Here is a 110,320-nt window from a genome sequence, read left to right as displayed (position 1 = left end):
GCGTTAGCCCGCAGGACAACCCGACGGACGTCGCAATCGCCGCGTGGCCGTGGGGCGCGTACCTCGGCGACGAAGCGCTCGAAAACGGCGTTGACGTGATGGTCTCGTCGTGGCGCAAGCACGCCTCCAGCCAGATTCCGACGAACGCGAAGACGACCGGCCTGTACGTCAACTCACTTCTCGCCGGTGAGGAAGCGCGCCGCAACGGCTACGTCGAAGCAATCGTCCTGAACAAGGAGGGCAACGTCGCCGAAGGCCCCGGCGAGAACATCTTCATGGTCCGCGACGGAAAGCTCTACACGCCCGGACTCTCCCAGAGCATCCTCGACGGTATCACCCGCGACACCGTCATCACGCTCGCCCGCGAGCGCGGCTACGAAGTCGATGACAGCGCCGTCATCAGCCGCGGCGAACTCCACACCGCAGACGAACTGTTCTTCACCGGTAGCGCCGCCGAAGTGACGCCCATCCGGAAGGTTGACAACGTCGTCATCGGCGAGGGAACGCGCGGTCCTATCACCGAAGAACTCCAGACCGCCTTCTTCGACCTCGTGGAGCGTCGTACCGACGACCACGAAGAGTGGTTCACCTACGTCGAAGAGCAGTAATCCAGTCGCACACCGACTTTTTCACGCCGACACGGGATACCGCGATAGCAACGGGTGACAGATGACGACCTCGACGAGCGCCGGCTATTCGTTCGTAACTTGCCCGTCGGTCGATTCTTCGGTCACTTCGATATCGTACTCATCGACGCCTTCCTGTTCGGCGAATCCGGCCGAAAGGACACGCGTAAGGGCTTCTTCGACCTTCTCGCCGGTCTCCTCGATATCGTCGGGGTCAACTTCCATGACGAACCCGGTGGTGATGTTCGGCGCGGTCGGCATGAAGATGATTTCCCTGCCATCGGCGGTCTTCTTGCCGGTCTTGAACGCGGTCATTCGAATCCCCGGCCACGTTTCGAGACGGACGGGTTTCTGGAGGTCTTCGGTACCGGTAAGTGCAGTTTCGACCGCGAGTTTCGACGCGTTGTAGACGATTCGAACGAGCGGGACCTTGTTCATTGCCGCGTCGATGCCGGATTCGAGCACGCGGCCGACGGTGGTTCGCATGAGATAGCCCACCGACAGGACGAGAAGGAGGAAGATGATGATGGCGACGACGAAACCGAATACATCGGAGTAGGTATTGTACGTCCCGTTGAATTTGAGCAACTTCGTCACATAGGGGATCTTGATGATACTATTGTAGAAAATCGTGAGAATGTACAGAATGACGATGAGCGGGACGAGGACCACAAGACCGCTGGCGAAGTCGCGTCTCCACGAGGACATTGATATTCGGTACGTGAACCCGAGGGGTTAAGGGAATTTCTAGTACGCACGTGGTGTGGCGTCGCAGTGACTCCCCCCGATTTGGCTAGCTTAGATTCCGACGACGGCGCGGAGTGCGAACAACAGATTCTCTTTGCGCTCGCGGACCCGACGGTAGAAGTACTGGAACCACTTTCCGCCGTAGGGGGCGTACTGCCAGACTTCGACGCCGTCGGCGGCGAGTTTTCGCTGGGCGTCCTCGCGCACGCCCATGAGCATCTGTATCTCGTAGTCGCGGTCGTACTCCGCGCTGAGTTCGCGCGCGTATTCTATCATCTTCGGGTCGTGACTTCCGACGGCGATGTCGCCTTCGTACTCCCGGAAGAGGTACTCCAAGAGTTCCTTGTACACCTCGTCAACCTTCGATTTCTCCTTGTGCGCGATAGACGCGGGTTCGTCGTACGCACCCTTGACGAGGCGAATCTTCCCCGGCACGTCGGCGAGTCGCTTCAGGTCGTCGGGGGTTCGCTTCAGGTTCGCCTGCACGCACAGACCCATGCCGCCTTCGAACTCGCGGGCGACCTCCTCGAAGGCGTCGAGCGTCACGTCGGTCGTCTCGTGGTCCTCCATATCGCACCAAAGGAAGACGCCGTGTTCGTCGGCCGCCGCCGCGATTCGGCGATAGTTCTCGACGAATACGTCGTCGCCGACGTCGAGACCAATCTGCGACGGCTTCACCGAGACACAGGCGTCGAGGTCCGACGACGCGATGTCTTCGACCAACTGGACGTACGTATCGGCGTCCTCGTCGGCCGGGCCGCGCTCGTGGTAGTGCTCCCCGAGGAGATTCAGAATAACTGCCACGCCATCGTCGTTCATCTGGCGCGCGTGGTCGAGTGCCCCTGCCGCGGCCTCTCCCGCGACAAATTTGCTCGCAATGGGCGGAATCATGACGAAAGATAACGACCGTCCGGTATTCAGAGTTATCATCCCCGGCGCACCGTAATCGGACGACGACGCCGCCCCGGTCCGAAACGAACCGTCGGGACTTACATTCCTCCCCTCGGACGGATTCGTATGGTCGTCTCTCTCATCGCTACCGCCTTCTGGACGATGTTACCTGCGTATGTGCCGAACAACGCCGCCGTCCTCGCCGGTGGCGGCCGCCCCATCGACGGCGGCCGAACGTGGGGTGGTCGGCGCGTCCTCGGAGACGGGAAAACGTGGCGCGGAACCGCCGCCGGGACCCTCGTCGGCACGCTTCTCGCGCTCGGTCTCAACGCCGTCGAACCGACGCTCTCGGGCGCGGTGGGCACGGACCTCCCGACGTTCCCGGTCGCCGCCGGATTCGGTCTCGCCTTCGGCGCGATGCTCGGCGATATCGGCGCGTCGTTTCTGAAGCGTCGAACGGGCCGCGAACGTGGTGCCGCGTTCCCCGGTCTCGACCAACTCGACTTCGTCGTCGGCGCGCTCGTACTCGCGTACGTCGCCGCCCCGGAATGGTTCGCTGCGACGTTCACGCTCCCCGTCCTCGCGGTCGTGATCGTGATGACGCCGATTTTGCACGTCGTCACCAACGTCGCCGCCTACACCCTCGGGTTCAAAAACGAACCGTGGTAGTCGGGTCTCGGAGTCGCTCGCGGGAGGGCCTCGACAGTCGCTCCCGCGGCGCTGGGTCGAACCAACCCGCTTAAGCGCCCCGCTGAATCCTATCGAAACAAGATGGCGAACACAGAACTCATCGAGGCGCTTCGTGACGCCGACGCGGTCCAGTTCGGCGAATTCGAACTCTCCCACGGCGGTACGAGCAACTACTACGTTGATAAATACCTCTTCGAGACCGACCCGCGATGTCTGAAGCTCATCGCCGAAGCGTTCGCAGAACGCGTCGAAGGCGACGAGAAACTCGCCGGCGTCGCACTCGGTGCCGTCCCGCTCGTGGCCGCGACGGCAGTCGAGACTGAGAAGCCCTACGTCATCGCCCGAAAGAAGGCCAAAGAGTACGGCACGGCGAAGCGAATCGAAGGCGCACTCGAAGACGGCGAACACGTCGTCGTTCTCGAAGACATTGCGACGACCGGCCAAAGCGCCGTTGACGCCGTGGAGGCGCTCCGCGACGCCGGCGCAGTCGTCGACCGCGTTATCGTCGTCGTTGACCGCCAAGAGGGCGCAGAAGAACTGCTCGCCGACCACGACATCGAACTTCAGTCGCTTCTCACGGCCGAGGACCTGCTCGCCGACGCCGACAGCTAATACACGCTTGTGACTAATTCGCGCACCATATACAATCGAAGTATTCATTTTTGTGCAAGTACGAAGGCGAAGGCATGAACAGAGCAGAGAAGGCCGCACTCCAGTTGCAGGCCGTTTCCGTGCTCCGGATGCTCAAAGAGACCCGGACGTACGACGAACTGGCCGAACTCACTGGTCTCCCGGCCGGCGACCTCAACCGCTACGTCAACGGGCACGTTCTCCCCGGTGTCGAACGCGCCCGCGAGGTCGTCGAAGGTGTCGGACGCGACGCGCTCGCTGACGAGCTTGAGGCTCGCGTCCGCTTCGACGACGAGGGCTACGTCGATAACTCCGGCGTCGTCTTCGACCAGTCGTTCCTCGACCTCGTCGCGCCCGTCGCGGCGAACACGCTGAACTTCGAACGTCCGGACGTTATTTTGACCGCGGCGACCGACGGTATCACTCTCGGTGCCGCGATGGCGAGTTACTTCGGTGCGCGTCTCGCGTACGCGAAGAAATCTAAAGAGACCGCAGTCGAGGACTTCATCGAGTCGCGTCAGCGGCTCGCTTCGGGTATCGAACTGACCTACTACCTCCCCGCGAGCGCAATCGACGCCGGCGAGCGCGTGCTCGTCGTTGACGACCTCATCCGCTCCGGCGAGACACAGGAACTCCTCTTGGACATCGCCCTGCAAGGCGACGCAAACATCGCTGGCGTCTTCGCACTCATCGCCGTCGGCGACGAGGGAACGAACCGCGCCCGCGAACTCACAGATGCGCCGGTCGGTGCACTCAGCGTCTTCGAATAACCGCGTCGTTTCGGAATCGCGGACGAACGTTCTGCTGGCCGTGTTTCGGTGTCGCCGTTTACGCCACCACCATCGTGATTTTCAGACAACAATTATTCGATTATTTCTACATATCTGTTGACAAAAATAGTCACTTATATGTTGGTCGGTTCTCTCGAATCACTCGTTTAATACACATTCGTGTATATTCTCACCGACTGGATGGTAATCCTTATGTGTGCAATACGGGGTATGCTTAGTCGTGCATCATGGGGCTATCTGAAACCCTCGCAAACTACTTCGACGTGCATAATCACGGGTCCACAGTCAGGACCGAGGTTCTCGCGGGCATCACGACGTTCTTGACCATGTCGTACATCGTCGTGGTCAACCCGTCGATTCTCGCGGAGAATCCGAATATCCCCGGCACCGATGGCATCGGCATCCCCGGGTACTCGTTTGGCGAGGTACAGGCGATGCTCGTCGTCGTCACGCTCCTCGCGGCCGCGATTGCGACGCTCACGATGGCGTTCTACGCCAACCGACCGTTCGGGCAGGCCCCCGGACTCGGGTTGAACGCCTTCTTCGCGTTCACGGTCGTCGGCGCGCTCGGCGTCCCGTGGCAGACGGCGCTCGCCGCCGTGTTCGTCGAAGGGCTTCTCTTTATCCTCCTCACCGCTATCGGGGCACGTGAGGCGATTATCAAAATCTTCCCGCAACCCGTCAAGATGGCCGTCGGAACCGGTATCGGGTTGTTCTTGGCTATCATCGGTCTGCAAGGGATGGGAATCGTCGTGGACGACACGGCGACGCTCGTTACGCTCGGCAATCTCGCGTCGAACCCGGTTGCTATCGTCGCCGTCGTCGGTCTCTTTGCGACGCTTATTCTGTACGCCGCGGACGTCCCGGGCTCGATTCTGCTCGGTATCGCGCTGACGACCGTGCTCGGCTGGGTGCTGACGCAGTTCGGTATCGTTGCGCCCGATGCGGGCCTCGTTGTGGCGGCCGGGACGACATCGGTCTCCCTTCCTGCCCTCGGGGCAGTTGACCTCGTCATCCCCGGTACGGGGTCGGCCGTAACTTACGACATCACACCGCTTGCGGGCGCGTTCGTCTCCGGATTCAGTAATATCGAGGCGTTCAGTTTCGCCCTCATCGTCTTCACGTTCTTCTTCGTTGATTTCTTCGACACCGCCGGCACGCTCGTCGGCGTCGGGCAGGTCGCTGGCTTCCTCGACGACAACGGTGACCTCCCGGACATCGACAAACCGCTCATGGCCGACGCCGTCGGCACCACCGCGGGCGCGGCACTCGGGACGTCAACTGTCACGACCTACATCGAGTCCGCAGCGGGCGTCGAAGAGGGCGGTCGAACCGGTCTCACGGCGCTCGTCGTCGCGCTTCTCTTCCTCGCCTCGCTGGCGCTCGTTCCGCTCGCAACCGCCGTTCCGCTGTACGCGTCGCACATCGCACTCGTCGTCATCGGCGTCGTGATGCTCCAGAACGTCGTTGACATCGCGTGGGACGACATCACCCACACCATCCCGGCCGGGATGACCATTCTCGTCATGCCCTTTACGTACTCCATCGCCTACGGAATCGCGTCGGGCATCATCTCGTACCCGCTCGTGAAGGTCGCCGCCGGCGAATACGACGACGTGAGTGCGGGCCAGTGGGCGCTCGCCGTCGCCTTCCTCATCTACTTCGTCGTCCGAACCTCCGGAATGCTTCAAGCGCAGGTCTGATTCCGCGCGGCGGGGGTTCGGCGTCCCGATTTTTCCTCGGGCGCGGAACGATTCACAAAGTATTGAACGAAGACTTCGCAGTATCCGAGTAGCATGTCTCTTTCACGTAATCGGCTCGCCGTCCGTGGGGCCGTTTTGCTCCTCATCGTCGGCCTTCTCACGCCGTCTGCGGTCTCCGCTCTGACGTACGACCCTGCAGAACAGACGAATTTAGCACCGGGAACCGTCAGTAGTCCGGCCAACGGTTCGACCATCGTGAGCGTCCAAGGGTACACGTTCCAAGGAAATACGAATCCCAAGAAGCCCGCCCGCGTCGTCTCCGTCGGTGAACACGGGACCCTCCAGTGGACGTACAACGACTCCGTCGGCGGCAGTGCGTGGTTCTTCGACGCCGACCCGCTCTCGAACGGAAATCTCCTCGTTTCGTCGCCGCGTGGCGGTGACACCGTCGTCTTCGAACTGAACCCGGAAACCCAAGAACGCGTCTGGGAACACCGATTCGACATGGAAGACACCCACGACGTTGACGCCTTCGGCGAGGACAGACTCCTCATCGCCAACATGCGAGAGTGGAACGACTCCGCGGACGAAAGCGACGACCGAATCGTCGTCTACAACCGGACGAGCGGGGAGATAACGTGGGAGTGGTACTTCAAGAACCACTACCCCGCCGACACCGACGGCGGCTACAACGCCGACTGGAGCCACGTCAACGACGTTGACTACATCGGTCACGGGCGACTCCTCCTCTCGCCGCGGAACTTCGACCAAGCGGTCATCATCGACATGGAGACGAAAGCGGTCATCGACCGCCTCGGTGCCGACGACGACTACGGTGTCCTGAACGAACAGCACAACCCAGATTGGCTGACGAGCGACAACGGCACGCCCACACTGCTCGTCGCCGACAGCGGGAACAACCGCGTCGTCGAGTACGCAAGAGAAGACGGTGAGTGGGTTCGAACGTGGTCGGTCGGGTCGAACACGCTCAACTGGCCGCGCGATGCAGACCGGCTCCCCAACGGGAACACTCTCGTCGTCGATACGCTCAACCATCGCGTGATAGAGATTACGCCGACCGGCGAGGTCGTCTGGGAGTACTACGCGACGTGGGGACCGTACGACGCCGAGCGCGTCGCCTACGAAGACGAATCGTCCGGCCCGACGATTCGTGACCTGAACGCGAGCGGCACCTACCCGATTACTGGTAGTTCGAACATGACTGCCGGTGCAGGCGGGCGCTTCGGCTTCGTCAACGAGGTCCAGTCAACGTTCGCTGGAACACCGCTCGAAGAGTCGATGAACGGAATCTCGACTCGATTAGCTCACTTCCTGCCGTGGCTCCGCCCGGTTTGGATGACGCCGTGGGACCTCTTTTGGGCTGTCTGCGCCGGTTGTGTGGGGCTCGTCTCTACCGGCGGCGAACTCTTCGTAGCGCGACACCGGATTCTCGACGGGCTTCGGCGGTTGCTCGGCGAGTAGCGGGTGCCGACCTCTCTATTTTCTCGCCCCCTTTCGGAGCAATGTACTGCTACCGCACAAGACCACGGCACTCATAATCCGTGCATCCGTACGACCGACCGATGTCTGACCTCATCCTCTACGAACTGGACGGCTGTCCGTACTGCGCCAAGGTGAAGACCAAACTCGACGAACTCGACCTCGAATACGAGTCGAGGATAGTCCCTCGCGCGCACGCCGAGCGAACCGAAGTCGAAGAAATCAGCGGACAGACCGGTGTACCCGTCCTCGTAGACGAAGAACACGGTATCGAAGGCATGCCCGAAAGCGACGATATCGTCGAATATCTCGAAACGACCTACGGCTCGGCCGCGTAACTCCCCTTTCAATTCTGTCGTCGGCCTCCGCGCGGTGACCAACGACCGACACGGCTGACGATTGAGATTGACGGCGACAGTTGACGGCTAACGATTGACGACCGACAACCGACAGCTGGCGATTGACAACTGACGGCCGACGATTGACGACCCACGACCGTCTGGTCGAATCGCTCCCGTGGGGCACAGAACGATCTAAAAACCGGGGGTTCCCCGTCGTTAGATTTCGGCGGGGTCGCGGGTCCGCTCACGAATCAGGTCGCGGATTTCGTCCGGGTCGTCGATTGCGGCGAGTTCCTCGCAACTGACGATACCGGTCCCGTCAACCGACTCGCGCTTCTGTTTTTCTTTGACGAAGTACACCGAGCGAGTCTGCGTAATCTCCCCGAGCGAGGACATGATTTGGGCTCGCTTTTCCGCGCTCCGGGTGAACGACGAGTGGCCCGTCAAGACGTTCGATTTCCGTCGGCGACCGGCGTCTTCGCTCACGGCTTTGAACGGGGCGCGAGCGGTCGGGTGAACGGTGAACCCCGCCTCGGTGAGTACCGACAGGACGTGTTCGTCGTCGGGGTCAACGTCCGGGTCTTCCGGCGTCGGTTCGGCGTCTCGAACGTCTTCGGCACCTTCGAGGACATCGACCGGGTTCGAAAAGGGCCGATCGAACAGCTCTTCGAGGTGAATTGCGACCTCGATACTCGCGTTCATGCCGCTTTCGTACTTCGAGACGGTTCGCCGCGAGACGCCGAGTTCGGTTGCGAGTTGTCCGAGACTCCACCCGCGTTCTTTTCGCTCTTCGGCGAGGATGTCGCCGTCGAGACTGACGTACAGGCCGCCGGGTGCGGCGTAGATGAGCGGGGGAACTTCCTCGACGAACATGTCCATCGCGGTGTCCGGATTCAACACCGGCACACCGTGACGGAAGTAGACGACTCCGGGTTTGAGGTCCTCGTCTCGCGTTCGAAGCCCGACGACGAGCGGCGTCGCGTCGAGATACGAACCCAACCGCCGCATTTCAGAGCCGGTAATGCCGTCGAACGCGTCGATATTCCCCAGTATTTTGAGGAGCAACAGGTCCTCACCTCTGCGGGCGGCGAGGTCGAAGCTCTTCGGCCGGATGGCGATGCGGTCGCTCACGACAAAGCCCGCGTCTTGGAGCATCGCGGCGACGTTACCAACCAGCGCTGACCGGGACATAGGGGGCAATAAGCGATTCGGCCCATAAAGCGTTTTCCCCGCGTATCGCCGCCCTCACCGACATCTCTCCGTTCTTCGGGGCGTATTTATATAGTCGTATCCGACCCGAAAGGCGTTACTTCGTCGTCCGGTAACCTCCGTCGATGACGGTTATCGGCCTCGACGACACCGACTCCCGGACGCTCGGGATGTGTACGACGTACCTTGCGACCCTCGTCGCCGAGGCTATCGAATCGTACGGCGGAACCGTCGAGCGACGACTGCTCGTTCGACTGAATCCGGCCGTCGAACACAAGACGCGCGGGAACGCGGCACTGGCGATTCACACCGACCTCCCCGCCGGAACTGCGTTCGACCTCGCGTGTGACGAACTCGACCGTTGGGCGGTCGTTGACGACGAGCGGACCAGTCCGGGACTGGTCGTCGCGCCGGGGTCTCCCGACACTGTCTCGTCCGCCGTCGCCGACTTCGCCCGCGACGCTGTCCGCGACTTTCACGACATCGACGACGCGGTTACACTCGCCGAGAACTCCGGATTCCTGACCGACGGCTGGCACGGTGGTCGCGGCCGAATCGGCGCGCTCGCCGCTGTGGGCGCGTGGGCCGCCTTCGACGAGTGGACGTACGAACACATCTCGTACCGCGAGTTCCACCGGTGCGGGACGCCCCGAGACGTTGACTTCGATTCCGTCTTCGAGGCCGCGGACGTCGGCTATCCCGAGGTGTGGGATACTGTTGACCGCGAAGAGGGCGAAGCGGTCTGCGTTCCCAACGCACCCGGTCCGATTCTTCACGGCATTCGTGGCGACGACTATCGCACTGTCCGCGAAGTTGCCGCAAGAATCGATTCTGAGCCGGTAGACCGTGCTGCGACGTTCCTCACGAATCAAGGAACCGACGCACATCTCCGGGACGGAACGCTCGGCAACGTCAGAGACGGTCGTGCGTACCGCGTCACAGGGACCGTCGCCTCGGCACCCGAGACGCGGACCGGCGGGCACGTCTTTTTTGCGCTCGAAGCGGACGGCGCGACGGCTACGATGGCCGCCTTCGAGCCGACCAAACGGTTTCGAAACCGGGTTCGAGCGCTCCGAGTCGGCGACGAGCTTACAGTCTGCGGCGAAATCTCCGACGGAACGCTCAAACTGGAGAAATTCGCAGTCCGAAGTCTGGTCCGGACAGAACCGGCGACGCCTCTCTGTCCAGACTGTGGTCGGACGATGAAAAGCGCCGGTCGAAACCAAGGCTATCGGTGTCGTGAGTGCGGAACTGACGCGCCCGGGAAAATCAAGCGTCCAGTCGAACGGGACCTCGAACTCGGGTGGTACGAAGTCCCGCCGTGTGCGCGACGTCACATCGCAAAACCGCTCGTTCGTGGCGGCTTCGACGCGGCGACGCATCCGGAGCGGTAAGTCGGGGCGCTCCGTCGCGGCTCTCACTTGGACCGCACGACCAGTATATTCGTGTTCTCTCTGCGGTCAACGAACGAACTTCCGGCCGGCGGTTTCACGTCTACAACGAGCGTCCCGTCCTCGCGGTTCGCGCCGAGGTCAACATCGACATTTATACTCACCGTCCCGTCGCCGCCCGTCTTCTCGGCTTCGACCGTTTCGACGTCTGCCGTCCCCGATTTCACGATAACTGTCGCGCCCTCGACAGGGTTCCCTTTATGATCAACGACGGTGAAATCGAGGTCCTGCGCACCGGGACCGACTACGTCCGGCGACGGTTTCACGTCGAGTTCTGAGGTGGCGAGTCCCTGCACGCCGGAGAGCATGTTGAGCATGACGCTCATACTGGCGACGCCGACGACGAGCGCGACGACGAGTCGCACTGGGAGTCCTTCGATGGCTCGCGTGTCTGACCGAAACGTATCGAACATACCCCGTCTGGCCGCGGATTCGTATATAAACCCTCGTCCGGAGGTTCAAGTCACAGTACGGGACAACCCCGGCGTATGCACATCATCGGTCGCGCGTCGGACGAGCCTGGCCCAGTCTGTCACCTCGGAAACTACCGCGCCCGCGACGGCAGTGACGGCGCACCCGTCAGCCTTGACGTGAACAGTCCCCACGCGGCCGTCGTCGTCGGCAAACGCGGGAGCGGGAAATCTCACACACTCGGCGTCGTCGCCGAAGGGCTGGCTCAGGCCGAGGGTGTTGCACCGGTCGTCGTGGACCCAATGGGCGTCTTCGGCGGTCTCGAAGACGCACCGGCAGACGGGACGGTCCACGAGTCGCCGACAGTACGGGCTGATGCGCTCCCGCCGAGCGCGTGGCCCGAACTGCTCGGTCTCGACCCGACTGGTCCGGTTGGGTCGCTCGTCTGGCGACTCGCGGCCGACGAAGACTCGCTCGCCGATATGCTCGCGGCTGTCGAAGACGCTGACGCCGCTTCCGAAACCCGTCGGGCCGCGACGAACCATCTCGTACTCGCCGACTCGTGGGGTGTGTTTTCTGAAGATGGTTTGTCTCCGGAATCGCTCTGCGGGCCTACTCCGGACGTGCTCGACCTCTCGGGAATGGGTGAAACGCCGGCAAACGCAGTTGTTCGCGTCGTCGCACGCGGTCTGTACGATGTCCGAGTTGCGGACGCGGTAGCCAGGCTCCCGTGGGTGCTCGTCGATGAGGCTCACGCTTTCGTCAGCGGCGGTGACGACGGGCCGCGGGCGGCAGGCTCAGGTAACGAACCAGCTGGCGTCGCCGAACCGGCGCTTCGAACTATTCTCACGCGTGGGCGCGCACCGGGTGTCGGTCTCGTGTTGGCGACACAGCGACCATCTGCGCTTCCGGGGGTGGCCGTCTCGCAGGCCGACCTCCGAATCGTTCATCGCCTCACTGCCGGGCCGGACGTGTCGGCGATGGCCGCCGCCGACCCGACGTACTTCGACGAATCGCTCACCGCTCGACTGCCCCGAGAGCGAGGATGCGCGCTCGTCGTTGACGACACGACCGAATCGGTTCACGACGTCCGGGTTCGCCTTCGACAGACCCCCGACAGAGGCTCGACACCAGTTGCTGTCGCCCCCGACGACGCTTCCGAAACCATGGAGTAGCCACTCCGGGTCGGGGTTGGTATGGACCGTTCGGAACTGGCGCTCGTCGCCGCTGGTGGCTTTCTCGGCGCGATGCTCCGCTACGGCGTCTCGCTCGTCGTTCCCGGCGCAGGGGGAACGCTCACGGCGAACGTCGTCGGAAGCTTCGTACTCGGGACGTTCATCACCAGCGTCTCCTCGCGGCGCGCGCAGTTGCTCTTCGGCACTGGAATGCTCTCGTCGTTTACGACCTACAGCACCTTCGCCGTGCAGACGGCATCGCTGTCGATGCTGGGCGGCGTGGCCAACGTCGGCGCGAACTACACACTCGGATTCGTGGCCGCGGCCGCTGGCCTCGCGGTCGGGAGGCGACGATGAGCCTCTCACTCGTCTCTGCGGTGCTCGTCGGCGTCGGTGGCACGGTTGGCGCACTCTCACGACATCTCGTAGACCAGCAACTCGTCGGGAAATGGAGCACGGTAACGGTGAACGTGCTCGGAAGTATCGCACTCGGATTCATCGTCAGCGTTCCCTTCGGGGACGCGGTGGCGGCATTGGCTGGAACCGGTTTCTGCGGTGCGTTTACGACGTTTTCGTCGTTTGCTGTGGGCGTCGCCGAACTCCTCGACGCCGGCGACTATCGGACTGCCGCCCGGTACGCGTTCGGGACGCTGTTGGCGGCGTTGGTCGGTGTGGCGATTGGTGGGGTGATGGGCGGTCTCGTCGGGTAACGTCCTCCCTATCGAACGGACTCGTAGTTTAGCAGGCCCTCCGGAAGCCGAAAGCCCGTCTGGTCTCGTTCGAAGTCGAACGAATCGACGACTGCATCGAGTGTCAATGGTCCGTAGACGTGCGGGAACGAGCTTCCGCCGTCTTCGTTCGTTTCGTATCGAACGGGTGCTTCGAGTCGTGACTCGTCAAGCAACAGGAGGACCCACTCGTCGCGGTGTGCGTGTGCGACGTCGGCGACGACGACTATCTGGCCCAGTTTGGAGCAGTGAACGAACCCCTGCTCGTCGAGCGACGCTGGGCGGTACTCCTCCGTCTGTTCGAACGTCTCCCAGTCCGCTGGAGCGAGTATGTGTGCGATGTATGCCATGTCTCGTCTGTCGATTGACGGAATATTAGTTCACCCGTCCGAGTTCGACTCGGTTACACGAACTTCGGTCGAAACACGTCGCGCTGAGACGCGTCGTTTGGTCTGTAACGTTCGGAAAAGCGCCCGAGGCGGGACTGAACAAACCGAAGTTTGCGAAGGTCGGCGAGGCTCTTCCTCGCCGGGTTTGAACCTCAGTCGCTCTGCTTGCTGACGCTCGCGTCGCTCCTTGGTTCAAATCCTTCTGTCGGAGGTTTCACATTCCAACTAGTCGCTTGGCGACGAGACGCCTCGCTCGGAAGTTGGAAATTAGAGAAGCGCCCGAGGCGGGATTTGAACCCGCGTCACGACCGTGACAGGGTCGTATGATGGGCCACTACACCACCCGGGCTTACTGAAGTGAGTTTGCGGTACGGAGAGCGCCCGAGGCGGGATTTGAACCCGCGTCACGACCGTGACAGGGTCGTATGATGGGCCACTACACCACCCGGGCCCTCCGTCTGCACTCATTCGTAGCCGAGGTTTGTAGATAAGACTTACCATCTTCGACGCCCATGGCCCGCGGTACCGCGATTCCTGCCCCGAAGACATTTATATTGAGATACCCCATGCCAATATGTGACGACTCGCGCATCTTCGGTGCGTGACCTCCGGTAGCGTTGCCTTTCTTCGACGCAGTTGGCAAGTGTTATATGGGTGGCTCCCGAAATCTGCCGTAGTATCCCGTGACAGCTTCTTCCAGCACCCAGCAGCACCATACATGGTAGACGTAAGCCAACACAAACTGGTTCCGGAACACACGCTTCTCGACGATGAGGCCGTCGAGGACGTGTTACAGGAGTACAACGTCAAGAAGACGAATCTCCCGAAGATCAAGAGGAAAGACCCGGCGCTCCCCGAGGACGCAGAGCCCGGCGACGTCATCAAGATCGTTCGGAATTCGCGGACGACAGACAAAGCAGTCGTATATCGACTGGTGATTGAATGAATCGACAAGCGCGACGCGAGGTCTCTCGCAAGTACTTCTCTGAAGAACGGCTCGCTGAACATCACTTCCGCTCTTTCAACGCGTTCCTCGAACGCGGCATGATGGATGTCGTCGAGGAAAAGGCCACTATCGAGACCGACATTGGCGACAAAGAGGGCGAAGAGCCGGTCTACGTCGAACTCGGTGGCGTCCGCGTCGAGACACCCCGTGTCCGCGAGGCCGACGGCTCCGAGGAACTTCTCTTCCCACAGGAAGCACGCCTGCGCAACATCACCTACTCCGCCCCCGTGTTCATGGAGATGTCCATCGTCCGCGGCGGCGAAGAAGAAGAGGAAGTCGTCGTCGATACCGCTGAGACGAAGGTCGGACGGATGCCGATCATGGTCGGCTCCTCGAAGTGTAACATCGCAGAACTCTCCGACGAGGACCTCGTCGAAATCGGCGAGGACCCCGTTGACCCCGGTGGGTATTTCATCGTCAACGGTTCTGAGCGCGTGCTCATGACCTCCGAGGACCTGGCTCCGAACAAGATTCTCGCCGAGTACGACACGAAGTACGGCGACGAGATTCAAGTCGCAAAGACGTTCAGCCAGCGCCGCGGGTACCGCGCGCTCGTTCTCTGTGAACGCAACCGCGAAGGACTGCTCGAAGTCTCGTTCCCCTCCGTCTCGGGGAGCGTTGACTTCGTGACGCTTGTGCGTGCGCTCGGGCTCGAATCGGACGAGGAGATCGTTCACCGCGTCTCCGACGACCCCGAGATTGTGAAGTTCATGCTCGAAAACCTCGAAGAGGCCGAGGTTCAGACCCAAGAACAGGCCATCGAGGCGCTCGGCAAGCGCGTTGCTGGCGGACAGGGGAAGAACTACCAGCTCAAGCGCGCCAACTACGTTATCGACCGCTACCTTCTGCCGCATCTCCACGAGGAGGGTGCCGAAGAAGAAGAAGTGCGCATGAACAAGGCGTACTACCTCTGCCGCATGGCCGAGGCGTGTTTCGAACTCGCACTCCAGCGTCGGGACTCCGACGACAAGGACCACTACGCCAACAAGCGGCTCAAGGTCTCCGGTGACCTGATGAAGGACCTGTTCCGGACCGCGCTCAACAAGCTGGCACGCGACGTGAAGTACCAGCTCGAACGCGCGAACATGCGTAATCGAAACCTAACGGTGAACACTGTCGTCCGCTCCGACGTGCTCACAGAGCGGCTCGAACACCCGATTGCGACGGGGAACTGGGTGGGCGGCCGCTCCGGCGTCTCTCAGCTCGTAGACCGGACGGACTACATGGGTGTGCTGTCGCACCTGCGTCGTCTCCGGAGTCCGCTGTCGCGCTCGCAGCCCCACTTCGAGGCGCGCGACCTGCACGCGACCCAGTGGGGTCGCATCTGCCCCTCAGAGACTCCTGAGGGACCGAACTGTGGTCTGGTGAAGAACTTCGCGCAGGCGATGGAACTCTCCCAGAACGTCGAAGACGAACAGGCACTAAAGCGAGAACTTGCGTCGATGGGTGTCGAGGGAATCCCCGGCATCGACAGCGTCGACGCCACACCCGCAGACGACTAACATGGCTCAGGCACAGCGAGAAGCGAAAGTATACGTCAACGGTAGTCTCGTCGGGACCCATCCCGACCCCAACCAACTCGCGGCACAGATCCGGGAGGCGCGCCGACGCGGCGACGTCAGTCAGATGGTGAACGTTTCCATCAAGGAACGAACCCGCGAAGTTATCATCAACGCGGACGCCGGTCGCGCCCGCCGTCCGCTCATCGTCGTCGAAGACGGCGAGCCACTCCTCGGCGACGAACACGTCGAGGCGCTCGACAACGACGAACTCGACTTCGACGATCTCGTCGAGCGAGGACTCGTCGAGTTCATCGACGCCGAAGAGGAAGAAGACATCTACGTCGCGGTCGATGAAGACGAGATCAACGAGGACCACACGCACCTCGAAATCGACCCACAACTCATCTTCGGTATCGGTGCCGGGATGATTCCGTACCCGGAACACAACGCTTCACCGCGTATTACGATGGGTGCAGGGATGATGAAGCAGTCGCTCGGGCTTCCGGCGGCGAACTACCGGATTCGACCCGACACGCGACAGCACCTCATGCATTACCCACAGCTCTCGATGGTCAAAACGCAGACCACAGAGCAGATTGGGTTCGACGAGCGACCGGCCGCACAGAACTTCGTGGTCGCCGTGATGTCCTACGAGGGCTTCAACATCGAGGACGCGCTCGTCATGAACAAAGGCTCTGTCGAACGCGCCCTCGCTCGTTCGCACTTCTTCCGTACGTACGAAGGCGAAGAGCGCCGCTATCCCGGTGGGCAGGAAGACCGCTTCGAGATTCCGTCCCAGGACGTGCGTGGTGCGCGCGGTGAAGACGCGTACTCGCACCTCGACGAAGACGGCCTCGTCAATCCCGAGACGGTCGTTGACGAGAACTCCGTGCTTCTCGGAAAGACCTCGCCGCCGCGGTTCCTCGAAGAACCCGACGACATGGCTGGACTCTCGCCGCAGAAGCGCCGCGAGACCTCCGTCACGATGCGTTCCGGCGAATCCGGTGTCGTGGACACCGTCACCCTGATGGAGGGTGAAGACGGCTCGAAACTCGCCAAGGTGTCCGTCCGCGACCAGCGGGTCCCGGAACTCGGCGACAAGTTCGCATCCCGACACGGACAGAAGGGTGTCGTGGGCCACTTGGCTCCGCAAGAAGACATGCCGTTTACCGCAGAGGGCGTCGTCCCCGACCTCGTCCTCAACCCGCACGCACTGCCGTCGCGCATGACGGTCGGCCACGTGCTGGAGATGCTCGGCGGCAAGGTTGGTGCACTCGAAGGACGTCGCGTAGACGGGACCGCGTTCCAGGGTGAGTCCGAACAGGAACTTCGCTCCGCACTGGAAGACCGCGGCTTCATGTCCTCCGGGAAGGAGGTCATGTACTCCGGTGTCACCGGCGAAAAGATCGAGGCCGAAATCTTCGTCGGCATCATCTTCTACCACAAACTGTACCACATGGTGAGCAACAAACTGCACGCCCGCTCGCGCGGTCCCGTGCAGGTGCTCACCCGTCAGCCGACCGAAGGTCGCGCCCGCGAGGGTGGGCTTCGTCTCGGTGAGATGGAGCGTGACACCGTTATCGGACACGGTGCCGCGATGGTGCTCCAAGAGCGCCTGCTCGACTCCTCCGACAAGGAAAGCGTCTACATCTCCGCAGACACCGGCATGGTCGCCGTCGAAGACCGCGACCAGCGCCGCATCTACGACCCGGTCACTGGCGACGAGGACAACATCCACGAAATCGAGATCAGCTACGCGTTCAAACTGCTTCTCGACGAGATGGTCGCGCTCGGCGTACGCCCGCGCATCGAACTGAAGGACGCGGTCTAACCACACATGTCAATGCAGACACCCAAAGAAATCGGCAGTATCCAGTTCGGGTTGATGGACCCGGAGACGTACCGAGACATGTCCGCGACGAAGGTCATCACCGCGGACACCTACGACGACGACGGCTACCCAATCGACATGGGTCTCATGGACCCGCGTCTGGGCGTCATCGACCCCGGTCTGCAGTGCCGCACCTGCGGCCAGCACTCCGGGTCGTGTAACGGGCACTTCGGTCACATCGAACTGGCCGCACCCGTCATCCACGTCGGATTCACGAAGCTCATCCGTCGTCTGCTCCGCTCGACGTGCCGCGAGTGCGGTCGTCTCGCGCTCACGCAGGAAGAAGCAGAGGAGTACCACGACAAACTCGGTCGCACGAAGGAACTCGGCGACGACTGGAGCGACGTGATGAAGTCGGCAGTCCGGCAGGCCCGCAAGGCTCACCGCTGTCCGCACTGTGGCTCGCCCCAGCACGACATCAAACACGAGAAGCCGACTACCTACTACGAGGTCCAGAACGTGCTCGCCGGGGACTACTCCGAGCGCATCGCCGAAGCGATGCAACCGGACCCCGACGACGAGGACGACGAGGGAATCGACCCGGTCGTGCTCGCCGACAAGACCGGCCTCGACGCCGACCGCATCAATCAGGTACTCGCCGGCGAGTTCCGACCGGTCGGTGACGACCGCAAGGCGCTCGAAAAGGCGCTCGACCTCGACCTGACCGAAGAGGACATGAACAAGCTGATGCCCTCGGACATCCGCGACTGGTTCGAGGACATCCCGGACGAGGACCTCATCACGCTCGGTATCGACCCCGACCGGTCGCGTCCCGAGTGGATGATTCTGACCGTCCTCCCCGTCCCGCCAGTCACGGCACGCCCGTCGATTACGCTGGACAACGGCCAGCGCTCCGAGGACGACCTGACCCACAAACTGGTGGACATCATCCGCATCAACCAGCGGTTCATGGAGAACCGCGAGGCGGGTGCCCCGCAACTCATTATCGAGGACCTGTGGGAACTCCTCCAGTACCACGTCACCACGTTCATCGACAACGAGATTTCGGGCACGCCGCCGGCACGTCACCGCTCCGGCCGCCCGCTCAAGACGCTCAGCCAGCGCCTGAAAGGCAAGGAAGGTCGCTTCCGCGGCTCTCTGTCTGGTAAGCGCGTCAACTTCTCCGCGCGTACCGTCATCTCGCCGGACCCGACGCTTTCTCTCAACGAGGTCGGCGTGCCGGACCGCGTTGCGACGGAGATGACCCAGACGATGAACGTCACCGAGCGCAACATCGACGAGGCTCGCCAGTACGTCCGTAACGGGCCGGAGAGCCACCCCGGCGCGAACTACGTTCGTCGCCCTGACGGTCGTCGCCTGAAGGTGACAGAGAAGAACTGCGAAGAACTCGCAGAGAAAGTCGAACTCGGTTGGGAGGTCAACCGACACCTCGTCGATGGTGACATCGTCATCTTCAACCGACAGCCATCGCTCCACAGGATGTCGATTATGGCACACGAAGTCGTCGTGATGCCGTACAAGACGTTCCGCCTGAACACCGTCGTCTGCCCGCCGTACAACGCAGACTTCGACGGCGACGAGATGAACATGCACGCCCTCCAGAACGAGGAGGCCCGTGCCGAGGCGCGCGTCCTCATGCGCGTCCAAGAGCAGATTCTCTCGCCGCGCTTCGGTGAGAACATCATCGGAGCCATTCAGGACCACATTTCGGGAACGTACCTGCTCACGCACGACAACCCGCATTTCGTCGAGACGCAGGCGCTCGACCTGCTTCGTGCGACGCGCGTGGACACGCTCCCCGAACCCGCAGGCGAAGACGACGACGGCACCCCGTACTGGACGGGCCAGCAGATCTTCTCCGAACTCCTGCCCGACGACCTGGACATGGAGTTCACCTCGAAGGTCGGCGACACCGTGCTCATCGAGGGCGGCCAACTCGTCGAGGGGACCATCGACGAAGACGCCGTCGGTGCCTTCGGTGGCGAGATTGTAGACGTGCTCGCAAAGGACTACTCGAAGACGCGCTCGCGCATCTTCATCAACGAGATTGCCTCGCTTGCGATGCGTGCAATCATGCACTTCGGGCTGTCTATCGGTATCGACGACGAGTCGATTCCGGACGAGGCGACCGCGCAGGTCGACGAGGCCATCGACGCCGCCTACGACAAGATTCAGGAACTCATCGAAATCTACGAGGCGGGCGAACTCGAATCACTGCCGGGTCGCTCGGTCGATGAGACGCTCGAAATGAAGATTATGCAGCGTCTCGGAAAGGCACGTGACTCTGCTGGTGAAATCGCAGAGGACCACTTCGAAGAGGACAACCCGGCAGTCGTGATGTCGAAGTCCGGTGCGCGTGCATCCATGCTCAACCTGACCCAGATGGCCGGCTGTGTCGGTCAGCAGGCAGTTCGGGGCGAGCGAATCAACCGCGGCTACGAAGGTCGTACTCTGAGCCACTACCAGAAAGGCGACCTCTCGGCCGAGGCCCACGGCTTCGTCGAGAACTCCTACCGCGCCGGTCTCACCCCGCGTGAGTTCTTCTTCCACGCGATGGGTGGCCGCGAAGGGCTGGTGGACACGGCAGTTCGTACTTCGAAGTCCGGATACCTCCAGCGCCGTCTCATCAACGCGCTATCCGAACTCGAAGCGCAGTACGACGGGTCCGTCCGCGACACGTCCGGAACCATCGTTCAGTTCGAGTTCGGTGAAGACGGTACGAGTCCGGTGAAGGTCTCGTCGGACGACGAGATGCCGATAGACGTCGATAACATCGCCGACCGCGTCATCGACGCGGAGTTCACATCGACCGAGGAGAAAGAACGCTTCCTCGGCGAACGCGCACCGCCGACAAACCTCTCCGAACACGCAGAACCGCGTGTTGACGCCCGTGCGGGGGTCGAATCCGATGACTGATAACGCCGTAATCTCCGAATACGAACACGTCGATGCAGACATCGCCGACGTCGTCGAGCCGAAAGACCTGTCTCGACGCCTGAAGGGTCGAATCTACCAGACCATCGAAGACCGCGAGGGCGTCACCCTCGAACAGGCCGGCGAAATCGCACAGGCTGTCGAGGCGCGCTATCTCGAGACACGCGTTGACCCGCTCGACCCCGTCGGGACGGTCTCAGCGCAGTCTATCGGTGAGCCGGGAACGCAGATGACGATGAACACGTTCCACTACGCGGGCGTCGCCGAAATCGACGTCACGCAGGGCCTGCCGCGTCTCATCGAACTGGTGGACGCGCGGAAGACGCCCGACACGCCGATGATGACGGTCTACCTCGACGGTGAGTACGCCGAGAACCGTGACCTCGCTCACCAAGTCGTCTGGAACATCGAATCCACGAAGATTCTGGCGCTCGGTGACATCTCGACCAACGTCGCCGACATGGTGGTTCAGGTCAACCTCAACGACGAGACGCTTCTCGAACGGTGGCCGACCTACGACGACGAAGGCGTCGTTGCGAGCGAAATCGCAGACACCATCGAAGACGCACTCGGAGTCAAGACCCGCCGCGAGGGAACGCTCATCGAATTCGGTCCCGAAAGCCCGAGTTACCGTCGCCTCCTCCAACTCGTCGAGGAACTGCGCGACATCGTGTTCAAGGGTATCGAAGAGGTCTCTCGCGTCGTCATCCGCAAGGAACAGAACGACGACGGAACAGAAGAGTTCGTCCTCTACACCGAAGGGTCGGCCTTCGGCGACGTGCTCTCTATCGAAGGTGTGGACGCTTCGCGCACTACCTCGAACAACATCCACGAGGTGCACAAGCAACTCGGCATCGAGGCCGCTCGTGAGGCAATCATCGACGAAACGATGAACACGCTCAAAGAGCAGGGTCTCGACGACGTGAACATCCGACACCTGATGCTCGTCGCAGACATCATGACCAACGACGGGACTATCGAGTCCATCGGTCGCCACGGTATCTCCGGGTCGAAAGACTCCGTGCTCGCCCGCGCCGCATTCGAGGTCACGGTCAACCACCTGCTCGACGCCGCCATCCACGGCGAAGAAGACGACCTCAACGGCGTCATCGAGAACGTCATCGTCGGCAAGCCGATTGCAATCGGTACCGGCGACGTTGACCTCCGGATGGGGTCGCTCGACGTCCAAGATGCCGACGCGAACGCAGCACCCGAGCCGTCAGACGACTGAAAATGAAAGTTACGCTGTCGGACACGGCCCGTCGATTCATCGCCCTCTTCGAGGACGAAACCGGCGCGACCGCCCACGATTGTCTGGTCTTCGACGACCGGGTCGTCTTCCTCGTCGCCGCGGGTGACATGGCGACGGCCATCGGTCCCGGTGGGCGGACAGTCCAGTCCGTCGAACGACGAATCGACCGGTCGGTCGAGCTGGTCGAAGACGCCGACACGCCAGAGGCGTTCGTTGCGAGCGCGCTCGCACCGGCCGCCGTCCGGCACGTGACTCTCTCAGAGCAAAACGACACTGTCGCGTACGTCGAAGTCGCTGAAGCGGACCGCGGCGTCGCAATCGGTTCGAGCGGAAAAACCATCGACACCGCGCGCGAACTGGCGCGTCGCCACTACGGCATCGACGACATCAAATTGACGTAGCGAGGACGACCGTTCTCGCGGCGTCGCGTCTTTTTGTTTGAACACGGACACGCGAGCGGTCGCTCTGCGTCGATACGATGTATCTATCTATCTATCTATCTACAATTCGGGTAACGAACCGAACGACGACTCGAATGACAAGCCGAGCGACGAACTGAACGCCATTCGAGTATCCCGCGCTTCTTTAGTCGATTGTACGGCGCATCACGATTCATCACAAAACGCAACGATTGTCAGACTTGGTGGACGTATGCGCGGTCGTCCTTGTACTCGTCCGGGATGTCGCCGATTCCCCAGCCTTCGCCCGTGGTTTCGATGTAGTAGTAATCGCGGTCGTCGAGCGTCCAGTACGTGCCGGGAAGGTCGGTGCCGTAGATGCCGACGGCCATGTGTCCCGGCGGTTGAATCAGAACCATATCGTAGCCGAATGGCTCGCTCTGGAGGAGTCCGGCGAGCATGATACTCGTGTCTTCGCAGTCGCCGCCGAGTCCGACGAGCGTCTCAACGCTGAACTTGGTGAAGTCGTCGAACCCGGTCGAAACGTCGTCGGGAACGTACGGAAGACGCTGAACGAAGTCGATGACGAACTCGACTGTCTCCCGTTTTTCCGTGAAGCCGTTCGACACCGCTAACTCGTCGAGGATGCTTGCAAACCCGCCGATAAAGCCGCTTTGCATCTCGAATTGGACGAACTCTGGTCGCCGTCGCCCGTGGTCTCGGTTCACCGCCTGCATGTACGCGCTCTTGTACACGTAGAACGGAGCTTCCCATTGTCTGCCGGCTGTTCGGCCGACGATGCTGATGTCGAAGACGCCTTCGGCTTCGACGCGTCTGTATCCGTCTCCGGATTCGCCGCCGATTGCCGCCAACGTCGGTGGTTTGTCTCTGCGAATCGCCTTCCGGTCTGCGTCCCACCTGAACGGGTCTGTCTCCGCAATCAAGTCTATCTCGTCAGCGGTCGCGTCGTCGAGCGACGTCCCCTCGGGAACGAGCGCCGCAATGTAGTGGACGCGGGTCTCTTCGGCGGCGCTCGGAAACGTAATACCGACTGTCTCCGTCGTGGAGGACGCTCCGTCGGGTATCGAAAGAGAGGTCGTTTCGCGGGTGAACTCTCGACCCCGCGGGAACTCGACGAGCGAGACTGTGAGGTCTCTGTCTGAAACGTCGTAGCCATCGACGCTCTCCGTACGGAGAACGACCTCGGCCCCTCGATGAGAGTACCGAGCGATGTAGTTACGCCGGTCGAACACGCCCGGATTCGTCGCGGAGAGCGCGTTCGACGATATCGCTTTGGACGTGTCCGTGTCGGTCTCTGTCTCTGACTCCGCTTCCGTCTCGGACGGTGACGACGGCGTCGTGGTGGGTGTCGCGGTCGGCGTCGGGGGTGTCGTTGGCGTTGGTGTGTGAGACGCCTTCGGTGTCGCAGTGAGCGTCGGCGTCGCCGTTCCCGTCGCCGACGCAGATTCGAGGTCCAACCGCCGGGAGACGTTCGCGTCACGGGGGGCGTAATCCTCCGAGTCGATGACGCCATCGCCGTCAGTGTCCGTGGGTTCGGCGTCTGGCGAACTCGTACAGCCAGCGAGGCTCACAAGAGAGAGTCCACAAAGCCCCCTCACGAGGTGGCGTCGAGAGAGACGGGAGGCAGGACCGACCGCTCCGGTCGGGTTCGACTGCTCGGGCATCGTCCCTGATACGTTCTCGAATGTAGTAAACTACGAGTATTCGCCCAGTTCCCGATCGTCAGTCGGTCGCCGGATACCGGCCACACGTTTTTGGTCGCCGCGCGCACCGAGGTAGGCATGCTTTCGCTTCGACAGCGTTTCGTCGCCACGGTTGGTCAAATCGACGTCAGCCGACTTGCGACGTACGAGGACGCCGCCGGTATGGTCGTGGGGTTCGTCGTCGGGGCCGCACTCGTCTACCTCTTCGGGCGACTTGTCTTCGTTCCTGGAGTCACGAGCGTCGTCAGCGCTCGCAACGAGAACAATCCGACGTTAGAGACCGCGACTCGGACGTACACTCACGCGTTCGTCGTCGTCGTTGCGACACTTGTCGGCGTCGTCGGCGCGGGATTCGGGTCGCTTTTGACCGACACCACGCTCATCGTCGCGGCGCTGACGCTCGTCGTCGGCGTCGCCGGCCAAGAGGTCATCGGCGCGCTCGTCAGCGGTTTCTTTCTCGTCGCCGACCCGGATTTCAACGTCGGCGACTGGATTTCGTGGCCCGGCGGCGAAGGCGTGGTCGAGGCAGTCGATTTCCGGGTCACACGCGTCAGAACCGTCAACAACGAAACTATCTCCGTCCCGAACACCGAACTCACGACGAACGCACTGGTTCGTCCGTACGGCCGCGAACGGTATCGGGTCACGGAACGAATCGACGTGGCGTATGCGGACGACGTGGAACTAGCTCTTCGGGAACTCGCCGAGGTCGCGCGCGAAGACGAACGGGTGGTAGAAGACCCCGCCCCCACGTCGCGTATCATCGAGTTTGCGGGGGGTTCTGTGGGACTTAAAGCGGAGTTCTGGATCGAATCGCCGATGGACGTGAACCTCGTCGATGTCCGCTCGCAGTTCAGGCGGCGAGTGAAGTTGCGGTTCGACGAAGAGGGGTTGACGCTCGGCCCAGCCGCGGGAAGAGAGGTCAGCGGCCGCCTCGACGTTGACCTCGTCGCTGAGTGACCCTCCGTCGAAACGACACTCTCTCCGGACCGTTCAGTCCCTCTCCGTCAACGAGGAACCGTCATTTCCAATCGGTGAAACGCTCTCAGATTCCTCCTTAGGGGTCGCTAATCGCTCCTGAATCCGTCTCGCCGAGATTCGAAAAGGGAGGCTTAAGTAGCTCCATCTGGAATCCACGTTTACTATGGCAAACGGCAAATACGCCGCGCGCAAGCTCAAGCAGGACCGGCAGAAACGCCGCTGGTCCGACTCTGAGTACGCGCGCCGTGAGCGCGGTCTCGGCAAGAAGTCCGACCCGCTCGAGGGTGCCCCGCAGGGTCGCGGCATCGTCCTCGAAAAGGTTGGTATCGAAGCAAAACAGCCGAACTCGGCAATCCGAAAATGCGTCCGTGTTCAGCTCATCAAGAACGGAAAGCAGGTCACCGCCTTCTGTCCCGGTGACGGTGCAATCTCGTTCATCGACGAACACGACGAAGTGACCATCGCTGGTATCGGTGGTGCGAAGGGTCGTGCGATGGGTGACCTTTCGGGTGTCAACTACAAGGTCGAGAAGGTCAACGGCGTCTCGATGATCGAACTCGTCCGCGGTAACGCAGAGAAACCGGTGCGCTAACCATGTCGGAAAGCGACGCACCCGAACCCGAATCTCCCGCCAGCAGCGAGGAAGCCAAGCAGAACGCCCTTCTGTTCGGCGTCTGGGAAGTGTCCGAAATCGAATACACGGACCCCAGCATGAGCCGCTACATCAAGGCGACGCCTATCGCTCACACGATGGGACGTCACGCCTCGAAGCAGTTCCAGAAGTCCGAGATAAGCATCGTCGAGCGTCTCATCAACCGTCTCATGCAGACGGAGGACAACACGGGACACAAACAGAAGACGAGCAAAATCGTCAAGGAAGCGTTCGAAATCGTCAACGAGCGCTCCGAAGAGAACCCGGTTCAGGTTCTCGTCCGTGCCGTCGAGAACGCCGGACCCCGCGAGGAGACCGTCCGTCTCAAGTACGGTGGCATCTCGGTCCCGCAGGCCGTTGACGTTGCGCCTCAGCGCCGCGTTGACGAGGCACTGAAATTCATCGCACGGGGTACTCTCAGCGGTTCCTACAAGACCACGACCACCGCCGCCGAATCGCTCGCACAGCAGCTTATCGGCGCGGCCGACTACGACGTTCAGACGTACGCTATCTCGCAGAAAGAAGAGAAAGAGCGCGTCGCAGAAGCGGCCCGGTAATCTCTCATTTCTCTTTGTTTTCCCGCCGGCGAGCGGCCGCGCTCTCCGACAACGTTACGCTCTTCGAGACTGCCACGATGCTTATACTATCTGGATAATACGTCTCTCGTATGTCTCGACGGCTCTCAAGGCGGTCGCTTCTTGCGACGCTCGGTGTTGGTAGTGTTGGGTCTCTCGCCGGCTGTCTGCGTTCCGGCTCTTCCGGTCCGGGCGAAACCGACTCGCCGACGACCGACCAGGCTCCGACGACCACCGCGACGCCGACACTAGTGCCGCCGGTTACGGCGCGGTACGACCTCTCGACATCTCACGAACCGACAGCGGCCGAGCAGTCGTGGGAGCCGCCGTCGTCGCCGCCGACGGCCCTCCGCGTCGAACCAGTCGTCGAAAATCTCGAAATCCCGTGGGAGGTCACGTTTGCACCCAACGGAGACCTGTTCGTCTCCGAGCGCCCCGGTCGAATACTCCGCTACAGTGCTGGCACGCTCGACACGTCGTTCGAGACCGAACGCGTCATCGACGCCGGGTCGGTCGCACACGGTGAAGATGGCGGCTGGTGGGCCGCTGGTGGCGAAGGCGGGTTGCTCGGAATCGCAGTTCACCCCCGGTATCCAGACGTGCCGGTCGTCTACGCCGCCTACACGTACGACACCGACGACGGCCCACGCAATCGACTGGTGTGTTTCGACGTGACTGCGGACGACCCGGCGGAGACGGAGACGACTCTCATCGAGGGAATTCCGGGGGCGAACGTCCACAACGGCAGTCGGGTCGCGTTCGGCCCGGCGAACTACCTCTGGATGACGACCGGCGATGCGACAGAAGAGACGGCCGCGGCGGACCCGACGAACCTCGCAGGGTCGGTTCTGCGACTTGAACCCGACGGAACCGCCCCGTCCGACAACCCCGATTTCGGGCCGGAAGCCGACCCGCGACTCTACACTATCGGTCACCGGAACCCGCAGGGGCTCACGTGGCTCCCGGATGGGACGCCGCTCGTCACTGAACACGGACCCGGCGGAGCGGACGAAATAAACCGCCTCGTCGCCGGCGGCAACTACGGATGGGGGACGATGGACCCGACGAAACGCAACGCGGAAGGCTACGCCGACTCCGATTTCGCTCGCCCAGTCGTCAACACCGGGTCGAAGACGTGGGCACCGCCGGGCTGTGTGTTCTACACAGGGTCGTTCGATGGGTTCCGAAACCGTCTCGTCGTCGGCGGACTCCGCTCACAGCGACTCAACGTCGTCACGCTCGTCGAATCGGGACGCGACCTCTCCGGCGCGGACTCGGGGAGGGCGTTCGACGCGCCGTGGATGGACGACGCGTACGACGCCGTCGCGCACTCACGACTCGAAGACGAACTCGGTCGCATTCGTGACGTGACTCAAGCGCCGGACGGGTCGCTCCTCGTTTCGACGTCGAACCGCGACGGTCGGACTGAAAGCGACGACGTGACGTATCCGCGTCCGAACGACGACCGAATCCTGCGGGTTGTCCCGGTCTCTGAATGATGGGTGTGCGGTGAACACGATGCAGATAGCGTCTCAGTCGGCGGCAACGTTGGTGCCGACGACGTAGTGTTTCACGACATCGACGAGCGTCCGTCGGTACTCGCTTTTCGAGGGGTCCGCCGCGAGCGTTCGGAAGTGTTCTTTGAACGTGTCGAGAGACACGGACGGCGCATCGTCGGCCGCGGCGTGCGCGAGGTCGTAGAGCCGGTGGTCCGCGCCGACGAGGTCGTGGCGCTCAACTAACGCGAGTGCGAACGCCGCGTTCACCGCCGTAATCTCGGGGTCGGAGCCGCTTGTAACGAGTTGCCACCCCGGACGACCGGTCGGTTGCGGTCTGTCGGCGAGTGCGGCCGCGAGTTGCGATTCGAGGAACTGAACGAGTTTGTCCGCGGGCGCGACCGCGAGCGTCAGGTCGTCGGCGTAGATGTCCTTGCAGTGATTAGCTATCTGGTAGCAGTGTGCGAGCTTTCGTCGTTCGACTGCTCGCCCTGCGAGGGCGAGGAAGACGGCTTCTCGGGTCGATTGGTAGTGCGAGACGTGTCCCTCTTCGTTTCGTGCCATGTGCGACAACTCGTGAAGCGCGAGTTCTCGCGCCATCGCGCTGGTCGCGGCCTGCCGCGAGATGTTGAGGACGTGGTGGTCCTGATAGTGACCGGCCCACGTGCGCGAGTCGGGGTCCGCACGCACGTGAACGAAGACTGGATAGGAAAGCTCGAACTCGGTTTCGAACAGGTCGGCGGCGCTCAAGAACGGGTCTGCCGGTGCGCCCCCGAATACTCGGAGGTCCATTCGTATTTGAGTAATGTTACCAATAGACATGACTCTTACGCCGGTGCCCACGAACCCACGAACACCGGACAGTCTGACTATCGTGACAAAAATGCTCATACCCTGGCCGTAGGGCGGCTGAAAATGGCGAATCCGCTCGGCAAAAACACTACTCTTTTGACCCTCCTGCCGGTAGACCCCTGTATAATGGGCCGACGAAAGAAGATCGTCCAGGAATGTGAGAAACTGATGGACAAGCCGGAACAGATCCGGAATATCGCCATCGCCGCTCACGTTGACCACGGTAAGACGACCCTCTCCGACAATCTCCTCGCAGGTGCGGGCATGATCTCTGACGAGACTGCTGGCCAGCAACTTGCGATGGACACGAAGGAAGACGAACAGGAACGCGGTATCACCATCGACGCCGCAAACGTCTCGATGACCCACGAGTACGAAGATGAGAACCATCTCATCAACCTCATCGACACGCCGGGCCACGTTGACTTCGGTGGCGACGTGACGCGTGCGATGCGTGCCGTTGACGGCGCACTCGTCGTCGTTGACGCCGTCGAGGGTGCCATGCCGCAGACCGAGACGGTCCTGCGTCAGGCGCTCCGCGAAGGCGTCAAGCCGGCCCTGTTCATCAACAAGGTTGACCGCCTCATCAACGAACTGCAGGAAGGTCCCGAGGAGATGCAGAAGCGTCTCGTAGACGTCATCTCCGACGTCAACGAGCTTATTCGGGGCATGACTGAAGAGAAGGACTACGACTGGACTGTCTCCGTCGAAGACGGGACCGTCGCCTTCGGGTCCGCTCTCTACAAGTGGGGCGTCTCCATGCCGTCGATGGAGGAGACCGGTATCTCCTTCGGCGACATCATGGAACTCGAACGCGCGAGCAACCGTCAGGAACTTCACGAGCGCACGCCGCTTTCGGACGTCGTGCTCGACATGGTCGCAGAGCACTTCCCCAACCCGCTCGACGCCCAGCCCCGTCGTATCCCGACGGTCTGGCGTGGTGACTCCGAGTCCGACCTCGCGCGCCAGATGCGCGAAGTCGATGACGACGGCGAAGTCGTCTTCATGGCGACCGACATCTCGATGGACCCCCACGCGGGCGAAATCGCAACCGGTCGTCTCTTCTCCGGTACCATCCGCAAAGGTCAGGAACTCTACGTCTCCGGGACCGCGGGCAAGAACCGCGTCCAGTCCGTCGGTGTCTTCATGGGTGGCGAGCGCGAGGAACTCGACCGCGGTGTCCCCGCAGGGAACATCGCGGCCGTCACGGGTCTCCGTGACGCTATCGCCGGTTCCACCGTCTCGTCCGTCGAGATGACGCCGTTCGAGTCCATCGAACACATCTCCGAGCCTGTCATCACGAAGTCCGTCGAGGCAGAGCGCATGGACGACCTGCCGAAGCTCATCCAGACGCTCCAGCAGGTCGCAAAGGAAGACCCGACCATCCGCATCGAGATTAACGAGGACACGGGCGAGCACCTCATCTCCGGTCAGGGTGAACTCCACCTCGAAGTCATCACACAGCGTATCCGCGACAACCAGGGTATCCCGGTCCGCACCGGTGAGCCGATTGTCGTCTACCGCGAGCAGGTCCAGGGCGAGTCTCACGAAGTCGAGGGTGTCTCCCCGAACCGCCACAACAAGTTCTACATCACGGCGGAACCCCTCTCGCAGGACATCGTTGACGCGATCAAGCTCGGCGAAGTCTCGATGGACATGCCCGAACTGGAGCGCCGTGAGGCACTGCAGGAAGCCGGCATGGACAAGGATACGTCCCAGAACGTCGAACACATCCACGGGACGAACATCCTCATCGACGACACGAAGGGTATTCAGCACCTCAACGAGACGATGGAACTCGTCATCGAGGGTCTCGAAGAGGCGCTCGACGACGGTCCGCTCGCCGCGGAACCCGTTCAGGGGACGCTCCTCCGTCTTCACGACGCAAGGCTCCACGAGGACACCATCCACCGCGGTCCCGCACAGGTCATCCCTGCGACGCGTGACGCGGTCCACCGCTCGCTCATCGCGGGTCAGGTGAAGCTCCTCGAACCCATCCAGAACGTCCGCATCGACGTTCCGTCCGACTACATGGGCTCGGCCTCCGGCGAGATTCAGGGTCGCCGTGGCCGCGTTGACGACATGTACCAGGAAGGTGACCTCATGGTCATCGAGGGTATCGCACCCGTCGAAGAGATGATCGGCTTCTCGTCGGACGTCCGTTCTGCGACGGAAGGCCGCGCCTCTTGGAACACGGAGAACGCCGGCTTCCGCGTGCTCTCGGACAACCTCCAGCGCGAGAAGATCATGGAAATCCGCGAGCGCAAGGGTATGAAGCTCGAACTCTCGCAGGCTATCGACTACATCTAACGAGCGCACACCCGCGCTTTCTTTCGTTTATCCCGCACCCAGCGACTGCACTGCTCGATTGGCCCGCGGGCAGTGGGTCGTGATTTCGCTGAGACCAAATACTCGATACTCGACACCAGTACCCGGTACACGGTAGCCGATGGTCGAGACCCAATAGTCGAATGACATGTGTCAGCACGCAGTTGGCATCGGCAAACTGTGTCGGCTACGAAGGCTTATACCGCGTGGCCGAATCACGGACACATATGCCTAGGGGCACGTCTCCCGACTCCTGGTGCGTCGACGCGAAACCACGGCTGAGCCACGCGTCGCCGACAACACTGTCGGGACGGCCCACGGAGGTGGGACGATGAGCGCGCAGAACCTCGACGGCGAGGGCGACGCCGAGACTGACGGCGGTGGCGAAATGCCCAAGCCGCACACTGTCCGCCTCGAACTCGTCGATGAGCCTGGTCAGCTCCTCGCCGCGCTCCAGCCTATCGCCGAAAACGGGGGTAATTTGCTCTCGATATTCCACGAGCGCGGCAACCTCACCCCGCGAGGACACATTCCGGTCGAAGTTGACCTCGAATGCCCGCCGGACCGATTCGAGGGAATCGTCGATGCGCTCCGGGACGCTGGCGTCAACGTCATCCGCGCCGGTGCGGAGCATTTCGGTGAGGAGGTGACGCTCATCCTCGTCGGCGACCTCGTCGATTCTGACCTCTCGGACACGTTGTACCGTATCGAGGAGTCCGCAGACGCGACAGTCACGGACGTTTCGCTGTCCGCACCGTCAGGGACGAAAGAAACGTCCAGCGCGCGACTCAGACTCGCCGCGCGGTCGGGACAGACCACTGCGGCGCTCGCCGCCGTCCGCGACATCGCCGCCGAAAAGGAGTTACACGTCGTCGAACCGCTCACGGAGGAGTCGGCATGAGTTTCCGACTCGCCGTCCTCGGCGCGGGTGCCGTCGGCGGTTCTGTTTTAGACCTCGCGGACACGTACGGACACGAGGTCGTCGCGTTCGCGGACTCCGCATCGGCCGCCATCGACCCGGACGGATTGGACTCTCAGTCAGTTCGCGCGCGCAAAGAACGGGAGGGCGTCGTCGGCGACGGCGACCCGACCGCGGTGTTCGACACTGACTACGACGTGCTCGTCGAAGCGACGCCGACCACGCTCGGCGACGCCGAGCCGGGATTCTCGCACGTCGAACGCGCGTTGCTCGACGACCGCCACGTCGTCTTGGCGAACAAAGGCCCAGTGGCCGAGCGCTACGGCGACTTGCGCGCCCTCGAAGCGGAAAGCGAGGGCCGCGTCCAGTTCGAAGCGACCGTCGGCGGCGCGATTCCGGTCCTCTCGACGATTTCCGATCTCGGCGCGGGACACGTGACTGCCGCGCGCGGCGTCCTCAACGGGACGGCCAACTTCATCCTCTCGCGCATGGCCGCAGAAGGACTCGACTACGAGCACGTTCTCGCGGAGGCACAAGACCTCGGAGTCGCCGAAGCGGACCCGACGTTCGACGTAGACGGCATCGACGCCGCGCTCAAATTCGTCATTCTCGCTAACGTCTTGAGCGATGAAGCCACCGAATACCGTCTCGACGACGCCGGTGTCGAGGGAATCCGGAACGTCCCCGGTACGGCTCTCGACCTCGCCGCGGAGGACGGACGCACGGTTCGCCTCATCGGCGAGGCGACCGCCGATGGCGTCCGCGTAGCTCCGCGGTTGGTTCCGAAAGGCTCCACGCTGGCCGTGACGGGGACCCAAAACATCGTGCAACTGGAGACGCAACACGCTGGTCAATTGAACATTAGCGGCCGCGGCGCGGGCGGTCCAGAGACTGCAACGGCCGTTTTGTCCGACGTTTCCCGGCTGGAGTAACGGGTTCTCTGGCCCGTAGGGACCAGTTTAAAGCCTTTCAACGACTATCATCGTTCTTCATTTTGTGACTGTGGTATGGTTCCGCAAATCGCAGTACGGCGCTTAGACGGCTCGTAGAGCGTATCGAAATCGTTTTAGGGGTTTCAGCAAAAACACTCCCCACAGAGCGCCTTAGCGCGTGAATACACCAATGAGCGACAAACCCCACCAGAACCTGGCCATCATCGGCCACGTCGACCACGGTAAGAGTACGCTCGTCGGCCGACTCCTGTTCGAGACCGGCTCCGTCCCGGAGCACGTCATCGAGCAGCACCGAGAAGAGGCCGAGGAGAAAGGCAAGGGCGGATTCGAATTCGCCTACGTCATGGACAACCTTGCAGAAGAGCGCGAGCGCGGTGTCACCATCGACATCGCCCACCAGGAATTCGACACGGACGAGTTCTACTTCACCATCGTTGACTGTCCTGGTCACCGCGACTTCGTCAAGAACATGATCACCGGTGCCTCGCAGGCTGACAACGCGGTTCTCGTCGTCGCCGCCGACGACGGTGTCGCGCCGCAGACCCGCGAGCACGTCTTCCTCGCCCGCACCCTGGGTATCGGCGAACTCATCATCGCAGTCAACAAGATGGACGTCGTCGATTACAGCGAAGACAAGTACAACGACGTCAAGGAGCAGGTCACCCAGCTCCTCAAGCAGGTCCGCTTCGACTCGGACAACGCGACGTTCGTGCCGATTTCCGCCTTCGAGGGCGACAACATCGCCGAGCGCTCCGACAACACCTCCTGGTACGATGACGACATCCTCCTTGAGGCACTCAACAACCTGCCGGCACCGCAGCCGCCGACGGACGCGCCGCTGCGCCTGCCCATCCAGGACGTTTACACCATCTCCGGCATCGGTACGGTTCCTGTTGGACGTATCGAGACGGGTACCCTCAACCCCGGCAACAACGTGAGCTTCCAGCCCTCTGACGTCGGCGGCGAGGTCAAGACCGTCGAGATGCACCACGAAGAAGTCGATGGCGCGGGTCCCGGCGACAACGTCGGATTCAACGTCCGTGGCGTCGGCAAGGACGACATCCGCCGCGGCGACGTCTGTGGCCCGGCTGACGACCCGCCGAAGGTCGCAGAGACCTTCCAGGCGCAGGTCGTCGTCATGCAGCACCCCTCGGTCATCACCGCTGGCTACACGCCGGTCTTCCACGCCCACACGGCGCAGGTCGCGTGTACCATCGAGTCGATCGACCAGAAGCTCGACCCCGCGTCGGGCGAGGTTGCTGAGGAGAACCCGGACTTCATCAAGTCCGGCGACGCCGCTATCGTGACCGTCCGTCCGCAGAAGCCGCTCAGCATCGAGCCGTCCTCCGAGATTCCGGAACTCGGCAGCTTCGCTGTCCGTGACATGGGTCAGACCATCGCGGCCGGCAAAGTGCTCGAAGTCAACGAGCGATAACGATGCAACAGGCACGCGTTCGGCTCGCCGGCACGAGTCCGGAAGACCTCGACGATATCTGCGACGACGTCCGCGAGATCGCAAACAAGACGGGCGTCAACCTCAGCGGGCCGATCCCGCTGCCCACGAAGACGCTCGAAATCCCCGCTCGAAAATCGCCTGACGGCGAGGGGACGGCTACGTGGGAGCACTGGGAGATGCGCGTCCACAAGCGTCTCATCGACCTCGACGCTGACGAACGCGCTCTGCGCCAGCTGATGCGCGTTCAGGTTCCGAACGACGTCAGCATCGAGATCGTCCTCGAAGACTAAGCAAACGGCTCTGTCCGGTCTCTCGGACACACCGTTCGTGACGGAACGCCCGTCACACTCGCGGCTGTCGAGGCGCGCGTCCGGAGGGCTCTGCCCTCGAGCTGACTGTCAGCGCTAAGGCGCGTGTCACCTCACCTTCCATTCGATACGTCGATACTACATGAGCAGTGTGAGCGGACCGTCGGCGCATCGACTGTACGGTGTCGGTGACAGTTCGAGTGTCGGTAGCCACACTAAACCCGACACGCGGGATGCTATCGCATGCCCGGCCACAAGCGAAACATAGGGTATAAGTGTATCCCACAACTCCGTGGGAATGAGGGCTCGTAGATCAGTGGCAGATCGCTTCCTTCGCAAGGAAGAGGCCCGGGGTTCAAATCCCCGCGAGTCCATCAAATTCTAACTCGTCTACGAAGGTTCCACAAACCAGAGCAACAGCACTCGTAGACACAAATCTCGCAATTGAAAGGGCGGAACAAACACCCCGTCCATCGAGAATTGACGAGGGTCCGTTAGTCAGCACATCGCTGTCTGTCGATGAATCGAGTGATTTCGGGGGGTTGGACTGATGCGGTACTGCCCGACCTGCGGGACTCGTCTGAAAACAACGACGAGTCGCGGCGGTCTTCCGCGTCGAGTCTGTCCCGAGTGCCACGGAGGTGAGCGACAGTGAGACCCGACGACCTCGCCTCACTCGATTTCGAAGCCGAACGCGACGCCGAGACGACATCGTGGCAACGCGCCGCACCTGTTGGCGCGCTTATCGAGTCAACCGGTCCGGAAACTCACATCGTCACTCTGCCAGACGGCGCAGACGCCCATCACGTCGAACTGGTTGAGGACCACGGCCGATTCCTCGGGTACTGCGATGGGAAGGGATTCGAGTACAACGACGGGCCTTGTGCGCACCTCTGTACCGTCCGACAAGCCGCCTTTGTCGGTCTCTCCGACCTCAACGGTCGTCGAATCACCATCCCGCCACTCTCGTCTGTGCGAGCCGGTACCGACAGTGCAGTCGCCACTGACGGCGGGCGCATCGAACACATCGAAGCACCACCAACCGGACACGACGGCCATGTCTTCGGCCGACCGGAGGGCCAGCTATGACCCGTTCTATCCACTCTAACGTACCGACAACGACAGTCGAACAGCTACCACGCTATCGCGGGCGCGCACGCCCCCGCGAGAAGGGACCGCTTCGTACAACCACGGGGGGGCGTACTGCCATACTCCCTATCGCCGCCCCGTCTGCGTATTACGGGTGTAAACCAGTGCAGTACGGAGGTGGACAATGAGCCGGATGCAGTCGGACCGTAGCGGCAGTGCGACGGTCACTGTTCGGGTCGATGAGAACCTGAAAAAGGACTACACCAACGCCCTCGATGGGTCAATGAGTGACGACCTGCGGGCGCACATGGAAGAAGTCGCCCGAACCGTGCGCGACGAACCTGAAGACGACAACCTCCCGGAAGACGAAGCACTCCGAGACGGTTACATCGCACTCCGACGGACTGCCGAAGCGTACGACCCGAGCGGTCGTCGCCTCGATGTGGGCACTGCTATCTCAAAGGTTGCCGAGCGTGCGGGCATCCCGAAAGAAGCCGTTCGCCGCCGCATCCTGAAACCACTCGAACAACGTGGGTATATCGCTCCCAAGTGGGGCGACATCATCGTCTACCGACCTGAAGAAGTAGCGACAGCGAAGACAGAGACGAAGGCGAAGGCGACGAGCAACTAGGAAGACTCGGCGGTTCTTTTTTCCTGTCCGAAATGGCGCTGTATCTGTGCCTTCAGCACTCCCGAAATCGCCGAGAGCGGGAGCGCCGCAACTGCGAGAAATTCCAACGGACTGAGCGTGACACTACCGTCCATCGTCGTCCTCCTCGACGACACCACCGTCGGTGGCGATAGCCCAATCCTCGATGCGGCGTACACGTCCGCGCATGACGACGAGGTCGCCGTGCAGGTCGCGGTAAACCCACAGGATGAGCGCGCCTAGGCCCATCACCATGAGCGCCACGACCGGGTCAGTCGTCTGCAAGAGCAGGTCCGTCAGCTCACTCACCGCCGACCACCTCGGCGAGGACCGTCAGGAGCGGCCGGACGAGATAGAGGACGACGAGCGCGACCGCGCCGAAGAGCATGAGCTTCGTCGTCGTCTCGCCGCCGTGGGTCTCGCCCTCGCGGTCCACGACAACGTCCACGACCGACCCTTCCGACCCCCACAGTCCGGGACCGAACACGTCGATAGAGTCGCCGTCGTGGCCGGACCAAACGAGGTCGATAGCGCCGTCGGTGACCGGGTTGCGCGACACCCACTCGTCCGTCGAGCCGGCGATGCCGTCTAGGGCGGCTTCGGTATCGTCCGGTCCCCATCCGGGGTCGCCTTGGTCTGTGGTGATTTGGTCGATGGTGTTGCCGATGCCGTCGAGCACGCCCCCCATCTTAGTCACCTCCGAAGATGATTGCGGCGACGACCGCGGCGGCGGCCGCGACGACCGCGACGAGACCGAAGCCACCTGACTGGGTGGTTGGTGCGGGCGACGGCGGCGACGACCCGCCGCCGGTCGAGGACGACGAAGACGAAGACGACCGGAACCGCGACAAGTCGATGCGCTTGCCGTCGAGATAGGCGCGGGCGTGGTCCGGGATGTCAATGTCTGTGATGGAACCTGAGACCGCCCACCGGTCAGTGCCTGACCCGATGTAACCGGCCGCACCGTCGTCGGTCAGTCCGTCGTTTGCTCCCATGCCGCTGTACCCGGCGACGTCACCGTCAACATCGACTGTGTAGCCCGCTCCGTCGGCGTCATCGCCGGAGATGCGCAGGATACTCATGCCGACGAGTCACCTCCAGAGACGGCGGCGACGGCCGCGACGACCGCGGCCACGACGACCGCGACGACTGCGGCGGTCCTCGACGAGGATGGTGTCAAGGATGGCGACGAGGGAGACGACCCGGACGTGACCTGACCCATCCCCGACAACCGCTCGCGGAGGTTGCGGATTTGCTCTTCGAGAGCGGTGATTTCGGCGACCTGCGGCGAGTTCGACCCGCCGCCAAGGGTCGCTTCGACCTGCTCGGCGATTTCGTCTACACTGTCATAGCCACCGCTCACGCGGTCAGGGTCGATACTCGCGGAGCCATCGGGGTTGATGGTCACTTCGTCGCCGTCAGTGTTCTCGTTCGGGTCAGGCGATATCACGTCACCGGCGGGGTCACCACCGCCGGGCATCCCGCTTTCGGAGTTGCCGGGGTCGGGCGCGTTGGGATGGTCTATCGACCCGTATCCGCCGGTTGAGCTACCATCGTCGTCACGGTCGGAGAACGGCACGTGGTCGTCGTCATCATCACCACCGCCGCCCCCTATGTTGTTTGCGAGTTGTTCACCGGGTGTAAGCTCCTCTCTTGGGTCGATAGTCTCCCCGGCGCTCGGACTGTCGTCTGGTGCTATGTATACCATTGTTAGATGTGCCCCACTTGCAGTTCGACGAGTCGATTCTTCTGTATCGTGTCGCCGCTGTTCATTCTCAGGTCAACTTTATCGATGGACTCGGCCGTGATTGGGATGATGTGCCACGTGTTCGAGACGAAACGGCCGGTGTGGGACCCCTGTTTCGTCACGGTGTGTTGCGTGCCGCTGATGTCTGTGATGCGGATGCCGTCGATGCCGCGCGAGCCGTCGATGTGCGCGACGAGCACACGAACGGCTCCGAAGGTGGTCGGCAGTTGCCAGCCGACTCCGTTGGCGACAGTTACCCATTCTTGGTTAAACGTGGACGTGCCCTGAAAGTCGATACCGTCGGTGGCGTTGCGGTTTGACCACAAGACAGAGCCTTCGGCAGTCCACTGATTTCCGGCCTCGCCTGACAGCCAGTTACTCACCGGCCCATCCTCCTGCGATACGCGAGTTCGTGCCGTTCGGGTCACGGAATTCTACCGAGTCGATTTCCCACTTGTCGAACGTGCCGGTGCCGCCAGCCAACTTGAGGTCGAAGGTGTCGCCGCCGGTCGTGGTGATGCGTGCGGTGATATTTCCCGCGATGGTGATAACGAGTTCCTGAATCGTCTCTGCCGGATTCAGCGTGTAAGGGTACGTGCTCCCGTCGAAGTCGAACCCGCCGCCGTGGGCGTAGTTGTCCGTCTCGATGGTTCCGGCCGCGTTCGTCGCAACAGGCTGGCCGCCAGTCCCGCTGACCGGCTGGCTGAACTGCTTAATCCCCATTAGAGCCACCTCTGGAGGATGCTCGGCAAGAGTCGAGAGACCCCACCAGCGCGGTCGAGTTCGAGGTCAACGTTGTAATCGTACGTGTTCGTACCATCGGCGTTCGTGACCTCGATGCCGACAACATCGCCACGTTCGACAGGTTCGGAAACGTGGAAGGGAAACACGTCGTTATCCCCAACGACCCCGTCCCGGCCGATGACATCGACAATATCTCTCTCCCTCCCTTCTTCGCTCTCGACGAACGGACGGATGGATAGGTCGAGCTGTGGCCCCCGGTAGAACCGGGTTGTGACCTTCTCGATAGTGGCGTCTTTGGACACCTCGAAGGTTTCACGTTCGGTTGCGTCAGGACTCACATCGCCTGAAAACCGGCGGCTCACACGGTTGTTGAAAATTGAAGACATGGTAGTGAACCTCAGTTCGAGACCTGGGAGTACCAGAGCCGGGCGCTCGATGCGTTGCCGGGGTCCTCCGTGTTGTCGATTTCGACGCCGTCGGACGAACTCGACGCGCGGATGCGCAGTTCGATATGACGGCCGGGCTTCGCGTAGGGTGCGAGCGCGTACATCACCGGCATCGGGTTGTCAGACGTTCGTGCGTCCGCGAGGTGACCCAAGTCGCCAAGCGTGAACTCTGCCTTTACTCGCTCTTGGTCGGAATCAGTGATGACGGCGATAAGTTCGCCTCGGACGGCGTCGCCGGCGGTGCCGGTGCCGTTCCCGGTTGCGACGAGGTCGCAGAAGAAGAACTTCGTGTCTGCGGATTCGCGGTCTTTCCCGCCAGCACCCCAGAACAGGAGTTTGTCGTTCTTGACCTTCTTCGAGTAGATGGGGACCTCGGTGCCTGCTTTGAGAGTCACCTTATCGAGGTCATCGGCGTTGATAGGGCGTGCGTTACCGACGTTGATGAGACCGGGATTGTATCGGAGTGTCTCCATGCTTTAGACCCCCGGAATCGACACGTCACTGTCATCGACGCCTGCTTTCTCACGGGCCATGTTGAACAGATACGCGCCCGCTCCAACGACACCCATCGTCAGGGTGACGCCAAGGGCCGCGAAGCCGAGGTTCTGTGCAGATTCACCGGGGTCGTCCGTATCGACCTCGGTACCGAGTAGTTCGAGCGGAATTTTTGCCATTGCGTCTCCGACAACGGGCGATTGTGAAAAAAGAGGAAGTGTAGTGAAATACACTCAATAATTCAATTATTGAGCGTCGCATAGTACTCACACATTTACAATCGTTGTGGAATGAGTGTCCAGCACAGATGATTGGCTATCCGACACTGGTTCTTGGAACGCTCGTGGCCTATCTACGGGGTTCTGAGGAAACAAGACCATTCGTACGGAGTGCGTTCGGAATCGGCGTCCTCGCCGAGTGTGGCGCGCTCAGCAGTGTAGTACACTTCATTCGGTCGGCCGTCTCGATGCTTTCGGGGGTCGTTGCGTGAACGGTAGTAAAGAGCCTCAGAACCCCACGGACCAGCAGTGTGAACACTGCGGGCTGTTCTACGCGGCGCAGGGAGTACACAACCACCGGACGGGGTGTCCGCTTCGTGACTGGGACACGATGATTCAGCCACTACGCGATACTGGCGAGCGTGGTTCAGTCCCCGACAGTGACTCATCGGACCCACCGGAGCCGGAGGGCATCGAGGCGACGGATACGAAGACTGCACTGACCGACGGCGGGAACCCAATCCACGGCGCGCCCGAACCTATCACAGACGGTGGACGCGACATCGAAGACGACGATAGCTGTCCTGACTGTGGTTCTCCAGACTACTTCGATGCGAATGCAGTTCTCCGTGCCCGAAATCCCTCTCCAGAGGGGGCGACGCTCCTGAGACAACACGACCGCGTGTGTAGTTCCTGCGGCGAGGTGTACGATGTCTGAGGACGACACAACGCGGCAGACTCCTCCATCGCCCGGTGACACGTTCGTACGTGACGCTGGCGTCCCGAACGCGGGCGTAGTCGCACCGAACCACGCGGCCGCTGAGGGCGCGCCTGAAGTGGATACAGGCGAGACAGAAAGCAACTCCTCGGGCGGCTTTTTCGCATCGCTCTTTGATTCGAGTGCGACAGGGCCGACAGTTGACCAACTCGCAAAGGAGTACCCCGACTTGCCGCGGTGGTCTCGCTACCACCTTCGGATGCTTATCCGGGTGAGCGGCGGCGACGGGACGCCACCCGTGGTCGATGGTTTCGTCGGCACACTTCTGTTCGGACTGCCGGTCATATCCTCGATGAGACAGGACGAGAACACCGATGAGTCCAGTCAAGATGAGGAAGAAGCCGACGATGACCCCGCGGCGCTCGCCGCGGCGGGGGTGTGATGATGCAGGCGTTTCACACGCTCGTCGCGGGTGACTCCGGCGGCGGGAAGACGACGCTCATGCGCGAGATGCACGCCGAGTTCCCCGGCCTGAGCATTTGGGTCAACTTCACTGATACCGACGGCATCACCGGGCGCGACCTTGACGACGCCGCGACGGTCCGGTCAATCGGCGAGGCCCGCGCATCGGACGCAACGCGGCTGAACTGGGTGACCGAAACGCCGCTTCAAACCGCACGGCAGGCACGAAAGGTCGCCCACGAGTACCACGAAGCGACGGGTTTCCCGACGCAGGTTGTATTTGACGAGGGACACAACGTTCTCCCTGACGGTGAGGTTGAGTCTGACAACCCGGTGAAGAAGATGCTCCACGAAGACCGCGACAAGGGCCTGAAAGTTGTCATCGCCACGCAGGACCCATCAGACTTGGAGTACACGCCCATCAAGCAGTGCAAATACTGGGTGTGGGTCGGTGAGTGGTCGGTCTTTCACGACGGGTTCCTGCGGTACTTCAAAATCCCCCGCGACGACCTCCCGACCGAGCCATACCAGTACGTCGCCTTCGACAAGCGGATGAACGTACTGCACCGCGCGGAGACGCAGGAGGTGTACGGGTGACCCGAATCGTCGAGGACGAGGTTCCGGGCGACGGCCACGAATGGCGCTACTACCGGAAGCGCCCAGTCGTCATTCAGGCGGCGAAGGTCCGCCAGCGCGTCGAGGTCGAGACGCGCGAGGGGACGGTTGTTGCTGAGCCGGGTGACTATCTCCTCATCGGTGTCGAGGGCGAGGTGTACCCGTGCGATGCGGACATCTTCGAGAAGACGTACGACCGGGTGGTCAGGTCGTGACGTTTCCCGACGTGACCCGCCGCGAGATGCGCCGTATGGACCTCAGTTGTACTGTCGCCTTCGCCCCAACATTGATGATGTGATAATGTAAATTTGTTATCGTGACTGAATCAAAGACTTACAATGTAGTTGTGACGCATAGTGCCTTTAACGCAGTTGACCTTGACGAAGACTGGTTTGAAATGGAGATCGCTCACCTTGGATCGAAAGAAGAGGCAGAACGACAGGTTCGCATCTTAAATGAACATACAGACAGAACTATCGTTCTCGACGAGGCTGTGAGAATGGAAAATCACGACATCGACGCGGCTATCGTCGCTCGTTGACCCTGTCTCCGAAAAGACCTGAGAGTCGGAAAGATTCGGCCCGATTTGAGTCCTGCACACGGCGAAAAGACTAGGATACTAGCGATATTCTTCCGAGATGTGAGGTAACCGGAAATGAAGATGCAGGACTACGACAGCAAGGACGGAAAGAAGGTGTGGCTCAGTCGGAGCGAAGTTGATACGCTCCTCGATGTCGCGGACGGGACTGAACAGCGGGTTGCCTTCGCGCTCGGTGCTCGGTGTGGGCTTCGTGTCGCTGAGGTCGTCGATGTCACACCAGACGACGTAGTCGATACTGAGGTCGGGAAGTTCCTCCGTGTGTGGGAGGGGAAGGGTTCGAAGTACCGCGAGACGCCCATCCCGACCGACCTCGCGGCGACGATTGCGGCCGTCGGTGACTACCGAGACGAACCGAGTGACACGCCGGTCGTTGACCGAACGACTCGGACAGTTCGCAACTGGGTCACCAAAGCTGGTGAGCAACTGGTCGAGGAGACCGAAGACGTTGGTTGGTCGTTCCTCGGTCCACACGACCTACGTCGGACGTGGGGGACACTGCTAGTCGGCGCAGAGGTCGAACCGGGTCTAGTGATGGAGTGGGGCGGTTGGGAGGACTGGGAGACGTTTAGGGAACACTACCTTGGAGCGTACAGTCTCGAAGCACAGGCGCGAGGGATGGAGAAGATAGACTGGTTATAGTGGTCAGTATCGCTGGCTATTGCGTGGTGTAGGGCGAGTCGATTCTTCAATTACTTTCATATCCTCAACGAAGATTCGTTTTCTCCAGTCAGAGTCTGGTTCACAGTACCTCCCGATTTTGTAGATTGGCTCGGACTCTCCAACAGAGAATGCAACATCATCAACTTCCCATCTTGTCCCACCACTATCTTCTAAAATATCGCCAACCCAAAACTTGCATGAGCGAGATAGCTCTTTCTTCAGTCGGGTAGAGTGGTGCCAATTAAACTGGTTCACCTACATTTCCTCCGAATCCTCTCGTTGCTCGTTGGCGAGAAGTGAGGGGTCTTCAATTGCCAGTTTCATCAGACGCCGGATAGCCTCGCTCCGGGACATATCCATCGGCAGTTCCCCATTTAGTTGGCCTCTCTTTATGGCACGGTCAAAGTTTTTGACAAAATCGTCACCCACTTTGAGAGAGATATTCCGGGACCCACTTCCATCGGTCTCGTAGGCGGTGCTCATACAATCATTTATTGATTCAATGATTGAATACCTTGGGAAGATACTACCTCGTTGATGTGGTCGCTTAGGGAGTAAGTAATAAGTAACTCGTTACAATACTACCAAGCGCAATGGAAGTCTCAGTAAACGTGAGCATCTCCATGCCGCCGGAGATGCTAGAGAAAATCGACGAAAACGCCCGAGTTCACGGGAAATCGCGTGCGGCGTACGTCCGTCACCTCATCCAGCAGGCACCGGACTCACCGTTCGAGACGCCCGAACTCCAACTGACCGACGAACCGCCCGCAGAAGCATGAACAGGGGACCGTCCAAAGCGCCTGCCAGCAACCCGGAGGTCCCCGATTCGGAGCAGTCGCGCGCGGCACGTAAGTCCAGCGTTGCGTACTGCGACTGCGGCGAGGTGGTTCACTCGTGACGACCGTTCACCCGACGCCTGTCGCCGTCATTGAGAACGGTACTGCGTTCTACTACGAAGGTGCGAGTGCCCGACACGAGGGCCGCATCGAAATCTACGACGACTACGTCCGTCTCTGCGGCGGCCCGTCCTCGACGTGGGTCCCGCGCGAGAACGTCGAGCAGGTGCTAGAGGAATGAGTGACGAGTCGTTCGACGTGAAGCTCGTCGTCACCCGCGGCACCGGGTCACAGGACAAAGAGAAGATGCAGGTCGAGGTCTCGGCCGACTCCCTCGAAGAACTCGACGAGAAGGTGAACGGTGCCCGCGAGCGACTGCGCGAGTGGGCCGACGACATCCGCACCATCCAGCCCGACGGTCGCCATCGACACGACGACGCCCAGACGGAACTCGGAGGTGTCAACGCGTGAGCGTCGTTTCCTGCGCAGTCTGCGGACGGCGCGTGTACTCCGACGACCCCCACATGAGCGTCGAGGTCAACCACTTAGACGAGTTCGCGCGGGTCGCTGGAGTCACCGACTACGTCGTTCACGAGTACTGCGGCGAACGCGTGTTCGCTGGCTGGAGGAAACCATGAGCGCCCAGACGAATCTCGGGACGTTCACCGCGGGACTCTCGCCCGCGGAGACTGACGCCTACCTCGCCGTCGACGAGGGCGACGAGACGCCGACCGAGTTCGCCCGTCGGACCGGACGTGACCCGTCGACTGTGCGGACGCTCCTGTACCGTGCTCGGCGCAAGCTCGACAAGCGGGGTGGAGCGTGACCGACCTCGAAATCATCGCTCAAATTGGTGAAGCGTGGGATTCAGAAACCGCCAGAGAGGTCAACAACAACCTCGACGACGACGACCTCGGCATCATCCACGACATCTCCCGTAGCGGCGCGCACTACCTCGTCCGGTGGCCTGACGAAGCGGAGGGAGACGAGTGACCGACCTCGAACCGCTCTCCCCCGAGGAGGGCGTCACGCGCTTCCTGCGTCACCGTGAACCGAGCGTCCGCGAGTCGACCCTGCAGAACTCGCGCACTCGGCTGAACCACTTCCTCGACTGGTGCGAGGAGGTCGGCATCGAGAACCTAAACGACCTCTCCGGCCGCGACCTCGCCGACTTCGTTGCGTGGCGTCGGGGAGACATCGCCCCGATTACGCTTCAGAAGCAACTCAGCACCGTACGCGCGGCACTCGGCTACTGGGCTGACATTGAGGGCGTCGAGGAGGGACTACGCGAGCGTGTCCACGCTCCGGAACTCCCTGACGGTGCCGAAGCACGAGACATCCACTTGTCGGCAGACCGTGCCGAGGCGATTCTCAGCTATCTTGACCGCTACCAGTACGCCAGCCGCGAGCACGTCATCATGGCGTTGCTCTGGCGAACTGGGATGCGTCGGGGTTCGCTTCGGGCACTCGATGTCCGCGACCTCCACGCCGACGACCACGCCGTCGAGTTGGTCCACCGGCCGGAGACCGATACGGCACTGAAGAACGGCACGAAAGGCGAGCGGTGGGTCTACCTCGGCCCTGAGTGGTTCGAGATTGTAGACGAGTACGCCGCGACGAACCGTCACAGCGTTACCGACGACCACGGCCGCCGCCCGCTGATAACGTCGAAGTACGGGCGTCCGACCGGCGATACCATCTACAAGTGGGTCGGGAAGCTGACGCGCCCCTGCGAATACGGCGAGTGCCCGCACGACCGCGAGCCAGCGACGTGCGACGCGGTCGGGTCAGACGGCTATCCGAGTCGGTGCCCGTCGTCGCGGTCGCCCCACGCCGTTCGTCGAGGACACATCACGGCCTACCTCAACCGCGAGGTCTCGCCGGAGACGATTTCGGAGCGGTCGGACGTGTCGCTCGACATCCTGTACCAGCACTACGACGCGCGGACCCCGCGCGAGAAGATGAACGTTCGAATCCAGAACCTGCCATGAGTCACAACACTACCTGCCAGCCGCACAGCCCCGTGCGATTCCCGACCGGGACCTTCCCCGCGAGTCCATTTCCTTTCGTTCACTACGTTCACTGCAGTCAATGGACTCGCTTGCCCCCGTTCGCTTCGCTCACGGGGACCCCGCGAGTCCATCCGAATTTTACGGAAGAATCGAAGGACCGAGAGACGGCTGTCTCGTAGTCTCTTGCTGTAACACTTGTTGGTAACGCCGAGACTGACGGGGGTCGATAGCCGATAAATCTCGACTCAGACCAGCCACCACCGATTCACTAACTAAGATTCCAGTCGCATAGTGTCTCGTAAGAAAATATTCGTTAGCTGTGGGTACGTCGGTCGGAGCGTCGTCAGGACGGGTTTTCTGGGGACTTGGTGGCTCCGAGGCCGCCAACAAGTCGCTTGGTAGGGTGGTCTTACTGACTCAGACCTTTTATGAAGCTAATCTTAGTGGTGTCGAGATATCTGGCCTTTTCTACGAAATTCTGAATGGTTGAGTCTCTTGTCCTCGATTGGAAATTTAGAACCGATTTTAACTAAATCGGATTTCACGAAGGTATACACGATACTCGCGGTCCCCTTCAACATTTACGAGGTCTTCATCTTCGATCCTAAAACGAAACATACAGCCGGTCTCTGCTATTTCATCATCGTTACAGATCTCTTCAGCTAATTCCCGAGTACTTTCAGCCACATTCTGATAAGAGCGCAAGACGACCCCATCATGTTTATCTGGATCTAGCATCGTTTGATAGAACCTACCTTGGTCCTTTACTTCGTTACTTGGACCTACAAAAGTAGACATGTATTCGTGTCCTTCAAAAGATAATATTTTTGGTTCTTCTTTTTCCCTGGGTTTTTCTTCTGGTTCTTCCACTGATTCCTCCTCTCTAGCCTCCATCTGGCTTTGAATTTCACCTTGAATCCAATTGATGTGTTTTTGAATTACCTCTCGCCAACTGTCTTCTTCTGATTCTGGAGAAACAACCACCCTGTATTCTTTTTTACCGTAGGTCTCTACCAGACCTAATGCGGCGGCTCTGTACAAACGTCCGTCTAATTTTGAGCCTTCGGGTACATCTGCTGGGTCTCTATTCCGTAAGAGTTCGTTCTCTAAATTTTGAACGTCAAATCTTTTATCCCCAAAGAATTCCCAAGCATCAATATACGCCTCTACACTCTTTTCTACCCCTGGTTTATTTTCCATTGATATGTCCTCTAGTTCACAATACAATATCAACTATAATCAATATTCAGTATTATTGGAGCTCTGTTATAATGTATGGAATGGTCTGGAAAACAGACTTCTACACGTGTAAACTGAATACATCGAGAAGTCAATCGTTAGTTGACTTTGTTCTCGTTAATCACTTCACCCCCATCCGGAATATACGCATTCTCCAACCGACCAATCCGCGACCGGACTGCGTCGATATCGTCGTGGTAGCCTTCACGTCCCGAACATACATCCCTAGACCGACCAGCATGAGCACCACGACTGGGTCGGTCGTCTGCAACAGCAGGTCGGTTAGTTCACTCATCGTCACCACCGACGACCGTCAGCCCGAGTTGTGTTAGTGGCGGCTCCGACTCGTCCTCAAGGTGACCGTCCGAGGTCGACGGACGGGATGTCTTCCCCCTACGTGGGAAGACCCCCTTAGGAAGTGTGCCTAAGGGCACGCGCCTGCGGCGCGAAAAAATACAGGGTGGTACCTTCGGGGGTCGATGTTCCAGACGAAACAGGCGAAGTAAGGGGTTTGACGTATACCACTTCCTTCACGAACGTGTAACGAACTCTGGTGAATTAAGAGATACTCAACTTCAGTTCTTCATATGTCGGCATGATTTCTGGGTTTTGAGGATTGGCAATAACATGGATTGAGTGATCTGACTCTTCCTTTGGTGTGGCAATCCACAAGGGTATGAGAATTGAGTCTCCGGGAAAGATATCTCCTCGGACTTTGCCTTTAATTTCGTATTTACTACGAATTGGCGGGAAATATGGTGTCCAGTCCAAATCGAGTGAACCAACCAAATTGGAGTATCCTGGTACTACTTTATTATGTTTCTCAGGCACTGATTCAAGTTCGTTCAATATGGATTGGGGAATAAGAACTTCTGACTCATATCTGGTCGAGGAATCAATGTTGGTAGGTACACCTGGCCCACTCAGTATTTCTATTGGTTGTTCTAGGACAATTCCAATATCAATACATTTCGACACAAGTTGCCCAACTTGGGTGAATCTGATAAAGATGAGTTCGGACCTATCTCTCTGAAGTTCGAATGTCGTCGTCTTCTGTTCGGTTAGCAGATTAACCTCTTCTCTACTCTTTTCCCAATCTGGGGTTGGTGGCTGTTTGAATGGACGACACAGCGATGGAGATTCTGAAAACCCTATCTCGATATTAACCCCACGTAACTTCTCTTTGAATATCTCTACAGCATCTTCGTCGTCATTAAAATAGTTCAACCATGCAATCACGGTTCCACCAAAGGTCTTTACTGCACTAATTGCGAGCGAGACGGTTTCCATATTTACGTTATCAAGACCAGACGGTGGCGTTCCACTCTCTGCCATATCTCATATATGACCTACATTGTAAACAAATTGAGTATATTTGGAAAGGAATCAGAATATCTTCTCAGGTGGTATTTTTGCTTGGTTGCTCTCTCGGTGGCCACCTGCCCCATAGAATTTTAATCGCAAACAGGACGCATCGACAGTTCTCATTCGAGCGATTCTGATTCCCCTACCTCTTGCAGTATAGCATACAAAGACGTAGACCCCACCTTCGTCTATCAGTTTTTTATGATACCGCTTGAACACTCGAAACCGCCCAGTCTTCCCGCTCGCCCTGTTCAGCATCGCGGCCTTGATCTCGACAGGAGTCCCGTCGCTCGTCTTCGCGTCGTACCAACTCGTGTGTTCCATCTCCAGTCCGTACCGCTCTCGAGCAGCACGCTCGGCGAGCGCCCCGTATCTCGCCGCCTTCTTGGAACGATTCGTCGGCATGACCTATGACCCACCTCGATTTTTCGTCTCCTCGAGTTGACCGACACCGAAAATCCCGGAAATTCGGGATTCGGGTGACCACCGGGGTCCGGCCAAATGGGGCCATGCTGTAAGTAAGTATGCGGCCACGGGGGTGGTGTGGTGGTGGACACTCTCGGAGGCTGTCGCTGTCATGCAGTTTCCTCTTCCGGGGTGTCCACAACGTCCCGATGCATGCCTTCCTTCCACTCACGAACGCGGAGTCACTCTCACAGCGGTTGTGCGACCCGACGGCGTGGGTGGAGACGCGCGCGACGTCGCTCGTCTGGGTCCATCCGCACTACCGGTGGGCGTGTGGACTCGACGAGAGACGTGACGCGACGAGTCAGTAGAAACGACACACCTATTCTTCCCCGACGACGGCATTACTCGGCTTACCTTTGTCACCTGAACTCCCGTGCGGAGAGGCCCTGCGGCAGTTTGCGACGAGACGACCCCGATACACTCGGCGTCGTTCAGAATTCGGACGGGAGAGAGTACCTGATTCGATAGCTGATTATGTCATTTTATAATCAGAATTACTATATTCAACAACTATGAAATACTGGTCTATGTCCGGCCCGATTCGCGCACTGCACGTAGATGACGACCCGGATTCGACGGACCTGACTGCCACGTTTCTCGAACGTGAGAACGAGCGGCTCGACGTTGTGTCCGAGACCAGTGCCGAAGACGGGCTTCGACGACTTGCCGAGACGGACATCGACTGTGTCGTCAGCGACTACGATATGCCCGGCCGGACCGGCATCGACTTTCTCAACGCGGTCCGCGAGGAGTACCCCGACCTCCCGTTTATCCTCTTTACGGGCAAAGGCTCGGAAGAAGTCGCGGCGGACGCGATTTCGGCGGGCGCGACTGATTACATTCAAAAGGAGACGAGTACCAGCCAGTTCACCGTCTTAGCGAACCGCATCACGAACACCGTCGAGCAGTACCGAGCGCGCCGCCAATCCGAGCGTGCCAACCGGCGGCGACGTCAGACGCTCACCCGAATCACCGACGGATTCGTCGAGATGAACGCCGAGTTCACGGTCACCGACGTGAACGAACAGACGGTGGCACTGACGGGACTCGCACGCGAGGAACTCATCGGCAAGAACTACCGCGACGACATCGTCGCGGGACAGCCGAACACGGCGTTCGCGGAGTACAAACGCGTTCTCGAAACCGGCGAGATGCGGACGATCGAGGCTCGGTCCGACATCAACCCGAACCGGTGGGTCGAAGAGCGGATTTTCCCGACCGAAGACGGAGACGGGCTGTACATTTATTTTCAAGACATCACCGAGCGCAAGCGACGAGAGCGGGAACTCGAAGCACAGACGAGGCGACTTCAGGGTGTTCTCGATAGCGTACAGGCCGCGCTCTGGATGCGAGACACGGACAGCAATCTCGTCCTTCTCAACCAGAATTTTCGGGAGTTATTCGGCATCGAAAACGAGCGAGACGCCATTGGAAAGCGAGTGGACGAGGTGTTCGACGAAGCACGCGCCGCGCAGTTTCGGGCCATCGACGAGCGCGTCCTCTCGACGGGCGAACCGCTCGAACGGGAGGACGAAGTCGAAACGACGCGCGGGACGCGCGTGCATCTCGTTCGGGTGACGCCGATTTTCGACGACGACGGCGCGGTGTTTGCGACCGTCGGTGCCGCTGTTGACATCACCGCGCGAAAGGAACGAGAGCGGACGTTGACGGCTCTCCACGAGGCCGCCCAGAAAATAGAGCAGTCGTCCGACGAGGGGATGGTCTACGAGACGCTCGTCGAGACCGCAGAAAACGTATTGAATTTCGACCTCGTGGCGGTCGATGTCCGCCGCGGCGAGTACCTGATTCAGGAAGCGTGGAAGCTCAACAGCCGAGACGCCGAGTTCTTCGAGCGAACGTCCCTCGAAGCGAACGAGACGTTCGCCGCGCGGGCGTACAACCGCCAAGAGACCATCGTCATCGACGACCTCAGAGCGACCGAGGTCACACCGGCGGTCCCCGACTACCGGTCGGTGATGACCGTCCCCATCGGCACGTTCGGAACCTTTCAGGCGGTGTTCAGCGAAGTCGGCGCGTTCGACGACTCCGACCAAGAGTTCGCCGAACTGCTGGTCGACCACGCTCGGGTGAAACTCGCTCAACTCGACAGCGCGGCGGATGCCGACCGCGAGCAGTAACTCGTTCGCGTGTGTCTTCGGCGACACCACAAGTTCGGTTCAGGTTGTGAATCGAAGCCGAGCACGTTGACAGAGAGCTACGTAGAACTCATCGAAACACGTCTGGGTGGCACAGTACGACGAGAAATAAATTCGAGTTGGGGTCGCGGTGTCGCCTTACTCGCTCGGCGGGAGACCGTTTTCGTCGATAACGTCGCCATCGTCGTCAACGGTGACGATACCGCGGTTGTTGACGGCGTACGGGTCGAGACCGACTTCTTGGAGGAACTGCTTGTAGAGTCGCTCGGCCGTCTCGGCGTCCTTCTGCCGGTCGGATGCGCGGTCACAGAGTTCCACGAGGTCTTCGGGCACGTCGTTTTCGTGGACGATCCAGTGGTTGATGAGGTCCGACAGCCGGCGGATGGGCGACGTGAAGTGGCCGTAGATGTCGAAGTTGAGCGCGTAGTGGCCACCGAATGGGTCGTTCATGTACTTCGCGCGGGGCATGACCTTCAGGACGGCGCGCTGAATCTTATTGAGTGCGCGGGAGTTCGCGCTTTCGAGCGCGTCGTTGACGGCCTTTCGTGGTTCGTCCCACGACGTGGACTTGATGCTCACGCCGTCGAGTTCGGTGATTTCGCGGAGCGCCTTGTCCCACTGGTCGGGGGTCGGCTGTGGGTGGACGCGGTACATCGCTTCGACGCCGCGGTTCCACATGAGTTCGTGCGTGACGGCCTTGTTGGCCTTCAGCATGCACTCTTCGATGATGGTGTGTGCGCGGTCGCGGCTCGGGTTGAGAACGAGCGAGCCGTCTTCCTTGCGCTGTTCGTGGAGTTGGTCGGCGAGGTCGAACACCAGCGCGTTCTCCTCGTGAAGCGGCAGTTCGGGGTCGTCGAGGCGGTTCTCACACTGCGTGTACGTGAGTCGCTCGTCGGAGTGAATGACGGACTTGTAGATGTCGATAGATTCGAACGAGAGCGTGTCCTTTTTGATCTCCATCTCGACGGTGTGCGCCAGTCGGTCCTCGTTTGGAACGAGCGAACAGACCGTCTCGGCCAGCGCCGGCGGGAGCATGTGGATGGTGTAGGCGGGGAGATAGACGGTGTTGCCGCGCTTGACGGCCTCGGCCCACATCTCTGAGCCGGGGTGGACGTAGTGAGTCACGTCGGCGATGTGGACCCACAGCGTGTACGTCTCGTCGTTCTCGCGGATGCTCAGGGCGTCGTCGAAGTCCTGTGCGTCTACGGGGTCTGTCGTCCACGTCGTCAGGTCACGAAGGTCCTGTCGGTGCTCCAGTTCGTCTTCGATCTCTTCGTGGACGCCCTCGGTTCGCGTGCGCGCCTCCGAGAGGACTTCCGGCGGGAACTGGTCGCGGATTTCGAACTCCTTGAACAACTCCTCGCGCTTGTTCTGGAGGTGTCGCGCGAGTTCGGCGTCAATTTCGACCGGTCCTTGCCCTTCGGCGGTTCCGGCGTACGCCTGCGAGTCGTCTGACATAGCCCCGACTAAACGGGGCAAGGAGAAATGCGTGTCGGGGGCGACGCGCGAGCACCGAAGAAAACGAAGTCACTCCGAGACGGGTGTTACACCCTGCACAACGCGGAGTTACGCACACTTCGATTCGCGGCACGCCGTTTGCGACGGCGGAAGACGAGTCGCGTCAGTTTTCGTCCCACCGGCCGCGCTCGCCGGGCGATTCGTATCGCTCTTTGACGGCGTCGAAATAGCGCAATAAGAACTCCTCGTCGGAGATACCGTGTTCTTCGATATCGACGAGGAGTCCTTCGAGTTCCTCGCGCGGCTGGTGGCAAAGCCCTCGGTAACAGGCCTTACAAAGGTGTTCGAATCGCTTGCCGTGTCGTTCCCAGCGGTTCCCCTCTTTGTCGTATTCGCGCGCCGCCGACCGGGCAACCGAGTCACCGCATGCAATGCACACGACTCGCTTCCGGTCCCGGTTGGTCCGGGAGCGCCACATATCTGTGAGCACGACCCAATCGTACTTAGCAGTTGTTCCCATGCCGTCTGACGACTGTCCGACAGACGCCACTGTCCCGCAGAAAAACGAGGTTCCGGCTCGACGCGGAGCGGTCGATTTATCGGCAGTGAGCGTCCACGACCCGGTATGAAGGTCAAATCTCGCCATCACCTCCGGAGCGACGAAATCGACGCGTTGTGCGAGTCCATCGAATCGTCACTCGGCGTCCGCCTCGACGGCGACGCCTTCGAAGCGGTCGAATTCGCCGACGCCGACTACGACATCGTTCTCGTTGACGGCGAACCCGCGGTCATGTACATCGACGACCAGCCGTTCTTGACGGTCAAAGGCGCGAACCAGTTCCCGCCGACGACGAACGTCGTCACCGTGGACGCGGGCGCGGTATCGTTCGTCTCCAGCGGGGCCGACGTGATGCGCCCCGGCATCACCGAAGCCGACGACACCATCGAAGCAGGCGACCTCGTCGCCATCGCCGAGGAGACGCACGGAAAGGTTCTCGCGGTCGGGCGCGCGCTGGAAGACGGCGACGACCTCGTCGGCGACTCCGGGAAGGTCGTCGAATCCATCCACCACGTCGGCGACGACCTCTTCGACTTCTCGGTCTGATTTTCGGGTCGGTCACGCCCGCGTTCGAGTCGGCCGCATCGACTCACTCGGCGTACTTCTCGATGGCCGCTTCGTACCCCTCGTGTGCCAGCGCAAACGTCTCGCGCAGGTCGCGCAGTGGCGTTTTCGACGCGTCAACGCGAAGGTCGTTGTAGGACGGGTCCATCGCCCGGTCTTCGGTCGAGGCGACGACGACCGCCGCGCTCTGGATTTCGAGGTCGTCGCGCTTGTCGCCGCCCGCGGCGTGGCCCGCGCCGAGCGCGTCGATGAGGCGTTTCACGAGCAGTCCGTCGCGGCCGCCATCGCGGGCGCGTTCTTCGTAGGCGTCGGCGGTCGCGTCGAGGACCGATTCGTCCGTGAGCAGATTTCCGGCGACGGTGTAGTTGCCACCCGCTCGGCGGTCGTGTTGTCTTTCGTCGCCGCTCGCTTCTCGGTGACCGGCCCACCCGAGGCAGTCGTCGCCCGTGAACGCAAACGTCCCGTCGGCATCGACGCCGTGGAGTTGACGCGCCGCGCGCTTGTCGTCGGCGTTGAGGAGCGATTGGAGGGCGTCGTCCACCGCGAGACCGTCTTCGAGATACGAGAGGCCTCTGCGGCCGAGTTCGACGTTCGTGACCGCCTGCGTCGCCACCACGCCGTGTTCGCTCACGAAGGGACAGACGGCGCCGACTCCCGGCAGGCGCGTCGTCACGGCGATGCCGAACCGGTCTTGGTCGCGGCCGTCGGCATCGACGTACGATTCGTGGACACAGATGCTCAGGGTCATACCGTGAGACAGTTGCCCGCGCGGTAAACACCCGGCGGAAGCGTGTGCAACCGAGGCGGTCGCCCCGCGATTCGCCCGCCGACCATCGACTCGTGTCTGAAATCCGATAAACGTCTGACGTAAGAACTAACCCCATCGTGACCGCTCTACGTGCTATGGGTATCATGAGTAAGATTCTCGGTGGTGGTGGTTCCCGAACGACCGAGGACTACGTCGAACTCGACCTCGACGACTTTGACACCGCTCGCGGAGAGGCAGGCATCTCGGTCCACATCGCGGAAATCGGCGGACAACAGGACCTCATCGCCATCAAGGACGCCGTCTACGACGGCGACCTCGTTATTGCCGACATCACTCGACACACGACCTCCGACAACACGATGGAACACATCATCGACGACCTCCGACAGGTCGCGCGTGAGGTCGATGGCGACATCGTCCAGAAGGGTGACGACCAAATCATCATCACGCCGTCTGGCGTCTCCATCGCACGCCGCAAACTCAACACCTAATTCTTCGATTTCACTGCGGGCGGGAGACCCGCAACATACGGTTCGGATGGCCCGAACCGATGCCTATTCGGTCCCCTCGTCCTTAGAGTCGTCCGAATGAGCAAGGACCACATCGAGGTTCGTGGTGCCGAAGAGCACAACCTCAAGGACCTCGACGTCCGCGTTCCCCGCGAGACGTTTACGGTCGTCACCGGGCTGTCGGGGTCGGGCAAATCCTCCCTCGCGTTCGACACGATTTACGCCGAGGGCCAACGCCGCTACATCGAATCGCTGTCGGCGTACGCGCGGAACTTCCTCGGCCAGATGGACAAGCCGAAAGTCGAGGCGGTCGAAGGGCTGTCACCCGCTATCTCCATCGACCAGAAAAACGGAGCGAACAACCCGCGTTCGACCGTCGGGACCGTCACGGAGCTTCACGACTACCTTCGACTGCTGTACGCCCGCGTCGGCACGCAGTACGACCCGATTACCGGTGAGGAAGTCGGCGAACAGTCTGCACAGGACATGGTTGACCAGATTCTCGAACTGCCCGAGGGAACCCGCGCGAAAGTCGTCGCGCCGGTCGTCCGCGACCAGAAAGGGGAGTTCAAGGACCTCTTTTCTGACCTCGTCTCCGACGGCTACGCCCGCGTCGAAGTCGATGGCGAAGAGTTCGATCTCTCGTTCGAGACGCCCGAACTCGACAAGAACTACGACCACACCATCGACGTGGTCGTTGACCGCGTGACGGTCGCACCCGACGCGCGCTCTCGCATCGCCGACTCGGTCGAGACCGCACTGGAGGAGGCAAACGGCGTCCTCAAACTCATCGTCCCGGACCCGCCCGAAGACCTCCCCTTCGCGTCCAACACGCGCTCGACAGGCTCGCTCGCGGGCGACGGCGACGACCGGCTCGTCGTGGAGTTCTCCGAGGAACTCGGCAACCCGAACTCGTCGTTCCGCTTTTCCGAAATCGAGACGCGCTCGTTCTCGTTCAACAGTCCGCACGGCGCGTGCCCGGAGTGCGAAGGCCTCGGCGAAGCAAAAGAGGTTGACCCCGACCTCGTCGTCACCGACCCGTCGAAACCGGTCAAACACGTCTTCGAGCCGTGGAGCTACAACCGGACGTACTACCAGCGGCAACTCGACAACGTTGCGGACCACTTCGGAATCAGCGTGAACACGCCGTTCGAAGAGTTAGACGAGGAAATTCAGGACGCCTTCCTCTTCGGAACCACCGAGGACGTGGTGTTCGAGTGGACGACGAAAAACGGTACGCGACACAAAGAACACCCCTTCGAGGGCGTCGTCGGCAACCTCGAACGCCGCCACATCGAGACGGATTCCGACCGGACCCGCGACCACATAGAGGAGTTCATGGCCGTCACGACCTGCCCGGAATGCGACGGGTCGCGCCTCAAAGAGCAGTCGCGTCACGTCCGCGTCGGCGACACCTCGCTCCCCGAAGTCAACCGGATGACCATCGCGGGCGCGCTCGACCACTTCGAAGGACTCGAAACCGACCTCTCGGAGCGCGACCGAACCATCGCACAGGAGATTCTCAAGGAGATTCGCGCCCGTCTCGGCTTCATGACCGAAGTCGGTCTCGAATACCTGACGCTGGACCGCGAGGCGGCGACGCTCTCCGGCGGTGAATCCCAACGGATTCGACTCGCCACGCAGGTCGGGTCGGGTCTCGTCGGCGTCCTCTACGTCCTCGACGAGCCGTCTATCGGCCTTCACCAGCGCGACAACGACAAACTCCTGAACACGCTCGAAGGCCTGCGCGACCTCGGAAACACGCTCATCGTCGTCGAGCACGACGAGGAGACGATGCGCCGGGCCGACGAAATCATCGACATGGGTCCGGGACCGGGCAAACGCGGCGGCGAAGTCGTCGCACAGGGCGACTTCGACGACATCGTCGCGGCCGACAACTCCATCACGGCCGACTATCTCTCGGGGCGCAAGGACATCGACGTGCCCGAAACTCGACGCGACGGCGACGGCGAACTCGTCGTTCGCGGCGCGCGTCAGCATAACCTCAAGAACCTCGACGTGCCCATCCCGCTCGGGACGTTCACCGCCATCACCGGCGTCTCCGGCTCGGGCAAGTCCACGCTGATGCACGACATCCTCTACAAGGGACTCGCCCGCCGGATGAACGACAACACCTCCGTAGACCCCGGCGAACACGACGCAATCGAGGGCTACGACGAAATCGAGACGGTGCGACTCATCGACCAGTCGCCCATCGGCCGCACCCCGCGGTCGAACCCTGCGACCTACACCGGCGTCTTCGACTACGTCCGCGAACTGTTCGCACAGACGAAACTCTCGAAACAGCGCGGTTACGAGAAGGGCCGCTTTTCGTTCAACGTCAAAGGCGGGCGCTGTGAAGCCTGTAAGGGCCAGGGGAACGTCAAAATCGAGATGAACTTCCTCTCGGACGTGTACGTGCCGTGCGAGGAGTGTCACGGCGACCGCTACAACGCCGAAACCCTCGACGTTCGATACAAGGACAAGACCATCGCGGACGTCCTGCAGATGGAAGTCGACGAGGCGCTCGAATTCTTCGAGGCGAACTCGCAGATTCGCCGCCGTCTCCAACTCCTCCACGACGTCGGTCTCGGCTACATGCAACTCGGACAGCCCTCGACGACCCTCTCCGGCGGCGAGGCCCAGCGCGTCAAACTCGCGGAGGAACTCGGCAAGAAACAGACCGGGGACACGCTCTACTTGCTCGACGAACCGACGACGGGTCTCCACAAGGAAGACGAGCGCAAGCTCATCGACGTCCTCCAGCGTCTCGTTGACAACGGTAACACCGTCCTCGTGGTCGAACACGAACTGGACCTCGTGAAGAACGCGGACAACATCATCGACCTCGGTCCGGAAGGCGGTGACGGCGGTGGCACAATCGTCGCCAGCGGCACGCCCGAAGCAGTCGCGCGCAATCCCGATTCTCACACGGGCCGGTATCTCCGCGATTACCTCCCCGACGTGGACGCAGACGGCCCGCGTTCTGACCGACGCAAACCCGCGAAGATTCCGAACGACGACTAAGAGCGTTCCGAGCGCCGACTCATTTCGCTCGGGTTCGTTTCTACCATCGCTTCACGGGCCGCGAGGTCACCGACGGGTACCACCAGTAGCCGACGCAACCGAGGTGTTCGACCGCCGCGATCTGTCGTAGTCGGCGACGACGGACCACTGCCTGACGTGCCGCTTCTCGCCCGACTTTTTACTCGTCCGACACGTATCTCGACCATGCACCTCTACGCGGCAGTAAACAGCGCGGTTCTCTCTGTTTTCGGGTCTCCGGACGACCCGAGGACGCACCGCCGCCTCGACGACCACCGAATCGAGTGCGTCGCCGCCGACCGGCGAGAGCCGGGGCGGGCTTTCTGCGGCACCTTCGACGACGGCGTGTTTCGGACGACTGACGGGGGCGAGACGTGGCGTTCCGTGGGGGAAGATACCGTCTTGGAGTCGGTGACGAGCCTCGCACTCTCGCCTGCCGACCCGGACGTCGTGTACGCCGGAACCGAACCCTCGGCCGTGTTCAGGTCTGCGGATGGCGGCGAGACGTGGACCGAACTCGCACCGCTCTCCGACCTCGATTCGGCGGACACGTGGGCGTTTCCCCCGCGGCCGCACACCCACCACGTGCGCTGGATAGAACTCGACCCAGCGGACCCCGACAGGCTCTTCGTCGCGGTCGAGGCCGGCGCGCTCGTTCGGTCGTTCGACGGCGGCGAGACGTGGCAGGACCGCGTGCCGTCGAGCAAACGCGACACACACTCGATGGCGACGCACCCCGACAGACCGGGGCACGTCTGGGCGGCCGCGGGCGACGGCTACGCCGAGAGCGACGACGGCGGGGAGACGTGGACGACGCCAACAGAAGGTCTCGGCCACGGATACTGCTGGAGTGTCGTTGCCGACCCGAAGGACCCGGAGGCAGTCCTCATGAGCGCCGCGAACAGCGCGATGCGCGCCCACTCGGTCGAAACTGCGGAGTCCTTCCTTTACCGCCGTCGCGGCGACGAGCCGTGGGAACGCCTCGACGAGACTGGCCTTCCGACCGGAGCCGGCGTCACGCGCGCTGTCTTGGCTTCCGGACGAAAAGCTGGCGAGTGTTACGCCGCGAACGACCGCGGTCTCTACCGGACCGTCGAGTTCGGCGACTCGTGGAACCGGCTCGACGTGCCGTGGTCGGGGGAGCGACAGACTGCGTCGGGACTCGCGGTTGTGGCGTAGCGATTCGGGTCACTCGCAACCGTCTCACCGCCGGACCGAAGCGAGAAGATTCATGAGCCGTCGCGTCGACCCCCGATTATGTACGATTTCGCCGTCGTCGGCGTCGGTCCCGCCGGCGCGCGGTTCGCTCGTCGCGCGGCCGAGGCGGGCTACGACGTGCTCGCACTGGAGAAAGGCGAGGTCGGAACGCCCCTCGCGTGCTCCGGCCACGTCAGCACCGACATCTGGGACTACGTCCCCGACGAGGCCCGCGACCACCTCTTTCAGAATCGCATCTACGGGGCCGACTTCCACGTCGGCGGCCCGAACTCGAAGGCCTACCCGTTTTACAAACAGACCGAAGTCTCGAACGTCATCGACCGCGTCGAACTCGACCGGACGCTCGCCGATTGCGCCCGTGAGGCCGGCGCGGACGTTCGAGAGGGCTACACCGTCACCGCCATCGACGAACTCGACGATCGGGTCCGACTGACCGTAAGCGTCGCTGGCGAGGCCGGAACCGTCGCGTTCGATGCGAAGATGGTCGCCGGATGCGACGGGCCAGCGTCCCGGGTTCGGCGGTCGCTCGACCTCCCCGAACCCGGTGAGACGCTCCACGGCGTTCTCGCGTTCGACCCCGACCCGGACGACGGCGACTTCGTGGATGTCCACCTCACTGTCCCGCGATTCTTCGCGTGGCGCATCCCGCGCGGCGACGCGGGCGTCGAGTACGGCCTCGCCGCGCCGCCGGGCGCCGAAGTCAACGAGATGTTCGACGTGCTCACCGACACGTACGACGTGGAGACAGAGCACTTCTGTTCCGGTGCGATTCCCATCGGCCCGCTGGACCGGACGACGACCGACCGCGCGTTCCTCATCGGCGACGCGGCCGCACAGACGAAGCCCTTTACGGGCGGTGGCATCCTCTACGGGATGACCGCCGCGGACCACGCCGCCGAAACCATCGACCCCGACGACCCGGCAACCCTCGCCGACTACGAGGCCGCGTGGCGTGACGAACTCTCCCGAGAGATTCGACTCGGTCACCTCGTCAGAAAGTGCTACTCGTTTCCCGAGTGGCTCCAGCGCGTCGGATTACGGTCGCTCTCGGGCGAAATCGGTGTCCACATGGACAGACCGAGTTCCTTTTTCTCGCGCGAACACCTGAAGAAACTGTTCTGAGGCGGGCGGGCCGCCTCGCCAAAACGGCCGTTACTCTACATACGACGGCATGCGCGCCGAACGGGCGCTCCCTTCGACGAACGGAAGCGACTCACGAGTTGCCGGAATTCGCTCGCCATCGACGGCGACTTCGAGGTCGTCGGTATCGAGGTCGTACGGAACGAACGCGAAGCCGATGGTCGATTCGACGACTGGTGAGAAGACGGCTCGGGTGACGTTCCCGATGGCGTTGCCGTCGGCGAACACCTCGGCCCCCGTCGCCGGGCGCACACCGGAATTCGCGTCCGAGTGGGTGTCGGCGCGGAAGCCGACGAGACGGCGCGAGGGTCGGCCGCGGTTTTCGACCTTCGAGACGACTTCTTGACCGACGAAACAGCCCTTGTCGAAGTCGATTGCGTTGCGGACGCCGACGACGTTCGGGATGTTGCCGCGCAGTTCCGTCTCGAAAAGCGGCGTCCCGGCCTCTGCGGTGAGGCTGTCCCACGTCTGATAGCCGACCGGAATCGACGGGTTACCGTACAAGAGAAGCGCTTCGAACACGTCTTCGGCGTCGTTCGCGCGGCAGATGATGTCGTAGCCTTCCTCGCCGGTCGGGTTGTCGGAGGCGACGACCGTCACGCCGAGTTCGCCGCCGATAGAGCCGCGAACGAAGGACAATGCGGGTTCCGGCGCGCCCGCACCGGAGAGGACGCTCGCCACCTTCTCGGTCGATTGCGGGCCGTGGACGCCGAAGACGCCGAACTCCTCGGAGGCGTCGCGGATGCGGACGCGCTGGAGGAACGTCTTCGAACGCCACTCCTCGACGAGCGACTCAGCGCGGTTCGGCGGCGTAAACAAGAGGAGTCGCTCGCCGGCGTTGTAGACGTACATGTCCGTCTGGATGCGCCCGTCGGGGTCGAGAAGAAGGGTGTAGACGCCGCGGCCGTCATCGCTCGGGACGGCGTTCGTCACGGCGTTATCGACGTACTCGATTCGGTCTTCGCCCTCGACTGCGACGACGCCGTAGCCGTGTTCGATGACGCCGACGCCGTTTCTGACGGCGCGGTGGGTCCGCTCGGGGCGACCGTAGTTGCTTACGACTTCGACTCCGCCGCGCGTCTCGAACGTCGCACCGTGAGACTCGTGGATGTCGGCGACGAGTGTCATTACTCCCCGTTTCGATTTCAGCGCGTAAAACCCTCCCACTCGCGGTCGAGACACCCGGTTTCGCGCGGGCGTCTCGTGGGTGGTGTCGAATCCGACTCAGCGTGTTACAGCCCGAGCCGGCCACGAAGTCGGTCTAACAGCGACTCGTCGTCTTCCATTGCTTCGCTGGGGTCCGGAACGACGCGTTCGTCGGGGTAGATGAGCACCCGTGTTTGCGATTCTTCGACCACGATGAGGTTCTCGTCTTTGAGCGCCGACAGCGCCGCTTCGATGGTGTCGATATCGGCATCGACCGCGGCACGGAGTTCGAACACGGTCATTCCCTCGTCGTGGCGATCGACGAGCGCGTCGAGCACCGCGACCTCGATGTCGCGGCGGTTCCGGAACTCCCGCCTCGCTCTCATAGCCGACACATCGTTCGCCTCCTGTTTACCTGTACCGCCCGTCTGACGGATGTCCGACAGGCAGGGGGTACCTTTTTGTTCCCGAATCCCGGAATCCTCGCGTAATGGGACTTACTTGCCGTCTTCTCGGGCACTCCTACGGAGACTCCGAGACGGAACGGGAGCGCGAGGAACGCGGCGACGAGGTGGTCGTGTCGATTCGAGAACTCCAAGTCTGCGCGCGATGCGGACACGAACAGGTAATCAGCGAGAACAAGGAGGTGACCGCCATCCGAACGCCCGAAGAAGTCGGGATGACGGAGGGCGAAGCCGAGACCGCGGCGGCGGGATTCGAACCCGCGAATCCGCAACCGGGCGCTGAAGATACCGGTGCGCCAGATATCGAAACCGCGCCGGACCCGGAGACCGAAGCCGAAGCGAGCGCGGACGCTGGTGCGAGCGCGGACGCCGACGCGCAACCTGCGCCGGACCACCCGGCAGTCGATGAAACGGCCGAACGCGACGGCCCGGACAGCGTCGATGCGCCGTCGGTCACCGACGACGCAATCATCCTCGATGACGACGACGAGGAACCGGCCGCGCGCGACCGGACGCAGTGGCCCGACGAGGTTGACGAGGTCGAAACCGACGACCCGATGCCCGAGACGCCAGTCGATGGCGACGACGCGGAGTTCATCGATGCGGACGCAGAGGCCAACGACGCCGACGCAGGCACGGATGCGGACGCGGACGCGGCCCCCGAGCAAACTCGCAAGCGCGGCGCGTGGCCGGAGGCACCGGGCGAAGACGAAGGCTGGAACGCAGAGCCGGACGATGGCGAACCCGTCTCGGTCTCCTTCGGTGGCGGGCTGACGCCCGAAGGCAACAGTTCGCCGTCGCCCGAGACGAACGGGCAGTACATCGAAGCCGAGAGCGACGACGACTTCGTCCGCGCGGACGAGTCGAACGTGGCGAGCGAGGCGCCGGACGAGGCCATCGAATACTACTGTCCCAATTGCGGGCACGCGCGCGGCGCGTCGGCGTCGTCGATGCGCGCGGGCGACATCTGCCCCGAGTGTAAAAAAGGGTACATCGCAGAGCGAGAGTCCTGACCGCGCCACGCCCTCGCAGGCGTTGTAGAGTCACGAAACAGGTAAACCATCCCCTGTCGAAAAGGCGTCCATGAAGGAGTACAAGATGCGTCGTGGGGAGACGCTCGAAGAGCGAATTCCCGACATGGAAGCGACCGTCGAGGACTACTTCGGTCCGATTACTGAGACCGAGGAGTACAAAGGAAGCGACCTGTTCGTCGTCGGCGAGCCAAAGAACCCGGTGTTCAAGCGGGTCGTCGCCGGTGCGGTGAAATACAGCGGGAAGAAGGACAAACTCGCGGTCAACTTCGAAGAAGCAGACCCGACGGACCTCGACACCGAGGACCTCGAAGCCGCCGGTGAGGCGGTCAGCGCGAAAAACGACTTCCTGCTCGAAGCGACGGGCCGCGACGCGAAGTCGCGCCGTAACTCGATGAAGCGAGCGGTCGAAGACGATTCGCCGGACTTCTGAAGACGCCCCGTAGTGAAATTCGGCTTTCTTGCGCTCGCTGAACGTTCTAGTGGCGTCGCCTGCGATTCGGTGACTCGACCGCCTGACTGCCCGACCGCCCGACCGCCCGACTGCCCGTCCAACGTCGAATCCGGCGGAATATACATACTGCTACCATGCGACACACTGCTTGCGAGCAACTGTTACCAGCACCAGCTAGAGTTTTATTTCGAATACGAGTAAAAATCTCCGGCACGATTAAGTGAGACGGGAGCGAACTGAGTGGTATGGCTATCGAAACTATCTTGCTCGCCGTCGGGGCGAACGATGCGAAGCGACTCGACAGACTCGCCGAAGAGACCATCGACATCGCGGGACCGACCGGTGCGACGGTCGTCATCGGCCACGTCTTCACAAAAGCCGAGTACAACGACGCGCTCGACAACCTCGATTTCGACATCACAGCCGAGGAGGTCTCCGGTGACGACGTCGCGCGCCGACATTCTATCGTTCGGGAACTCGTCAGCAGGTTCGACGATGCGGGCGTCAGCTACGAAATTCGCGGTCCGGTCGGGGACCACGGCGAAAAACTCGTGGAACTCGCGGGCGACGTTGACGCCGACCGACTCCTCGTCGGCGGGCGGAAGCGCTCACCCACCGGTAAAGCCGTGTTCGGAAGCCTCGCACAGGAAGTGATGCTCGAATCTCCGTGTCCCGTCACCTTCGTCCGCGCGGACACCAAATAACGCCGCTCGCGTCGCCGGAACGACAACTGACTGCTGATAACACTATTCTCAGTCAGTTACATGTCTTCGGACGCCGTTGTTGTTACCATGGACCACTCTATCGAGTACCGTCCGTCGTTCGCACTGCTTACCGTCTCGCTCGACGCGGGCGAATCGATTCGCTCGGAAGCGGGCGCGATGGTCAGCTACGCCGACGGTATCGACATCGAAACGAGCGCCAAGGGCGGCTTGCTCGGGTCGCTCAAGCGGAGCGTCCTCGGCGGCGAGTCGTTCTTCCAAAACACGTTCACGGCGACGACCGCCGGTGACGTTTCGTTCGCGCCGCCGCTTCCCGGCGACGTCGTTCACCAGCGACTCGAAGACGAGACACTGTTCGTGCAGTCTGGGTCGTATCTCGCCTCCGACGTCGAACTCGACCTCGATACCTCCTTCGGCGGCGCGAAGACGTTCTTCGGAAGCGAGGGCCTGTTCCTTCTGAAATTGGAGGGAACCGGCGACAGTTTCCTGTCGAGTTACGGCGCGATTCACGAAGTCGAACTCGACGCCGGAGAGCGCTACACGGTCGATACCGGCCACATCGTCGCGTTCGACGGAACGACCGATTTCTCGGTCGAACGCGTCGGCGGTCTCAAATCGACTCTGTTCAGCGGTGAGGGACTCGTCTGTACCTTCACCGGTCCGGGAACGGTCTGGTTGCAGTCTCGCAGTATGGACGCGTTCCTGTCGTGGCTCATCCCGCAGTTGCCGTCGAACTCCCCTTCGCAGTGACGGTCCCCAACCGTTACTGACTCACGAGTAAATCTGCACCAAATCCCGCTCAGTTAAGTGTGGGGCGCATCCCTATTGGACTAATGGCGTACTACGTGGGCGTCGATCTGGGGGCGACGAACGTCCGTTCGGTGGTTGCCGACGACACGGGAACGGTCCTCGGGCAGTCCCGCGCTCAGACTCCACACGGCCCGACAGGTATCGCAGTTACCGAAGCAGTCCTCGGCGTCGTCCGCGAGGCGTGCGACGAAGCCGGTATCGACCCGAGCGACGCGACCGCCGCTGGCATCGGCGCGATTGGTCCACTCGACTTAGCGGAGGGTGCGGTCGAGAACCCGGCGAACCTCCCCGACACTATCGACCGAATCCCGCTCACCGGCCCGCTTTCCGTCCTTCTCGACACGGACGACGTGTACCTCCACAACGACACGAACGCTGGCGTCATCGGCGAACGGTTCCACTCGGACCGAAACCCCGATGACATGGTGTATCTCACTATCTCCTCGGGTATCGGCGCGGGCGTCTGTGTCGATGGGCACATCATCGACGGATGGGACGGAAACGCCGGCGAAGTCGGTCACATGACACTCGACCCGCACGGATTCATGACGTGTGGATGCGGTCACGACGGTCACTGGGAGGGCTACTGCTCCGGGAACAACATCCCGAAATACGCCCGCGAACTCCACGAAGAAGACCCAGTCGAAACGTCGTTGCCGGTCGAAGACCCCGACTTTTCTGCGGTGGACGTGTTCGAACACGCCGGACGCGACGACTTCGCAGACCACGTCATCAGCCAACTGGGCCACTGGAACGCGATGGGTGTCGCCAACATCGTCCACGCGTATGCCCCGCTCATTATCTACGTCGGTGGCGCGGTCGCGCTCAACAATCCGGACCTCGTATTGGACCCGATCCGCGCACAGATGGGCGACATGGTCATGTCGAACATCCCCGAGATTCAACTGACGACGCTCGGCGACGAGGTCGTCGTCGAAGGCGCGCTCGCCAGCGCGATGACCGGCGGTACCGGCGACCGCTCGCGTCTGTAACCCCGGCCGGCCCGGTCAGAACCGGATACTCGATTCTCGGATGTGGTTTCACGACCGATAGCGACGCCGATATCGGCATGGGCCAGGCGACGAATATCGCCCCCGAACCGCGATTCCGCACACTCGTCTGCCGTTTCGACCGAAGGCCCCTCAATTATCCCATTTGATACTCGGTGGCGCAGTCTTATAACCTCCCTCGAAAAAGTCGATGACGTGCACCCGACGACGCCGACACACTCGGCGCGCCGGTCGGCGTTTCCCCGTTCCCGCCGAACCACATGGTGCACGGGCGTTCCACCGGAAGCCTGGAACGGGACTCGGTCGGCATCCCCACCACCACTGCCGACCGTTCGACGCTGACGGGACCACCCACCCACACCCACCCACCCACCACGTCCCTCGGCGTCGTTTCACTTCTCAATGACCTCACAGCCTCCCAAGTGACACTGCTGGTTCGGTCGCCGCCGTGGCCGTCGTCGCGTGTGTAGCCGACGCCGTCCAATTTTTCTCCTTTCGCCCCGGAGGGAAGCCGTGGACCGTCGTCAGTTCCTCCGTACCACCGGTGCAACTATCTTCGCAGGAAGCATCGGCGCTTCTCAGACCGCTACCGCGCATCCCGGCCCGTTCGAACCGCTCGGCCGCGTCGCCATCGACGGCGCGAAAGAGGCAGTCATCTCGTCCGACGGCAACACGGTCGCCGTCGCCGCGACGACCGGCTATGCGACGGTCGATATATCAACGCCGGACCGGCCACGCGTTCTCGCCGACAGACGCGACTTGCTCGCGGACCGTGAGGACGGGCCGCTCCGCGGCATCTATGACGTGAAACTGGACGGGGACACGCTCCTCGTTGTCGGCCCGGCCAACCCGCGTCCCGGCGCTGTTGCCGGCGTGCTCGTCGTCGATATCTCCGACCCGGCCGCCCCCGAACGACAAGCCTTCTACGAGACGGAGTTCCCCATCCACAACTGCGTCGCCGACGACGGCCGGGCATACCTCACCGCCAACGATGGCGACGAAAACCCGCTTGTCATCCTCGACATCGAAACCGGCGACGAACTCGGCCACTGGTCCGTCGTCTCGGCCGACGAGCGCTGGGCCGACGTGCCGACGGCAGTCCGATCTGTCCACGACGTGTGGGTCCAAGACGGAGTTGCGCACATCGCTCTCTGGGACGCTGGCACGTGGCTCGTGGACGTTTCGGACCCCAAGACACCGTCGGTCCTCGGGTCGGTCTCCCCCGGCGACCCCGCCGAACTCTCGGAACTCTCAGTTCGCCAGCGCCACTTCGAAAGCCGGACGCCGCCCGGCAACCACCACTACGTCGCAACCGACGACAGCGGCGACCTCCTCGGCGTCGGCATCGAGTCGTGGGCAATCGAAACCGAGAACGACGACGGAACGGCGGCGCTCGCCGGCGGGCCGAGCGGGGTCGAACTCTGGGATATTTCGGACCCGACGAACCCGACCCAGCGTTCGACTATCGACCCGCCCGCGAGCCCCGACCCGACGGTCGAGGGCGTCTGGACGACGGCGCACAACTTCGATTTCCACGACGGGACGCTCTACACCTCGTGGTACCGCGGCGGCGTGAAACGCCACGACGTGTCGAACCCGTCTGACCCGGTGGAACTCGCGTGGTGGCGCGACCCCGACCGCGCGAGCTTTTGGACCGCGCAGTACGCCTATCCGTTCGCCGACGAGGGTGTCTTCGTCGCGTCGAGTTGGGGCGTCGGCGACAACGCGGCCGCGCTCTACACGTTTCCCGACCACGACGGCGAGCAACGTAACCCGCCGACGCTCGGTTCTGCCCCGGAAACCGGGTCGAACGCCTCGACGACGGCCGACACGAACGCCGTACCGACGGCCGAGGTAACCGCCTCATCGACACCCGAACGAACGTCGGCGACCGACGCGCCGGGCTTCGGTCTCGAAGTCGGAATCACGGTTCTCGGCGTCGCTACGTGGTGGTCTCGAAAACGTCGCCGGAGCGAGTGAGGGTGATTGGTGTCGCGCCCGACAAGTCTATCATGAACGACCGGGACAGCCTTTCTCTCGTCCGTTCGCGCGTGGTGAGAACCGTTTCATTCTCATACGTGGGTACCGAAGCCTCTGAACATGAGCGACGAGTCGGAGAGCCTCAAAGAGCGCGTCGAGACGTGGATGGTCGGCCAGATGCCCATCATCCAGATGCACGGCGGCAACAGCGTCGTACGCAAGGCCGATGCCGAGTCCGGGGAGGTCGTCGTCGAACTCGGCGGTGCCTGCGCCGGATGTGGCATCTCCAACATCACTGCCCAGAACATTCAGTCGGACCTCATCATGACGTTCGACGAGATAACCGACGTACAGGTCAAAGTCCCCAGTTCGGGCGACCACGGGAGCAGTACCGTCGAAGGCGGTCGCGGCGGCGAGTTACAGTACGGCGACGAAGGCCCTGGGCATTTCTAACCAGCTTTACAGAAGTGCAAGGAGAAAGCCCCGCCCTTCAGGGCGGGGATGAATCCGACAATCGACTACACAGCCCACCGGCTATAGCACGGCCTGATATTCCAACAGATACTTAAGAAACCATACATAATTACAAATGTAATGGTCACGGTGTCTGTCACCGCGAAGTTCCACAACCCCTCCCTCTCACGGCGCAAAGAGTGGCAACACGCCTCTCGCCTCTACCGTGACACCAAACAATTCTGCATCGACGGATGGGAGAACGACGACTTCGGCAAGTCCGTGACCACAGCCAGCATTGACAACGACCTCTACTCGGCCATCCAGAACCAAGCCATCCGAGAGGCGAAATCTGACCACAACAAGGATGGAGAAGTTCGATACCGAGAGAGCCAACCATTCGCCGTCAACAACCAGAACTGGGAAATCGACACGACCGAGAACGGCACGGTCGTCGTCGGCTTCCCATGCGTCTCTCAATGGTGGTACACTCCTATCGAAGTGTACGACGACATTGCCGACCCTGTTGACCGACTGGTCGAGGGTGACGCAAAGAAGACACGGCTACAGGTGTACCGCCGTGGTAACGACTGGTTCTGTACGTTCAACATCGAGTACGACGCTGACACGTCGGGTGAGACACCCATTGGTGTCGATATTGGTGAACGGCACATCCTCGCTGTGACGGCCTGCGGTGAGGACGAGTCGATGCTGGTTGCAGGTGGTGAGGCGAAGTTCGTTCGACGCAAATATCGTTCCCTACGCAATTCGCTATCAGAAGCGGGTGCGCTTCGCGCACGTAACCGGGTGGGTGACAAAGAACAGCGTCGGATTAAGGACTTGAACCACAAACTCTCCCGTCGTCTCATCACGTTCGCGGAACAATTCGAGAACCCCGTCATTCGAATCGAAGACCTCGAAGGTATCCGCGAGAACAGTTCGTGGTCGGGTGTCCACTCGTGGCACTTCCACCAACTCCAACAGTTCATCACGTACAAAGCCGAACACTCTGGTATTCGCGTCGAGAAGGTTGACGCCTACCATACCAGTCAGCGATGTTCCGCGTGTGGTTCAATGGGAACTCGTGATGGCGACCACTTTTGGTGTTCGGAGTGCGGTCGGGGACGCCACGCCGACCTGAACGCTTCTGAGAATATCGCACAACGGGAGGGTGAACCATGCACGGCCTAACACTTCAGGTGAGGCGAACCGTGCTACCTCGCTGGTTGAATAGCCAGCCGTCGTTGACGCCCGCTGTATGCGGGGAGGAAGGCCCCATTGACAGGGCTACACGCGCTGTAACGCACACCGTTGGTCACAACTCGGTGGCAACCTTCGACGGGTCACGCGAAAGCGTACTTGAACCCCGAGGAAACGCGCAACCTGAATATCCACTTCGTGGAATCCTCGCCCTTTAGGGCGGGGAGGATGTCAATTCGCCTACTTCACCAACTTCTCCGCACCACCCACTTCGGCCAGTATCCGTTGGCTCGAACTGCATCTCACTCGGTCGTGGAGAGGGTCACACAGCGTAGTCGAACTACTCCGCCAGCGCCGACTCCAGACTCGACGCGACCGACCGCGCTTTCTCCGCGAGTTCCGCCGAGATATGTCCGGCTTCGACCGCTTCGTCTAACTCGTCGTCATCGACGCGTTCGACGGTCCCGTCGGTGTGTTTCACCACGTCGACGTGGAGGTCGATGTAGCGAATCTGGTCCGGGAAGCACTCCACCGGGGTACAGATGTTGACGTAAGTCCCCTTCACCTCGCCTTCCGAACTTCGGTAGACGGTCGGATACCACCAGCGCCCTTCGCGGAACTTCGTGACCGCTACGTCTCCCGACTCGCGGTCGACGCCAAGGGCGTCGTAGGTGCCGCCGCCGGTCATTCCCCGGCGAACCTCGATGGTGCCTTCGGGGTCGTACTCGGCTACCTCGCCCGACCCGAGCGTGATGAGCCGGCCGTCGGGCTTTCCGTGGCCGATCTTCACGTCGTCGCCGTCGAGCGGACCGAACTGCGCAGTGACCACGTCAAACGGGAACTCGCCGTCGCCGACCGAGGCACAGAGCGCCTCCGCGAGGTCGACACCCGCGGAGGCCTTGGGAGACGCGGCCTTCGTCCGGTGGTGTCCGGGCATCGTCGTCTCGACGGCCCGGCGGTACTCGTCGAGTTCGAACCGGGTTTCGCGGCCGAACCAGACCCAGTTCGCCGCCGTCGGTGCGGCGACCGCGCGGGGCGCGTCTACCGGGTCATCGAAGACCGCGTCGAGTTCGGCGGCCACTTCGGCGGCGCGGTCGAGGGCGTCGTTCAGCGCGCCCATGTCCGCGTCAACGGCATCTCTGTGCCAGCGGATGCCCCACCCGTCGGGCGGGTCGCCGCCGAGCAAGTCGGTCATCCCGGCGAGTTCGCGGGCCGCGGCCTCGTCTCGCGTATCGACGCGGACGCCTTCGGTGTCAGGTTCGAGCGTGGCGAGACCGGCGATGGCGCGGATGTCGCCCGTGAGTTCGGCGCGGCGCGAGGCCCACGGCGGGGCCGACCCGGACACTTGGACACGAACCTCGTCGCCGACCTCGACGCGACCGTCGATGTCGCCGTAGGAGAGGTAGCCGTCTGTCTCACCGAGGTCGCAGACGGCACCGCCGCCGAGGGTCTCTGTCACACGGGCGTCGAACACTGCCCCTTTGGGTGCCGGGTCGTCCCACGCGAAGGTGTCGATACCGAGGGCACACAGTTCGTCGGTCGCAGTGGCGACCGCGTCGGACGTTCCCGTGACGCCAACACCCTGTCGGTTTCGCGTGGTTTCGACGGACACGTCGTGGTCCGACGAGTCGAACTCGGCGTCGAATCGCTCCTGAATCGGCGGAGACGCCTGCACCACGTCGTGGCCGGCGTCGAGGAACACCCGCGTCAGTGCGGTCGTGTAGATGCCGCGGACGCGGACCTTCATAGGTCGTCGGGGTCGCGGGCGAACTTCACGCGCGCCTCGACGGTCGGCCCAAGCGAGAGTTCGACGACGTCGTCGGAGAGGACTCGGCCGCCCTCGATGGGGACGCCCCACGAGTCGAATTTGAGGTAGCCGCGGAGGGACGCGCCGTGCGTGTAGAGGTCCACGTGGTCTACGTCGTGTTCCTGTACGTCGGTGGCGCTGTGGGCCATCTCCATGTCGGAGTAGAACCTGCCGCCGTCGCCGAAGAACCGTTCGAGTTGCTCGGCGTCCGATTCGACTGCGTCGCTCACGAGGTCCGACGCGGCCCGGAGGTCGTCGGTGTCGAGGCCGACCTCGCGGAGCGCCGCCTGTTCGCGGGGGTCGAAGTGCATACGCGCCCTTCGGAGTCGAGGGTTTAACTTCGCTCGGTCGGGCGCGACGACGCTCCGGGGCGAAGGTATTACCCGACGGGAATTCTCTCTTTCACGCAATGAAACGGAGACAAGACCCGGTCGAACGCGCCGCAGACGGGGAGACGGACCTCTACGACATCGCAACGTGGGAGGAACGAACCTCCGTGGACGGACTCGTGGTCGCGTTCCACTGGCTGTTACACGTTTCGTCCCGGGCCGTGATTATCCTCACCGCGTTTCTCATCTTGGCCGGTATCGGCGGCCTGTCGGCTATCACCGACCCGCAGGTCGGACTTCTCACGCTTCTTTCTGCGCTTCCGGCGCTCGGTCTCGCGGGCTACGTCTACTACACCGACGTCACCGACAACGAACCGCTTTGGTTACTCGTCGTGACGTTCCTCCTCGGCGTCCTGACAGCCACGTTCGCGGCCGTCCTCAACTCGGTACTCAGTAGCCTCGGCCAGCAAATCGCCGGCGAGCTATCGCTTTCTATCGGCTTCCTCGGGTCGGTTATCTTCTTCTACCTCGTCGTCGGTCCGGTCGAAGAAGTCGTGAAACTACTCGCCGTCCGGCTCTACGCCTACACGCACGACAGTTTCAACGCCGTCATCGACGGCGCGGTCTACGGCGCAATGGCCGGGCTTGGCTTTGCGACCATCGAAAACGCCCTGTTCATCACCCGAAACCTCCAAGCGTCTGGACTCGACGTCGGCGTCGGGAGCGGTCTCGGAATCATCACCGCCGGCGGCACGATTACGGCGATTCGTGCGCTCGCCGGGCCGGGCCACGTCATCTACTCGGCCATCGCGGGCTACTACCTCGGTCTCGCCAAGTTCAATCAAGAAAACGCCGGGCCAATCGTCATCAAGGGTCTGCTCCTCGCGGCGCTCGTCCACGCGACGTACAATACGACCGCCGGCCTCGGAACGGTCGCAATCGCGGGACTGACCGGACTCGGCGAGTTGCCGTCGTTCCTCGTCTACGTCATCATCTACGACGGCATCTTCGGACTGTACCTCATCGGAAAACTTCGGCGCTACAGCAAGGCGTACCACGACGCCCACGACAACGGCCCGAGCGCGGCGGCGTTCACGTCCGAACGGACCGAGTTCGAAGACTAACTGCGCGAGTTTGAACCCGACTTCGGCCTCGACTCCTACCTCCGCCGACCCGAACGCGGACTCGTTTCGAACACGCCTTCGTTCGGTTCGACGCTACTCCGCGAGCAACTGCTCCGCGTAGCCGTCGAGCATCGACTCGACGTACTTCGCTATCACATCGACTTCGACGTGAACTGCGTCGCCGACGTCTTTCTCGGAGAGCGTCGTCAGGTCGTAGGTCGTCGGGATGATAGCCACCGTAAAGGAGTCCTCGCGGCGGTCGGCGACGGTGAGGCTGATGCCGTCGAGACAGACAGACCCCTTCTGGACGACGTACGTCGAAAGCGACTCGGGGAGGTTGAACTCGAAGAACCAGTCGTCGCCGACTCGTTCGACGTTTCTGACCGTCGTCGTTCCATCGACGTGGCCCTGTACGATGTGGCCGTCGAAGCGGCCGTCGGCCGCGAGCGCACGTTCGAGATTGACTCGGTCACCCGCCGCAACCTCGCCGAGGTAGGTCTTTTCGACGGTCTCGGCCGCGAGGAAGACGTCGAACCAATCGGGTCCGAACTCCTCGACGGTCAGGCAGACGCCGGAGACGGCAATCGATTGCCCGTGGTGGAGGTCGTCGAACGCGAGGTCCGTCTGAATGCGGAGGCGGCGGCCGCCGTCGGTGTCGGTAACCTCGACGATTTCGCCCGCCCCTTCCACGATTCCAGTGAACATACCAACCGCTTCGGGAGACGCAACTTAATGATTCTCGTTTCTGTTTGTAATCACGTTTCCGTGATGGACTTGGCCGGGTGCGGTCTCACCTTGCGACCGCCACCGTGTGAACCATGTTACCTCGTCAATACAATTTTACCCTTATCGACCGCAGAGACCGTATGGACGTTCTCTCACGGCTTCAGAGCAGTTTCGTGACTGGGTTGATTCTCGTTGCGCCCCTCGCCGTGACGCTGTTCGTCCTTCAGTTTGCCTTCAATCGAACCACGGCGACGTTGCGCCCGCTAGTTCGCCAGATTACGCCGTTTCTCGCCGGCGCGCTCAATTACTCGGGCGACATCGCCCTCGTCTCGCAGGTCTTGGCGGCGCTCACCATCGCGGCGGCAATCTCGCTTCTCGGCTACCTCGCGTCGATAAGTCTCGGCCAGCGACTCTTCGGGAGTTTCGAGCGCGGCGTCCGCCTGCTCCCGCTCGTCCGAACGATTTACTTCGGCGTCCGGCAAGTCTCCGAGTCGCTCACCGAACCCACCGCCGGCTACGACCGAGTCGTCCTCGTCGAGTACCCGCGCGATGGACTGCACTCCATCGGATTCGTCACCAACGAAGCACCCACAGTGGTGTCTGAGGCGACCGAGGAGACGCTCTACACGGTGTTCGTCCCGCACAGTCCGAACCCGACCGCCGGGGCGCTCATCATGGTCTCCGACGACGAAATCCGCGAACTCGACATGCCGGTCCGCCGCGGCCTGCGTCTTCTCGTCACCACCGGACTGAGTGTCGATGACCCCGAAACGCTCCCGTCGGGTCCGGCGGCGTACTCGCCGTCGAACTCGGTCGGGTCCGACGAGACCCACGCCGACAAGAGAGACAGACCCGGAAACGAGACAGACCGACCCGCCGACGACGAGGCGCACGCCGAGTGACCGTCTTCGCGGCGCGACCCGTTTAGATTCCCCACAGGAGCGTGATTCCGACCGACGTCACCACCGTCAGGAGAAGTTGGAGCGGCGCGCCGACGCGGAGATAATCGGTGAATCGGTAGCCACCCGGTCCGTAAACCATGAGATTCGTCTGGTAGCCGATTGGGGTCATGAAGGCCGTGCTCCCGCCGAAGGTGACGGCGATGGCAAAGCCGAACGGGTCCGCGCCGAGTCTGAGCGCCGTGTCGATGGCGACGGGAAGAATGAGGACGACGCTGGCGACGGGCGTGATGACGTTCGCTAACAGCCCCGTCAGTAGGTAGAACGCGCCGATAACGGCGATTGCGGGCAGAAGAGGGGTGACGACGCCGAGTGCGTCTGCGATGAGGCCGACTCCACCGGTCAACTGGAGCGCGCGCCCGAGCGGAATCACTCCCGCGAGGAGGAAGATGACGTTCCAACTCACCGCGTCGTAGGCGTCGCTCGTCGAGAGACAACCGGTCGAAACCATCGCCGCGACGCCGCCGAGCGCGGCGATTGCGATGGGGACGATGCCGAGCGCCGCCAGTGCGATGACCGCCGCGACGATGCCGAACGCTCGGCCCGTCGTCGGCGACAGCGACCCGTTTTGCTCCATGACTCGCTCGGAGACTTCGCTCGTCACGACGAAATCGCCGCTGTCTCGGAGATACTGCGCCGTCTCTTCTGTCGTCTGTAAGAGCAACGAGTCACCGACGCTGAGTTCGATGTCTTGGAAGTGTTCGCGGACGAGGTCGCCGCCGCGTCGGCGCACTGCGAGGACCGTCGCATCGTATCGCTCGCGCAGGCGCGCGCCGCCGATAGTGTCGCCGACGAGACCCGATTCCCTCGGGACGACCAGTTCGACGAGTGCCACGCGCTCGGGGTTGTCGAGTTCGGCGTCGGTGACGGACGCCCGCGGAAGAAATCGCAGGTCGGCGAGGTCGCAAAACTGGCGGATGGTCGCGGGGTCGCCACGGACGGTGAGGATGTCCCGCGCCGCAACCTCTCTGTCGGAGTCGGTTGCGATGAAGTGTTCGCCGCCGCGGAGCACGTCGAGAATGTTGGCGTTGAGGTCGCGGTGAGTGTCGTCTGCGACTTCCTTGACCGGGGCGCCGACGAGTGGCGACCGCGACGTCACGAGCACGCGGGCGAGAAACGGTTCGACGCCGTAGTTCGCCGTTCGGTTCCCCGGTTCGATTCGTTCGGGAAGGAGCCGCGGAGCGACGACCAACAGGTAGACCGAACCGACGACGAACACGAGCGCACCGAGGGGCGTAAAGACGAACATCGAAAACGGTGGGTTCCCGGTCGTGGCGGCGTACGCCTCGCTGGCGACGAGATTCGTCGCGGTGCCGATGAGCGTCAGCGTCCCGCCGAGCATCGAGGCGTACGAAAGCGGGATGAGGAGTTTCGATGGCGACACCTGCGCTTGGTCGGCGAGGTCGGACACCATCGGGATGAACACCGCCACGACCGGCGTGTTGTTGACGATACCGGCGATCGGTCCCGTCAATCCGACGACCGCGCCGAGCAGTCGATTCTCGTTTCCGTTCGTGAACCGCGAAATCGCACTGCCGAGCAGTCGAATGGCTCCCGTCCGGCGAACCCCCTCGCTGAGGGCGTACATCGAGAGAATCGTGATGGTCGCCGCGCTCGAAAAGCCAGACAGCCCCGTCTGGAGGTCAACCTGCGTCCACGGTTCGAGGACAACGAGCGCCACGATGACGCCGATTGCGGTCACGTCCGGCGGCGCGACTTCGGTCACGAAAAGAAGCATCGTCACGGCCACGAGCGCGAACACCACGAGCATGCCGGACGTGACAGCTACCATATGGGTTGTCTGCCCGGGAGCGGCTTAACGGTGTCTCGAATACGACTCGTGAGACGGTGGAACAGAGCGCGGACGCGTCAGGCGATTTCTCGGTACAACGTTTGAGGCGCCGACTCACTCCCGGCTCGTGACGGGCCGCGGTATTTTTGTCCACCCGTCAACTATCGACGCGCAATGGGACTCGGAATCTTAGAGATGGTCGGTCTCGGTGCGACTCTCATCTTCGCCCTCCCGGTCGGCATCTACGGCATCAACCGCCTCGCCGACGGGCAGATGCTCTTCGGAGGCGGAATGGTGCTCCTCGCCGTACTGATGGTCACGCTCCCGCGGTATCTCACCACACCGCAAGACCTGCCGTCGATGGCGGCCGAAAAGGTCGTCGGCGGCGTCACGAAGAACGCGGACGACGAGCAGTAGTCACAGCCCGCTCCGGACCGACCGCAGTCTCTCGATTGTTCTCTCAGACGGATTCGAACGCCGCCAGCTTGCTCACCACTGCCGTGGGTCGAGACCAGTCGGCGCATCGACGACCATCTGCGGGCCGTCAGCGCCGACCACGAGCACGTCCGTCAGTTCGACGCGCCCGTGTTCTGCGTGCGTGACCGCGGCGCGGACGCGGAGGACGTTCCCGGCCGCCAGTTCGGTATCGCCGTCGAGCGTCGGGGCTTCGCGGGCAGAGAGACCGATGCCACCGCCGACGTCTCTCGTCACTTCGCCGTCCATCGAGAAGCCGAACGCGCCCGTTTCGGCCCGGATTTCGCTCCCGAGGAAGCCGGCGCTCGCGCCGGGGTCGGCTTCGACGAGCGTAACGTCGCGGGCGGCGTCACAGGCGACGTGCGCTCGGCGCTCCCAACCGCCGCCGGATTCGACGACGAAAGTTCGCGCGAGCGCGCCCCGATAGCCGCCGGGACCCCGCGGCGCGACCGAGACGACGATTGGCTCACCAGCGATGAGTTCGACCGCCGAGTCGTCCTTCGGACCGCCGCCTTCGTCACGCTCGCTCCGGTCTCGCTCGACGCCTCCACCGCGTTCGGCGCTTTCACTTCGACTCCCTGCTCGTACTGTCGTTTCGCCCGCGGCATCGACGCCCTCGACCGCGAGCCTCGCGTTTACCTGTCTGCGAAGTCGTTCCGCCGACAGCGGTGCGCCGTCCCAGACGAGCACGCCGTCGGGACCCATCCCGTCGGCTTCGTCGGCGACGTTCGACCGGGCGAGTATCTCGGCGGCGCGGGCGACAGCGCGTTTTGCGGCCCGTTGCGTCGATTCGATGGTCTCACGCTCGGTCTCGTCTTTCACTGCGCGCGCGTCTCTGACCGCCGCCGTCGAGGCGAGGTCGTAGCCCGCCGATTCGAGGTGGAGTGCGGCGTCGTGCGGAATCGTCCGAGACGCGAGGACGGTGCCTTCGGATTCGGACGCGGACGCGGCCAGAACCGCGGCCGCGGCTTTCCCGGCCGGTCTGTCGTCGGTGCGAACGGATGCCGCGTCAGCAACGACCGGAATATCGACCGTCGATGGAACCCGGAGATGTGTCTCGCCGGCGGCGCGGACGAACACGAAATCGGTGTCGAGTCGGCGGCCGGTGAGGTAGCGACCCGTCGGGCCATCGCCGCGACAGACGGCGACGAAGCCGACGGCGTCGCGCTCGTCGATGGCCGCGTCGATAGCGGCACCGCCTCGGGGACCGGACGGCACGCTGGATTACGCCTCGGGTTCGGGTGCGGGCGGTTCCTGTGCCGCATCGACGAGTTCCTGTGCGTCTGCCTCGCGGATTTCGTTGTGGAGGAGGACGCTGATGGGAAGCGTCGGCGCACCGCTGACGAGGTTTTCGAGGATGATGAGGCGCTCGCGGGCGCGGGACATGCCGACGTAGAAGACGCGGCGCTCGTTGTCGGTCACGAGCGGCACGGGACTCGTCGTCGCCGTGAACTCCTCGATGCCGCGGGCGTCGAGTTCCTCGTCGGAGACGGACGCGGCCATCTGCTCGACGACCTTCTCGGTCAGGTCCGTCGCCATGAAGACGTGGTCGGCCTCACGACCCTTCGCGGAGTGGATGGTGCCCACGCGGACGCGGTTGGGGTCCATGCCCTGATACTCGCCGGAGAAGTACGCGTCGATGGACTTCCGCTGGAAGCTCGTCACTTTGCGGACCATGTCGCTTGCGGACCCGCTACCGGGAGCGAAGGGCGCGAAGTTCTTGACCTCCTTCGGCTCGAACTCGATGTTCGTGATGTCTTCGACACCCTCGGTCTCCTGTCGCTCGTCGATGGCGTCGAAGAAGTCGTCGCGGTCGTTCGTTCCGAACGCGGAGTCCTGTAGCATGTCGGCGAGCCGACGCGCTTCCAGCCCATCGACCGGTTCGTCGGTCTCCATAGCTTCGACGGCGTTGACGTACTGGGTGAGCCGGTCGGTCCACATGCGCTGGTCGGTGAGCGTCGAAAACGGGATGCCCGACGGGAGGAACTCGTCGATAAACTGGAACATCTGGTAGCGCGCGCGGAACAGGACCATGACGGTTCCTTCGTCCTGCTCGACGGTGTAGCGGACGTTCCGGGCGAGTTCGAGCATCGACGGACTCTCGACGGCTTCGACCGCGCCGCCTTCCTTGCGGGGTTTGAGGTCCTTTTCTTGGCGTTTGTCGATGTGACGTATCTCTCGATTGACGACGTTGAGGACGTTCGACGGGAGGCGGTAGGAGTTCGGAAGCACCTCGTCGTTGTCGCGTTCGGCGTCGAGAAGCAGGTTCGGGTCCGCACCCTGCCACGCGTAGACGACCTGGTCGTCGTCGCCTGCGATGAGGACGCCCGTCATGTGCGGTTTCCACTCCTCGTACACGTCGTACTGGAGCGTCGTGATGTCCTGGAACTCGTCGATGACGAGATACTCGACGTTCGGGACGAGCGCGCGTTGCTTGACCCGTTCGAGCATGTCGGCGAAGCCGACGAGGTCGTTTTCACCCTTGTAGGCCCGCCACGCACGGATGGCTTCGGGGATGTCGATGCGGTCGTCGTCGGACGGCCACGTCGGGGTGTACTTGTTTCCTTCCTGCGCGTTGGGGTCTACTTCCGGCGGCAGGCGAACTTCCTCGACGTTCCACTGGAAGGGCACGTCGTACCAGTCGGCCACGTCGCGGCGGGTGCGCTGGAGCCACTGGCTCGTTGCGATTACCTTGTTTCCGATAGTGGTCGAGCGGGCGGTCCGACGGCCGGCACCGCCGTACTCGTCTTCGAACTCGATGCCGTACTCCTCGCAGAACCCCTCTTTGTCCTTCTCGCCGACGACATCGTTACGGGAGAGGCTCAGGAGTTCGTACGCCTTCGCGTGCATCGTGGAGACGTTCCCCTTCAGCGAACGCGGGTTGATATCGAGTCGTTCGGCGAGTCGCTCGCGGACCTCGGCCGCCGCGGCACGGGTGTACGAGACGACGAGAATATCGCGGATGGTGACGCCGTCTTGTTCGAGAATTTCCTCGACCTTGTCGAGCAAGGCCGTGGTCTTCCCGCTTCCCGGCCCTCCGAACAGGCGGGTGACGGTCACGTCGGAATCGCTCATTGTACACGTTCACGGCCTTATCTGTGATAAGCGACGTGCTTCGGACGAGGGCGAACGCGCCCGGTGTGGAATCGCTCGCCGGGCGTTCGCGGACGCACCGTCAAACAGGTGAGTGCGTCGAGAACAGGTGCTGTGGCTTGGTCAGTTCAGTACGGACGCGTCAGACCTCCGGCACCCACCCACACACGGAGCAGGTTGCCGCGCCCATGTCGTGCAATGCCCCGCATTCGGGACACTGCAATTTGTTATAGGATCGGTCCCAGCGTACCGGTTCCGTCTCGTGACCGCGGTCGGTCAAGAACTGGTCGAACAAGTCGTCACTGGGTGCTGAGGCCATACATGACATGGTATGACATACCCCTATTTAGTTCCTGCGACGAGACTGGTTTCCCGAGAATCGCCGCGGTAGCGCCTCTCGACGACTACAGGTCGTAGAGTTCGCCGTACTTCGATTCGACGTAGTCGAGGAACGCGTCGGCGGCGAAGTCGTCGCCGGTCGCCCGTTTCACGAGGTCGTTGGTCTCGTAGCGGCGGCCGTGCTGGTGGACGTTTTCGCGGAGCCACGTCCGAAGCTCACCGAACTCGCCGTCCGAGAGCTTCTCGTCGAGACCGTCGATGTCCGCCGCCGCGGCGTCGAACAACTGCGCGGCCATGATGGACCCGAGCGAGTACGTCGGGAAGTAGCCGAAGTTGCCGTACGCCCAGTGGATGTCCTGGAGACAGCCTTCCGCGTCGGTTTCCGGGCGGATACCGAGATACTCCTCGTATTTGTCGTTCCACGCTTCCGGCACGTCTTCGACCGCGAGGTCGCCCGAGACGAGCGCGCGTTCGAGTTCGAACCGAATGACGATGTGGAGGTGGTAGGTCAGTTCGTCGGCCTCGACGCGAATGAGGTTGTCTTCGTACACCTGATTCGCCGCCTCGTAGGCTTCTTCGACCGACGCGTCCACCGCGGAGAAGTGCTCGGTGAACGTGGGCAGGAAGTGCTTCCAGAACGCGCGAGACCGGCCGACGTGGTTCTCCCAGAGACGCGACTGCGACTCGTGGACCGAGAGGTCGCGGTCCTCACCGAGCGGCGTCGCGTAGTGTTCGTCCGGCAGGCCGAGCGTGTAGAGCGCGTGGCCGAACTCGTGGATGGTCGAAAACAGCGACCCGAGCGGATCGGACTCGTCGTAGCGGGTGGTCACGCGGGCGTCGAACTGCGTTCCCGACGAGAACGGGTGCGGCGCGGTGTCGAGGCGGCCGCGGTCCCACGGATAGCCGAGCGTCGAGAGTGCGTCGCGGGCGAGCGCTTCCTGCTCGTCGGCGGCGAACTCGCCTTCGAAGGCGTCGACGGCGAGTTCCGTGTCGGACTCGCGGATGTCTTCGATCATCGAAACGAGGACTTCGCGGACTTCGGCGAGAATCTCTTCTGCCTGTTCGAGGGGCAAGCAGGGTTCGTACTCCTCGAAGAGCACCTCGTAGGGGTCGCGGTCGGGGTCGATGTGCTCGGCGTACTTCCGCTTCAGTTCGACGTGTTTCTCCAGATGGGGCGCGAACTCCTCGAAGTCGTCTTCGGCTTTCGCCTGCTTCCACGCCGGAATCGCTTCCGAGGACGCCGCCGAAATCTTCTCGACGAGGTCGTTCGGGACGCGAACGGCGCGCTCGTAATCGCGGCGGAGTTCGCGGAGCACGTCGGCCTGTTCGTCGGTCGGGTCGTCGGCTTCCGCGGCTTCCAGCAACTCGCCGAACTCGTCGTCGGTCAGGAGTTCGTGGCCGAGTGCCGAGAGCGCAGACATCTGTTGAGAGCGCGCGGGCGTCCCCTCGTCGGGCATCATGACCTGTTGGTCCCACGAGAGAATGCCGCCAGCGTTCTCGACGTTGGCGATTCGCTTGTACTTCGTGAGCAGTTGCTCGTATGCCGATGCGGCTTCGGTGGAGGATTGTGCCATACCGGTCGGGTCGGAGCGGAGGCGTATTAAATCGCAGGAGGCGGCTATCGATGCGGGTGGTTTGCGTCGTAGACGCGCCTTCTCGGGGACCTTCGAACCGGTGACGCGACAGTCGTGGACGACCCCGCGAAAGCTCTTGCAAGACACGACGCGAACCCGCGAAAGCCCCCAGTGGACTGGACGGCGGTCGTCGCAGGTGATGTATTCGAGGGCCGTCGCAGACGTGTCTGGCCGCTCTCACCACCCCTCCACAAGCTCCCGATACGTCTCGTAACACCGCTCCAGCACGTCCAGCGACACGCTCTCGTCTTCCGTGTGCGCCTCGCCGGGTTCCGAGGGACCGTAGACGACACAGGTCGTCCCCGCCTGTGCCAACCATCCGGCGTCGGTCGCGTGGGGTTTCGTCACCTGCTGTGGCGTCTCGTCGCCGCGGGACTCGTGGACTGCGCGGGAAACGTCCAAAACGCGGTCGGCGAAGTCGGCGTCGTCACACGCCATCGGCGGGAGGTCCTGTCCGACGACCCACTCGACGCCCGCGACGGACTCAGCCTGCGAGAGGTCGGCGTAGCCGCCGGGGACGGTCCGCTCGTCGATGGTGACCTCACACCGGTCCGGGATGACGTTCCACGCGCTCCCGCCGTCGATTTCGGTGACGGCGACGCTTCCCGAGACGGCGTGGCCGAGGACTTCGGCGTCGGGGACGGTCAGTTCACGAACCACGCCGACGGCGTCACAGGCGCGATAGACGGCGTTTTCTCCCTGTTCGGGTTCACTCGCGTGGCTGGCGGTGCCGGTTGCGACGAGCGTGCTCGCCCGGCGGCCGCGGTGGGCGACGGCCACGTCGGTTCGGGCCGGACCGGAGTAGTTCGTCGAGCCTTCTGCGACGATGGCGTAGTCGAGTTCGAGACCAGCGTCGAGCGCGGCGCGGACGCCCGTACCGCCGACTTCCTCGCCGACGAACGAAGCGAACGCGACCTCGCGGGACGCGTCGGCCGCCGCGTCTCGAAACGCGAGCATCGACGCGGCGACGGCACCTTTCATGTCCGACGCGCCGCGACCGTAGAGGCGACCGTCCCGCGTTTCGACCACGTAGTCGCCGCTGTCGGTCACTTGCCTGTCGGCCGGCGGAACGACGTCGTGGTGGCCGACGAGGGCGAGCGAGTCGCCGACGCCCGAGTTCGCGCGGGCGACGACGTTCTCACTTTCATCTCTGAGAACTTCAGCGTCGGTCTCGTCGCGGAGCCACGCCTCGATGAAGTCTCCGACAGCGGTCTCGTCTCGATGGCTCGGAATCGAGACGAGGTCCGCCGTAAGTTCGTGAAGTTCGTCCATGCGACTACTTCGGGTTATTGACACAAAAGCCTGCGGCGTTCGACGCGGCAGAAGCGAGTTATCAGTGAGTGAGAACGGCCGACTCGACTTATTAGCCGTCCTCGGTACGTCTGCCTATGGCCCTCTCTTCGGCGTACGAACGGATGTTATGGGGGACGATGGACGTTCTCAGAATCTCTGATTCGGTCGAACGAAAGGTCGTCGCCGCGGTCGCAATCCAGTTCGGTGTCTCGCTCGCGCAGGCGGCGCTCCCGTGGGTTGCGACCGGAACGGCCCGGTTCGCACTCACCGGGTTGCTCTTGACGGGTGCGACGCTCGCGTTCGTCAACACGATTCTCATCACCCGGAAAGACATCGTCTCACCTATCGAGTCGATTTCGTCGTCGGCCGCTGGCGTCGCCGCGGGCGACCTAACGGCCACGCCTCCGAAGGTGGACGGCAACGACGAAGTGGCCAAACTCGCCGACGACTTCGGGGAGATGCACGAACACGTCTGTATCGTCGCCTCGCAGGCGAGTGCGCTCGCCGACCAACAGTTCGACGACCCGGCGCTCGACGAGGACCTCCCGGGCGAGTTCGGGGATGCTCTCGACCGGATGCACCGGAATCTCGCGGACTACACGCAGAACCTCCAGCACCTCGTCGAAGCCTTCGCCGACGCCACCTCGCGCGCTCAATCCGGCGACTTGACGGCCACCATCGACACGGCCACTTGGGGCGTCGATGACGACCGGTACGAAGCGGTCGCAGAGACGTACAACGACCTCGTGTACACGCTCTCGACGACGCTCGGCGAGGTTCAGGCGTTCGCACAGGAAGTCTCGGAGATGAGCGCGAGCGCCCAACACCACGTCGAACAGGCGAACGCCGCTAGCGAGGAGGTGGCCGCGTCTGTCAGCGAGATTTCGGACGGTGCGACCGCCCAGACGGACCATCTCCAGACGGTCGCCGACGAACTCAACACGCTGTCGGCGACGGTCGAAGAGATAGCCGCCTCCGCCGACGAGGTCGCCAACACCGCCGAGACGGCATCCGAGCGCGGCGAGGCCGGTCGAGACGCCGCAACGGAGGCGATGGAGGAGTTAGATGCGGTCGAAGCGCGCATCGACCACACCGCCGACGCGGTCGCCGAACTCGCCGACGGTATCGAAGAGATCGACGAAATCGCCGCGTTCATCGAACACGTCGGGTCGCAGACGGACTTACTCGCCATCAACGCGGCAATCGAGGCCGCCCACGCCGGCGAGGCCGGCGACGGGTTCGGCGTCGTCGCAGAGGAGGTCAAATCGCTCGCAGAGGAGACCCGCGACTCCGCGGACGAGGTGTCTGCGCTCATCGCCGACATCACAGAACACTCCGAGGAGACGCTCGCTGACGTGCGGCGGATGAACCAGCAGGTGTCCGACAGCCTCGACACCGTCGGCGAGGCCATCGGCGAGTTCGAGACCATCGTGGACATGGTTACCGACATCGACGCCAGCGTGGCCGAAGTAAGCGCCGCGACCGACCAACAGGCCCAGTCCGCACAGGACATCGCAATCCGGGTTGACGACGTTGCGAACATCTCCGAGGAGACTGCCGGACAGTCTCAAACGGTCGTCGAGACCGCGAACGAACAATCGGCGTCTATCGACGACCTCGCGGAGCAGGCGGGCGTCCTCTCGTCGCGTGCGGCCGACCTCGATGGACTCGTCGGGTCGTTCGACGTTATCGAAGACGACCGCGCCGTCTCCGCCCCCACCGACGACTGAGGCCGTCGGTTGGTCCCATAGCACACGTTCCTTCCGGCGATTGTCACCGCTTTTATCTACAACCTTATCCGTCACCCGCTCAAACCCACCCGCATGAAGATAGTGCCGGACACGAGCGCGGTCATCGACGGTCGCGTGTCCGAGCGAGTTGACGACGGCACCTACGACGGTGCCGACGTGCTCGTCCCCGAGGCAGTCGTCGGCGAACTGGAATCGCAGGCCAACGACGGCCGCGACACGGGGTGGGAAGGACTCTCCGAACTGCAGCGCCTCGCGGAACTCGCGGACGGCGGCGTCATCGACCTCCAGTACGTCGGCCGCCGCCCGAGCGCGGGCGAGACGAAGGGTGCCCACGAGGGCGACATCGACGCGCTCATCCGCGATATCGCCGCGGAGCGCTCTGCGACCCTCCTGACGAGCGACGTGGTACAGGCCGAAGTCGCCAAGGCGAAAGGACTGCGCGTTGAGTTCGTCGAAGCCGAGGTTCGCGGTTCTGGCGGTCTCATCATCGAACAGTTCTTCGACGACCAGACGATGTCGGTCCACCTCAAGACCGACACCAAGCCGAAGGCCAAACGCGGTGCCATCGGCGAGATGCACTACCAGACCATCGGCGAGGAGCCAACCGACGAGACGACGATGAAAGAGTGGGCTGACGATATCGTCAACTCCGCCCGCTCGTCGCCCGACGGCTTCATCGAACTCTCGGAGCCGGGCATGGACATCGTCCAGTTCCGCGACTACCGTATCGCAGTCGCTCGCCCGCCCTTTGCCGACGGCATCGAAATCACGGCCGTTCGGCCAATCGTCAAGACGAACCTCGACGACTACGAGTTTGCGGACGAACTCCGCGACCGACTCGCAGAGCGCCAGCGCGGCGTCCTCATCTCCGGGTCACCCGGTGCCGGGAAATCCACGTTCGCACAGGCCGTCGCCGAGTTCCTCAACGACAACGACTACGCGGTCAAGACGATGGAAAAACCGCGCGACCTGCAAGTCGGTCCCGACATCACCCAGTACACCGCCCTCGGCGGCGACATGGCGAAGACGGCCGACTCGTTGCTCCTCGTGCGCCCCGACTACACCATCTACGACGAGGTGCGGAAGACAGAGGACTTCTCGGTCTTCTCCGACATGCGCCTCGCCGGCGTCGGGATGGTTGGCGTCGTCCACGCCACCCGCGCCATCGACGCGCTCCAGCGTCTCGTCGGCCGCGTCGAACTCGGCATGATTCCGCAGGTCGTCGATACCGTCGTCTACATCGAAGACGGTGAAGTCCACACGGTCTACGACGTGAGCACCGAGGTCAAGGTTCCCGAAGGGCTGTTCGCCGAAGACCTCGCGCGTCCCGTCATCCAGATTCGGGACTTCGAGACCGGCCGCCCGCAGTACGAGATTTACACGTTCAACCGGCAGGTCGTCACCGTCCCGCTCGGGGAAGAAAAAGACGACAAGGAAAGCGGCGTCTCCCGTCTCGCAAAACAGGAAATCGAACGGGAGATTCGCTCCATCGCGCGCGGTCACGTCGAAGTTGACCTCAAGGGCCAGAATCGAGCGGTCGTCTACGTCGAAGAAGACGACATCTCCTACGTCATCGGCAAAGGCGGCGGTCGTATCTCCGACGTGGAAGACCGACTCGGTATCGACATCGACGTGCGAACCCACGACGAAAAGCCGTCTACGTCGGGACAGCACGCGGGCGCAACTTCCGGGGGACAGTCCGGCGCATCAGGTTCCACCGGCGGGCAGGCCGGTGAGGGCGCCGTCGTGACACCGGAAGTCACCTCTCGGCACGTCGTCATCCGGATGGACGGACACGTCGGCGAGACGGTCGAGGTCCGCGCCGACGACCAGTACCTGTTCACGGCGACTGTCAGCCGCGGTGGCGACATTCAGGTCTCCCGCGGGAGCGCCATCGCTGAAGAACTCGAAAACGCAATCGACAGAAAGCAACAGATTTCGGTCGTCCCGGCCTGAAGCGGGGATAACCGAGCAGGCAGTTACTTTTCGACTCGTTCGACACGTCGCAACTGATCTCGCGTGATACCGACTGCGAAGCGCGGTTCTGCGTTACTTACTCGGCGCAGCAGGCTTTTTCTTTGCCGCCGTCCGCTTTCGCCTGCGCCTGTTTCGGTGCGAGGTCGGTCAGCTGATAGAGATTCTGGCGTGCGTCGGCGAAGTAGACGTCCTCGTCAACGATACCGATTCCCTCCAGCCGTTCGAGTGCGTAGCGAACGGTTCGGGCAGAAAGCATCGACTCCTGTACGATGCCTTTCTGTGTGAGCGGACCGTTGTATTCGAGCACTTTGAAAACAAGCTTCGCACTCGGTGGGAGGTCGTCGAGACTCTCCTCTTCTGTTCCAGCCATCATTACGAATCGAAACGCGCTACCAGCATAAACCTTGTTGGCTGTGAGTAGCCGACAACGCTTTAGCCGTAGACGCCACGGGAAGAACGAACGCCTTTTGATGCCGGATATCGCAGAGGAACACATGGCCACGGAAACGCAGACCGGTCTCTCCAGTCATCTTCGTGGAGTGACGGTCACGACACTCGCCTGCCTCTCCGGCATCGCCGCCGCGGTGCTTTCCGGGGTACTGGTGGGGACGAACCCCGAGGCCGCGACCAACCAGTTGGCCGTGGGTATTCTCGGTGCGTTCGTTCTCGTACAGTTCCCGGTACTCCGCGTCGTCGGTGTCGATGTCAACGGGTTCGGCGTGAAGGACTACATCTACGTCGTCTTCATGACCTTCGCGCTCTGGTTCATCTCGTTTGCCATCCTGCTCACGTCGGGTGTTCAGCTGTAACAATGGCTGACGATAGTATCGCCGTCGTCGATTTGGACCGGTGTTCTCCGGACCGCTGTAGCTACGAGTGCTCGAACTTCTGTCCGCCCAACCGGACGGGTAAAGAGTGCATCACGCTCCGCGGCGAGGACGCCGAACAAGGCGGTCCCGACCAGGTCCGCATCTCCGAGGAAATCTGCCTCGGCGAGACCTGCGGTATCTGTGTCGAGAAGTGTCCCTTCGACGCTATCGAAATCATCAATCTCCCGTCGGAACTCGACGAGGACCCGACCCACCGCTACGGCGAAAACGCCTTCTCGCTGTACGGACTGCCCGTTCCCGAATCCGGGTCGGTCACGGGTATCCTCGGCCCGAACGGTATCGGGAAGACGACCGCCGTCCGCGCCCTCGCCGGCGAGATGGTGCCGAACCTTGGCAACTACGCCGACGACCCGACGTGGGAGGCCGTCTTGGACCGCTTCCGCGGCACCGAACTGCAAAACTACGTCGGACGAGTCCGCGACGGCGACGTTACAATCGCCCGCAAGCCGCAGTACGTCGATCAGATTCCCAAGCAGTTCGACGGAACGGCCCGCGAACTCTTGGAGGCGACCGACGAACGCGGTGCGCTCGACTCCTACATCGACCGCCTCGACATCGCCCCGGTCGTGGACAACGAAATCGACACGCTCTCCGGCGGGGAACTCCAGCGTGTCGCTCTCGCGGCGACTCTCGCCCGCGACCGCGACTTCTACTTCCTCGACGAGATTTCGCCGTACCTCGACATCGGCCAGCGCGTCACCGCGGCGCGACTTATCCGCGAACTCGCAGAAGAAGAAGACAGAGCGGTCCTCGTGGTCGAACACGACCTCGCAATCTTGGACCTGCTCGCCGACACGCTCCACGTCGCGTACGGTGAACCCGGTGCGTACGGTGTCGTCACCGACCCGAAATCGGTCAGAAACGGCATCAACGAGTACCTGAAGGGATACCTCTCGAACGAGAACATGCGTATCCGTCCGGAGGCAATCACCTTCGAGGAACACGCACCGCGCGAGACGACGAAGGCCGAGCCCCTCATCGAGTATCCCGAACTCTCGAAATCCTACGGCGAGGGCGAGTTCTCCCTCGATGTCGAGGGCGGGACCATCTACAACGGAGAAGTGCTCGGCATCGTCGGTCCGAACGGAATCGGTAAATCGACGCTCGCAAAGCTCTTTACCGGTGACCTGACGCCCGACGTCGGCGAACTCGACTTCGCACTCGACATCTCGTACAAGCCCCAGTACATCGAAATCGACCAGCCGATGCGCGTGGACGCTTTCCTGTCGTCTATCACCGACCAGTTCGGTTCGTCGTACTGGAACACGGAGATTGCGAACCCGCTCCAACTCAACCGCATCATGGAGCGCAATCTCACCGACCTCTCCGGCGGTGAGCGCCAGCGCGTCGCCATCGCCGCGTGTCTCTCGCAGGACGCCGACCTCTACCTGCTCGACGAGCCATCGGCCCACCTCGACGTGGAACAACGCGTGCAGGCCACCTCGGCGATCCGCCGCTACGCCGAGAACCACGATGCGACGGTCATGGTCATCGACCACGACATCTACATGATGGACCTGCTGGCCGACCGCTTGATGGTCTTCGACGGTGAGCCGTCCATCGAAGGACACGCCTCGATGCCCCAAGAGATGCGCGACGGCATGAACGACTTCCTCGCGGACCTCGACATCACGTTCCGCCGCGACGAGCGCACACAGCGCCCGCGCATCAACAAGCCTGGTTCGCAACTCGACCGCGAGCAGAAACGCTCCGGCGAGTATTACTACTCGGAATAATCGAGTCGGTCGCGCGGCGCGTCACCGACGTGCGTCGCCCACGCGTGCGTTTTTCTTCTCGGCTTCACGTCGTATCTCTTGTCTCACCTCACCCGCACTTTTGTCTCACCTCGCACCGCATCTCGCCTGCGTGTCCACACTCGCCACCGTGAGTGACACCGGTGTTACTACGGGCGTTTTCACGCTCACCCGCGAAGAGAGAGTATGACTGACACTCCCACCGCGTCGGCGTCACTCACCGACGCCACGCACCTCGGTCGCGTCGCACTCCGCGTCGAATCGCTCGACCGCGTCGTTCCGTTCTATCGAGACGTCGTCGGTCTCGATGTCGTGCGCGAGGGGACCCGCGCCGTCCTCTCAGCCGGAAACACCTCGCTCATCGTCCTCGACGAGATTCCCGACGCGCCAGCGAGAAAGCCCGAACAGGCCGGTCTGTTTCACCTCGCAATCCGAGTTCCCGACCGGGGCGCACTTGGCGACGCACTCGCCCGAATCCGCGACCGTGCGACGCTCAGTGGTTCGTCCGACCATCTCGTGAGCGAAGCGCTGTACCTCCGCGACCCGGAGGGAAACGGCGTCGAAATCTATCGTGATCGTCCGCGAGCGGAGTGGCCGAAAACCGGCGATGGCCGCGTGCAGATGGACACGCTCCCGCTCGACCTCGATTCGGTGCTGGCCGACGCTCGCGGTGACGACCGTGCACACGACTGTACCGACCTCGGACACGTCCACCTCGAAGTGACCGACCTCTCGGAGGCGCTCGACTTCTACGTCGATGCGCTCGGGATGTCGCTCCGCGACGACGGCTACCCGAACGCCGCCTTCGTCGCCGCCGGTACGTATCACCACCACGTCGGACTGAACCGGTGGAACGACCGACGCGAACCGACCGGCGACAGTCGCGGTATCGAGTGGTTCGAAGTCCTCGTCCCCGACGCGGAAACTCTGGATTCGGTCCGGGAATCGCTGACGGCACGCGGCTGGAATGTCGAACAGATGGAACGCGGCGTCGCGGTCTCCGACCCCGATGGAATCGAAGTTCGCGTCCGAACTGACCCGTCTGCCGCGCCGTAACCGGTCGATCCCGCGGAACGAACCATTTTGTCACTGGTCCTCAAAGTATGGTGTATGATACCAGACGATTCGGGAGACCGTCGGAGCGGCCTGACGCTTCGAAGCCCGGCGTTCGACAAGGGACGTCCGATTCCTCGGAAACACGGCTACACGACCGACAACGTAAGTCCACCGCTCGAAATCAGCGGGGTTCCGGCGGACGCGGCGTCCGTCGCGCTCGTGATGGATGACCCCGATGCGATGAAGCCCGCGGGGAAAATCTGGGACCACTGGGTCGTCTGGAACATCGACCCCGAGACGACCGATATCGCCGCCGGCGAGGTCCCGGCGGGCGCGACCGAGGGAGCGAACGACTACGGTGAGCGCGGATACGGCGGTCCCAACCCGCCGGACGGCGAGCACACCTACCGATTCGTCCTGTACGCGCTCGATACGACTCTCGACCTCGGCGTGGGTGCGACGAAAGCGGACCTGAAAAAAGCGATTTCGGGGCACGTCCTCGCGGAGACGCAGTTGACCGGGACGTACGCACCCTAAACCGGACTTTCTCGAATCTAGAACAGAAATAAAAGATGGACCACAGACAGAGACGCGGACGACGGGGACACCCGACGCGACGTTTCGCGCTTCGTTATTCGACTCGCTCGACGACGACCCTCCCGGGTTCGGGTTCGCACGCGCCCTCGCCATTTCGGAGTCGAACGTCGTAGCCGAAGGCTCGAATCACGTCCAGATTCGTCCGAACGTGGTCTGTGACCGCCGGAATCCGGGCGCGTCCGCCTGCGAGGGCGACCCAGACGAGCAGTTGGTCGGCCATGTTGGAATCAACGGGGGCGTCGCCGCGATGCCAATCGAGGAACGATTCTGCGGCCTCGCGGCCGACCGCTTCGGCCGGCACGCCGCGTTCGCCGTAGGCGTCGAATCCGGCGACAGTCTCGCCCGACTGCGCGACGACTACGACTCCGGTCCCCGGTGACGAACTCTCGACTGCGGAGACCGACGACCGAATCGGGACCTCGACGTCTGCGCCGGCGAGCGCGTCGCGGACGCCTTCGACCTGCCGTTCGCCAACGGACGCGTCAGCGAGGGACTCGCTGGCGACCGAATGGACGCGTACTTCGTCGAGTTGCGGGCGCCGGAGGAGTGCAAGCGGTGTCGGACTCGCCGGCTTGATTCGAACCGCGAGTCGGCCGCCGCCTGCCGGATAGAAGCCGCGGCGTCCGACGTACACGTCGAATTCGACGCCGAACGTCGCACACAGCGGGCGTTTCACGTATCGGAGATAGTCCGCCGGCGGCGACCACCGAACGTCGGTGCCGCCGGTGACGGTGAGCGAAAGCGGGTCGTCGAGTGCGACGGCGACCGGGAGAAGCGTCTCGGAGACGAGCGTCGTGCTTCCGGCGGTTCCGACCGATGCTTCGACCGCGTCCGTCCGAATCCCGTCGGGTACAAACTGAAGCGTCGAAGACCCCTCGTAGTCGCCTTCGACGTCCGCGTCGGCGACTGACGTTGCGACCGAGATGCACGCGAGATGTTGCGGCCTGAGACCGGGGGTCGAGCGGTTGCCGCGGATATCGTCCATTTCGAACGGCTCGCCGGTGACGAGAGACAGCGAAAGTGCGGTTCGAAGTAATTGACCGCCGCCAGCGGCACCATCCAGTCGATGCATTCAGCGGACGACCGTGACGGGACACGACGAGCGTTCGACCAACTCCTTGGCGACGCTTCCGACGAGTCCCTCGTACCGTTTTGAGAGGCCGCGGTGGCCCACGAAGATTCCGTCGGCATCGACGTCGTCGGCGTAGGTCGGAAGCGCCTCCACGGGGTCGCCGTAGAGGAGTTCGCTCGTGGCTTCGACGCCCGCGTCGGTGGCGCGTTCGACGGCTTTTTCGAGGACTCGTTCCGCACGCATCTCAGCGTCTTCGAGGCTCTCGGCGACGATTCGGTCGCCGCTGGCCGCGAGACCCGCGACCGGTTCTTCGCCCCCTTCGACGAGGATGCGCGGTTCGACCGAGTGGACGATTGTAACCGTCGCCCCCTGCGGTTCTGCCATGGTAAGCGCGTAGTCGAGCGCTCGGTCGGAGGCCTCCGAGCCGTCAACTGCAACGACGAAGTTCATACTCGAATACACGTGCTCTGAAGAGAAAAAAGAGAGGACAGAAAAACGGAGAGCGAAGTTATCGTGCCTAGGGAGTCAGTGAACGAGCCGACTGCAGGTACCGCAGAGGTTCTCTTCTTTCACGTCCACCTCGCGGACGGTCGGCGAAAACGACATAACGCACTTGTTGTTGTCGCAGTGTTCGAGTCCGACCGTGTGCCCGATTTCGTGGACAACTTCCTTGCGAATCCGGTCCGAGAGCACTTCGTCGGCCGGCTTGTTCGTGATGCCACCGTCACTGGAGGTCTGCAACCGGTATGTGGAAATGACAGAACCGTTACCATTGAGATAGGCGAGACCGAAGACGTAGTTTCGACGGCGGTAATAGAGGTCTTTCGCCGTAATCCCGATGTTTTTCTCACCGCGGCCGACGCGGCTCGTAAGTTCGATAAATTGCTCGGCACGGTACTGATTTCGGCTTCTATCGAACGCACCGTCCGGGATTGCCTGATTCGACTGCACGGTCACGTCGCAATCGTAGACGGACCGAAGCCCGGCGGAAGCCTCCCGCTTGACTGAAGCAGAAATATCCCCGATAGGCACGATATCGACAAGCATGCGAGGGATTAAGCGGGGACGCATGATAAATATCCCGACGTGAGAGACTCGTTGCGCGACGCTCTCGTAACACGGTTGCTGAGTTACGAGCGAGTGGTCGAAGTCGGTATCGGGCGGGAGTCAGCGGTGGCCGCCGAACTCGCAGAACGCGGCGTCGAAGTCGTCGCCATCGACGTTCACGAGTTTCCCGTTCCCGACGGGGTCCGGTTCGTCCGAGACGACGTCTTCGCCCGCGAAGAATTGTCAAATCCTGGACCATACGAGGACGCAGACGCGATTTACGCGTTGAACATCCCCGTCGAGTTGCATCGGCCGACCGCTCACGTCGCCCGTCGGGTCGGTGCCGACTTCCTTTTTACCACTCTCGGCTACGACGAGCCCTCGATTCCGGTCTCTCGGGAGGCGCTTCCCGGAGATACGCTGTACGTCGCCGACGGCAACCCCCGAAGCCAAGAGTAAGGCACTTCCCTTCTCATCACGCGGTTCCGATATGCACGCGGACGCTGTCGTCCTCGATATCGACGGAGTGCTCGTGGACGTCGCCGACTCCTATCGGCGCGCCATCGTCGAGTCGGTGGACCGTCACCACGGCACGACCATCTCCCGGGACGACGTTCAACTGTTCAAGGACGCCGGCGGGTTCAACAACGACTGGGAACTGACCTACGCGGCCGCGCTCTACGTCCTCACGGCCCGCGAGACCGATATCACGCTTCCGGCGTTCACCGACGAAATCGCCGCCCGCGGCGGCGGTCTCGACGCGGCCGAATCGGTCGTCGAAGCGTCACTCTCCGACCCGTCGGTCGTCTTCGACCAGTGGGACCCCGACGGGCTTCGAGAGACCTTTCAGGCGCTCTATCTCGGGGCTGACCGCTACCGCGACCTCGAAGGCGGCGAGCCACCGTTCGACGCTCCCGGCTACATCCACCACGAACCCGTGATTCTCCGCTCGGAGACGGTGGATTCCCTCGGCGACCGCGGACTCGGTGTCGTCACTGGCCGCCCCGCCGCCGAGGCCGATATCGCCCTCTCTCGGGTCGCACTCGACGTTGCCGACGACCACCGCTTTACGATGGACGACTGGGAAGAGGGCAAACCGCACCCGGCCGCTCTCGTCACCGTCGCCGAGCGACTTGGTGTGGAATCGGTCGTCTTCGTCGGTGACACGCTTGATGACGTGAAGACGGCGTTGAACGCCGATGCGGCCGACCCAGAGCGCGTCTACTACGGTATCGGCGTCCTCTCCGGCGGTCTCTCGGGCGACGACGGCCGCCAGAAATTCGCCGAAATCGGTGCCTCGGCGGTCGTCGAAGACGTCAACGAAGTCCCCGACCTCTTGGACTGATGTCGCCGCCGACGCATCTCACGGGGGGTCACTGATGGGGCATTTCCGCGCGTTCATCGTGACGCTTCTCGCGCTCGACGCCGTGGTGTTCGCCGTCGGGTCGGTGTTCACGCCACCGGACCCGGTCACGCAACTCGTGGTCATCGGCCCAGCGCTGTTGTTGGCCCCGGCGCTCGCGTGGTGGCTCGTCTACCGTGACGGCTTCGCTCGGGTGCAGGCGCTCGTCGAACCTGACGACGACGGGTAATCGAGACGACGGCGACGGTCCTCAAGACGATAGCGACGGTCCTCAAGACGATAGCGACGGTTATCCCAGACGACGACGGTCACTCCGACACAGAGGCGGCAATCAAGAAGTCTACAACGAGGCTCCCGGCGATGTACCGCGGAAGGTCCACAGTAAGAAGAGACTGGTGAATTCGAGCACCGCTCCAAGCCCGCCGGAGAGTTCCGACGACGTCTGGACGAAAATCAACACGACGAACCACGCGTCAGTGCTTGGTGATACTCCGAACGGCTCGTAGTTGAATCCGATTCTATCTGAACTGAAATATTCCACACTCACGACATAGGCAGAACCGTCCGGTCGCGCAATCTTTTACGTTGCCGCGGTTCGCAGGTGTGGGTATGCGAATCGCACTTCTCGGTGGAACTGGCGATATCGGCGAGGGTCTCGCCCTCCGCTGGGCCTACGACACGGACCACGAGGTCATCATCGGCTCGCGCGACCCCGACAAGGCCCGCGCGAAGGCCGACGAATACGAGACCGAACTCTCCAGTCGCGGCCGCGACGTGAAGATAAACGGCTTTACGAACGCGATGGCCGCCGACCGCGCCTCCGTGGTCGTCCTCGCCGTGCCGCCGTATCACGTCGCCGATACTATCGACGCCGTCTCCGACTCGCTGTCCGAAGACGACCTGCTCGTCACGCCAGCGACGGGCATCAAACGAGAGGACGACGGGTTCCACTATCACCCACCGAAAGCCGGGAGCGTGACGGCGCTCGTCACCGACGCGGCCCCGGACCACGTCCCTATCGTCGGTGCGTTCCACAATCTCGCCGCCGGTCGCCTCGCCGACCTCGACGCCGACCTCGACATCGACACACTGCTCGTCGCCGACGACCCTGACGCGAAAGAGACGGTCTGGCTTCTCGCAGACGGTATCGAGGGGCTTCGCCCGCTCGACGCCGGCGGTCTCGCAAATGCCTCCGAAATCGAGGCGTTGACGCCGCTTCTCATCAACGTCGCACAGCACAACGACGGGCTTCACGACCTCGGCGTCAGATTCCAGTAACTGGACTGAAAGCTACCCGTCGGGACTCAGAATCGGCTTTTCAACTCTTCGCGCAGGTCGTCGAGCGACGCGTCTTTCATCGACAGCAAGACGAGGAGGTGATAGACGAGATCGGAACTCTCGTAGAGGAGTTCCTCGCGGTCGTCGTCTTTGGCCGCGAGGATGGTCTCTGTCATCTCCTCGCCGAGCTTTTCGAGCACGTAGTTCTCGCCTTTCTCGTGGGTAAACAGCGTCGTCGTGTAGGAGTCCGCTGGTAGGTCGGCCTTCCGAGACTCGATCGTCGAAAAGAGTTCGTCGAGAACCTCGTCGGTCGGGGTGTCGGCGTCCATGCACCCACGACGGGCGGGCGCGGAAAAAGACCCTCTGGTTCCGGTGACAGGTGTCTTGGTTCGATGGCGAGTGCGCTACTTCGCTTCGACTTCCAGGTCGTCGAAAAACGCGAGGTCGTGGAGGCGACTGTCGGCGGTCAGTTCGGGGTGGAACGAGGTGCCGACGACCGGGCCGTCGCGGACCGCGACCGGGTTGCCGTCCCACTCGGCAAGCACGTCTACGTCGTTGCCGACGTCGTCGATGAGGGGTGCGCGAATGAACACCGCGGGGAACGGCGCGTCGAGTCCTTCGACGTCGAGCGGTGCCTCGAAGCTATCGACCTGTCGGCCGAAGGCGTTGCGGTCCACGGTCACATCGAGGATGTCGAGCGTCTCGACGCGGTCGTCTTTTGCGTCGCTGGAGGCGACGATGAGACCAGCGCAGGTTGCGAGAACCGGCTTCTCGGCGGCGACGTGAGCCTGAATCTCCTCGTCGATTCCCTCGCGCTCCAACAGCCGCGAAATCGTCGTCGATTCGCCGCCCGGCATCAAGAGCACGTCGCAGTCGGGGACGAGTCCGGCGCTTCGAATTTCGACGATATCCGCCGCGACGCCGTGGGCCTCGGCGGCCCGCTCGATGGCGTCAGCGTGTTCGGTTACGTCGCCTTGAACGGCGACGACACCGGCGCGTAGCGTATCCATAGACGAATCTCGGGAACGCGAGGACAAAAAGCGTCCGTTCGTTTGTCGGCGGTTCGGTGGGCGGTGGTCGTCGTTAGAACGCGAGCGCGTTCAGCACCAAGATACCGATGCCGAACAGTGCTCCCGTAGCGACGATGGTCTTCGGGTCGAGTCGAATCGCGTTGCGGTCTTCCGCGTCGAAGTAGCGGACGAGACCCGCGCTCGACATGAGACCACCGGTGTTCTGGCCCTTGCTCATGCACCACCGTCTGTGCGTCCACCGCCTAAACGTTTCGGCTCGTCACTGTCAGTTCGGGTCGTGACACAGAAACCGGAACGCCGACGGGCCATGAGTAATCCTTATGCGCGGGGGCAGGAAAGGTTCGCCGGGATACGATGACTGTTCGACTCTTGGACTTTTACGCGGACTGGTGCGGCCCTTGCAAGACGCAGGACCCGATTCTCGACGAACTCGAAGGCGACTACGAGAACGTCGAATTCGTCAAGGTTGACGTTGACGAAGAACAAGACGTTGCTAACCAGTATCAGGTTCGCTCGCTTCCGACCCTCATCGTCGAGAACGACGACGGCATCGTGGACCGCTTCGTGGGTGTCACCCAGCGTGACGACCTCGAATCGGCCCTGAGCCAAGCCGGCGCGTAACTGACCAAGTCGGCGCGGGCGCACGGCGAGTGCGCGAGCGCCACACGTTTTATGACCCATCGATTCGACCGCGAGCGACGGCGGTTCGTCTCGCAAACGTTATACGACCGGCCGAGGGAGTCGTATGCATGGCTAGTGACGCTGCGACGAAGCGGACGCTCGAAAAGCAGATTTGCATGCGCTGTAACGCACGCAACCCTCAGAAAGCGAAGCAGTGCCGCAAATGCGGCTACAAGCACCTTCGTCCGAAGTCGAAGGAACGCCGCGCCGCATAAGACCGCCCGCCTTCTCTTAGGACTCTCTCCGATACAGCGCGAACAACACGCCGATGAGCGCCAGCTGTACCACTTTGTCAACGACGCCGCCGAGTTGGAAGATGTCGGGCCAGTTGAGCGCCACGTAGAGGACGATTTGCCCGGCGGTAAACGGGATGCCGAGCAGAATCATCCACGAGCGAATCGTCTCGTCGCCGCGGAGAATCCCGATACTGCCGGCCGCGAACCCCGCCGCCGCCCCGACGAAGGAGATTCCGAGCGGGTCCGTGGCGTTCGCCGAGAGCGCCCCAACGCCCAACGCGAGGTGGATGAGACCGGTTATTGCGGCGAGGACGACCCCGACGTAGTGCAGTTGAGTCAGCTCGGCTTGTGTGCTTGAGGTTGACATCTCAGGCCTCCGGGTATTTCGGTTGGCGTCGTTCGGCCCGTTCGAGGGCGCGTTCGATAACGTCGCGGACGGTATCGCCGCCCGTCCCGCTTTCGAACACGTCGCCGTGGCCGGCGTACATGCGTTCGACGGTCTCCGGGAGTCGGTCCAGCAGGTCTCGAAGGCTGGCGATGACTCGCTCGCGCGACTGGCCGGGGAGGTCGGTCTTGCCGAAGCTTCCGTCGTCGAACGCGCCGTCGTTGTAGACGACGACATCGCCGGAAAACAGCGAACGGTCGCTCACGAGCGAGACGTGGTCGTCGGCGTGGCCGGGCGTGTGGACGACTTCGAACGTCTCGTCTCCCAGTACGATTTCGTCGCCGTCGGCGAGTTCGTGGGTCCGAAGCGGGTGGGCGGCGGCGGCGTACACGTCCGGGTCGAACCGTTCGACCACGGCGTCTAATTCGCCGATGTGGTCTCCGTGTTGGTGCGTGAGGACGACGGCGTCGAGGTCGTCGGTGTGTGTTGCGACGACGGATTCGACGCCCGGCATCGTTCCAGCGTCCACGAGGACGGTTCTGTCCCCGCAGACGAGGTACGCATTGCAAGTGAACACGTCCGCGTCGGCGGTGACTGAGATGACTTCCATACCGCCGTGTACGCGCTCGACCGAAAAAAGTCGGCGGGGCGGGAGACGGCTGGTGAAACGGGAGACGGCCGGTGAAACGGGAGACGGCCGGTGAAGCCAGAGACAGTGGGTAAAACGTGAGAAATTGATGAAGCCGACGAAGCAGGAGAAAGTGGGTGAAGCGTTAGAACGTCGGTGGAGCGGAACCCCGACGAAAGAGACCGCAGTGCGTAGTGACGACCAACTGTGTTGGTAGATTGCCACAAAATACGGGGTCGGTAAGGCGGACACGCCGCAGGAATGCGCTGGTGAGGCCTCTCGGGGGAATCGGTGGTGTGTCACGACCCCGGTAACATGGGATTCGTGCGACAAACCATTTTTCACTGTCGGTCGTGTACAACTTACTGTATGGGATTTGGGAGCTACGACGAGTCCGAACAAGGAGACCAGAACGTTGACTTCGACGAAGAAGACGGCGTTGCGACGAGCGAAGAGAAACACGAAGGGAAAGTCGATTTCGAAATCGGCGCGTCGAACGACGAACTCCTCGACCGGTTACAGGAGATTAAGGACGATTGAAGTCGGGAACTCGCGCGCTGGGGATTGCGGAGTCCTACACCGGATCAGCGCGCGCGCCCACACCAGACGAAACTACGACTGATTTTTCGGGAGACACGTCTCGCTCCAGCGACAGCCACGCCGACGCCGACATCGACGCTGGTGCTGACGCCGACGACACCGACCGCACCAAGAGCGTCTTCTGCGGCGCTGTCGTCCGTGCCGACGGCGTCGTCGATGGACTCGAATTCGAGACGTGTACCGTCGGCGGCGACGATGCGACCGACACGATAGCGGCGCTGTACTCGTCGCTCGGACGCGAAGACGTGCGGTACGTCCTCGTGTCCGGCATCGCCCCGGCGTGGTTCAATCTCGTAGACGTCTCCCGTCTCGGGGCCGCGTTCGACCGTCCGGTTCTTTCGGTCTCGTTCGAGGAGAGCGACGGCCTCGAAGCCGCGCTTTCGACGCACTTCTCCGGCGAGGCGCTGGACCATCGTCTGGAAACGTACCGTGCCGCGCCGCCGCGACACGCGGTCGTCGTCAACGGCGAACAACTGTTCGTGCGCGCGACGGGGTGTGACGTTGCCGAGGCGACACAGGTGGTTCGGGCGTTCACGCCGACCGGTGGCAGACCCGAGCCGATTCGCGTGGCGCGGCTGGCCGCGCGGGCGGCGCGACGGTTCGTTGGGGATTAAGCCGTCGCCCTCCTCGACCTGAGTATGGAACACATGGAGGGTCTCTGCGTCACCGACTGCGAGCGCTGTCCCGAACTCGTAGCCTCGCGGAGTCGCATCGTCAACGGCGTCGGTCCCGACGACGCTGACCTGCTTTTCCTCGGCGAAGCGCCGGGTGCGAAAGAAGACGACGGCGGCGAGCCGTTCGTCGGTCGCTCCGGTTCCGTGCTCGACGACGCGCTCCGCGAGGCGGGACTCGCCCGCGCCGACGTTCGGATTACGAACTGCGTCCGCTGTCGCCCGCCGGAAAACCGCGACCCGACGAGCGAGGAACTGACGAACTGTCGTGGCTACCTCGCCCGCGAGTTCGAACTCGTCGCCCCCGAACTCGTCGTCACGCTCGGCAAAGTCCCCTCGCAACACCTGCTCGACCGCAGTGTCGCCATCACGAACGAAGCCGGGTCGGTCGTGGACGCGCGCGTCGGCGACTCGTCGTATCGCGTGCTCCTGTCGGTCCACCCCGCGGCGACCCTCTACGACCGCAGTCAACGCGAGGGCTTTTTCGACACCATCGCGCGCGCGGCAGACCTCTCCGGACTCGCCGAGTCGAACGACGGACAGGCGAGCCTCGGCGACTTCTAAGTTAGAGAACCGTCTGCGAGCAGTCTGCGTCTTCTGCGAAGGTGGTTGTGAGTCGGTTCGAGTCTCTATGTTCGTCGAACCTGCGGAGGCGGTTATTCCCAGATGGAGCGCGCCATGCGCTGTGGGAAGCCGATGATGAGTTCGAGGACACTCAGCCCCTCTTCTTCCTCGCCGCGGATGTAGGACCGCACGCGCTGACTCACGAGCTCGACGGAGATGACGAGCACGAAGATGACGATGATAGTCGCCATCATGTTCGTGTACTTGAACAGGCTACGCTGGGTCTGCAGGATGTAGCCGATACCGCCGCCGCCGATGAGACCCATGGTGACGGCGATTCGCGTGTTGATTTCGAGGATGTACATCGTCCACGCGATGAAGGGCGTAAAGACCTGCGAGAGCATGCCGAAGACGACGGTCTGTCTGCGGTTCGCACCGGTCGATTCGATGGCCTCGATGGGACCGTCTTCGACTTCTTCGAGTGCATCGGTAAAGAGGCGGCCGAGGTTACCCATCGTGTCGGTCCCGATGGCGAGCGTCGCCGTGAACGGCGAGACGCCGCCGAGCGGGATGTAGATGAGCGCCCAGACGAGCGCCGGAATCGCGCGGATGACACTCATCGTGCCGCGGAAGATGAAGTTGAACGGGTAGGGCGTCACGCGCTCGGAGCCGAGGACGCCGAGGAGGAGCGCGCCGGGGATACCGAGGACGGTTCCGGCAAAGCCCATCGCCAGGGTAACGATTGCCGCGCCGAACAGGTCACGGCTCTGGATGAACTGCCAGTACTCTCCGAAATCGACGAACGGGAGACCGAACAGCGTCGTCTGCGGGAAGAAGTCGCCGAGGGCGTCCTGGAACTCCGGCCAGTAGTAGAGGATTTCCGAGACCGAAAAGCCGACTTCGGCGAGCGCTTCGAAGAAGATGAACCCAAAGACGACAGAGAGGGCGAACGCCATTCCCCACTTGATACGCTTTGTGAGGGTTATCTCTTGCAGTGAACTCTCGATTGTGTTCGTCTGCGTGCCGCCATCGGACCGGAGTTTATCGGACTTGTCGTCGCTCATGCGGTTGCCTCCGTCCCTTCGCGGATATCTTCGGTCTGTACGTCACCGTAGATGCGGTCGATGACATCGACAGTCAGGTCCTCTCGGTAGCCGTCGAAGACGAGTTCGCCGTCGCGCAGTGCGAGAAACCGCTCGCCGAACTCGCGGGCGAGGTTGACCTGGTGAAGGCTCGCCAGCGTCGAGAGGTTACGTTCACCGGCCGCGCTCCGGATGTAGCCCATCACCGTCTCGGCGCTTGCCGGGTCGAGACTGGCGACGGGTTCGTCGGCGAGAAGGAGATTCGGTTGCTGGACGAGCGCCCGAGCGATGCCGACGCGTTGTTGCTGGCCGCCGCTCATGCTACCCGTCTGTTGGTTCGCTTCGTCGAGCAAGCCGACGGTTTCGAGCGCTTTGAGCGCCTCCATCTTGTCCGGGCGGGAGTGCCACCCGACGAGACTGTTGAAAAACGACGTTCGGTTGAGCGCTCCCGTGAGGGCGTTCCCGTAGGCGCTGAGTTGCCCGAGAACGTAGTGTTGCTGGAAAATCATGGCCACGTCGTCTCGCGGGCCGGTGACTGGTTCGTCGTTGATGCGGATTTCGCCCGACGTTGGTTGTGTCAGGCCGTTCAGACAGCGCAAGAGCGTGGACTTTCCTGCCCCGGATTGACCGAGGAGCACGGCGAACTCGCCGTCCTCGATGGTAAACGAGACATCGTCCAACGCTCGAACGTCGCCGAACGCTTTCGTGAGGTTACGTACTTCGATGGTACTCATGGTAGATGCGCGAACGTCCCGTGTCTATCTTTCCTGTGCACGGGGGTTTCAAAATGATACTGCAATTGAATTGTTGGCTGTTCGACTACTGTCCGAGTGAGATACCCAGCGTGTCGATGACGTTCTGAATCGGCGCGTAGTCGTCGATGGTTCCGGGTTCGACGCCGGTGAACCAGAGTTGCTGGTCGTCTCCGAGGTCCTCGTTGATGAGGGCGTCCTGTGAGACGCTCGTGAGTGCGTCGGTGAGCGACGACTTCTTCGCGTCTTCGAGTTCGGAGCGGACGATTATGGGCGCACGTGGAATGGGGTCGGACGCCGCGAGCAGTTTGAGTTCGGGTGTCTCCGTTCCGAGGTCGCCGTCGTTCTCGGCGGAGACGTCGAGGAACTGTTCCGGGAACTGACCTTTCGGAACGTGCGACGCAACGGAGAACGCGCCGGTTCCGGCGGCGACGACTTCGTCGCGGTTGACGAGCGTCTCGCGGGCGGTCGAGTGGTCGGACCACTGACCGTCGAAGTCGTTCGCTTCGCCGTCGGGGGCGGTCCCCGTGTCGAGACCCGCTTGGTTCAGCATGTAGAGCGGGAACAACGACCCGCTCGTCGAGAGGCGGTCCGCGAACGCGACGGTCTTCCCTTCGAGGTCGGAGAGCGTCTCGATGCCGCTGTCGGGTGTCGTCGTTAGCAACGAGAAATACTTCGCGGCGCCGTACGCGACGCGGATACCCATGACTTCTGTCACGCCTTCGTTTCCGCCCTGAATTGCAATTGTCGGCGAGGAGTCCGCGAGGTCTGCCTGACCGGATTTGAACGCTTGGTACACCGCGGCGTAGTCCGCGGCAACATCCGAATCGATGGTCACGTCCGATTCGCTTTCGAGGTACTCGAAGAGTGGCTGATACTGTTTTTTGATGTCAACGTCGGATTCGGACGGTGTCAAGAGGAACTTCACCGCGTCCGAACCGCCACCGATACATCCACTAAGCCCCGCCATACCGAGCGCGCCGATAGCGCCGGTCGTTTTGAGGAAATTACGTCGGGAAGACATGTGACTCGTCAAAAGACTTCGACACACTGAGGTTAAACCTTCCTATTCTTTCTCCATATTACTACGTAGATATAAACTACTATTGTGCACTACCAGAGTAAACATAGAACAGTCGTCCAATTTCCGTCCTACGACGACGGTCGCCGGGACGGAAACTCACTTGCCTCCCGGACTCGCACGTGTGAACATGAGCACGACACAGGGCTCCGAGGAAACCCTCGCCGATGTCGTTATGGTCGATTACGGCCTTGGGAATCTCCGGAGTGCCAAGCGCGGTCTCGAACGCGCCGGTGCCAACGTCGTCGTCTCCGACGACCCGGCCGATTTCGAGGACGCAGACGGCATCGTTCTCCCCGGCGTCGGCGCGTTCTCCGAGGGGATGGAGAATGCGGGACCCTTCCGCGAACCGCTCGCGGCGGCCGCCGACGAGGGGACGCCGATTTTCGGCATCTGTCTCGGCATGCAGATGCTTCTTACCTCCTCGGAGGAGGCCGCCCACGCTGGCGAGGGCGAAGTCGAAGGTCTCGATTTTATCCCCGGCCGCAACGTCCGCTTTGCCGAGGGGCAAAAGGTCCCCCACATGGGCTGGAACGAACTCAACGTCCAGTGCAACCACCCAATCGTTGACGGTGTCGATGGCGAGTACGCCTACTTCGTCCACTCGTACTACGCCGTCACCGACGACGAGGCCGCGGTCGTCGCAACCGCCGACTACGGTGTCGAGTTCCCCGCGGTCGTCGCCAACGACGAGGGCACGGTCTTCGGCACGCAGTTCCACCCCGAGAAGTCCGGCGAGACCGGACTGACTATCCTTCGTAACTTCGTCGAGTTCTGCGCGGACCAGTAGGCCGAATCTGCCACCCCCGACGGCCTTTTGTCGGTACTCCGTCAAGGGGTGGCCATGCAGGCAGTCACGCTCGGCCCGGCGGGCACCTACTCGCATCGCGCCGCCCGCGCGGTCGCCGACGACGTCGCCTTCCGAGAATCGGTCACGTCCATCGTCAAAGCGGTCGCCGATGGCTCGTTCGAGCGGGGCGTCGTCCCCATCGAGAACAGTATCGAAGGGAGTGTCACGGAGAGCCTCGACGCCGTCGCCAACTCCGACGTGAGCGTCGTTCAAGAAATCGTCACGCCAATCCGCCACGCGTTGTTGGCGCAAGGCGAGTCGTTCGAGACGGTCGCCAGCCACTCCCAAGCGCTCGCGCAGTGTCGAAGCTATCTCGACGAACACTACCCCGACGTGAACCTCGAAGCGGTCGCCAGCACCGCCCGCGGTGTCGAACGCGCCCGTGCCGACCCGACGGTCGCCGGTATCGGCCACCCGGACAACAGCGGCGACGACCTCCAAATCGTCGCCGAGGACATCCAAGACCGCTCGTCGAACGCGACCCGGTTTCTCGTCGTCGCGCCCGTCTCGGCCCGCTCCGACGCTGGCGGAAAGAGTTCGCTCGTCGTCTATCCGAACGCGAACTATCCCGGTCTGCTCCTCGAACTTCTCGAAGCGTTCGCCGCGCGCGACATCAATCTCTCTCGTATCGAATCGCGCCCGAGCGGAAACCGCCTCGGCGACTATCTCTTCCACATCGACGCCGACGCCGGTCTCTACGAAGAGCGGATGCAAGCCGCACTCGAAGAAGTCGAAGGTATCGCCCGCAACGGCTGGGTTCGCGTGCTCGGGTCGTACGACACGCGACACGTGTTGTACTGAGTAGCCCGCCGCCCATGGCGGTCGAACGCTCCCAACGTGTGGGCACGGACACATCTTTCTTTGCGCTCGCGGACGTACACTTCCTCGTATGCAACGAAACCCGTTCGACGAGATAGAAGACCTGTTCGACCGGATGGGCCGGTCGTTCGAAGAGTCCGGTCTCGCTCGCTTCCAAGACGTCTCGCTCGACGTCGTCGATGGCGACGACGCAGTCGAAGTCGTCGCCGACCTCCCCGGGTTCGAGAAGGACGACCTCGACGTGGGCGTTCGCGGGCGGCAACTCACCATCGCCGCCGACCACGAGGAGTCAACTGACGTTGACGACGACCAGTACATTCGACGGGAACGAAGCCACCGGTCTATCTCCCGGTCGCTCACGCTCCCGACCGATATCATGCGCGAGGAGGTCTCCGCAACGTACCGAAACGGCGTGCTCACCGTGACGCTCCCTAAAGCGGAACCGGAGACTGACGACTCGACCGAAATCGACATCGAATAACTCGATAGGAGCCAGAATATCGGCGGAATGAGTGTCCTACCGTGCGAATTGCTATTCTATTTCCGGCAACGGTTATCTCCTCAGACGGCGTTTCTACGTCTCGGTGAAACACGATGATGCCACGCGCTAACCCCTTCGACGACTTCGAAGAACTGTTCGAACGAATGTCCCGACAGTTCGACGAGATGGGCCGTCAGTTCGACCGCTCCGGGATGATGTCCTCGGTTCGGAGCCACGAGATGGCCGTCGATATCGCCGATTACGACGACGAACTCGTCGTCTCCGTTGACCTACCGGGCTACGAAAAAGAAGACATCTCCCTGTCGGTCGCCGACCGCTCGCTGACGGTTGCCGCGCAGCGCGAACTGGTGGACGAACGCACCGAAAGCGAGTATCTCCGCCGCGAACGCCGCCACGAGTCCGCCCGTCGCGCGATTCGTCTCCCGGTCGAAGTCGATGATGAGCACACGTCTGCGACCTACCGGAACGGTGTCCTCACCGTGACGCTCCCCAAACTCGACGTCGAACCCGACGACTCCCGACACATCGACATCGACTGACGACGGTCCCCGACTCAGGGCGGCCACTTCGACTCATGGTAGTCTCTCAGCCACGTGGTGGTGGCGTTTTTTGCGGGAATTTCGATTCGTCGCCGCTGTTTTTGTCTCGCAGTTTCTGTCCTGTAGTGCCGTTTTTGTCCTGTAGTTCTGTTTTCACCCTGAACAGTGCTATCTCTGTCCCACGCGACGCGCTTTTTCAGTCCTCTCCCAACCGTGACGAATGCCTCCTTTTGGCAATATATGCCGCAATCAGACAGGCCGAGAAGTCGAGTATAGGAGTTATTTTAGGCCGGGGTACCACTACCACGATTATGGAATACGACCCGCAGGAACTGGAGGCGCGTTGGCGGGAGCGTTGGTCCGAGACCGGCCGATACGAGGCCGACCCGGACGCAGACGCCGACGACGCGACGTTCGTGACGGTGCCTTATCCGTATCCCAGCGGCGGGATGCACATCGGGCACGCGCGAACGTACACCGTTCCGGACGTGTACGCCCGGTATCGCCGCCAGCAGGGAGACAACGTCCTGTTTCCCATCGCGTGGCACGTGACCGGCACACCGATTATCGGCGCTGTCGAGCGACTCAAAAAGCGCGAAGAAAAGCAACTGTCCGTCCTCACCGACACCTACAACGTCCCCGAAGAGACGCTTCCGGACCTCGAAACACCGATGGGTTGGGCGCGCTATTTCATCGAGGAACACTACAAAAAGGGGATGCAGTCGCTCGGTCTCTCCGTGGACTGGCGGCGCGAGTTCACGACCAACAACGAACGCTACTCGAAGTTCATCGAGTGGCAGTACCGGACGCTCCACGAGCGTGGCCGACTGGAGAAGGGACTCCACCCCGTCAAGTTCTGTACGAACGAAGAGCAACCGGTCACGACCCACGACCTCTTGGAAGGCGAGACCGCCGAGTTCCAAGAGTACACGCTGGTCCGATTCGGCTGGGACCGCGACGGCGACGACATCGTCGTCCCGATGGCGACCCTGCGCCCCGAGACGGTCCACGGCGTGACGAACGCCTACATCGACCCCGAAGCGACCTACGTCGTCGCCGAGGTTGACGGCGAGACGTGGTTCGTCTCCGAGTACGCGGCCGCGAAACTGGAGTACCAAGCTCACGACGTGGACGTTCTGGAGACCGTCGAGGGTGCCGAACTCGTCGGGAAAACGGTCGAAAATCCCGTCACCGGCGACGACGTGCTCGTCCTCCCGGCGAGCTTCGTCGATGCCGACAACGCAACGGGCGTCGTCATGTCCGTTCCGGCACACAGCCCCGACGACTACGTGGCGCTCCAGGAGGCCAAAGCCGACACCGATTACCTCGAATCGTTCGGCATCGACCCGGCCGACGTGGCCGACATCGAGCCGATTCCGATTCTCGATATCGACTCCGAAGACGGCACCTACGGCGAGATTCCCGCACAGTCGGCGGTCGAAAACGACGGCATCGAGTCGTCGGGCGACCCCGCACTTGAGAAGGCCACGAAGAACCTCTACAACAAGGAGTTCCACGCCGGTCGCCTCAAGGAGTTCTACGGCGAGTACGCCGGCGAACTCGTCGAGGAAGTCCGCGACGACTTCAAGGCTGACGGTATCGAGGCTGGCCAGTTCGACGTGATGCAGGAGTTCTCCGAGGAAGTCGTCTGTCGCTGTGGTGGCGATGTCGTCGTCGCCGAACAGGACACGTGGTTCCTCTCGTACGACGACGAGGACTGGAAGCGAATCGCCCACGACGTGGCCGACGGTCTCGACGCTATCCCGGACAACACCCGCGACGAGTACCACCACACCATCGACTGGCTGAACGGGTGGCCGTGTATCCGGAACTACGGACTCGGCACCCGCTTGCCGTGGGACGACCAGTTCGTCATCGAGCCGCTTTCGGACTCGACCATCTACATGGCGTACTACACCATCGCCCACCGCCTGCAGGAGATTCCGACCGAGGAACTCACGCAGGACTTCTTCGACACGCTGTTCTACGGTCCCGACGCGGCCGACGAGGTTGACGATCGCGCGCTCGACCTACGCGAGGAGTGGGACTACTGGTACCCGGTCGATTACCGGTTCTCCGGCAACGACCTCATCACGAACCACCTGACGTTCTACCAGTTCCACCACGGCGAACTGTTCGACGAGGCGCAGTGGCCGCAGGGCATCGTCATCATGGGGATGGGTCTGCTCGAAGGCCAGAAGATGTCCTCCTCGAAGGGCCACGTCGTCCTCCCCGGAGAGGCCATCGACGAGTACGGTGCCGACACCGTTCGGTTCTTCCTGCTCAACTCCGCCGAACCGTGGCAGGACTACGACTGGCGCGACGACCTCGTCGGGTCGGTCTCCGACCAACTCGAACGGTTCTGGAACCGCGCACAGGACATCATTTCCGACCCCGGCCCGGACGAAAAACCGGAACTGGAGACCATCGACCGCTGGCTCCTCTCGAAGCTACAGGACACCGTCCGCGACGTGACTACGGCGATGGACGAATCCGAGACGCGCTCGGCCAGCCAGGCCGCCTTCTACAACTTCGAAGAGGACCTGCGCTGGTATCGCCGCCGGACGGAACTGGACCGCCCCGCCGCAAAGTGGACGCTCCGGACCGTCCTCGAAACCCGTCTGCGCCTGCTCGCTCCGTTCATCCCGTTCATGACGAACGAACTCCACGAGCAGTTGACCGGCACGCCGGCCGAGGACGCGCCGTGGCCGGAACCGGACGACGCCTTCGAAGACGAGACCGTCGAACTCGAAGAACGGCAGGTCGAGCGCCTGACCGAGGACGTGCGAGACATCATCGACGTGACCGACTCGGACCCCGAGACGATTCGGGTCTACGTCGCCGCCGACTGGAAGCGAGACGTGTTCGAGACGGTCGTCGAAAACGGCGACAACGTCGGCGCTATCATGGGACAAGTCATGCAGAATCCCGACCTGCGCGAGAAGGGCAACGCCGTCAACGACCTCGTACAGGACCTCGTAGACCAGACTCGCGGCCGAGACGAGACGACGCTTCGCGCCCAACTCGAACTGGACGAAACGGCGACGTACGAACGCGCCGCCGACTTCCTCGCCCGTGAGTTCGACGCCGACGTGGTGGTCTTCGCCGAAGACGACCCGGACATCACCGACCCCGCCGACCGCGCGTCGAAGGCGATTCCGTTCCGCCCGGCGATCCACCTCGAATAACCGCGCTGTCACCCGATTTTTTGCCCCCTCAGTTCAATTTTCACTGTTGATATCGTATGGCTTGTGGTGGTCGGCTCGCCTTCTATCTGTCTTTTAGGCCGGTTTTACCCCTAGACTTACAGTATCACGTACGATAATCAACGTATGTTGTGTGAGGACTGCGGCGTCGAGATGTACCGAACCGACGACGAAAAGCGGACCGACCTCGAAGACAGGCGCGTCTACGAATGTCCCGATTGCGGCGTCACGAAAGAACGCGCGAAGTACCGGCACCGCTAATCTTGGCCGCTACCGCGTCGCCAGTTACCTTATTCTCGTAGCGAACCTACACGTGTGCATGAGCGGAGATGACTCGATAACCCTCACACAGAGAGCGTACCGAACCGTCACGCCCGGGTCGAAGATGCATCCGAACGCGTCGATGGACTCCATCGGCTGGGCAATCTTCCTCGGACTCGTCGTGCTCATGCTTCCGCTGTTGCCGTTCATCGCCATCGTCTACACGCTGTCGAAGCTGTTTGGCTACCTCGCGGCACAGCGCGGGACAGACACTGAGCCGTGAAAGAATAGAATGAATGCCAGACGCGGGGTTCGCGCGACTTACTCGTCGGCGAGACCGAGGAGGTCGAAGGCGTACCCGTTGTCGTTTTCGTTTGCGTGTTCGTACGCGACGTGCGCCGCCGCAACGTCCTGAATCGCAAGTCCGGTGGAGTCGAAGACGCTGATGCCGTCGTCGTCCGTGCGGCCGTCGAGTTCGCCGAGGACGATGTCGCCGATTGCGCCGTAGATGTCATCGTCGTCGAGGACGCCCTCGTGGTACGGGACGTTGATTTC

Annotated in this window: 128 protein-coding genes, 3 tRNA genes and 1 pseudogene (2 of these 132 only partly in view); 83 read left to right on the top strand and 49 right to left on the bottom strand. The window is 62.2% G+C overall.

What is annotated here, in order from left to right; genetic code table 11:
• Positions 1-608: the 3' portion of a branched-chain amino acid transaminase gene (locus C440_RS07595; RefSeq protein ID WP_008319768.1), read on the top strand. 331 nt of this gene lie to the left of the window's left edge; only the last 608 of its 939 coding nucleotides appear in the window; the start codon falls outside the window, past its left edge; its stop codon occupies positions 606-608.
• A gap of 84 nt (positions 609-692) precedes the next feature.
• Here C440_RS07595 and C440_RS07590 read toward each other — a convergent pair whose 3' ends face one another.
• Together C440_RS07590 and C440_RS07585 are read right to left on the bottom strand one after the other, a co-directional pair.
• The gene (locus tag C440_RS07590) at positions 693-1,334 is read right to left on the bottom strand and encodes a DUF502 domain-containing protein (RefSeq protein WP_008319767.1); all 642 of its coding nucleotides are present in this window, start codon (positions 1,332-1,334) and stop codon (positions 693-695) included.
• A 90-nt stretch (positions 1,335-1,424) separates the two neighbouring features.
• Positions 1,425-2,264 (bottom strand): proline dehydrogenase family protein, encoded by an 840-nt coding sequence (locus C440_RS07585; protein WP_008319766.1) that lies wholly within the window; start codon positions 2,262-2,264, stop codon positions 1,425-1,427.
• Between the two features lie 126 nt (positions 2,265-2,390).
• Here C440_RS07585 and C440_RS07580 point away from each other — a divergent pair, with 126 nt between their 5' ends.
• From C440_RS07580 to C440_RS07555, 6 genes are all read left to right on the top strand, one after another.
• The gene (locus C440_RS07580) at positions 2,391-2,933 is read left to right on the top strand and encodes a CDP-2,3-bis-(O-geranylgeranyl)-sn-glycerol synthase (protein ID WP_008319765.1); all 543 of its coding nucleotides are present in this window, start codon (positions 2,391-2,393) and stop codon (positions 2,931-2,933) included.
• A gap of 102 nt (positions 2,934-3,035) precedes the next feature.
• The gene (pyrE, locus tag C440_RS07575; protein ID WP_008319763.1) at positions 3,036-3,566 is read left to right on the top strand and encodes an orotate phosphoribosyltransferase; all 531 of its coding nucleotides are present in this window, start codon (positions 3,036-3,038) and stop codon (positions 3,564-3,566) included.
• Between the two features lie 74 nt (positions 3,567-3,640).
• Positions 3,641-4,354, top strand: coding sequence for a phosphoribosyltransferase family protein (locus C440_RS07570; protein WP_008319762.1), 714 nt, complete (start codon positions 3,641-3,643; stop codon positions 4,352-4,354).
• A gap of 248 nt (positions 4,355-4,602) precedes the next feature.
• Entirely contained in the window at positions 4,603-6,078 is a 1,476-nt protein-coding gene (locus C440_RS07565) for an NCS2 family permease (protein ID WP_008319761.1), read from the top strand.
• A 93-nt stretch (positions 6,079-6,171) separates the two neighbouring features.
• On the top strand, positions 6,172-7,560 hold the full coding sequence (locus tag C440_RS07560; RefSeq protein WP_008319760.1) for an aryl-sulfate sulfotransferase: 1,389 nt from the start codon (positions 6,172-6,174) through the stop codon (positions 7,558-7,560).
• Between the two features lie 101 nt (positions 7,561-7,661).
• The gene (locus C440_RS07555) at positions 7,662-7,916 is read left to right on the top strand and encodes a glutathione S-transferase N-terminal domain-containing protein (protein ID WP_008319759.1); all 255 of its coding nucleotides are present in this window, start codon (positions 7,662-7,664) and stop codon (positions 7,914-7,916) included.
• Between the two features lie 219 nt (positions 7,917-8,135).
• Here the strand turns inward: C440_RS07555 and C440_RS07550 are convergent, their stop codons facing one another.
• Positions 8,136-9,110, bottom strand: a complete 975-nt coding sequence (locus C440_RS07550) for a transcriptional regulator (protein ID WP_008319758.1) — start codon at positions 9,108-9,110, stop codon at positions 8,136-8,138.
• 143 nt (positions 9,111-9,253) lie between these two features.
• Between C440_RS07550 and C440_RS07545 the strand changes: the two genes are divergently transcribed.
• Positions 9,254-10,522 carry a tRNA(Ile)(2)-agmatinylcytidine synthase gene (locus tag C440_RS07545; RefSeq protein ID WP_008319757.1) on the top strand — a complete coding sequence of 423 codons (1,269 nt, stop codon included), beginning with the start codon at positions 9,254-9,256 and terminating at the stop codon, positions 10,520-10,522.
• Between the two features lie 23 nt (positions 10,523-10,545).
• On the opposite strand, the gene C440_RS07540 is transcribed toward C440_RS07545, so the two are convergent.
• Positions 10,546-10,992: a DUF7382 domain-containing protein gene (locus C440_RS07540; RefSeq protein ID WP_008319756.1), complete on the bottom strand. Its 447-nt coding sequence runs from the start codon at positions 10,990-10,992 to the stop codon at positions 10,546-10,548.
• A gap of 75 nt (positions 10,993-11,067) precedes the next feature.
• On the opposite strand from C440_RS07540, the gene C440_RS07535 reads away from it, so the two are divergent.
• From C440_RS07535 to C440_RS07525, 3 genes are read left to right on the top strand one after another with little or no spacing between them, the layout of a single operon-like run.
• Positions 11,068-12,165 carry an ATP-binding protein gene (locus C440_RS07535; protein ID WP_008319755.1) on the top strand — a complete coding sequence of 366 codons (1,098 nt, stop codon included), beginning with the start codon at positions 11,068-11,070 and terminating at the stop codon, positions 12,163-12,165.
• Between the two features lie 21 nt (positions 12,166-12,186).
• Positions 12,187-12,522, top strand: coding sequence for a CrcB family protein (locus tag C440_RS07530; protein WP_008319754.1), 336 nt, complete (start codon positions 12,187-12,189; stop codon positions 12,520-12,522).
• Positions 12,519-12,875, top strand: coding sequence for a fluoride efflux transporter FluC (locus C440_RS07525; RefSeq protein WP_008319752.1), 357 nt, complete (start codon positions 12,519-12,521; stop codon positions 12,873-12,875). Before C440_RS07530 ends, C440_RS07525 begins: the two co-directional genes overlap by 4 nt.
• A gap of 8 nt (positions 12,876-12,883) precedes the next feature.
• Here the strand turns inward: C440_RS07525 and C440_RS07520 are convergent, their stop codons facing one another.
• The 3 genes from C440_RS07520 to C440_RS07510 all read right to left on the bottom strand — a co-directional run bounded on the left by C440_RS07520 (position 12,884) and on the right by C440_RS07510 (position 13,733).
• On the bottom strand, positions 12,884-13,243 hold the full coding sequence (locus tag C440_RS07520; RefSeq protein WP_008319750.1) for a DUF952 domain-containing protein: 360 nt from the start codon (positions 13,241-13,243) through the stop codon (positions 12,884-12,886).
• Positions 13,244-13,558: 315 nt separating this feature from the next.
• Positions 13,559-13,631 (bottom strand) — tRNA-Asp (locus C440_RS07515).
• Positions 13,632-13,660: 29 nt separating this feature from the next.
• A tRNA-Asp gene (locus tag C440_RS07510) sits at positions 13,661-13,733 on the bottom strand.
• A 267-nt stretch (positions 13,734-14,000) separates the two neighbouring features.
• Between C440_RS07510 and C440_RS07505 the strand changes: the two genes are divergently transcribed.
• Genes C440_RS07505 through C440_RS07480 form a run of 6 tightly spaced genes read left to right on the top strand, consistent with a single transcriptional unit; the run spans position 14,001 to position 22,229 of the window.
• Positions 14,001-14,228 carry a DNA-directed RNA polymerase subunit H gene (locus C440_RS07505; protein WP_008319749.1) on the top strand — a complete coding sequence of 76 codons (228 nt, stop codon included), beginning with the start codon at positions 14,001-14,003 and terminating at the stop codon, positions 14,226-14,228.
• A complete protein-coding gene (locus tag C440_RS07500; RefSeq protein WP_008319748.1) occupies positions 14,225-15,790 on the top strand; it encodes a DNA-directed RNA polymerase subunit B'' in 1,566 nt (521 codons plus the stop codon). The genes C440_RS07505 and C440_RS07500 overlap by 4 nt, the downstream gene beginning before the upstream one ends.
• A gap of 1 nt (position 15,791) precedes the next feature.
• Positions 15,792-17,621 carry a DNA-directed RNA polymerase subunit B gene (gene rpoB, locus C440_RS07495; RefSeq protein WP_008319747.1) on the top strand — a complete coding sequence of 610 codons (1,830 nt, stop codon included), beginning with the start codon at positions 15,792-15,794 and terminating at the stop codon, positions 17,619-17,621.
• Between the two features lie 12 nt (positions 17,622-17,633).
• Positions 17,634-20,558: a DNA-directed RNA polymerase subunit A' gene (locus C440_RS07490; RefSeq protein ID WP_008319745.1), complete on the top strand. Its 2,925-nt coding sequence runs from the start codon at positions 17,634-17,636 to the stop codon at positions 20,556-20,558.
• Positions 20,551-21,807 carry a DNA-directed RNA polymerase subunit A'' gene (gene rpoA2, locus C440_RS07485; protein ID WP_008319744.1) on the top strand — a complete coding sequence of 419 codons (1,257 nt, stop codon included), beginning with the start codon at positions 20,551-20,553 and terminating at the stop codon, positions 21,805-21,807. Before C440_RS07490 ends, rpoA2 begins: the two co-directional genes overlap by 8 nt.
• A gap of 2 nt (positions 21,808-21,809) precedes the next feature.
• On the top strand, positions 21,810-22,229 hold the full coding sequence (locus C440_RS07480; RefSeq protein WP_008319743.1) for a NusA-like transcription termination signal-binding factor: 420 nt from the start codon (positions 21,810-21,812) through the stop codon (positions 22,227-22,229).
• Positions 22,230-22,462: 233 nt separating this feature from the next.
• Here the strand turns inward: C440_RS07480 and C440_RS07475 are convergent, their stop codons facing one another.
• The gene (locus C440_RS07475) at positions 22,463-23,911 is read right to left on the bottom strand and encodes a hypothetical protein (protein ID WP_008319742.1); all 1,449 of its coding nucleotides are present in this window, start codon (positions 23,909-23,911) and stop codon (positions 22,463-22,465) included.
• A gap of 117 nt (positions 23,912-24,028) precedes the next feature.
• On the opposite strand from C440_RS07475, the gene C440_RS07470 reads away from it, so the two are divergent.
• From C440_RS07470 to C440_RS07455, 4 genes are all read left to right on the top strand, one after another.
• Entirely contained in the window at positions 24,029-24,910 is an 882-nt protein-coding gene (locus tag C440_RS07470; RefSeq protein WP_008319741.1) for a mechanosensitive ion channel family protein, read from the top strand.
• Between the two features lie 184 nt (positions 24,911-25,094).
• The gene (locus tag C440_RS07465; RefSeq protein ID WP_004044570.1) at positions 25,095-25,523 is read left to right on the top strand and encodes a 30S ribosomal protein S12; all 429 of its coding nucleotides are present in this window, start codon (positions 25,095-25,097) and stop codon (positions 25,521-25,523) included.
• A 2-nt stretch (positions 25,524-25,525) separates the two neighbouring features.
• Positions 25,526-26,140 carry a 30S ribosomal protein S7 gene (locus tag C440_RS07460; protein WP_008319739.1) on the top strand — a complete coding sequence of 205 codons (615 nt, stop codon included), beginning with the start codon at positions 25,526-25,528 and terminating at the stop codon, positions 26,138-26,140.
• Between the two features lie 110 nt (positions 26,141-26,250).
• On the top strand, positions 26,251-27,657 hold the full coding sequence (locus tag C440_RS07455) for a PQQ-dependent sugar dehydrogenase (protein ID WP_008319738.1): 1,407 nt from the start codon (positions 26,251-26,253) through the stop codon (positions 27,655-27,657).
• Between the two features lie 33 nt (positions 27,658-27,690).
• On the opposite strand, the gene C440_RS07450 is transcribed toward C440_RS07455, so the two are convergent.
• Positions 27,691-28,446, bottom strand: a complete 756-nt coding sequence (locus C440_RS07450) for a DUF5781 family protein (protein ID WP_008319737.1) — start codon at positions 28,444-28,446, stop codon at positions 27,691-27,693.
• Positions 28,447-28,632: 186 nt separating this feature from the next.
• Between C440_RS07450 and C440_RS07445 the strand changes: the two genes are divergently transcribed.
• From C440_RS07445 to C440_RS07410, 9 genes are all read left to right on the top strand, one after another.
• Positions 28,633-30,816 (top strand): elongation factor EF-2, encoded by a 2,184-nt coding sequence (locus tag C440_RS07445; protein ID WP_008319736.1) that lies wholly within the window; start codon positions 28,633-28,635, stop codon positions 30,814-30,816.
• Positions 30,817-31,165: 349 nt separating this feature from the next.
• On the top strand, positions 31,166-31,735 hold the full coding sequence (locus tag C440_RS07440; RefSeq protein ID WP_049915606.1) for an amino acid-binding protein: 570 nt from the start codon (positions 31,166-31,168) through the stop codon (positions 31,733-31,735).
• Positions 31,732-32,685, top strand: a complete 954-nt coding sequence (locus tag C440_RS07435; RefSeq protein WP_008319734.1) for a homoserine dehydrogenase — start codon at positions 31,732-31,734, stop codon at positions 32,683-32,685. The genes C440_RS07440 and C440_RS07435 overlap by 4 nt, the downstream gene beginning before the upstream one ends.
• A 190-nt stretch (positions 32,686-32,875) precedes the next feature.
• Entirely contained in the window at positions 32,876-34,141 is a 1,266-nt protein-coding gene (tuf, locus tag C440_RS07430; protein ID WP_008319733.1) for a translation elongation factor EF-1 subunit alpha, read from the top strand.
• 2 nt (positions 34,142-34,143) lie between these two features.
• Positions 34,144-34,452: a 30S ribosomal protein S10 gene (gene rpsJ, locus C440_RS07425; protein WP_008319732.1), complete on the top strand. Its 309-nt coding sequence runs from the start codon at positions 34,144-34,146 to the stop codon at positions 34,450-34,452.
• Positions 34,453-34,772: 320 nt separating this feature from the next.
• Positions 34,773-34,844, top strand: a tRNA-Ala gene (locus C440_RS07420).
• A 176-nt stretch (positions 34,845-35,020) separates the two neighbouring features.
• On the top strand, positions 35,021-35,125 hold the full coding sequence (locus C440_RS18230; protein WP_083894005.1) for a zf-TFIIB domain-containing protein: 105 nt from the start codon (positions 35,021-35,023) through the stop codon (positions 35,123-35,125).
• Positions 35,122-35,559 (top strand): hypothetical protein, encoded by a 438-nt coding sequence (locus tag C440_RS07415; RefSeq protein ID WP_008319731.1) that lies wholly within the window; start codon positions 35,122-35,124, stop codon positions 35,557-35,559. Before C440_RS18230 ends, C440_RS07415 begins: the two co-directional genes overlap by 4 nt.
• A gap of 184 nt (positions 35,560-35,743) precedes the next feature.
• Positions 35,744-36,190 (top strand): helix-turn-helix domain-containing protein, encoded by a 447-nt coding sequence (locus C440_RS07410; RefSeq protein ID WP_152417858.1) that lies wholly within the window; start codon positions 35,744-35,746, stop codon positions 36,188-36,190.
• 123 nt (positions 36,191-36,313) lie between these two features.
• On the opposite strand, the gene C440_RS07405 is transcribed toward C440_RS07410, so the two are convergent.
• The 9 genes from C440_RS07405 to C440_RS07365 are packed head-to-tail and all read right to left on the bottom strand — an operon-like array spanning position 36,314 to position 39,819.
• Positions 36,314-36,517: a hypothetical protein gene (locus tag C440_RS07405; RefSeq protein WP_008319727.1), complete on the bottom strand. Its 204-nt coding sequence runs from the start codon at positions 36,515-36,517 to the stop codon at positions 36,314-36,316.
• On the bottom strand, positions 36,510-36,896 hold the full coding sequence (locus C440_RS07400) for a hypothetical protein (RefSeq protein WP_008319726.1): 387 nt from the start codon (positions 36,894-36,896) through the stop codon (positions 36,510-36,512). The genes C440_RS07405 and C440_RS07400 overlap by 8 nt, the downstream gene beginning before the upstream one ends.
• A gap of 1 nt (position 36,897) precedes the next feature.
• On the bottom strand, positions 36,898-37,290 hold the full coding sequence (locus C440_RS07395; RefSeq protein ID WP_049915517.1) for a hypothetical protein: 393 nt from the start codon (positions 37,288-37,290) through the stop codon (positions 36,898-36,900).
• Positions 37,287-37,916, bottom strand: coding sequence for a hypothetical protein (locus C440_RS07390; RefSeq protein WP_008319725.1), 630 nt, complete (start codon positions 37,914-37,916; stop codon positions 37,287-37,289). Before C440_RS07390 ends, C440_RS07395 begins: the two co-directional genes overlap by 4 nt.
• A 2-nt stretch (positions 37,917-37,918) precedes the next feature.
• On the bottom strand, positions 37,919-38,338 hold the full coding sequence (locus C440_RS07385; RefSeq protein WP_008319723.1) for a hypothetical protein: 420 nt from the start codon (positions 38,336-38,338) through the stop codon (positions 37,919-37,921).
• Complete coding sequence (locus C440_RS07380) at positions 38,331-38,678, bottom strand: hypothetical protein (RefSeq protein ID WP_008319722.1); 348 nt, start codon at positions 38,676-38,678, stop codon at positions 38,331-38,333. Before C440_RS07380 ends, C440_RS07385 begins: the two co-directional genes overlap by 8 nt.
• A complete protein-coding gene (locus C440_RS07375) occupies positions 38,678-39,037 on the bottom strand; it encodes a hypothetical protein (RefSeq protein ID WP_049915515.1) in 360 nt (119 codons plus the stop codon). Before C440_RS07375 ends, C440_RS07380 begins: the two co-directional genes overlap by 1 nt.
• 59 nt (positions 39,038-39,096) lie before the next feature.
• Positions 39,097-39,618: a hypothetical protein gene (locus tag C440_RS07370; RefSeq protein WP_008319721.1), complete on the bottom strand. Its 522-nt coding sequence runs from the start codon at positions 39,616-39,618 to the stop codon at positions 39,097-39,099.
• A 3-nt stretch (positions 39,619-39,621) separates the two neighbouring features.
• Positions 39,622-39,819: a hypothetical protein gene (locus C440_RS07365; RefSeq protein WP_008319720.1), complete on the bottom strand. Its 198-nt coding sequence runs from the start codon at positions 39,817-39,819 to the stop codon at positions 39,622-39,624.
• A gap of 307 nt (positions 39,820-40,126) precedes the next feature.
• Between C440_RS07365 and C440_RS07355 the strand changes: the two genes are divergently transcribed.
• From C440_RS07355 to C440_RS07335, 6 genes are all read left to right on the top strand, one after another.
• Positions 40,127-40,576 carry a hypothetical protein gene (locus tag C440_RS07355; RefSeq protein ID WP_241432008.1) on the top strand — a complete coding sequence of 150 codons (450 nt, stop codon included), beginning with the start codon at positions 40,127-40,129 and terminating at the stop codon, positions 40,574-40,576.
• Positions 40,569-41,018: a hypothetical protein gene (locus C440_RS07350; protein WP_008319718.1), complete on the top strand. Its 450-nt coding sequence runs from the start codon at positions 40,569-40,571 to the stop codon at positions 41,016-41,018. The genes C440_RS07355 and C440_RS07350 overlap by 8 nt, the downstream gene beginning before the upstream one ends.
• Entirely contained in the window at positions 41,018-41,635 is a 618-nt protein-coding gene (locus tag C440_RS07345) for an ATP-binding protein (RefSeq protein WP_008319717.1), read from the top strand. The genes C440_RS07350 and C440_RS07345 overlap by 1 nt, the downstream gene beginning before the upstream one ends.
• A complete protein-coding gene (locus tag C440_RS07340) occupies positions 41,632-41,868 on the top strand; it encodes a hypothetical protein (protein WP_008319716.1) in 237 nt (78 codons plus the stop codon). Before C440_RS07345 ends, C440_RS07340 begins: the two co-directional genes overlap by 4 nt.
• Before the next feature lie 101 nt (positions 41,869-41,969).
• The gene (locus C440_RS17370) at positions 41,970-42,194 is read left to right on the top strand and encodes a hypothetical protein (RefSeq protein WP_152417857.1); all 225 of its coding nucleotides are present in this window, start codon (positions 41,970-41,972) and stop codon (positions 42,192-42,194) included.
• A 114-nt stretch (positions 42,195-42,308) separates the two neighbouring features.
• Positions 42,309-42,893, top strand: a complete 585-nt coding sequence (locus tag C440_RS07335) for a site-specific integrase (protein ID WP_008319715.1) — start codon at positions 42,309-42,311, stop codon at positions 42,891-42,893.
• Between the two features lie 276 nt (positions 42,894-43,169).
• Here C440_RS07335 and C440_RS07330 read toward each other — a convergent pair whose 3' ends face one another.
• Positions 43,170-43,397, bottom strand: coding sequence for a ribbon-helix-helix domain-containing protein (locus C440_RS07330; RefSeq protein WP_008319714.1), 228 nt, complete (start codon positions 43,395-43,397; stop codon positions 43,170-43,172).
• Between the two features lie 110 nt (positions 43,398-43,507).
• On the opposite strand from C440_RS07330, the gene C440_RS07325 reads away from it, so the two are divergent.
• The 7 genes from C440_RS07325 (at position 43,508) to C440_RS07305 (ending at position 45,741) form a co-directional block, all read left to right on the top strand.
• Positions 43,508-43,693: a ribbon-helix-helix domain-containing protein gene (locus C440_RS07325; RefSeq protein WP_008319713.1), complete on the top strand. Its 186-nt coding sequence runs from the start codon at positions 43,508-43,510 to the stop codon at positions 43,691-43,693.
• A gap of 115 nt (positions 43,694-43,808) precedes the next feature.
• Positions 43,809-43,991: a hypothetical protein gene (locus tag C440_RS07320; protein ID WP_008319712.1), complete on the top strand. Its 183-nt coding sequence runs from the start codon at positions 43,809-43,811 to the stop codon at positions 43,989-43,991.
• Positions 43,988-44,221 (top strand): DUF7389 domain-containing protein, encoded by a 234-nt coding sequence (locus C440_RS07315; RefSeq protein WP_008319711.1) that lies wholly within the window; start codon positions 43,988-43,990, stop codon positions 44,219-44,221. The genes C440_RS07320 and C440_RS07315 overlap by 4 nt, the downstream gene beginning before the upstream one ends.
• Positions 44,218-44,388: a hypothetical protein gene (locus tag C440_RS17505; protein WP_161605921.1), complete on the top strand. Its 171-nt coding sequence runs from the start codon at positions 44,218-44,220 to the stop codon at positions 44,386-44,388. The genes C440_RS07315 and C440_RS17505 overlap by 4 nt, the downstream gene beginning before the upstream one ends.
• Entirely contained in the window at positions 44,385-44,576 is a 192-nt protein-coding gene (locus C440_RS07310) for a sigma factor-like helix-turn-helix DNA-binding protein (protein WP_004044540.1), read from the top strand. The genes C440_RS17505 and C440_RS07310 overlap by 4 nt, the downstream gene beginning before the upstream one ends.
• The gene (locus C440_RS17715; RefSeq protein ID WP_008319710.1) at positions 44,573-44,743 is read left to right on the top strand and encodes a hypothetical protein; all 171 of its coding nucleotides are present in this window, start codon (positions 44,573-44,575) and stop codon (positions 44,741-44,743) included. The genes C440_RS07310 and C440_RS17715 overlap by 4 nt, the downstream gene beginning before the upstream one ends.
• Positions 44,740-45,741 (top strand): tyrosine-type recombinase/integrase, encoded by a 1,002-nt coding sequence (locus C440_RS07305; RefSeq protein WP_008319709.1) that lies wholly within the window; start codon positions 44,740-44,742, stop codon positions 45,739-45,741. The genes C440_RS17715 and C440_RS07305 overlap by 4 nt, the downstream gene beginning before the upstream one ends.
• Positions 45,742-46,287: 546 nt before the next feature.
• On the opposite strand, the gene C440_RS17365 is transcribed toward C440_RS07305, so the two are convergent.
• The 3 genes from C440_RS17365 to C440_RS07300 form a co-directional block, all read right to left on the bottom strand.
• A complete protein-coding gene (locus C440_RS17365; RefSeq protein ID WP_152417856.1) occupies positions 46,288-46,962 on the bottom strand; it encodes a hypothetical protein in 675 nt (224 codons plus the stop codon).
• Positions 46,963-47,559: 597 nt separating this feature from the next.
• Positions 47,560-48,336 carry a hypothetical protein gene (locus C440_RS17355; protein WP_152417855.1) on the bottom strand — a complete coding sequence of 259 codons (777 nt, stop codon included), beginning with the start codon at positions 48,334-48,336 and terminating at the stop codon, positions 47,560-47,562.
• A 51-nt stretch (positions 48,337-48,387) separates the two neighbouring features.
• Positions 48,388-48,771, bottom strand: a complete 384-nt coding sequence (locus tag C440_RS07300; RefSeq protein WP_008319708.1) for a hypothetical protein — start codon at positions 48,769-48,771, stop codon at positions 48,388-48,390.
• 209 nt (positions 48,772-48,980) lie between these two features.
• Between C440_RS07300 and C440_RS17710 the strand changes: the two genes are divergently transcribed.
• Both C440_RS17710 and C440_RS07295 read left to right on the top strand, forming a co-directional pair.
• Complete coding sequence (locus C440_RS17710; protein WP_008319707.1) at positions 48,981-49,142, top strand: hypothetical protein; 162 nt, start codon at positions 48,981-48,983, stop codon at positions 49,140-49,142.
• A gap of 219 nt (positions 49,143-49,361) precedes the next feature.
• On the top strand, positions 49,362-50,972 hold the full coding sequence (locus tag C440_RS07295; protein ID WP_008319706.1) for a PAS domain-containing protein: 1,611 nt from the start codon (positions 49,362-49,364) through the stop codon (positions 50,970-50,972).
• Between the two features lie 156 nt (positions 50,973-51,128).
• Here the strand turns inward: C440_RS07295 and C440_RS07290 are convergent, their stop codons facing one another.
• Both C440_RS07290 and C440_RS07285 read right to left on the bottom strand, forming a co-directional pair.
• Positions 51,129-52,448 (bottom strand): RNB domain-containing ribonuclease, encoded by a 1,320-nt coding sequence (locus C440_RS07290; RefSeq protein ID WP_008319705.1) that lies wholly within the window; start codon positions 52,446-52,448, stop codon positions 51,129-51,131.
• A 163-nt stretch (positions 52,449-52,611) separates the two neighbouring features.
• Positions 52,612-52,926: a DUF7562 family protein gene (locus tag C440_RS07285; RefSeq protein ID WP_049915601.1), complete on the bottom strand. Its 315-nt coding sequence runs from the start codon at positions 52,924-52,926 to the stop codon at positions 52,612-52,614.
• A 147-nt stretch (positions 52,927-53,073) separates the two neighbouring features.
• Here C440_RS07285 and C440_RS07280 point away from each other — a divergent pair, with 147 nt between their 5' ends.
• Positions 53,074-53,553, top strand: a complete 480-nt coding sequence (locus tag C440_RS07280; RefSeq protein WP_008319703.1) for an RNA-binding protein — start codon at positions 53,074-53,076, stop codon at positions 53,551-53,553.
• Positions 53,554-53,596: 43 nt separating this feature from the next.
• Here C440_RS07280 and C440_RS07275 read toward each other — a convergent pair whose 3' ends face one another.
• On the bottom strand, positions 53,597-54,319 hold the full coding sequence (locus C440_RS07275; protein ID WP_008319702.1) for a DUF1028 domain-containing protein: 723 nt from the start codon (positions 54,317-54,319) through the stop codon (positions 53,597-53,599).
• 155 nt (positions 54,320-54,474) lie between these two features.
• Here C440_RS07275 and C440_RS07270 point away from each other — a divergent pair, with 155 nt between their 5' ends.
• From C440_RS07270 to C440_RS07255, 4 genes are all read left to right on the top strand, one after another.
• Positions 54,475-54,831 (top strand): cell division protein SepF, encoded by a 357-nt coding sequence (locus C440_RS07270; RefSeq protein ID WP_008319701.1) that lies wholly within the window; start codon positions 54,475-54,477, stop codon positions 54,829-54,831.
• 96 nt (positions 54,832-54,927) lie between these two features.
• Positions 54,928-57,876 carry an excinuclease ABC subunit UvrA gene (uvrA, locus tag C440_RS07265; protein WP_008319700.1) on the top strand — a complete coding sequence of 983 codons (2,949 nt, stop codon included), beginning with the start codon at positions 54,928-54,930 and terminating at the stop codon, positions 57,874-57,876.
• A gap of 204 nt (positions 57,877-58,080) precedes the next feature.
• Positions 58,081-59,073, top strand: coding sequence for a WD40/YVTN/BNR-like repeat-containing protein (locus C440_RS07260; RefSeq protein ID WP_008319699.1), 993 nt, complete (start codon positions 58,081-58,083; stop codon positions 59,071-59,073).
• 78 nt (positions 59,074-59,151) lie between these two features.
• Complete coding sequence (locus C440_RS07255; RefSeq protein WP_008319698.1) at positions 59,152-60,234, top strand: geranylgeranyl reductase family protein; 1,083 nt, start codon at positions 59,152-59,154, stop codon at positions 60,232-60,234.
• A gap of 30 nt (positions 60,235-60,264) precedes the next feature.
• Here C440_RS07255 and ygfZ read toward each other — a convergent pair whose 3' ends face one another.
• Together ygfZ and C440_RS07245 are read right to left on the bottom strand one after the other, a co-directional pair.
• Positions 60,265-61,380, bottom strand: coding sequence for a CAF17-like 4Fe-4S cluster assembly/insertion protein YgfZ (gene ygfZ / locus C440_RS07250; protein ID WP_008319697.1), 1,116 nt, complete (start codon positions 61,378-61,380; stop codon positions 60,265-60,267).
• A gap of 104 nt (positions 61,381-61,484) precedes the next feature.
• A complete protein-coding gene (locus C440_RS07245) occupies positions 61,485-61,784 on the bottom strand; it encodes a DUF6432 family protein (RefSeq protein ID WP_008319695.1) in 300 nt (99 codons plus the stop codon).
• 104 nt (positions 61,785-61,888) lie between these two features.
• On the opposite strand from C440_RS07245, the gene C440_RS07240 reads away from it, so the two are divergent.
• The 8 genes from C440_RS07240 (at position 61,889) to C440_RS07205 (ending at position 69,513) form a co-directional block, all read left to right on the top strand.
• Positions 61,889-62,875: a DUF7093 family protein gene (locus C440_RS07240; RefSeq protein WP_008319694.1), complete on the top strand. Its 987-nt coding sequence runs from the start codon at positions 61,889-61,891 to the stop codon at positions 62,873-62,875.
• 70 nt (positions 62,876-62,945) lie between these two features.
• On the top strand, positions 62,946-63,326 hold the full coding sequence (locus C440_RS07235; protein WP_008319692.1) for a DUF5611 family protein: 381 nt from the start codon (positions 62,946-62,948) through the stop codon (positions 63,324-63,326).
• Positions 63,327-63,592: 266 nt separating this feature from the next.
• Positions 63,593-64,051, top strand: a complete 459-nt coding sequence (locus C440_RS07230; protein ID WP_008319690.1) for a universal stress protein — start codon at positions 63,593-63,595, stop codon at positions 64,049-64,051.
• Positions 64,052-64,138: 87 nt separating this feature from the next.
• Positions 64,139-64,819 carry a TIGR00266 family protein gene (locus C440_RS07225; RefSeq protein WP_008319689.1) on the top strand — a complete coding sequence of 227 codons (681 nt, stop codon included), beginning with the start codon at positions 64,139-64,141 and terminating at the stop codon, positions 64,817-64,819.
• A gap of 83 nt (positions 64,820-64,902) precedes the next feature.
• Entirely contained in the window at positions 64,903-65,871 is a 969-nt protein-coding gene (locus C440_RS07220) for an ROK family protein (protein ID WP_008319688.1), read from the top strand.
• A 531-nt stretch (positions 65,872-66,402) separates the two neighbouring features.
• A complete protein-coding gene (locus C440_RS07215) occupies positions 66,403-67,869 on the top strand; it encodes an LVIVD repeat-containing protein (RefSeq protein ID WP_008319687.1) in 1,467 nt (488 codons plus the stop codon).
• 120 nt (positions 67,870-67,989) lie between these two features.
• Positions 67,990-68,322, top strand: a complete 333-nt coding sequence (locus C440_RS18050) for a NifU family protein (protein WP_004058105.1) — start codon at positions 67,990-67,992, stop codon at positions 68,320-68,322.
• Between the two features lie 141 nt (positions 68,323-68,463).
• Complete coding sequence (locus tag C440_RS07205) at positions 68,464-69,513, top strand: RNA-guided endonuclease InsQ/TnpB family protein (protein ID WP_008319686.1); 1,050 nt, start codon at positions 68,464-68,466, stop codon at positions 69,511-69,513.
• 349 nt (positions 69,514-69,862) lie between these two features.
• On the opposite strand, the gene C440_RS07200 is transcribed toward C440_RS07205, so the two are convergent.
• Together C440_RS07200 and C440_RS07195 are read right to left on the bottom strand one after the other, a co-directional pair.
• Positions 69,863-71,269 carry a DUF402 domain-containing protein gene (locus tag C440_RS07200; RefSeq protein ID WP_008319685.1) on the bottom strand — a complete coding sequence of 469 codons (1,407 nt, stop codon included), beginning with the start codon at positions 71,267-71,269 and terminating at the stop codon, positions 69,863-69,865.
• Complete coding sequence (locus C440_RS07195) at positions 71,266-71,640, bottom strand: DUF7532 family protein (protein WP_008319684.1); 375 nt, start codon at positions 71,638-71,640, stop codon at positions 71,266-71,268. The genes C440_RS07200 and C440_RS07195 overlap by 4 nt, the downstream gene beginning before the upstream one ends.
• Positions 71,641-71,738: 98 nt before the next feature.
• On the opposite strand from C440_RS07195, the gene C440_RS07190 reads away from it, so the two are divergent.
• Complete coding sequence (locus C440_RS07190) at positions 71,739-72,782, top strand: PrsW family intramembrane metalloprotease (RefSeq protein ID WP_008319683.1); 1,044 nt, start codon at positions 71,739-71,741, stop codon at positions 72,780-72,782.
• A gap of 93 nt (positions 72,783-72,875) precedes the next feature.
• Here C440_RS07190 and C440_RS07185 read toward each other — a convergent pair whose 3' ends face one another.
• Complete coding sequence (locus C440_RS07185; RefSeq protein WP_008319682.1) at positions 72,876-73,487, bottom strand: riboflavin synthase; 612 nt, start codon at positions 73,485-73,487, stop codon at positions 72,876-72,878.
• A gap of 161 nt (positions 73,488-73,648) precedes the next feature.
• Between C440_RS07185 and C440_RS07180 the strand changes: the two genes are divergently transcribed.
• Positions 73,649-74,410 carry a DUF502 domain-containing protein gene (locus C440_RS07180; RefSeq protein WP_008319681.1) on the top strand — a complete coding sequence of 254 codons (762 nt, stop codon included), beginning with the start codon at positions 73,649-73,651 and terminating at the stop codon, positions 74,408-74,410.
• A 22-nt stretch (positions 74,411-74,432) separates the two neighbouring features.
• Here the strand turns inward: C440_RS07180 and C440_RS07175 are convergent, their stop codons facing one another.
• Positions 74,433-76,259, bottom strand: coding sequence for an SLC13 family permease (locus tag C440_RS07175; RefSeq protein ID WP_049915503.1), 1,827 nt, complete (start codon positions 76,257-76,259; stop codon positions 74,433-74,435).
• A gap of 174 nt (positions 76,260-76,433) precedes the next feature.
• Here C440_RS07175 and C440_RS07170 point away from each other — a divergent pair, with 174 nt between their 5' ends.
• Complete coding sequence (locus C440_RS07170) at positions 76,434-76,676, top strand: DUF7533 family protein (RefSeq protein WP_008319679.1); 243 nt, start codon at positions 76,434-76,436, stop codon at positions 76,674-76,676.
• A 72-nt stretch (positions 76,677-76,748) separates the two neighbouring features.
• Here the strand turns inward: C440_RS07170 and C440_RS07165 are convergent, their stop codons facing one another.
• The 5 genes from C440_RS07165 to C440_RS07150 form a co-directional block, all read right to left on the bottom strand.
• A complete protein-coding gene (locus tag C440_RS07165; protein ID WP_008319678.1) occupies positions 76,749-77,951 on the bottom strand; it encodes a M24 family metallopeptidase in 1,203 nt (400 codons plus the stop codon).
• 6 nt (positions 77,952-77,957) lie between these two features.
• Positions 77,958-79,808, bottom strand: coding sequence for a UvrD-helicase domain-containing protein (locus tag C440_RS07160; protein WP_008319677.1), 1,851 nt, complete (start codon positions 79,806-79,808; stop codon positions 77,958-77,960).
• A gap of 160 nt (positions 79,809-79,968) precedes the next feature.
• Complete coding sequence (locus C440_RS18190) at positions 79,969-80,145, bottom strand: HVO_0416 family zinc finger protein (protein ID WP_008319676.1); 177 nt, start codon at positions 80,143-80,145, stop codon at positions 79,969-79,971.
• Between the two features lie 85 nt (positions 80,146-80,230).
• Positions 80,231-81,739 (bottom strand): carboxypeptidase M32, encoded by a 1,509-nt coding sequence (locus tag C440_RS07155; protein WP_008319675.1) that lies wholly within the window; start codon positions 81,737-81,739, stop codon positions 80,231-80,233.
• A gap of 237 nt (positions 81,740-81,976) precedes the next feature.
• The gene (locus C440_RS07150) at positions 81,977-83,071 is read right to left on the bottom strand and encodes a M20 family metallopeptidase (RefSeq protein WP_008319674.1); all 1,095 of its coding nucleotides are present in this window, start codon (positions 83,069-83,071) and stop codon (positions 81,977-81,979) included.
• Between the two features lie 116 nt (positions 83,072-83,187).
• Between C440_RS07150 and C440_RS07145 the strand changes: the two genes are divergently transcribed.
• Positions 83,188-84,822 (top strand): methyl-accepting chemotaxis protein, encoded by a 1,635-nt coding sequence (locus C440_RS07145; RefSeq protein WP_049915501.1) that lies wholly within the window; start codon positions 83,188-83,190, stop codon positions 84,820-84,822.
• A gap of 93 nt (positions 84,823-84,915) precedes the next feature.
• Positions 84,916-86,799, top strand: a complete 1,884-nt coding sequence (locus C440_RS07140; RefSeq protein ID WP_008319672.1) for a PINc/VapC family ATPase — start codon at positions 84,916-84,918, stop codon at positions 86,797-86,799.
• 97 nt (positions 86,800-86,896) lie between these two features.
• On the opposite strand, the gene C440_RS07135 is transcribed toward C440_RS07140, so the two are convergent.
• On the bottom strand, positions 86,897-87,190 hold the full coding sequence (locus C440_RS07135) for a MarR family transcriptional regulator (protein ID WP_008319671.1): 294 nt from the start codon (positions 87,188-87,190) through the stop codon (positions 86,897-86,899).
• A 124-nt stretch (positions 87,191-87,314) separates the two neighbouring features.
• Between C440_RS07135 and C440_RS07130 the strand changes: the two genes are divergently transcribed.
• The 4 genes from C440_RS07130 (at position 87,315) to C440_RS07115 (ending at position 91,057) form a co-directional block, all read left to right on the top strand.
• On the top strand, positions 87,315-87,629 hold the full coding sequence (locus C440_RS07130; protein ID WP_008319670.1) for an EMC6-like membrane protein: 315 nt from the start codon (positions 87,315-87,317) through the stop codon (positions 87,627-87,629).
• A 2-nt stretch (positions 87,630-87,631) separates the two neighbouring features.
• Positions 87,632-89,446 (top strand): ribosome biogenesis/translation initiation ATPase RLI, encoded by a 1,815-nt coding sequence (locus tag C440_RS07125; RefSeq protein ID WP_008319669.1) that lies wholly within the window; start codon positions 87,632-87,634, stop codon positions 89,444-89,446.
• A 204-nt stretch (positions 89,447-89,650) separates the two neighbouring features.
• Positions 89,651-90,520, top strand: coding sequence for a VOC family protein (locus C440_RS07120; protein ID WP_008319668.1), 870 nt, complete (start codon positions 89,651-89,653; stop codon positions 90,518-90,520).
• 54 nt (positions 90,521-90,574) lie between these two features.
• Complete coding sequence (locus C440_RS07115) at positions 90,575-91,057, top strand: YbhB/YbcL family Raf kinase inhibitor-like protein (protein ID WP_008319667.1); 483 nt, start codon at positions 90,575-90,577, stop codon at positions 91,055-91,057.
• Between the two features lie 94 nt (positions 91,058-91,151).
• Here C440_RS07115 and rtcA read toward each other — a convergent pair whose 3' ends face one another.
• From rtcA to C440_RS07100, 3 genes are all read right to left on the bottom strand, one after another.
• Positions 91,152-92,189: an RNA 3'-terminal phosphate cyclase gene (gene rtcA, locus C440_RS07110; protein ID WP_008319666.1), complete on the bottom strand. Its 1,038-nt coding sequence runs from the start codon at positions 92,187-92,189 to the stop codon at positions 91,152-91,154.
• Entirely contained in the window at positions 92,190-92,639 is a 450-nt protein-coding gene (locus tag C440_RS07105) for a universal stress protein (RefSeq protein WP_008319665.1), read from the bottom strand.
• Positions 92,640-92,714: 75 nt separating this feature from the next.
• Positions 92,715-93,236 carry an archaemetzincin family Zn-dependent metalloprotease gene (locus C440_RS07100; RefSeq protein ID WP_008319664.1) on the bottom strand — a complete coding sequence of 174 codons (522 nt, stop codon included), beginning with the start codon at positions 93,234-93,236 and terminating at the stop codon, positions 92,715-92,717.
• 39 nt (positions 93,237-93,275) lie between these two features.
• On the opposite strand from C440_RS07100, the gene C440_RS07095 reads away from it, so the two are divergent.
• From C440_RS07095 to npdG, 4 genes are all read left to right on the top strand, one after another.
• On the top strand, positions 93,276-93,695 hold the full coding sequence (locus C440_RS07095; RefSeq protein WP_193788394.1) for a UPF0146 family protein: 420 nt from the start codon (positions 93,276-93,278) through the stop codon (positions 93,693-93,695).
• Between the two features lie 31 nt (positions 93,696-93,726).
• A complete protein-coding gene (locus C440_RS07090) occupies positions 93,727-94,581 on the top strand; it encodes a TIGR01548 family HAD-type hydrolase (RefSeq protein WP_008319662.1) in 855 nt (284 codons plus the stop codon).
• 34 nt (positions 94,582-94,615) lie between these two features.
• Positions 94,616-94,828, top strand: coding sequence for a DUF7534 family protein (locus C440_RS07085; protein WP_008319661.1), 213 nt, complete (start codon positions 94,616-94,618; stop codon positions 94,826-94,828).
• Positions 94,829-95,208: 380 nt separating this feature from the next.
• On the top strand, positions 95,209-95,877 hold the full coding sequence (npdG, locus tag C440_RS07075; protein ID WP_008319659.1) for an NADPH-dependent F420 reductase: 669 nt from the start codon (positions 95,209-95,211) through the stop codon (positions 95,875-95,877).
• Between the two features lie 26 nt (positions 95,878-95,903).
• Here npdG and hisE read toward each other — a convergent pair whose 3' ends face one another.
• The 3 genes from hisE to C440_RS07060 all read right to left on the bottom strand — a co-directional run bounded on the left by hisE (position 95,904) and on the right by C440_RS07060 (position 97,125).
• Positions 95,904-96,206 carry a phosphoribosyl-ATP diphosphatase gene (gene hisE, locus C440_RS07070; protein ID WP_008319658.1) on the bottom strand — a complete coding sequence of 101 codons (303 nt, stop codon included), beginning with the start codon at positions 96,204-96,206 and terminating at the stop codon, positions 95,904-95,906.
• Between the two features lie 75 nt (positions 96,207-96,281).
• On the bottom strand, positions 96,282-96,887 hold the full coding sequence (gene pdxT / locus C440_RS07065) for a pyridoxal 5'-phosphate synthase glutaminase subunit PdxT (RefSeq protein WP_008319657.1): 606 nt from the start codon (positions 96,885-96,887) through the stop codon (positions 96,282-96,284).
• Positions 96,888-96,960: 73 nt separating this feature from the next.
• A complete protein-coding gene (locus tag C440_RS07060; RefSeq protein ID WP_008319656.1) occupies positions 96,961-97,125 on the bottom strand; it encodes a preprotein translocase subunit Sec61beta in 165 nt (54 codons plus the stop codon).
• Positions 97,126-97,259: 134 nt separating this feature from the next.
• On the opposite strand from C440_RS07060, the pseudogene trxA reads away from it, so the two are divergent.
• Both trxA and C440_RS17070 read left to right on the top strand, forming a co-directional pair.
• A pseudogene (gene trxA, locus C440_RS07055) lies at positions 97,260-97,529 on the top strand (thioredoxin); the annotation flags it as partial.
• Between the two features lie 128 nt (positions 97,530-97,657).
• Complete coding sequence (locus C440_RS17070) at positions 97,658-97,804, top strand: 50S ribosomal protein L40e (RefSeq protein WP_004044485.1); 147 nt, start codon at positions 97,658-97,660, stop codon at positions 97,802-97,804.
• Between the two features lie 16 nt (positions 97,805-97,820).
• On the opposite strand, the gene C440_RS07050 is transcribed toward C440_RS17070, so the two are convergent.
• Both C440_RS07050 and C440_RS07045 read right to left on the bottom strand, forming a co-directional pair.
• The gene (locus tag C440_RS07050; RefSeq protein WP_008319654.1) at positions 97,821-98,192 is read right to left on the bottom strand and encodes a hypothetical protein; all 372 of its coding nucleotides are present in this window, start codon (positions 98,190-98,192) and stop codon (positions 97,821-97,823) included.
• 1 nt (position 98,193) lies between these two features.
• Positions 98,194-98,820, bottom strand: coding sequence for an MBL fold metallo-hydrolase (locus C440_RS07045; protein WP_008319653.1), 627 nt, complete (start codon positions 98,818-98,820; stop codon positions 98,194-98,196).
• A gap of 387 nt (positions 98,821-99,207) precedes the next feature.
• On the opposite strand from C440_RS07045, the gene C440_RS07040 reads away from it, so the two are divergent.
• The 3 genes from C440_RS07040 to C440_RS07030 are packed head-to-tail and all read left to right on the top strand — an operon-like array spanning position 99,208 to position 100,673.
• A complete protein-coding gene (locus C440_RS07040) occupies positions 99,208-99,378 on the top strand; it encodes a DUF5786 family protein (RefSeq protein WP_008319652.1) in 171 nt (56 codons plus the stop codon).
• Positions 99,375-100,052, top strand: a complete 678-nt coding sequence (locus C440_RS07035; protein WP_008319651.1) for an endonuclease dU — start codon at positions 99,375-99,377, stop codon at positions 100,050-100,052. Before C440_RS07040 ends, C440_RS07035 begins: the two co-directional genes overlap by 4 nt.
• A 24-nt stretch (positions 100,053-100,076) precedes the next feature.
• On the top strand, positions 100,077-100,673 hold the full coding sequence (locus tag C440_RS07030; RefSeq protein ID WP_008319650.1) for a uracil-DNA glycosylase: 597 nt from the start codon (positions 100,077-100,079) through the stop codon (positions 100,671-100,673).
• A gap of 92 nt (positions 100,674-100,765) precedes the next feature.
• Here C440_RS07030 and phnE read toward each other — a convergent pair whose 3' ends face one another.
• The 3 genes from phnE to C440_RS07015 form a co-directional block, all read right to left on the bottom strand.
• Positions 100,766-101,737, bottom strand: coding sequence for a phosphonate ABC transporter, permease protein PhnE (phnE, locus tag C440_RS07025; RefSeq protein WP_008319649.1), 972 nt, complete (start codon positions 101,735-101,737; stop codon positions 100,766-100,768).
• Positions 101,734-102,489: a phosphonate ABC transporter ATP-binding protein gene (locus tag C440_RS07020; RefSeq protein WP_008319648.1), complete on the bottom strand. Its 756-nt coding sequence runs from the start codon at positions 102,487-102,489 to the stop codon at positions 101,734-101,736. Before C440_RS07020 ends, phnE begins: the two co-directional genes overlap by 4 nt.
• A gap of 85 nt (positions 102,490-102,574) precedes the next feature.
• A complete protein-coding gene (locus C440_RS07015) occupies positions 102,575-103,531 on the bottom strand; it encodes a PhnD/SsuA/transferrin family substrate-binding protein (RefSeq protein WP_008319647.1) in 957 nt (318 codons plus the stop codon).
• A 187-nt stretch (positions 103,532-103,718) separates the two neighbouring features.
• Here C440_RS07015 and hisH point away from each other — a divergent pair, with 187 nt between their 5' ends.
• The 7 genes from hisH (at position 103,719) to C440_RS06985 (ending at position 110,048) form a co-directional block, all read left to right on the top strand.
• Complete coding sequence (gene hisH / locus C440_RS07010; protein WP_008319646.1) at positions 103,719-104,378, top strand: imidazole glycerol phosphate synthase subunit HisH; 660 nt, start codon at positions 103,719-103,721, stop codon at positions 104,376-104,378.
• A gap of 54 nt (positions 104,379-104,432) precedes the next feature.
• Positions 104,433-105,239, top strand: a complete 807-nt coding sequence (pheA, locus tag C440_RS07005; RefSeq protein WP_008319645.1) for a prephenate dehydratase — start codon at positions 104,433-104,435, stop codon at positions 105,237-105,239.
• Between the two features lie 88 nt (positions 105,240-105,327).
• Positions 105,328-105,738, top strand: coding sequence for an archaeal heat shock protein Hsp14 (gene hsp14 / locus C440_RS07000; RefSeq protein ID WP_008319644.1), 411 nt, complete (start codon positions 105,328-105,330; stop codon positions 105,736-105,738).
• Positions 105,739-105,851: 113 nt separating this feature from the next.
• Positions 105,852-106,298, top strand: a complete 447-nt coding sequence (gene hsp14, locus C440_RS06995) for an archaeal heat shock protein Hsp14 (protein ID WP_008319643.1) — start codon at positions 105,852-105,854, stop codon at positions 106,296-106,298.
• A gap of 311 nt (positions 106,299-106,609) precedes the next feature.
• Positions 106,610-109,486: a leucine--tRNA ligase gene (gene leuS, locus C440_RS06990; RefSeq protein ID WP_008319642.1), complete on the top strand. Its 2,877-nt coding sequence runs from the start codon at positions 106,610-106,612 to the stop codon at positions 109,484-109,486.
• A 144-nt stretch (positions 109,487-109,630) separates the two neighbouring features.
• Positions 109,631-109,765: a hypothetical protein gene (locus C440_RS18140; RefSeq protein ID WP_008319641.1), complete on the top strand. Its 135-nt coding sequence runs from the start codon at positions 109,631-109,633 to the stop codon at positions 109,763-109,765.
• A gap of 58 nt (positions 109,766-109,823) precedes the next feature.
• Positions 109,824-110,048, top strand: a complete 225-nt coding sequence (locus C440_RS06985; protein ID WP_008319640.1) for a DUF7535 family protein — start codon at positions 109,824-109,826, stop codon at positions 110,046-110,048.
• Between the two features lie 38 nt (positions 110,049-110,086).
• On the opposite strand, the gene C440_RS06980 is transcribed toward C440_RS06985, so the two are convergent.
• Positions 110,087-110,320, bottom strand: partial view of an alanine dehydrogenase gene (locus C440_RS06980; protein ID WP_008319639.1) — the 3' portion only. Its footprint extends 765 nt past the window's final position; 234 of the gene's 999 nt are visible here — the last part of the coding sequence; the start codon falls outside the window, past its right edge — the gene reads right to left on this strand; it ends in the stop codon at positions 110,087-110,089.

It is taken from the genome of Haloferax mucosum ATCC BAA-1512 (assembly GCF_000337815.1).
Classification (GTDB): domain Archaea; phylum Halobacteriota; class Halobacteria; order Halobacteriales; family Haloferacaceae; genus Haloferax; species Haloferax mucosum.
Note: the sequence above shows the minus strand (reverse complement) of the source record. Positions and strands in the feature narration are given on the sequence as shown.

Bases quoted from the DNA above. Each gene is read 5' to 3' on its own strand.
- C440_RS07590 (WP_008319767.1), bottom strand. From the start codon at position 1,334: ATGTCCTCGTGGAGACGCGACTTCGCCAGCGGTCTTGTGGTCCTCGTC.
- C440_RS07585 (WP_008319766.1), bottom strand. From the start codon at position 2,264: ATGATTCCGCCCATTGCGAGCAAATTTGTCGCGGGAGAGGCCGCGGCA.
- C440_RS07580 (WP_008319765.1), top strand. From the start codon at position 2,391: ATGGTCGTCTCTCTCATCGCTACCGCCTTCTGGACGATGTTACCTGCG.
- pyrE (WP_008319763.1), top strand. From the start codon at position 3,036: ATGGCGAACACAGAACTCATCGAGGCGCTTCGTGACGCCGACGCGGTC.
- C440_RS07570 (WP_008319762.1), top strand. From the start codon at position 3,641: ATGAACAGAGCAGAGAAGGCCGCACTCCAGTTGCAGGCCGTTTCCGTG.
- C440_RS07565 (WP_008319761.1), top strand. From the start codon at position 4,603: ATGGGGCTATCTGAAACCCTCGCAAACTACTTCGACGTGCATAATCAC.
- C440_RS07560 (WP_008319760.1), top strand. From the start codon at position 6,172: ATGTCTCTTTCACGTAATCGGCTCGCCGTCCGTGGGGCCGTTTTGCTC.
- C440_RS07555 (WP_008319759.1), top strand. From the start codon at position 7,662: ATGTCTGACCTCATCCTCTACGAACTGGACGGCTGTCCGTACTGCGCC.
- C440_RS07550 (WP_008319758.1), bottom strand. From the start codon at position 9,110: ATGTCCCGGTCAGCGCTGGTTGGTAACGTCGCCGCGATGCTCCAAGAC.
- C440_RS07545 (WP_008319757.1), top strand. From the start codon at position 9,254: ATGACGGTTATCGGCCTCGACGACACCGACTCCCGGACGCTCGGGATG.
- C440_RS07540 (WP_008319756.1), bottom strand. From the start codon at position 10,992: ATGTTCGATACGTTTCGGTCAGACACGCGAGCCATCGAAGGACTCCCA.
- C440_RS07535 (WP_008319755.1), top strand. From the start codon at position 11,068: ATGCACATCATCGGTCGCGCGTCGGACGAGCCTGGCCCAGTCTGTCAC.
- C440_RS07530 (WP_008319754.1), top strand. From the start codon at position 12,187: ATGGACCGTTCGGAACTGGCGCTCGTCGCCGCTGGTGGCTTTCTCGGC.
- C440_RS07525 (WP_008319752.1), top strand. From the start codon at position 12,519: ATGAGCCTCTCACTCGTCTCTGCGGTGCTCGTCGGCGTCGGTGGCACG.
- C440_RS07520 (WP_008319750.1), bottom strand. From the start codon at position 13,243: ATGGCATACATCGCACACATACTCGCTCCAGCGGACTGGGAGACGTTC.
- C440_RS07505 (WP_008319749.1), top strand. From the start codon at position 14,001: ATGGTAGACGTAAGCCAACACAAACTGGTTCCGGAACACACGCTTCTC.
- C440_RS07500 (WP_008319748.1), top strand. From the start codon at position 14,225: ATGAATCGACAAGCGCGACGCGAGGTCTCTCGCAAGTACTTCTCTGAA.
- rpoB (WP_008319747.1), top strand. From the start codon at position 15,792: ATGGCTCAGGCACAGCGAGAAGCGAAAGTATACGTCAACGGTAGTCTC.
- C440_RS07490 (WP_008319745.1), top strand. From the start codon at position 17,634: ATGCAGACACCCAAAGAAATCGGCAGTATCCAGTTCGGGTTGATGGAC.
- rpoA2 (WP_008319744.1), top strand. From the start codon at position 20,551: ATGACTGATAACGCCGTAATCTCCGAATACGAACACGTCGATGCAGAC.
- C440_RS07480 (WP_008319743.1), top strand. From the start codon at position 21,810: ATGAAAGTTACGCTGTCGGACACGGCCCGTCGATTCATCGCCCTCTTC.
- C440_RS07475 (WP_008319742.1), bottom strand. From the start codon at position 23,911: ATGCCCGAGCAGTCGAACCCGACCGGAGCGGTCGGTCCTGCCTCCCGT.
- C440_RS07470 (WP_008319741.1), top strand. From the start codon at position 24,029: ATGCTTTCGCTTCGACAGCGTTTCGTCGCCACGGTTGGTCAAATCGAC.
- C440_RS07465 (WP_004044570.1), top strand. From the start codon at position 25,095: ATGGCAAACGGCAAATACGCCGCGCGCAAGCTCAAGCAGGACCGGCAG.
- C440_RS07460 (WP_008319739.1), top strand. From the start codon at position 25,526: ATGTCGGAAAGCGACGCACCCGAACCCGAATCTCCCGCCAGCAGCGAG.
- C440_RS07455 (WP_008319738.1), top strand. From the start codon at position 26,251: ATGTCTCGACGGCTCTCAAGGCGGTCGCTTCTTGCGACGCTCGGTGTT.
- C440_RS07450 (WP_008319737.1), bottom strand. From the start codon at position 28,446: ATGGACCTCCGAGTATTCGGGGGCGCACCGGCAGACCCGTTCTTGAGC.
- C440_RS07445 (WP_008319736.1), top strand. From the start codon at position 28,633: ATGGGCCGACGAAAGAAGATCGTCCAGGAATGTGAGAAACTGATGGAC.
- C440_RS07440 (WP_049915606.1), top strand. From the start codon at position 31,166: ATGAGCGCGCAGAACCTCGACGGCGAGGGCGACGCCGAGACTGACGGC.
- C440_RS07435 (WP_008319734.1), top strand. From the start codon at position 31,732: ATGAGTTTCCGACTCGCCGTCCTCGGCGCGGGTGCCGTCGGCGGTTCT.
- tuf (WP_008319733.1), top strand. From the start codon at position 32,876: ATGAGCGACAAACCCCACCAGAACCTGGCCATCATCGGCCACGTCGAC.
- rpsJ (WP_008319732.1), top strand. From the start codon at position 34,144: ATGCAACAGGCACGCGTTCGGCTCGCCGGCACGAGTCCGGAAGACCTC.
- C440_RS18230 (WP_083894005.1), top strand. From the start codon at position 35,021: ATGCGGTACTGCCCGACCTGCGGGACTCGTCTGAAAACAACGACGAGT.
- C440_RS07410 (WP_152417858.1), top strand. From the start codon at position 35,744: ATGAGCCGGATGCAGTCGGACCGTAGCGGCAGTGCGACGGTCACTGTT.
- C440_RS07400 (WP_008319726.1), bottom strand. From the start codon at position 36,896: ATGGGGGGCGTGCTCGACGGCATCGGCAACACCATCGACCAAATCACC.
- C440_RS07395 (WP_049915517.1), bottom strand. From the start codon at position 37,290: ATGAGTATCCTGCGCATCTCCGGCGATGACGCCGACGGAGCGGGCTAC.
- C440_RS07390 (WP_008319725.1), bottom strand. From the start codon at position 37,916: ATGGTATACATAGCACCAGACGACAGTCCGAGCGCCGGGGAGACTATC.
- C440_RS07380 (WP_008319722.1), bottom strand. From the start codon at position 38,678: ATGGGGATTAAGCAGTTCAGCCAGCCGGTCAGCGGGACTGGCGGCCAG.
- C440_RS07370 (WP_008319721.1), bottom strand. From the start codon at position 39,618: ATGGAGACACTCCGATACAATCCCGGTCTCATCAACGTCGGTAACGCA.
- C440_RS07365 (WP_008319720.1), bottom strand. From the start codon at position 39,819: ATGGCAAAAATTCCGCTCGAACTACTCGGTACCGAGGTCGATACGGAC.
- C440_RS07350 (WP_008319718.1), top strand. From the start codon at position 40,569: ATGTCTGAGGACGACACAACGCGGCAGACTCCTCCATCGCCCGGTGAC.
- C440_RS07345 (WP_008319717.1), top strand. From the start codon at position 41,018: ATGATGCAGGCGTTTCACACGCTCGTCGCGGGTGACTCCGGCGGCGGG.
- C440_RS07335 (WP_008319715.1), top strand. From the start codon at position 42,309: ATGAAGATGCAGGACTACGACAGCAAGGACGGAAAGAAGGTGTGGCTC.
- C440_RS07330 (WP_008319714.1), bottom strand. From the start codon at position 43,397: ATGAGCACCGCCTACGAGACCGATGGAAGTGGGTCCCGGAATATCTCT.
- C440_RS07325 (WP_008319713.1), top strand. From the start codon at position 43,508: ATGGAAGTCTCAGTAAACGTGAGCATCTCCATGCCGCCGGAGATGCTA.
- C440_RS07315 (WP_008319711.1), top strand. From the start codon at position 43,988: ATGAGTGACGAGTCGTTCGACGTGAAGCTCGTCGTCACCCGCGGCACC.
- C440_RS07310 (WP_004044540.1), top strand. From the start codon at position 44,385: ATGAGCGCCCAGACGAATCTCGGGACGTTCACCGCGGGACTCTCGCCC.
- C440_RS17365 (WP_152417856.1), bottom strand. From the start codon at position 46,962: ATGGAAAATAAACCAGGGGTAGAAAAGAGTGTAGAGGCGTATATTGAT.
- C440_RS17355 (WP_152417855.1), bottom strand. From the start codon at position 48,336: ATGGCAGAGAGTGGAACGCCACCGTCTGGTCTTGATAACGTAAATATG.
- C440_RS07300 (WP_008319708.1), bottom strand. From the start codon at position 48,771: ATGCCGACGAATCGTTCCAAGAAGGCGGCGAGATACGGGGCGCTCGCC.
- C440_RS17710 (WP_008319707.1), top strand. From the start codon at position 48,981: ATGCATGCCTTCCTTCCACTCACGAACGCGGAGTCACTCTCACAGCGG.
- C440_RS07295 (WP_008319706.1), top strand. From the start codon at position 49,362: ATGTCCGGCCCGATTCGCGCACTGCACGTAGATGACGACCCGGATTCG.
- C440_RS07290 (WP_008319705.1), bottom strand. From the start codon at position 52,448: ATGTCAGACGACTCGCAGGCGTACGCCGGAACCGCCGAAGGGCAAGGA.
- C440_RS07285 (WP_049915601.1), bottom strand. From the start codon at position 52,926: ATGTGGCGCTCCCGGACCAACCGGGACCGGAAGCGAGTCGTGTGCATT.
- C440_RS07280 (WP_008319703.1), top strand. From the start codon at position 53,074: ATGAAGGTCAAATCTCGCCATCACCTCCGGAGCGACGAAATCGACGCG.
- C440_RS07275 (WP_008319702.1), bottom strand. From the start codon at position 54,319: ATGACCCTGAGCATCTGTGTCCACGAATCGTACGTCGATGCCGACGGC.
- C440_RS07270 (WP_008319701.1), top strand. From the start codon at position 54,475: ATGGGTATCATGAGTAAGATTCTCGGTGGTGGTGGTTCCCGAACGACC.
- uvrA (WP_008319700.1), top strand. From the start codon at position 54,928: ATGAGCAAGGACCACATCGAGGTTCGTGGTGCCGAAGAGCACAACCTC.
- C440_RS07260 (WP_008319699.1), top strand. From the start codon at position 58,081: ATGCACCTCTACGCGGCAGTAAACAGCGCGGTTCTCTCTGTTTTCGGG.
- C440_RS07255 (WP_008319698.1), top strand. From the start codon at position 59,152: ATGTACGATTTCGCCGTCGTCGGCGTCGGTCCCGCCGGCGCGCGGTTC.
- ygfZ (WP_008319697.1), bottom strand. From the start codon at position 61,380: ATGACACTCGTCGCCGACATCCACGAGTCTCACGGTGCGACGTTCGAG.
- C440_RS07245 (WP_008319695.1), bottom strand. From the start codon at position 61,784: ATGAGAGCGAGGCGGGAGTTCCGGAACCGCCGCGACATCGAGGTCGCG.
- C440_RS07240 (WP_008319694.1), top strand. From the start codon at position 61,889: ATGGGACTTACTTGCCGTCTTCTCGGGCACTCCTACGGAGACTCCGAG.
- C440_RS07235 (WP_008319692.1), top strand. From the start codon at position 62,946: ATGAAGGAGTACAAGATGCGTCGTGGGGAGACGCTCGAAGAGCGAATT.
- C440_RS07230 (WP_008319690.1), top strand. From the start codon at position 63,593: ATGGCTATCGAAACTATCTTGCTCGCCGTCGGGGCGAACGATGCGAAG.
- C440_RS07225 (WP_008319689.1), top strand. From the start codon at position 64,139: ATGGACCACTCTATCGAGTACCGTCCGTCGTTCGCACTGCTTACCGTC.
- C440_RS07220 (WP_008319688.1), top strand. From the start codon at position 64,903: ATGGCGTACTACGTGGGCGTCGATCTGGGGGCGACGAACGTCCGTTCG.
- C440_RS18050 (WP_004058105.1), top strand. From the start codon at position 67,990: ATGAGCGACGAGTCGGAGAGCCTCAAAGAGCGCGTCGAGACGTGGATG.
- C440_RS07205 (WP_008319686.1), top strand. From the start codon at position 68,464: ATGGTCACGGTGTCTGTCACCGCGAAGTTCCACAACCCCTCCCTCTCA.
- C440_RS07200 (WP_008319685.1), bottom strand. From the start codon at position 71,269: ATGAAGGTCCGCGTCCGCGGCATCTACACGACCGCACTGACGCGGGTG.
- C440_RS07195 (WP_008319684.1), bottom strand. From the start codon at position 71,640: ATGCACTTCGACCCCCGCGAACAGGCGGCGCTCCGCGAGGTCGGCCTC.
- C440_RS07190 (WP_008319683.1), top strand. From the start codon at position 71,739: ATGAAACGGAGACAAGACCCGGTCGAACGCGCCGCAGACGGGGAGACG.
- C440_RS07185 (WP_008319682.1), bottom strand. From the start codon at position 73,487: ATGTTCACTGGAATCGTGGAAGGGGCGGGCGAAATCGTCGAGGTTACC.
- C440_RS07180 (WP_008319681.1), top strand. From the start codon at position 73,649: ATGGACGTTCTCTCACGGCTTCAGAGCAGTTTCGTGACTGGGTTGATT.
- C440_RS07175 (WP_049915503.1), bottom strand. From the start codon at position 76,259: ATGGTAGCTGTCACGTCCGGCATGCTCGTGGTGTTCGCGCTCGTGGCC.
- C440_RS07170 (WP_008319679.1), top strand. From the start codon at position 76,434: ATGGGACTCGGAATCTTAGAGATGGTCGGTCTCGGTGCGACTCTCATC.
- C440_RS07160 (WP_008319677.1), bottom strand. From the start codon at position 79,808: ATGAGCGATTCCGACGTGACCGTCACCCGCCTGTTCGGAGGGCCGGGA.
- C440_RS18190 (WP_008319676.1), bottom strand. From the start codon at position 80,145: ATGGCCTCAGCACCCAGTGACGACTTGTTCGACCAGTTCTTGACCGAC.
- C440_RS07155 (WP_008319675.1), bottom strand. From the start codon at position 81,739: ATGGCACAATCCTCCACCGAAGCCGCATCGGCATACGAGCAACTGCTC.
- C440_RS07150 (WP_008319674.1), bottom strand. From the start codon at position 83,071: ATGGACGAACTTCACGAACTTACGGCGGACCTCGTCTCGATTCCGAGC.
- C440_RS07145 (WP_049915501.1), top strand. From the start codon at position 83,188: ATGGCCCTCTCTTCGGCGTACGAACGGATGTTATGGGGGACGATGGAC.
- C440_RS07140 (WP_008319672.1), top strand. From the start codon at position 84,916: ATGAAGATAGTGCCGGACACGAGCGCGGTCATCGACGGTCGCGTGTCC.
- C440_RS07135 (WP_008319671.1), bottom strand. From the start codon at position 87,190: ATGGCTGGAACAGAAGAGGAGAGTCTCGACGACCTCCCACCGAGTGCG.
- C440_RS07130 (WP_008319670.1), top strand. From the start codon at position 87,315: ATGGCCACGGAAACGCAGACCGGTCTCTCCAGTCATCTTCGTGGAGTG.
- C440_RS07125 (WP_008319669.1), top strand. From the start codon at position 87,632: ATGGCTGACGATAGTATCGCCGTCGTCGATTTGGACCGGTGTTCTCCG.
- C440_RS07120 (WP_008319668.1), top strand. From the start codon at position 89,651: ATGACTGACACTCCCACCGCGTCGGCGTCACTCACCGACGCCACGCAC.
- C440_RS07115 (WP_008319667.1), top strand. From the start codon at position 90,575: ATGATACCAGACGATTCGGGAGACCGTCGGAGCGGCCTGACGCTTCGA.
- rtcA (WP_008319666.1), bottom strand. From the start codon at position 92,189: ATGCATCGACTGGATGGTGCCGCTGGCGGCGGTCAATTACTTCGAACC.
- C440_RS07105 (WP_008319665.1), bottom strand. From the start codon at position 92,639: ATGAACTTCGTCGTTGCAGTTGACGGCTCGGAGGCCTCCGACCGAGCG.
- C440_RS07100 (WP_008319664.1), bottom strand. From the start codon at position 93,236: ATGCTTGTCGATATCGTGCCTATCGGGGATATTTCTGCTTCAGTCAAG.
- C440_RS07090 (WP_008319662.1), top strand. From the start codon at position 93,727: ATGCACGCGGACGCTGTCGTCCTCGATATCGACGGAGTGCTCGTGGAC.
- C440_RS07085 (WP_008319661.1), top strand. From the start codon at position 94,616: ATGGGGCATTTCCGCGCGTTCATCGTGACGCTTCTCGCGCTCGACGCC.
- npdG (WP_008319659.1), top strand. From the start codon at position 95,209: ATGCGAATCGCACTTCTCGGTGGAACTGGCGATATCGGCGAGGGTCTC.
- hisE (WP_008319658.1), bottom strand. From the start codon at position 96,206: ATGGACGCCGACACCCCGACCGACGAGGTTCTCGACGAACTCTTTTCG.
- pdxT (WP_008319657.1), bottom strand. From the start codon at position 96,887: ATGGATACGCTACGCGCCGGTGTCGTCGCCGTTCAAGGCGACGTAACC.
- C440_RS07060 (WP_008319656.1), bottom strand. From the start codon at position 97,125: ATGAGCAAGGGCCAGAACACCGGTGGTCTCATGTCGAGCGCGGGTCTC.
- C440_RS17070 (WP_004044485.1), top strand. From the start codon at position 97,658: ATGGCTAGTGACGCTGCGACGAAGCGGACGCTCGAAAAGCAGATTTGC.
- C440_RS07050 (WP_008319654.1), bottom strand. From the start codon at position 98,192: ATGTCAACCTCAAGCACACAAGCCGAGCTGACTCAACTGCACTACGTC.
- C440_RS07045 (WP_008319653.1), bottom strand. From the start codon at position 98,820: ATGGAAGTCATCTCAGTCACCGCCGACGCGGACGTGTTCACTTGCAAT.
- C440_RS07040 (WP_008319652.1), top strand. From the start codon at position 99,208: ATGGGATTTGGGAGCTACGACGAGTCCGAACAAGGAGACCAGAACGTT.
- C440_RS07030 (WP_008319650.1), top strand. From the start codon at position 100,077: ATGGAACACATGGAGGGTCTCTGCGTCACCGACTGCGAGCGCTGTCCC.
- phnE (WP_008319649.1), bottom strand. From the start codon at position 101,737: ATGAGCGACGACAAGTCCGATAAACTCCGGTCCGATGGCGGCACGCAG.
- C440_RS07020 (WP_008319648.1), bottom strand. From the start codon at position 102,489: ATGAGTACCATCGAAGTACGTAACCTCACGAAAGCGTTCGGCGACGTT.
- C440_RS07015 (WP_008319647.1), bottom strand. From the start codon at position 103,531: ATGTCTTCCCGACGTAATTTCCTCAAAACGACCGGCGCTATCGGCGCG.
- hisH (WP_008319646.1), top strand. From the start codon at position 103,719: ATGAGCACGACACAGGGCTCCGAGGAAACCCTCGCCGATGTCGTTATG.
- pheA (WP_008319645.1), top strand. From the start codon at position 104,433: ATGCAGGCAGTCACGCTCGGCCCGGCGGGCACCTACTCGCATCGCGCC.
- hsp14 (WP_008319644.1), top strand. From the start codon at position 105,328: ATGCAACGAAACCCGTTCGACGAGATAGAAGACCTGTTCGACCGGATG.
- hsp14 (WP_008319643.1), top strand. From the start codon at position 105,852: ATGATGCCACGCGCTAACCCCTTCGACGACTTCGAAGAACTGTTCGAA.
- leuS (WP_008319642.1), top strand. From the start codon at position 106,610: ATGGAATACGACCCGCAGGAACTGGAGGCGCGTTGGCGGGAGCGTTGG.
- C440_RS18140 (WP_008319641.1), top strand. From the start codon at position 109,631: ATGTTGTGTGAGGACTGCGGCGTCGAGATGTACCGAACCGACGACGAA.
- C440_RS06985 (WP_008319640.1), top strand. From the start codon at position 109,824: ATGAGCGGAGATGACTCGATAACCCTCACACAGAGAGCGTACCGAACC.